Raw genomic sequence first — 115,343 nt, 5'->3', positions numbered from 1 at the left:
GAGCGGCGTCGCATCCTCGAGGGCGCTGACATGGAGGGCCAGGTCGAAAGCATGATCACCGACGTGATCACTGCCTACGTCAACGGCGCGACCGCCGAGGGCTACGTCGAGGACTGGGATCTCGAGCAGCTGTGGACAGCGCTGAAGACGCTCTATCCGGTGGGTCTCGACCACAAGGAGCTCTCGCACGAGAACGAATTCGGTGAGAAGAGCGACCTGACCCGCGAAGAACTCCTCGAAGCACTGCTGGCCGACGCGCGCGCCGCGTACGCCACCAGAGAGAAGAGCATCGAAGAGGTGGCGGGCGATAATGGTATGCGTGAGCTCGAACGCCGTGTGCTGCTGTCCGTCCTCGACCGCAAGTGGCGTGAACACCTTTACGAGATGGACTATCTGAAGGAAGGCATCGGCCTGCGAGCGATGGCACAGCGTGACCCGCTGGTCGAGTACCAGCGCGAAGGCTATGACATGTTCCGAGGCATGCTCGAAGGACTCAAGGAGGAGTCCGTCGGATTCCTGTTCAACCTTCAGGTCGAGGCCACACCTGCCCCAGCCGGTCCGGCCGTCGGTGCCGGCCTCGCGGTCGCACCGGGACTCGCCTCGCCCGTCGGAACTCGGGCAGCGAACACCGGCACGGCCCCGGCAGCGTCGGCTGTCGCGGGCGCGGCTCCGGCGTCGGCGGGTCAGCCCGCGCCGGCCCGTCCGGAACCGAAGAAGGAGGCGCCTGCCGCCCCCGTTCCGTCGGCCTTGCGCGCGAAGGGCCTGGACGACCGCACCGAGGAGCGTCTGACGTTCTCCGGTCCGGACGAAGACGGAGGGACCGCAGTTCGCCGGTCCGGTGTCGCGACGGCACCCAACTCGTCGGGCGGCGACGCCGCGGCGCAGGGAACGCGTCGGGAACGCCGCGAAGCCGCTCGGGCACAGTCGAAGACGTCCAAGCCGGCGCGGTCCAAGAAGAAGCGCTAGGGGTCTCGGTCACGTCGCTGCACGGCATCAGACGACGCGCAGCGACGTGACTGTCCACCCGGTGTACTTGAGGCTGCGCCGGTACTCGAGGCGGGCCGCGACCGCGAACACCCGCGTCCCGCGCGTGTAGGTTCCGAACACTTCCGTCGCGTTGCGTGCGGCGTGCGTGACGTGAATGCGACGCAGGCTGGCCGCCCCCAGCCGTCGACCCGGTGGTTCGGTGCGTGCGATCGTCCGCACCGATTCCACGACGTTCGGGGCGAACAGCTGTCCCATCTTCTCGGGCGGCCGTCGTCGATCCAGGACCTCCAGCAGCAACCGAACTGCCTGCTCGGCGCCGCGGCGAGCATCGTCGGACACCGGATTCTCGCTGTCCACCACCAACGGGCCGATGCGCGATCCGCGTGCGGCGGCAGGTCCGGAACCTTCGGGGTGCTCGTGGTGTCCGACGCTGCGCGGGAACGGGCGTCGGCGACGGGTCGGCCTGCTGCAGGCAGCAGGGACGGCCTGACTGTCCGTCACCGGCCCGTCGTTCGCACGTGCGCTGTCCGTCGGCGGTTCGAATGCTGTGGCGCGGGCGATGTACGCGAACCGGCGTGCATCCGACATGGCGTTCATTCTCGGTCCCTCCGGCGGATTCGGCCTCTTGGTAATTCAGACGGAACCGAGGCGCAGTCGGTTCCATCGAACGTCGGCCGAATGGCTGTAGCCTGTGGGTTCGTCTAGGTTCGAGTACGACGAACCACCTCGCTCGACGAGTGGTGATCGGCACGGTGTGGCTAAGGATTGGGGAACCGGTACCCGCGATGGCGAACAGACTGACAACTCAGGATGCGTCGTTCTACTTCCTCGAGGCCAGCAGTACACCGATGCATCTCGGTTCTCTCGCGGTGTTTCGCACGCCTCGCAACGGTTTTCGCTACGAGGACCTGCTGTCGCTGGTGGAGCAGCGCCTCGCTCTGGTGCCGCGGTACCGACAGAAGGTTCGGGAAGTTGCGTTCGGCCTGGCCCGGCCGGTGTGGGTGGACGACGGCGAGTTCGACATCACGTATCACATTCGCCGCTCGGCCCTACCGAAGCCGGGATCGGACGAGCAACTTCACGATCTGGTGGCGCGGCTGACGTCGCGGCCCCTGGACCGCACTCGGCCCCTGTGGGAGATGTACCTGGTCGAGGGTTTGAGCAAGAACCGGTTCGCGATCTTCACGAAGTCGCACTCGGCGCTCGTCGACGGTGAGAAGGCGCTCGAGATCGGCCAGGTCATTCTGGATGCAACCAAGAGCCCGCCCGCGATGGCGGAGGAATTGTGGATGCCTGCGCGCGAACCCAAGGAATCCGCGCTGGTGATCGACGCCATCACGGAACTGATCGCCTCCCCGAGCGAGGGAGTCGAGATCTTGCGTGGTGCCGCGGCCGGGGTGGCCGGAATCGCCGGGGGAGCGCTCGGCGCAGCGGGAAAGGTGCTGTCCGTCGTTCGGACCGCCGCCCAGACCGCGCCGACGAGCCCCCTGAACGCCCCCATCTCGAGGAACCGACGTTTCGCGGTCGCGAAGACCGAACTGACCGACTACCGCAAGATTCACACACGTTTCGACTGCTCGATCAACGACGTCGTGTTGGCCGTCGTGACCGGAGCTCTCCGCAACTGGCTGCTGTCGCGGGGCGAGCCCGTCACGGCGTCGTCGACCGTGCGCGCGATGGTTCCGATGTCGGTCTACGTCGCCGAGGATCCGTCGGGTTACGAGCGCGCGGACCGGCTGACGGGAGACCACGACCCGGAGATGCCGCCCCGCAGCGAGGTGTCGTCGTTCCTGATCGACCTGCCGGTGGGTGAGCTGAACGCGGTGGTGCGGTTGTCGCACATCGCGCACGCCACCGAGGCGCACGCCAAACAGTCTCCGGGGGTCACCGCGGACACGTTGATGCGGATCTCGGGGTTCGCGCCCGCCAGTCTGCACGCGATGGGTGCCCGGGCGGGCAGCAGGCTGTCGAGGCGCCTGTTCAATCTGATCGTCACCAATGCCCCGGGTCCACAGTTCCCTCTGTACGTGGGAGGTGCCCGTATGTTGGAGATGTTCCCCGTGTCGCCGCTGTTCGAGAACCAGGCTCTCAGTATCGGTTTGACGTCGTACGACGGATTCGTGTGCTTCGGCCTGAACGCCGATCGTGGCGCGATGCCCGACGTCGACGTCATCACCGTCCTGTTGCGCGAGGCGCTCGAAGAGCTCGTCGACGCCAGCAACGAATCGAGAGTGTGAGGTACGCGTGAGGGTCTATGTTCCGGCGACGGTCGCCATGTTGCGGACGCTGGTGGCCGACGGTGAGTTCCATCCGGTCAGTCGTACCGCGTTCGCGGTGACCCCCACCCTCCGTGAGGCCTATTCGTCGGGAGACGACGAGGAGCTGGCCGAGGTCGCGATGAACGAAGCGGCGAGGGCGTCACTGCGTCTGGTCGGTGCAGCACTGGAAGACGAGGGCGACGGTGTCGTCGACGGCTCGGTCGTGTTCCGGCGTGCGGTGATCGCCGCGGACGTGGAGGATCCGACGCTTCGGCCGGACCTGGACGACGCCGTCGTTCGGTTGAAGGAGCCGCTTCGGATGAGCGAGGTCGCGTCGGTCCACGTCGACCTCGAAGGCGCCGAGTCCGCTGTCGAGAAGGCGGTCGGGGTCGTGGATGCGGCGGACATGGGCGATCCGGACGCCGAGTTCGTCCTCGGTGATGCCGAGGATCACGCCCTCGCGTGGTACGCGACGCAGGAGCTGCCGTTCCTGTTGGAGTTTCTGTAGAAGTCGAACGCCCCAGTAACCTACGGTAGCGTAACCTTGATATGGGCCTGTTCGCGCCAGCTGGTCCAGCACGTCAGCGTTGTCTCTGTCTCGAACGAGGGGTAAGTACTTTCCGATGGATCTCAAGAAGTGGCTGGAAGCTCCCGCCGCGGGTGTATCTGCTCCCAAGCGTCCGAAGCTCAACATGTTGCGTGGCGCGATCACGCGCATCACCACACCATTGCTACCCGACGACTACCTGCACCTCGCCAACCCGTTGTGGTCGGCGCGTGAGCTGCGCGGTCGGATCGTTCGGGTGGAGCAGGAGACCGCAACGGCGGTCACTCTGGTCATCCAGCCTGGATGGGGATTCAACTTCGACTACCAGCCCGGGCAGTACATCGGGATCGGATTGCACCTCGGCGGGCGCTGGCACTGGCGCTCGTATTCGCTCACGTCCGCACCCAACTGGGACGAGAAACTGATCTCGATCACGGTGAAGGCGATGCCGGAGGGCTTCCTCTCCAGCCACCTCGTCGGCGGCGTGCCCCAGGGCACCATCGTTCGGCTGGCCGCTCCGAAGGGCAATTTCGCGCTCCCGACGCCGCCGCCGGAGAAGATTCTGTTCATCACGGCAGGCAGCGGCATCACACCCATCATCTCCATGCTCCGTACCCTGGACAGGCACGGAGACATGCCGGACACGGTGCACATTCATTCGGCACCCACCGAGGACGAAGTGATGTTCTCCGACGAGCTCGCATCGCTGGCGACCGGTCATCCGCAGTTCACCTCGCACGTGCAGTTGACCAGATCGGACGGCAAGTTCGCGTTGGCGTCGCTCGATGAGCTCTACCCGGACTGGCGCGAGCGTCAGACGTGGGCGTGTGGGCCGTCCGGCTTGCTCGAGGAGATCGAGCGAGTGTGGAAGTCGGAGGGAATCGAGGACAGACTGCACCTCGAACGCTTCGAGATCGCCCGGGCCGACACGTCCGGCAAGGGCGGCAAGGTGACCTTCTCCAAGTCGGACCGGTCCGTCGAGGTCGACGGTGCCACGAGCTTGTTGGAGGCAGGGGAGGGTCTGGGTGTGCAGATGCCCTTCGGGTGCCGGATGGGTATCTGTCAGACGTGTGTCGTGCCGTTGACGGCCGGGCACGTCATCGACTTGCGCTCGGGCAAGGAGCACGGTGAAGGCGACCGTATCCAGACCTGCATTTCGGCGGCTGCAGGCGACTGCACACTCGAGCTCTGACCGGCCGAGACGCGGTGTGAGCGTGCTCCAACCCACACGGACTTCTCAGTAAGTTCGGCTACCCTTGCACTGGCGCACAGAGGCGAAAACGCATTTCGGGCCCGCGCCCACGACTTTCGGAGGACCACGGTGGCCATCACGGACATCAAAGAGTTCGCACACCTGACCGAAGAGGACATGGAAGCCTTCGGCAGAGAATTGGACGCGGTCCGCCGCGACATCGAGGATTCGCGCGGCGAGAAGGATGCCGCGTACATCCGTCGGACCATCAAGCTGCAGCGCTGTCTCGAGTTCGGCAGCCGAATCGTGCTGTTGGGCAGCAAATACCGTCCAGCGTGGCTTGTGGGTACCGCGATGTTGAGCGTTGCGAAGATCATCGAGAACATGGAGCTCGGGCACAATGTGATGCACGGGCAGTGGGACTGGATGAACGACCCGGAGATCCATTCGGTGTCGTGGGAATGGGACCAGACGGGCCCGTCGGAGCAGTGGAAGCGCGCGCACAACTACTCCCATCACACCTACACCAACATCGTCGGCATGGACGACGACATCGGCTTCGGCATTCTCCGTATGACTCGCGACGAAGCGTGGAAGCCGATCAACCTCTTGCAGCCGATTGCCAACGTCCTCCTGGCGGCGACGTTCGAGTGGGGCATCGCTCTGCACGACTTGGACGCGCAGAAGGAACTGGACGGCGAGCACGAGAAAGAGTTCTGGAAGTCTCCGTCCAATCGTGCGTTCGCTCGCAAGATCGCCCGTCAGGTCGGCAAGGATTTCGTTCTGTTCCCCGCGTTGACCGGTCCTGCGTGGAAGAGCACTCTGACCGCCAACGCGACGGCAAATCTCGTCCGAAACCTGTGGGCCTACGCGGTCATCTTCTGCGGCCATTTCCCCGACGGTGCAGAGAAGTTCACCATCGGTCAGTTCGAGACGGAGACGCGCGCGGAGTGGTACCTGCGTCAGATGCTCGGCAGCGCCAACTTCGACGCCGGCAAGGTCATGGCGTTCATGAGCGGCAACCTGTGCTACCAGATCGAGCACCACATGTTCCCGGACCTGCCCAGCAACCGGTACGAGGAGATTTCCGAGAAGGTGCATGCGCTGTGCGAGAAGTACGACCTTCCGTACACCACCGGGTCGCTCGGGAAGCAGTACCTGCTGGCGCTGCGTACCATTCACAAGCTGTCGCTTCCTGATCAGTGGTTGCGTGCCACGTCGGACAATGCGCCCGAGACCAGTTCAGAGCGTCGGTTCAGGGCGGGTGACGAGCCGACGGTGCATGCGCTCCGAATCGATCCACTGACCGGTAAGCGTCGCGGTCTCCGTTCGGCCATTGCAGAAGCGCGGGTCACACTGCGGAACGCGAAGAAAGAAGCCAAGCGACAGGCCAAGGCTCTCCGTCAGGCGCAGAAGTCGCGCGTGAAGTCTCTCACACCTACGGGGTCGTAACCTACGCTCCCGTAAGTTACGGTACGTTAGTGGTGAACGTGCACGACGTGCATCACCGACGACTGCCAGGAGGGCCGTAACCCGTGGCGATTTCGGACATCAAGGAATACGCGCATCTGACCGATGCGGACGTGGAGGCGCTCGGCGTCGAGCTGGATGCAATCCGCCGTGACATCGAGGCGTCTCGCGGAGAACGCGACGCACGGTACATCCGCAACACCATTCGGCTGCAGCGCACCCTGGAGATCGGTGGCCGTGCCGTCCTCTTCGCAAGCCGCAAGCGCCCGGCCTGGTTGCTCGGGACAGGCATGCTCGGCGCCGCCAAGATCATCGAGAACATGGAGCTCGGGCACAACGTGATGCACGGGCAGTGGGACTGGATGAACGATCCGGAAATCCACTCCACGTCGTGGGAGTGGGACAACACCGGGCCGTCGGCGCACTGGAAGCAGACGCACAACTACATCCATCACAAGTACACCAACGTGCTCGGAATGGACGACGACGTCGGCTACGGACTTCTCCGTGTCACGCGCGACCAGCGGTGGAAGCCCTTCAACCTCGGCAACCCGGTCTACAACCTGCTTCTGCAGCTCTTCTTCGAATACGGCGTCGCCGCACAGCATCTCGAACTCGGCAAGGTCGCCAAGGGCCGCGTCGAGCGCGAGGAGTTCGAGCGCAAGCGTCGAGAGGTCCTCGAGAAGATCGGCAAGCAGATCGCCAAGGACTACGTGGTCTACCCGGCCCTCACCGGTCCGGCGTGGAAGAGCACGCTGACGGCCAACATCGTCGCCAACATGATCCGCAACGTCTGGACCAACACGGTCATCTTCTGCGGGCACTTCCCGGACGGTGCGGAGAAGTTCACGAAGTCGGACATGGAGGGCGAGACGCAGGGGCAGTGGTACCTGCGGCAGATGCTCGGCAGCGCGAACTTCGAGGCAGGCCCCGTCATGGAGTTCATGAGCGGCAACCTCTGCTACCAGATCGAGCATCACCTGTTCCCGGATCTGCCCAGTAATCGCCTGCGCGAGATCAAGTTCCGAGTTCTGGAACTCGCCGAGAAGTACGACCTGCCCTACACCACCGGCTCGATCGGCAAGCAGTACCTGCTGTCCTGGCGAACCATCGCCAAGCTCTCGCTGCCCAACAAGTACCTCAAGGCAACCGCGGACGATGCGCCGGAGACGGCGTCGGAGCGCAAGTTCGCCGACGAGTCTCGCGGGCTGCTGACCGTCGATCCGGTCACCGGAAAACGCCGCGGATTGCGCACGGCCATCGCGGAATCGAAGAAGAAGAAAGGCATTCGCGGCCTCGTCGCGAAGTTGTCCGCCTAGGACCGTACAAGCACGGACTGGTGACCTCGTGGGTAACTGCACTCGCGGGGTCACCAGTTCTCGTTGGTGCGCACGGCTTCCAGCAGTAGACGGACCGCAGCGACGCGTCTCGCTGCATCGCCGGTCAACGTATCGAGCGCGCACTCCGGGTCCGCCGGAGGACCGAGGTGAGTACACCCACGCGGGCAGTCATCGATGGCGTCCGCCAGGTCGGAGAACGCGGCCACCACGTTCTCCGGTGAAATGTGCGCGAGCCCGAAGGATCGAATGCCAGGGGTGTCCACCACCCACCCGCCTCCCGGCAACGGAAGTGCAATCGACTGCGTCGACGTGTGACGGCCCTTGCCGACACCGGACACCGTGCCGGTTGCGCGCTTCGCGTCGGGCACCAACCTGTTCACCAACGTCGATTTCCCGACGCCGGAGTGGCCGATGAGTGCCGTGACGCTGTCGGTCAGCCGTGCGGTGAGGTCGGTCAGATCTTCGCTCTGCCCGGCCAGCACCACCGGGACGTCGAGGTCGGCGAACGCCGAGGCGAACTCGTGTGGGTCGGCCAGGTCGCTCTTGGTCAGGCAGAGAACAGGTTTCAGACCGCCGACGTATGCGGCGACGAGCGCACGCTCGACGAATCCGGTGCGCGGCGGAGGGTCGGCCAGTGCGGCGACGATCAACAGTTGTTCGGCATTGGCGACCACGACACGTTCGTACGGATCGGTGTCGTCGGCAGTACGGCGAAGCACGGTCCGGCGCTCGGACACCCGAACGATGCGAGCCAACGTGTCCACCTTGCCGGACAGGTCTCCCACTATGTCGACATCGTCTCCGACGACGATGGGTGTGCGACCCAGTTCGCGTGCGCGCATGGTGACGACCGGCCGGGACGGGTCCCCTCCGAGAACGCATCCCCACCGGCCGCGGTCCACGGACACGACCATTCCCGACTGGGCATCGGCATGGTCGGGACGCGTCTTCGTCCGGGGGCGTGAGCTCTTGCCTGGGCGGATGCGGACGTCCGACTCGTCGTAGCGGCGACTCAGGACGAAACACCTTCGGTGGTCGGCCGTGTCCCTCGCCCCGCGAGCGGCGAGTCTCCCAGCATCGAGGCCCACAGATTTTCGAAACCTGGGAGGGTTTTCGCGGTAGTTCCGATGTCGTCGACTTCCACTCCGGGGACCACCAGTCCGAGAATTGCTCCTGCCGTTGCCATCCGGTGGTCCGCGTACGCTCGCCACACCCCGCCGTGCAGGGCCGCGGGTGCGATGTCCAGACCGTCGTCGGTCTCGGTCGCGTTCCCGCCCAGTCGGCGGATCTCCGCGACAAGTGCTGCGAGACGGTCGGTTTCGTGTCCGCGCAGGTGAGCGATTCCGCGTAGGTGCGATGGGCCGTCCGCAAGCGCGGCGAGAGCCGCCACCGTGGGTGTGAGCTCGCCGACGTCGTGCAGGTCGATGTCGACTCCGGTCGATGTCGCCCCGCCTCGCACCTCGAGGGTTCCGTTCTCGAGGGTTACCGTGGCGCCCATGGATTCGAGAATTCCTCGGATGGCATCACCCGGTTGCGTCGTCGACGACGGCCAGTTCGGAACCCGTACGACACCTCCGGTCACCGCCGCCGCGGCCAGGAACGGTGTCGCGTTCGACAGGTCGGGTTCGACCACCCACGACACGGCGTCGACCGGGCCGGGATGCACGCGCCAGGTGTCCGCGTCGCCGCTGTCGGCCGGAGTGCTCACCTGCACACCTGCGCGCCGGAGCATCTCGACCGTCATGTCGATGTGCGGCATCGACGGTACGGGCTTTCCAGTGTGGTGAATGGTGATGCCGTCGTCGAACGCGGCTGCGCTGAGCATCAGCCCGGACACGAACTGCGAAGAACCCGAGGCGTCGATGTCGACGGCCCCGCCCCGCAGAGTGCCGGACCCGGTGACGGTGAACGGCAGCGAATCCCCGGCCACGTCGGCTCCCAGGTGGCGTAGCGCGCCCAGAATGGTGTCCAGCGGCCGGGTCCGTGCCTGCTCGTCACCGTCGAAACGCACCACACCGTCCGCCAGGGCGGCAAGAGGCGGAACGAACCGCATCACCGTTCCGGCGAGCCCGCAATCGATCGATCCGCCGCGCAGGGCGCCGGGAGTGACCGTCAGAGACGTCGGATCGGCCGGGTCGATCGTGATACCGACTCCGAGTTGCTGCAACGCGGCGATCATCAGGTCGGTGTCACGGCTGCGCAGGGCCGCTGTGACCGTCGACTGTCCGCCTGCCAGTGCGGAGATGATCAACGCGCGATTGGTGATGGACTTGGAACCGGGCAGCGTGACGGTCGCGTCGACGGGGGCTGTGGAGAGCGGTGCGGTCCAGTTGGTCACCACACCATCTTTGCGCATCGGCGCTCAGCTGGTGGCGACGGGCGCCGTCACGGCCCGCGCGAGCCGGACGAGGTCCTTCGGGTCGAGCTCGATCTCGAACCCTCGTCTGCCTCCGCTGCAGAGAATTCGGTCCCAGGCCAGGGCAGATTCGTCGACGACGGTCGCGAGCGCTCGTTTCTGGCCGAGTGGGGAGACGCCGCCGAAGACGTACCCGGTCGATTTCTCCGCCTCCGCTCGGTCTGCCAGCACGATCTTTCTGGTACCGAGGGCCGAGGCTGCGGCTTTGAGGGAGAGTGTCGCCGTGACGGGCAGAACCGCCACCGCGAGTGTGTTGTCGGAACGCCTGAGCACCAACGTCTTGAAGATCTGGTCGGCGACGACACCGAGACGTTCGGTGAGGACGTCCGCCGCTTCCGTGCCGAACGATTCCGACCTCGGGTCGTGGTCGTAGGTGTGCACCGAGTGCTCGACCTTCTCCGCGATCAACAGAGCGACGGCAGGTGTGGAGGCGGCGGGCCGGTGCGCTGAGGGCATCGGATCACTGTAGCCAGACCGGCGCCTGGAATGACCGGGGTGAAGCCGGTGTTGAAGAGCCAAGAGGTACGCAAGGCAAGAGGAAGGGATCTGCTGTGGCAGTGACGACGACCGAGCGCCCGCTCCGGTCCGCTCCGAGTTCGAGTGCGATCTACGTGAAGGCGCTGCCTTCTCCCGCTGTAACCTGGTCGGATATGGCTACCGAAGGGATCAGCGTGGAGGAAGTCGAGCGCCCAGCTCAGGCGGAGGCCGAGGCACCGGTGGAGTCGGCGGCGGACCTGACCGAGCGGTTCGAGCGCGACGCACTGCCGATGCTGGATCAGCTCTACGGCGCGGCACTGCGGATGACGCGGAACCCGGCCGACGCCGAGGACCTGGTCCAGGAGACGTACATCAAGGCGTACTCCGCATTCCGCTCGTTTCGTGAGGGAACGAACCTCAAGGCGTGGCTGTACCGGATCCTGACCAACACGTACATCAACTCGTACCGAAAGAAGCAGCGCCAACCCGCGCAGTACCCGACGGACGAGATCACGGATTGGCAGCTGGCCGCAACGGCCGAGCACACGTCGACGGGACTGCGTTCCGCCGAGGTCGAAGCTCTCGATGCGCTGCCCGACGACGACATCAAGGCCGCGCTTCAGTCGCTGCCCGAGGAATTTCGTATGGCGGTGTACTACGCCGATGTCGAAGGTTTTCCGTACAAGGAGATCGCCGACATCATGGGCACGCCCATCGGCACCGTCATGTCCCGGCTGCACCGAGGACGTAAACAGCTCCGAGGCCTGCTGTCGGACGTGGCACGTGAACGTGGTTTCAATCGCAACGGTGCGGTCGACGCGCACGAGCAGGAGGTCTCGAAGTGACATCGGATGCGAACGACGAAGCCGAACAGAATCGGCAGTTCGAGGCGTTGGACTGCTCCGCGGTCATCGCCGACGTGTGGCTGATGCTCGACAACGAGTGCGACGAAGGCAGCCGGGCTCGGCTTCAACGTCACATCGACGAGTGTGGATCATGCTTTGCCGCGTACGGCATCGAAGAGAAGGTCAAGAGTCTGATCAGTCGCAAGTGCGGTGGTGACCAGGCGCCCGCCGGTCTGCGGGAGCGCCTGAGCATCGAGATAAGGCGAACCGTGCTGATCAAGCACACCGAGCAGGAGTGACGACGCCGGGGTAGATCCGGCCGAGGTACGACGAAGGCCGGGAAGCATCGCGCTTCCCGGCCTTCGTCGTGTGATGAGGCAAATCGTCAGCTGTTCGGACGTTTGCCGTGGTTTGCCTTGTTGTTCTTGCGACTGCGCTTCTTGCGCCCACGCTTACCCATGATGAGCTCCTCTCTACTGGTTCACTACAGTCTTTCACGAGTGGTCGGCCGCCCTGTCACGGGTGCCGGAACCACAGGCGAAACCGCCCGTGAACGAGAGGATGCCAAATGGCCGAGGACGTGCGCGCGGAAATGGTGTCGACCGTGTTCCAGATCGTGGTCACCGAGGGGGACGAGGTGGCGGTCGGGGACACTCTCGTCGTTCTCGAATCGATGAAGATGGAAATTCCGGTGCTCGCCGAGTCAGCCGGCGTGGTCAGCACCATTGCCGTCACCGTGGGCGACGTCATCAAGCAGGGCGACCTGATCGCTGTGGTCTCCTAGACTCTCACCGCCTCGCACCCGCCCACAATCGCGACGGAGCCGTCACCGTGTCGACACTGAGCGACCTGCTCGCCGAACACACCGATCTGACCGGAGAAGCTGTCGATCACCTGCAACGGGTGGTCGGGGAGTGGCAGCTCCTCGCGGATCTGTCGTTCGCGGACCTTCTTCTCTGGGTCGGAACCGACGACGTGGATGCGAGCCCGGACGCCAAGATCCTGTGCGTCGCGCAGTGCCGACCGACGACCGCACCGACGGTGTTCACCGAGGACATGGTCGGCGCCGTCGTCTCGGAGTCCCAGCACCCGACGGTCATGGACTCGCTGGTCACCCGCGACATCGTCAGCAGTGGTTCCAACACCGACAGCGTGCCGGTGCGGTGCGGCGACCACGTCATCGCGATTCTCACTCGCGACGCCAACCCGACGCGGCAGCGGACGGCAGGCGCGCTCGAGGTCGCATACCGGGGCTGCGCCGACGATCTGTGCCGGATGATCAGCGAGGGGACATTTCCCAGCCCCGTGGAACGCACCGACGTCAACTCCTCACCGCGTGCAGGCGACGGCTTCATCAGGGTCGACACCGACGGCCGCGTCGTCTATGCCAGTCCGAACGCACTGTCCGCCTATCACCGGATGGGCTTGGCGACCGACCTGTCCGGGACGGATCTGGCGTCGGTGACGCGGTCGTTGATCACCGATCCGTTCGATTCCCAGGAGATCGCCGACCACATTCGTGCGTCGCTGTCGGGAAGCGAGGGATACCGGATGGAAGCCGACGCGCGCGGTGCGACGGTGTTGATCAGAACTCTGTCGCTTCGGCCGCGTGGTGAGTCGGTGGGGGCCATCGTGCTGGTGCGGGACGTGACCGAGGTCAAGCGCCGAGACCGTGCGCTGCTCAGCAAGGACGCGACCATCCGCGAGATCCATCACCGGGTGAAGAACAATCTGCAGACCGTCGCCGCTTTGCTTCGCCTGCAGTCACGGCGATTGGAGAACGAGGAAGCGCGCGTGGCGTTGTCGGAGTCGGTTCGACGGGTGACGTCCATCGCGCTGGTGCACGAAATGCTGTCCATGTCGGTGGACGAGGAAATCGACCTCGACGAGATCGTCGACCGGCTGGTCCCGATCATGCTCGACGTCGCCACGGTCAACCCGCGCGTCCGCGTCGCGCGGGAAGGTAAGTTGGGCGTCTTCTCCGCCGAGCGGGCCACACCACTGGTGATGGTGTTGACCGAACTGGTGCAGAACGCCATGGAACACGGATTCGACGCCGGCACCGCGGGTGTCGTCCGCATCTCGGCCGACCGATCCGCGCGGTGGCTCGACGTCGTCATCCACGACGACGGGCGTGGTTTGCCCTCAGGGTTCTCGTTGGAGAAGTCCGAGGGTCTGGGCCTGCAGATCGTCCGTACGTTGGTGTCCGTCGAACTGGGTGGCTCCCTCGGGCTCCATCCATCGCCTCGCGGGGGCACGGACGCCTCCCTCCGCGTCCCGCTCGGGCGTCGCTCGCCCCGAACCTGAACAGCTGAGCGCCGGACGTCTGGGCATCGGACAGCAAAAAACCCGGGCTCCGTCGTGGAGTCACCGGGTTCTGCTGTGCCCGGGCGAACCGGGGTGAGGGACTGGCCCTCACCGGTTCACCGGGAGTTATACGGAGCTACGAGCCCGCGTACGTGCATTGCGACGCTTCAGCGCGCGACGCTCGTCTTCGCTCATACCGCCCCACACGCCGGCATCCTGGCCGGACTCGAGTGCCCAGGACAGGCACTCAGCGGTGACAGGGCACCGCGTGCAGACGACCTTGGCATCGGCGATCTGCGCGAGTGCCGGGCCACTGTTTCCCACGGGGAAAAATAGTTCCGGATCTTCGTCGCGACAGATTGCCTTGTGGCGCCAGTCCATCCTCTGCTCCTTACCGGGCGCCGCAGCGCCGTGTTGATTGTTGTTACCGCGATCTGTGTCGTTGCGTTTTCGACTGATGTTCACTCGTGCGTATCCAATGTTTCCGCACTGTTGCTTGTGAATGCTTTCACGAACTTAGGGGAAGTCAAGAGATAGCCGCGCGTCCGTGGTCAAGCTCACTCTGTTAGGCTGCCTTAAGCCTCCTGCGCTCCTTTGTACCCGCTCGAGGGGCAATGTGCAGAGGTTTTCCCAGCAAAAACGCTATGACGCTGCCCACGGCGCCCGGTCTGGGTGCGTCGAAAACCGGTTGAAAACTACCCATTCGGGCAGTATCAGGACCTGTTCTCCGCGATGACCTCGAGCGCCGACGGTGTCGAGTGAAATTCGGCCTCGGTGCGCAATCCGAGGAAGTCTCCGTCCATTTGCAACCCGATGGGTTCGCTGGACGTGATCTTGATGCGTGGAACGTCGTCGACTCGAAAGAGCTTGCGTGACTTGGGTTCCGCGCCTGCAGACAGGAGTTGGCGAGATACGTTCAGGCTCGGCAGGACGCGCGTCGTCCGCATCGCGAAGAGTCCGAGTCCGGTGTCGAACGAGGTGCCCGGATTGGTGTGCACCGGACGCTCGTTCAGATAGGTCCACGGACTCGAGTTGGAAACGAAAGCGTAATGCACGCCCGTTACCGGATCGTGATCTGGAATTTCGACGGTGAGTTTCGGATCACGTCGTTTGTTGCGAAAGAAGGCGCTGACGGCGGCGCGAACGTACCGAGTCGCGGAGACGGGTCCGCCGTCCTTTCGGCCCGCGTCGATCGCCTGGCACACGTCGGCGTCGAGACCCAGACCGGCGTTGAACGTGAACCACCTGTTGTCGCAGTGGCCGAGACCGATGGTGCGGCGCGATCGCGCGGCAAGAAGGTCGATCAGCTGATTGGTGGCGGCAACCGGGTCGGCGTGGATTCCGAGTGAGCGTGCGAAGACGTTGGCGCTTCCGCCGGGGACCACGGCCAGAGCCGGGATGGGACCGATCGTGACGGCGCGCATCGATGTGGGCAGTGGGACCCCGAGCAGCCCGTTGATCACCTCGTTTACGGTGCCGTCTCCACCGTGGACGATGACCAGACCGACACCGTCCTCGCGGGCCTGGCGTGCCAGTTCCGCAGCATGATCGCGGTGGGTCGTGTGTGCCGTGGTGACGCGCACCCGACTCGACAGCGCGTGGGCCAGAAGGTCGCGGGCCGCCGGCGTGGTCGACGTTGCATTCGGGTTCACGATCAGCAGCGCGCGCACGGGGCGTCAGCCTATCCGGTTCTCGGCGTCGGTCCGGTATCGGTGTCGCGCCGGTATCGGTCACGGGGTGCCGTCGGGACAGAACCCTGTCGGGCAGGATCGGTGTTCTAGGCTTTACCGGTGTCCACGCCATCCCTGCCCTCGGTGCCTCCACCTGCGTTCAGGGCCGCAGGAGTTCTCGTCGCGGTGGAAGGAGCGGTTGCCCTCGTCGCAGCGGTGGTCCTTCTCGTTCGCGCGATGAACGGCGTGGAGGACCAGGTTGCGAACGGGTACGGAACGGCTGGTTGGTTCGCGGTGATCGGCGTTGCCGTCGGTACGGCGGGAGTCGCTCTCATTCTGGGTCAGCGGTGGGGACGGGCAATCGCCCTCGTCGTTCAACTGTTGCTGTTGCCGGTCGTGTGGTCCTTGCTGACCGATTCTCACCAGCCCCTGTACGGTGTGCTGCTCGGTGCGGGCGCTCTGGCGATACTCGCGCTGCTGTTCAGCCCGCCGTCGTCGAGGTGGATGGCAGCGCAGTACGTCGATGCCGACGACGAGACGCTCTAGCTGCGGGCGGATGCGCGCGCTGCGAGTGCCCTGAGTGGTTCGCCTCCGAGGCGGAACGCTGTCCATTCGCTCTGTGCCACCGCTCCGAGAGATTCGTAGAAGCCGATCGACGGCGTGTTCCAATCCAGCACAGACCAGCCGAGTCTGGTGTACCCGTGCGTCACGCACTCGGCAGCGAGTGCAGCGAGCAGGTCGGATCCGATTCCCGACCCCCTGAGCTCCGGCTGCACGTACAGGTCTTCGAGGTAGATGCCGTTCACGCCGTCCCACGTCGAGAAACTGAGGAACCACATCGCGAACCCGACGACCTGACCGTCGACGTCCGCGACGTGTGCGAACACCGACGGATCGGCACCGAACAGGGCCGAGCGGATCTGATCCGGACGCACGGTGCACTGCTCCCGCAGCTTCTCGTACTCCGCCAGTTCGTGGATCAGGCCGGTGATGGCGTCGACGTCTCGGTCGGTGGCCCGCCGAATCACGATGCAACTCCGGTCCGAACCGACGGATGGATGTTGTGCACCACGACCTGCCGGAACGAGTGCTCGAACCCGAGGACCGAATACGCGGCAGGGGAGAGGGCGAACCTCTTGCCCTCGGAGACCGGCAGTTCCAGCCAGCGAGTCAGCAGAGCCCTCGAGAAATGTCCGTGTCCGACGAGGACCACGTCGCGTTCGCCCAGGGCCGGAAGAATCACCGACAGCACCAGGTCCGCGCGTGCGCCGACCTGCTCGACGGACTCGCCACCCGGACACGGATGGGTCCACACGGTCCAGTGCGGCACCGTCCGTTGGATCTCGGCGGAGGTCTTTCCTTCGTAGTCTCCGTAGTCCCACTCGGACAGTGCGTCCCACTCCCGTTCGACGGTCAGCCCCGCGAGCTGCGCGGTCCGCAGCGCCCGTGTTCGTGGACTGCTGACGATCAACGGGTCACGCAGGCCGAGCTCGCCGACGAGTTCGCCTGCCGCGGCCGCTTGGCGTTCTCCGACGTCGGTCAGTGGAACGTCCGTCGTGCCGGTGTGCCGTCCCGAGGTGGCCCATTCGGTCTGGCCGTGGCGCAACAGAACTACACGTCCGGAAGCAGTAGTCCCGGAATCAGGGGTCGAGGTGGGGGTGGCGCTCATGGAAGCAATGATGCCGTGTCGGGTGTCACAGGCCTGCAGGTGGTTACCCGTACAAAACGGATTGAGTCGGACGGGCCGTCGGTGGATACTGTTCCGGTCGCGCGACGCACTCGGTTGCTCGCGCATGGGGGCTGCCCGGGGATGCATCGAACTTCTCGGGGACGGATGGTCCACCGACGGAACGGACACACCGCGCACGTTGTCGTGCGTGTTCAGGCAGATGGTGGGCAGTGTTCCTGCTCACCGAGACACGAAGGACGATCGACCATGACGCAGCCAGGGGTAAGTCCGAATCCGGTGAAGCCGGACAAGCTCGACTCCGCCGTCCTCAAGATCGCGGGTGTCGTCGTTCTCGGCGCCATCATGTCCATTCTCGACGTCACCGTGGTGAGCGTCGCGCTTCCCACGTTCATGGACGTGTTCGACGCGACGTACGCGACTGTCGCCTGGACGATGACGGGATACACGCTGGCGCTGGCGACGGTGATTCCGCTGACCGGCTGGGCGGCGGACAGGTTCGGTACCAAGCGCCTGTACATCACCGCTCTCGTGCTGTTCGTGCTCGGCTCGGTGCTCTGCAGCTTCGCGTGGGACATCACCACGCTCATCGCTTTCCGTGTGCTTCAGGGACTGGGCGGCGGCATGCTGATGCCGCTCGGCATGACGATCATGACCAGGGCCGCAGGTCCCGAGCGGATCGGTCGTGTCATGGCCGTGCTGGGCGTGCCGATGCTTCTCGGACCCATCAGCGGCCCGATCCTCGGCGGATGGCTGCTGGAGGCTGCGAGCTGGCACTGGATCTTCCTGATCAACGTTCCGATCGGCGCGGTCGCGCTGATCGCAGCAATCGTCATCTTCCCGAAGGACGATCCGACGCCGTCGGAATCGTTCGACTTCGTCGGCATGCTGATGCTCTCTCCCGGCCTCGCACTGTTCCTGTTCGGAGTGTCCTCGATTCCCGAGACCGAGACGGTGTGGGCTGTTCGCGTGCTGGTGCCGGCGATCGTCGGTTTCGTGTTGATCGTCCTGTTCGTCTTCCATGCCCTTCGCACCGAGCATCCGTTGATCGACCTCAGGTTGTTCGCCAACCGGGCGCTCACCGTGGCGGTCCTGACGACCGTCCTGTTCATGGTTGCGTTCATGGGCGCGGGTCTGCTGTTCCCGAGCTACTTCCTGCAGATCCGCGGGGAGACGACTCTGGCTGCAGGTCTGTTGCTGGCGCCCCAGGGAATCGGCGCGATGTTGACGATGCCCATCGCGGGCACCCTCGCGGACCGCATGGGCCCCGGCAAGATCGTGCTCGCGGGCATGGTGTTCATCACCGCGGGCATGGCTGTCTTCACACAGGTCGGTGCCGACACCTCGTACGTGATTCTGCTCGGTGCGCTGTTCGTCATGGGCATGGGTCTCGGTGCGACGATGATGCCGATCATGACCGCTGCTCTGCAGACGCTCACCGATCACAACGTCGCGCGAGGATCGACGTTGATGAACATCGTGCAGCAGACGGCGGGCTCGATCGGTACGGCGGTCATGTCCGTGGTGCTGACCAATCAGTTGAAGGACGTCGCGAAGGCGACGTCTCCGGTCGAGGCTCTCGACATCTCGGCGGGAGCGTTCGGCTCCACGTTCATGGTCGCGCTCGTGCTCATCGTGCTGACCTTCGTGCCGGCGTTCTTCCTGCCCCGGAAGAAGATCACTCCGGCAGAGGGTGCGGACAGCGCCAAACCGGTTATGCTGCACTGATTTCGGTGACGGGCGCGTCGGACCGGGACTGTTCCTGGCCCCTTCCCGACGCGCCCACGACCCGCTCGCTCTGGCCGATCGCCCCGATGTAGGCAAGGATCGGGGGCGTGACGACAGTACTGGCGGTAGCGAATCAAAAGGGCGGCGTCGCGAAAACCACCACGGTGGCTTCACTTGCGGCGGCGCTTCATGCACTGGACCGGCGGGTTCTGGTGGTCGATCTCGACCCGCAGGGGTGCCTGACGTTCTCCCTCGGGCACAACCCGGACAAACTCGAGACGTCCGTGCACGAGGTCCTGACGGGGGATACCCCGGTGGCCGAGGCGCTGCTCGAGACCGACGAGGGTATCGACCTGCTTCCGGCAACGATCGATCTCGCGGGCGCCGAGGCACTGTTGCTCATGCGTGCGGGCCGTGAATACGCGCTGAAGCGAGCGCTGGCGCCGATTCTCGACGACTACGACGTCGTGATCATCGACTGTCCGCCGTCGTTGGGTGTGTTGACACTCAACGGGTTGACGGCCGCCCGGTCGGTACTGGTGCCGCTGCAATGCGAAACACTTGCTCACCGCGGCGTCGGGCAGCTGCTGCGGACGGTCTCGGAAGTTCAACAGATCACCAATTCCGAACTGTCGCTCCTCGGCGCGCTCCCCACGTTGTTCGACGCACGCACCACGCACAGCCGCGACGTTCTCGGTGATGTCTCCGACCGCTACTCCCTTCCGGTTCTCGATCCGCCCATTCCTCGGACGGTGCGTTTCGCGGAGGCGTCGGCGTCGGGGGCGACGGTGTTGTCGGGTCGAAAGAGCAAGGGTGCGCAGGCGTATCGAGACCTGGCGGGGAACCTGTTGGAGCACTGGGAGAACGGATCCCCGCTCCGCACCTATTCGCCCGAGGACTGACCCTCCGTGCCGGAGAGTGCAACCAGGTCGGTACCGCGTTGTTCGATGAGTACGTCGCCGACGACGGCGAGTCCGACCGGGCCGGAGTAGTCACCGCGGTCGACCGGGATCGTTCGTTCGGCGGTACCCGTCGACGGATCGATGACCGCTGTGCCGTCCTGGACCGGCAACAGCAGGCGTCCGGCCATCAGTGTGCCGGGGCCGAGCGCGCCGGGCACGGTCCACTGCGGTGACAGATCGCTCAGATCCAGTGCGACAGTGCTGGATCCGGTCCACCAGCTGAAGACGTTCGCGGCCTTGACGACCGTCGGATACAGATCGGCCGGTACCTCGGGCACCGTCCCGTCCGGAAGATCGAATTCGGTGAGAGGCTGAGCATTGCCGTCGAACAAGGCGACCTTCGCTGGTTCACCGGAATGCGGTGGGATCGACAACGCCACCCGATCCCCCGAGGCGATGAGGACGCGCGCTCCCTCCACTGGGCCGTCGGCGCTGGTCAACGACGCGACGACGCTGGAGCCGTACTCCTGAGGTTCGGTGGCGTCCTTCGGTGCCGGGTTCATGGTGGTCAGCCGTGCACCAGATTCCTCGGGGCACTGCTCGAGTACCGCTACGCGGGAACTGTTCGACGCGGTGGACAGCAGGGTGCAGCCGGTGCGAGGTTGGGTGCCGGGGTTCTGCGGGGCGTCGACCCGTCCGTACTCGAGGGTCCGTACGAGGTCCGACCGCCAGAGTTCCATGCGCGTGTCACCCAGGGATGTGACGTAGGTTCCGTCGTCGCTGAGACGGACTTCGGAATCTGCGTCGCTGGATCGCTGAGCTTTGCGTGATCCCGTCGCCCCGTCCAGTTCGGTGACCTGTGCGCATCCGCGGTCGTCGGCGAACACGGCGACGGCGGTGTTCCATGCACTTGTCACTGCGCAGAGCGGAACGTCCCTGCGGTAGCTCCACGCTGTCTCACCGGTGGACGGATCCAGACCGTCCACTCCGCCGTCGTCACCGCTCACCACGGCGCTGCCGGTGACCACCGGTGTCGACGTGAGCGGGCTCTGCGCTCGCCACACTTCGGTCAACGACGCGGGCACGGTGAGTGCGGTGGTGGCCTGCGGCAGTGGAGTGGGCGCGGTCTCGGACGTCGTGCCGTGTGCGTCGCTTCGGAACCAGATGACCCCGGCAGCGAGCACCGCGACAACCAGAATGGTTGCCGCGGCGACGAGATCCGAGCGTCGACGACGTTCGGGTGCAAGCACAGAAGAAGGCTACTCGGCTGCCGGTGCTGACGCGGGCGACGACTCGGGGGTGGAGCTCGGCTGTCCGGACGAGGCGGGCGAGCGGCGGCGGCGACGCCGACGCTTGGGTGCTGCGCCGTCACCGGACGGGGCGTCACCGCTGGTGCCCGACTCGGTCGGGGCGCTGTCCGAGGACGTATCCCCGCCTGCGGCTGTGCCGTTGGTTGCAGCTGCGGCTGTGCCGTTGGTTGTAGCTGCATCGGCCTTGCCGCCGCGGGTGCGACGGCGGGCGCGGGTTCGGCGTGGCCGAGAAGGTTCGGCTGCTGCATCCGAATCGACGGCACTGTCGACGCTGTCGGTGACTTCGCCGTTGTCGCCCGTGTGCGCGCGTTCGGTCCGCTCCGGCGCCTTCTTGATCGAGCCGGTCACGCCGTCGGGGATGCCCAGTTCCTCGAAGAGGTGCGGTGAGCTCGAGTAGGTCTCGACCGGGTCCGGGATTCCGAGGTTCAGCGCTTTGTCGATCAGCTGCCAGCGAGGGATGTCGTCCCAGTCGACGAGGGTCACGGCGATGCCGGTGCGGCCTGCGCGGCCGGTGCGGCCGATGCGGTGGACGTAGGTCTTCTCGTCCTCCGGGCACTGGTAGTTGATGACGTGAGTGACGTCGTCGATGTCGATGCCTCGCGCTGCCACATCGGTCGCGACCAGGACGTCGATGCCGCCTGTCCGGAACTTCTTCAGTGCCTTCTCGCGCTGGATCTGTCCGAGGTCACCGTGCACGGCACCCACGGCGAACCCGCGTTCGAGGAGTTCCTCGGAGACCTTCTGCGCGGTGCGCTTGGTGCGGGTGAAGATCATGGTCGCTCCGCGGCCTTCTGCCTGGAGGACCTTGGACACCATCTCGACCTTGTCGAGAGCGTGCGCGCGGTAGATGTGCTGCGCGGTGCGATCGTGCACGGCGGAGGACTCTGCTTCCTCGGCACGGATGTGCGTGGGCTGCGTCAGGAACGTGCGTGCGAGCGTGATGATCGGTCCGGGCATGGTGGCCGAGAACAGCATCGTCTGGCGACCACGCGCGGAGCCTCCGGCCGAGGGACCGCGAGTGGAGCCTGCGGAATGAGCCGAGGGACCGCTGGGCACCATGCCGAGGATGCGCTCGATGTCGGGGAGGAATCCGAGGTCGAGCATCTCGTCGGCCTCGTCGAGAACGAGTACGCCGATCTTGCCGAGGATGAGGTGGCCCTGTTTGGCGAGATCGAGGAGACGACCGGGGGTGCCGACGACGACGTCGACGCCCTTCTGCAGCTGTGCGATCTGGGCCTCGTAGGGACGCCCGCCGTAGATGGACAGGATCTCGACGGACTTGCCGCCGGACTTCAGGAACTTGGACGCATTGGTCAGATCCGAGGTCACCTGAACACACAGTTCGCGGGTGGGGACGATGACGAGCGCGCGGGGTGTGCCGTCGAGTGCCGCGGTGCCGGAGTCGGTCGTGGCTATGCGGTGCAGGAGCGGTACGCCGAAGCCGTACGTCTTGCCCATTCCGGTCCTGGCCTGACCGATGAGGTCGTCGCCGGCGAGGGCGAGGGGGAGGGTCAACTCCTGGATGGCGAAGGTCCGCTCGATGCCGATGGCCGTCAGGGACTTGACGATGTCCTCGCGAACACCGAGTTCCGCGAAGGTCGGGGGTACGTGTGTGTCGTCGAGCTGGGCGGACAAGGTGGTGTCGCCGGTGTCGGATTCTTGGTCGATAACGATCTTGCTCAGGGGTCTGGCCTTCCTCGTGTTCACACGTACGCACAAGGAAGGGCACAGGCCTATTGCCGGCCGAAGTCGATGCCCTCGATCCTGGTCTGTGATTTCGCCTCGAGCCTCAGCCGTGTCGGTGGAACGTAGTGGTACTCGACAGGCGGCGAAGCAGTCGTAGCGACCCGGATCAGGTGCGCACACATTGTCGGTGTGGTTCGACGCGTGGAAAATCGGTCCGTGTCATCGGTCCGGGCGTCGATCCGTGCACCATGGTAGCTTGCCGACCGCCCAAAACCCGTATTCCGAGCTTTGCGGGACGTGAGAGGCATCGCGTTTCGGTGACAGCGCGCACGTGCGTCGGGCGCGACTACGATCGATTCTCATGGGAGCCCACTCGCCTGAATCGTTCGCCGCCGACGCCCTACCGACCACCCCGGAAGCCCTTCCCGACGCCACGGAAGCCCTTCCCGATGCCACGGAAGCCCTTCCCGATGCCACGGAAGCCCTTCCCGATGCCACGGAAACCTCCGATGCGCAGCCGCGGATTCCGTTCGATCATCCGGGAGTGTCCGAGCTGTACGCGGTGCTCGCGTACGGGGAGATCTCGGCGTTCTACCGCCTGGCCGAGGACGCGCGGTCGGCCCCGTCGATGCAGGGGCGGGTGGCGTTGGCGAGTATGGCGGCGGCCGAGATGAACCACTTCGAGACCCTCGTGTCCGCGTTGTCGGATCGCGGTCTCGACGTGTACTCCGCGATGGATCCTTTCGTGCGTGCGTTGGACGATTACCATGCGTCGACCAACCCGTCGACGTGGCTCGAGGTGTTGGTCAAGGCTTACGTGGGCGACGGGTTGGCCGCTGATTTCTACCGCGAGATCGCGCACACTCTCGATCCGGCCGTCGCGGCGACGGTACGAGAGGTGCTTGCCGAGACGGGTCACTCGGAGTTCGTCGTGCACGAGGTGTCCACCCGGGTGTCCGCCAGCTCGCAGGACAAGGCGCGGTTGATGTTGTGGGGGCGCAGACTGCTCGGTGAGGCGATCACGCAGGCGCAGTACGTGCTCGCGCAACGCGAGAGTCTGACCGATCTGGTGATCACGGCATCGGGTGACCTGAACGGTGTCGCCGCTCTGTTCGATCGGATGCAGGAGCAGCACGCGGAGCGCATGCGGGTGCTCGGCCTGGTCTGAGACCACGGTGTTCGCTGACAGCACACCGTCGGACGTCACCGCCGCCGCGTGGCTGCACTAGCCTGGTCGAAGCAGCTGAAGTTTCTCTACTGAGTTCGGAGGTTGGCCGTGGAGGTCAAGATCGGTGTGTCGGAAAGCTCTCGCGAGCTCGTCGTGAACAGCGCCCAGTCGCCCGAGGAGGTCGAGGCGCTCGTTGCCGAGGCACTCGCCGGCAAGAAGGACGTGCTGTCGCTGGTGGACGAGAAGGGGCGTAAGTACCTCGTCCAGTCGGCGCGAGTCGCGTACGTGGAGATCGGTCCGGCCGACGCCCGCAAGGTCGGTTTCGCCACGGTGTAAGTGCACGGAATGCACACGAGAAGAGGGGCCGCGCAGTCGATGCGCGGCCCCTCTTCCGGTGTCCGGGTAGGAAGTGTGCGAGTGCGGCAGTGCCGATGTTCTAAGGAGCTTGGAGCGGCACGTGGGACAGGCCACCCCATGCCAGCGACACGGTGGTGTCGACGGCGTCTTCCTTGGAGATCGGGCGGTCCGCTTCCAGCCAGTAGCGTGCCGTGAACTGACTTGCTCCGACGAGCCCGACAGCGAGCACGCGGGCGCGGTACGGGTCGAGGCCGGAATCGTGTGCAACGAGGTCGAACACCGCGTCGACGCACGCTTCGGTCGCCTGCTCCACCCGGGCGTTGACCTGAGGGTCGCCCATCAGATCTGACTCGAACACGAGCCGGAATCCCTGGGTGTCGGTGTCGACGAAGTCGTAGAACGCGAGTACGGCAGCTCGGACGCGCTTGCGGTTGTCGGTCGTCGAACGAAGGGCCTGACGCACGCCGGCGATCAGGGTGTCGACGTAGCTCTGCAGCACCGCCAGGTAGAGCTCGAGCTTGCCGGGGAAGTGCTGGTAGAGCACCGGCTTGCTGACGCCGGCGCACTCGGCGATCTCGTCCATTCCCGACGCGTGATATCCGCGACTGACGAACACTTCGCTCGCAGCCGCGAGGAGTTGCGCGCGGCGTGCGTCGCGAGGCAACCGTGCGCTGCGCCGGTTCGCCTGTGAGGTCGAACGGTCCGAGGACATTCGATCCGCCAGTTCTGTCATGTAAGAAGTTCCCATCCGCATCGTCACCGCGCCGAAGGGGTGTCCGTAGCGCAGGTCGTGGAGCAACGATACCCGCAGCGCGCCGCATCGTCGGGACGGCGGTGCGCCAGTCGCAGTGACGAATACCAGAGAAACGGCGCTCTCACCCCGTTTCGCGTGCACTACGGCGGTGTGGGGATTGTTCTGAAGTACAAACATCGGCGCGGCGAACGGCGTATGCCGGCGACTGTGAGATTCTGGCGAGGTGAGTGACCGAGGTGGGCCGCGACGCAGCGGGAGGGCGTGGGCCGACGACGAGTACGACGACCAGCGTCCGGCCTCTGCCGCACGGCGCGTCGAGCGGCGTCACCCGGTCGAGGGCCGGAGCCGGGACGGGGACTTTTCCCGTGGTGTCGGCGGCCGGGGTTCTCACCAACCTCTGCGGGCTCAGTGGGATCCGACGGCGCGTGACGAGTCGGCTCGCACTCGGGCGCCGCGACCGCCTCGGCAGGCGAAGAAGCAATCCAAGCTGGGCAAGTTCACGTCGGTGTACGGGTGGCGCGCCTATGCGGTTCCGGTTCTGCTGGTGGTGACGTCGTTGGTGGTTTTCGATGCGGTGCGTACCGGTGAGCCGACGACGACGGCGTCGTCGGGTATCGATCAACCGGCTGATCCGGGTTTCGGTGCCCTCAGCCCGAGTGGGGATTCGACGGGTGTGATCGGTGTTCCGCCTGCTGCGGACGGCAACTTCGCGGATTCCGTTCCCTCCGGTGAGCTGCCCGACGGAGGTTCGTTCACGGTCCAGGGTGCGGGGACGTGGCATGTCGTGCAGGGCTCGACCGGTCAGGTGGGCCAGGGGAGCGAACGGGTGTTCACCTACACGGTCGAGGTCGAGGACGGTGTCGACACGGCCGGTTTCGGCGGCGAGGAGTCGTTCGGCCGACTCGTCGATCAGACGTTGGGCAATCCGAAGAGCTGGACCAACGATCAACGCTTCGCTTTTCGACGGATCGATCAGGGTGAACCGGATTTCCGCATCTCGCTGACGTCTCAGATGAGCATTCGGCAGGCCTGCGGGTACGACATTCAACTCGAAGTGTCCTGCTACAACCCCGGTATCGGCCGCGTCGTGCTCAACGAGCCGCGCTGGGTTCGGGGGGCCATCGCGTTCCAGGGTGACATCGGTTCGTACCGGCAGTACCAGATCAACCACGAAGTCGGGCACGCCATCGGATACCAGCAACATCAGCCGTGCGAAACCGACGGTGGCTTGGCGCCGGTGATGATGCAGCAGACGTTCGGAACAGCCAACGACGACATCGCCCGGCTCGATCCGGAGGGCGTGGTTCCGATGGACGGAAAGACGTGCCGATTCAATCCCTGGCCGTATCCGCGAGGCTGATGTCGGCGAGTAGCGTGGCCTGAAGTCCGCCGCCGTGGCACGGGGCCACGGTCGGCGGTGCCCGCGAGGAGAAAGCAAGTCGATGAGCGTGTTGCCGCCCCTGGTGGAACCGTCGGGCCCGTTGTCCTACGACGAGGTCGCCCGCTACAGCCGCCACCTGATCATTCCCGATGTCGGCACTGTCGGTCAGCGACGTCTGCGCGCCGCGCGTGTGCTCGTCATCGGCGCCGGGGGCCTCGGCTCGCCTGCTCTGCTGTACCTGGCCGCAGCCGGGGTGGGCACGCTGGGAATCGTGGAATTCGACGACGTCGAGTTGTCCAACCTCCAGCGTCAGGTCATTCACGGGGCGTCCGATGTGGGGCGGCCCAAGGCCGTCAGTGCGCGTGAGTCCATTCTCGAGCTCAACGACGGCGTCGACGTGCGGCTGCACCAGATTCGGCTGGACAACAGCAACGCGGTGGACCTGTTCCGGCAGTACGACCTGATTCTGGACGGCACCGACAATTTCGCGACTCGGTATCTGGTCAACGACGCTGCGATCCTGGCGGGCAAGCCGTACGTGTGGGGGTCGATCTACCGGTTCCAGGGCCAGGTATCGGTGTTCTGGGAGGACGCCCCCGGTGGTCTCGGGCTGAACTACCGCGACCTCTACCCGGAGGCGCCGCCGCCGGGACTGGTGCCGTCGTGCGCCGAAGGCGGTGTGCTCGGTGTGCTGTGCGCGTCCGTCGGTTCCATCATGGTCACCGAGGCGATCAAACTGATCACCGGAATCGGTGAGACCTTGCTGGGGCGGCTCATGATCTACGACGCGTTGTCGATGAGTTACCGAACCCTGCGCGTCCAGCGGGACCCGGATCGGCGTCCGGTCACCGAGCTGATCGACTACGACGAATTCTGCGGTGTGGTCACCGACGAGGCAGCCGATGCCGCCGAATCGTCGTCGATCACCCCCGCGGAACTCGCGGCGTTGTTGAAGGGGCCCGACGAGATCGCGCTGATCGACGTGCGTGAGCCGGTGGAGTGGGACATCGTCAGGATCGACGGCGCGACGCTCGTTCCGAAGGGTCGATTCCTGTCCGGTGAAGCGATGGCGGAGCTTCCGCAGAATCGCCGAATCGTTCTGCACTGCAAAACCGGAATTCGGTCGGCGGAGGTGTTGGCAGTGCTGAAGAAGGCCGGTTTCGCCGACGCTGTTCACCTGCACGGTGGCATCGTCGCGTGGGCTCGGCAGATCGATCCGTCTCTTCCGGTGTACTAGCGCGCCTTCCTCCCTGTCGGAAGCGGCCCACGGTAGCGTGACGAACGTGAGCTCAGTGGAACCCCCTCAGCACGTGATCTCCACGTTCGGGCTGCGCGACGTGCCTCCCGTGCCTCTCGGTGCGGATTGGGACGGTGGATGGAGGCTCGGCGACGTCGTGCTGTCCCCGGTCGCCGACCACGCGCGAGCCGCGTGGTCCGCGAAGGTGCGCGAGACCTTGGCCGTGGACGGTCTGCGTTTGGCGCGCCCGGTGCGGTCGACGGACGGCCGCTACGTCGTGAGTAGTTGGCGCGCGGACACGTTCATCGTCGGCTCGCCGGAACCGCGGCACGACGAGGTCGTCTCCCTGTCGGTGAGGCTGCATGCCGCGACTGCCGGCTTGGAACGACCGCGCTTTCTGGTGCAGCCGCCCGTCGCGCCGTGGTCCGATGCGGACGTCTTCACCGCCGCGGACCGTGCAGCGTGGGAGGCGACGCCGCTGCGTGTGGCTCGTGCGGCCGGGGCGCCGGAGGTCACCTCGGTGGACGGCAAGCAGAGCCTGGAATTGATCAAGCAGCTTGCGAGCCTCCGCAAGCCGGTGGGTGTCGGTGATCAGTTGGTGCACGGTGACCTGTTCGGGACCGTGTTGTTCGACGGAAGCGAGGCGCCGGGTATCACCGACATCGCGCCGTACTGGAGGCCGGCCTCCTGGGCAGCCGCGGTGACGGTCGTCGACGCGATCTCGTGGGGCGGAGCCGACGACGCGTTGATCGGGCGTTGGGAAGATCTCCCGGAGTGGCCGCAGATGTTGTTGCGCGCGTTGATCTTTCGATTTTCCGTTCATGCGCTCCACCCGCGTTCGACCCCGGAGGCATTCCCCGGTCTCGCGCGCACCGCGGACCTGGTGAGGCTGCTGCTCTGAGCGACGAGGGCTCGGGAGTCAGTGTTCCGGCGCCTCGAGTTCGTCGAAGAACCTCAGTGATGCCGTGCGAGCGCCTTCGGCGTCGCCGCGGACGATGGCGTCGACCAGTGCCGAGTGCTCGTCGTCGTATCCGTTGTCGTGGTCCGCGACGTGGTGGTGCATCGTCTGGACGATGATCGGCATCAGCGAGTCGTAGAACTCGAGGTAGATGGCATTGTGACTGGCCGCGACGATGGCGCGGTGGAATTTGGCATCGACCGCGATCGCGGTATCGGTGCCGTCGTGCGCCCACGCCGAGTGCCTGTCGGCGAGCGCCGCGGTCAACGCGACGACGTCGGCAGCGTCGCGGCGTTCGGCCGCCAGCATCGCCGCGGTCACTTCGAGGGTGCGTCGCAGCTCGGTGACGTCGCGATCCTGCGCGTCGGCGAAGTACTTGCCGAGCGTTCCGCCCAGGTCCGAGGTCGCCAGCACGAATGTGCCCGACCCTTGACGGCGTTCGACCATTCCTGCGTGCACGAGGGCCTGCACTGCCTCGCGGACGGTGTTGCGGCCGGTGCCGGTCAGTTCACAGAGCTCGGCTTCGGTGGGGATTCGGGTGCCGACGGGCCAGCGTTCGGCCACGATCTCGGCCCGCAGTTGCGCTGTCACCTGCGAGATCAGGCTGGACCGTTGAACCTGCTGCACCCGTGCTCTCCCCGTCGTCGTTCGATGTTGTCGGCTTGTCGTTCGGCGGCCAGTTTAACTTCTTTGCGTCTGGTGATCCGGTCATCCTATGATTTCTGCCGTGAGTACTACCGCAACGACCGAGACCGGGGCAGGCGCCGAGGCGCAGAACCTTCTGCGCGGGCGCGTCCTTGTATTCGCCGCCATCATCGTCTCCGCGTTGACGCTCCGCGCCGCAGTGACGTCCATCAGCCCGTTGTTCGGCCGTATCGGAACCGACCTGCAGTTCGGGTCGTCCGTCGTGGGACTCATCGGCATGCTTCCTCCGGCGATGTTCGCCGTCTTCGGACTGTTGACGCCCGTCCTGGTCAAGCGAACCGGTATGGAACGCGCTGCTCTTCTCGCGATGGCGTTGACGACGGTCGGCATGGCCACGAGGGCCTTCGCTCCGGGCACCGCGTCGCTCATTCTCCTGTCCGCGGTGGCTCTCGCCGGAATGGGAATCGGCAACGTCGTCATCCCACCTCTGGTGAAGCGGTACTTCTCCGACCGACTCGCCATCGTGAGCACCATGTACATCTGCGCACTGCAGGTCAGCACCATGGTCCCGCCGTTGCTGGCGGTGCCGGTCGCCGACGCGCACGGGTGGCGACTGTCCATCGGAATCTGGGCGTTCGTGGGCCTGGCCGCGGCCCTGCCCTGGCTGGGCGTGGTGATGTCGCGTCGCGGCCACGACGTCGCGGACACGACCGGCGAGGGCGGCACGTCCGCTGTGCACGAGAAGCCGCAGGGTCGTATCTGGCGGTCGTCGCTGGCCTGGGGGATGGTCGGCATGTTCGCGATGACGTCGTTCATCACCTACGCGATGCTCACGTGGCTGCCGACCGTGCTCACCGACGCAGGCATCGGGGAGGCCGCAGCAGGGGCGTCGGTGGCCGCGTTCGGTGGAATGGGTCTGATCGCGTCACTGGCCGCACCGTCGCTGTGCGCTCGGCTGCGCAACCCGTACGGCCTCGTCGTCGCCGCCGCTGTCTTCTACCTGGTGGGATTCGCCGGCCTGCATTTCACCCCGACCAGTGGAACGGTGGTGTGGGTCTGCCTCGTCGGGCTCGGCACCATGACGTTCCCGATGTCGTTGACGCTCATCAACCTTCGGACACGGACTCCGGCGGGATCATCCGGCCTGTCCGGGTTCACGCAGGGATTGGGCTACGTGGTCTCGGCGACGGGTCCGCTGTCTTTCGGTTTCCTGCACACGCTCTCCGGGGGCTGGGGCGTCCCGATCCTGGTTCTCACCGGTTGCGTCGCAGTTCTGCTTGTCGCGGGATACCAGTGCTGCAGGCCCCGCATGCTCGAAGACACGTGGTGAGGCGCAGGCTCGACGACATTCATGCGCGGAGAAGATCGACCTTCGGCGACCATGTCAGTCACCCCGGCACCACAGACTTGCACAGCGTTGTAGCGGATTTGCTGTACGTATCGCTTACGACGACGGAGGCGGCAATCGTATTGTGGGAGACGCAAGCCTCTGTACACCCTCGCGTCGCAAGAAACTGTCTGCAGCATCTTCGGCAAGCAGCCCGCCAATTCCATCCGCGCTACGCCCCTCCCGACGATTTAGGGGACTCACAAGGTGACCAACTTGTACTCCGGGACAATTGCACAACCACACCGGACTGATTAAAGAATCGGATATCAAAAATCCGCAGTTGATGCATCAACGGTGGTCGTCACTTCAGCATGACGGTGCGGAAACTACCCGCAGCTATCCATTCGGTTGAATAACCGCCTCGATGGCAGGCTGGGCTGTCTCACTTTTCGGTCGGTCCGGCCGATACGCGCAGCACCGCGGCATGCGTCATGACTGCCGTACGCCGCGGTGCTGCCGGATACTGACTGTTCGTCACACCGTCAACGACTGTCCCGTCCTCGGCGAACGAGCAAGCCGAGAACCAGTGAACCGAGAACCATCCCGGTCACCGCGCTCGAACCGGACCATCGGACATCGTCGGACATGCTGAAGATCCCGGTGTACCCAACCACGAACAGGATCGCGATGGCCGCCGCTCCGCCGGCAGCCACCACGCTCGAACGTCCAGCTCCGCGGCGTATCGCCACAGCGAGCGTCGCCGCCACGATAGCGACCGCATACACAACAGCGGCAGCGCCGAACGTCGACCACCCCGCGGAAGAGACAACGACCGGAACGGCAACTGCGACAACGACAACGAGGGCGATCACTCCGAGACCGGGGCCGCCGAAGAAGTCTTTCGTGCGCCGGTCCGCTCTGAGCAGTGCGTCGTTCATCAGATGTACTCCCAAATGATCCCACCGGCGCAGCTGACTGCGCCGAGCACGCCGAGCCTACGTACCAAGAACTTCGCGGCCCGGTCCCAACTGGTCAACTCGGCTTCGATGCTGGCCCAGAAACCGGTGGCAGTCAGTGACACGCCCAAGCAGGCTGCGACGACCCGCTTGATTTCGTCGACGATCCCGGCGCGGAGCAGCGGGTTGTTCTCCAGCGCCGCTGCGGACCGTTCGTAGGTGGTGCCATCCGCGAGGTACCCCACCACGCTGCCGTCGGTGCGATACTCCAGAGCCACTGTTCCTGTGAGGATTTGCTCGTTGCCGGCGGCGGCAAGCTGGTCGTTGAAGAGCACCAACTTCTCCGCGTCGATCTGCTCGACACGATCCTGATCCACTGGCTGCTCCTGCTCCTGCGCCTCGCCAGTAGTGGGACCGGGACCGACGCTGGGCTGAGCAGACGCGGGCACGGCGAAGATCGTCAATGCGATCGCCGCGACCAAACCGGATGACACAGCAACATTTTTCACGTGCACAGCTCACTCCAATTTCTGTCTTCCCGGTTCATGGGAGGGAAGTCGATTCGGGTACGGACCGGCCAGCAAGGTCGCGCCAAGATGCTGGGCCGGGTGGAACGGCGACACGGCACGCTCACGCGAGCATGCCCATCAGCTCCCACACGGGGCTGGAAGAAGACCGTCCCGACGTGTCCCAGGATCGAACTTCACACACCGAAGCGTATTGCTGTGGAACTTACCAAACGGAGTCGGACACTGCATGGCAACGTTTGGTGTGCCGTTTACTCGACGGTCAGCACAACCAGCAAGGCGCACTGTCCCGATTCGAGGTCGAGTAGCGACGCCGACAGCTCGACGGGTTCGTATCCGCCGTCGATGGTGAGAAACCGGACTGTCAGCGCAACGCTGTGACCCGGACCGGATGTGCGCAGCTCGTCGACTGCGCGTTGCGCCGCAGGAAGGTCCGCTGGATCGATGATCGGGTTGTCCGTCGTGTTGTCGGACATCCACGCGATGCGCGGGGCCGCAGGGCCGTGCCAGTACAGCAGGTTGAGCGTATCGGGGTCGGAGATGGCTCGGTACTGCCGCGGCGGTGTCAACGCCTGCGCGATCCGATCCCCGAGTGCCGATCGTCGGGGTCTCGACTGGGGTGGAGCATGGCCGATATCGACCGAGAGCCCTCGAAGGAACCGGACTTGCGCGCCATTCTCAGTCGACGACCCGGACTTCTCAGTGACCGAGTGCACAACGAAATGCACTTGCCGATCACCGTCCGGGCGGTGTTCGACCACTGTGTACCGATCGATGCTGCGTCCGGACTTACGAGCGAGCCCGGCCAGAGCCGCGGTGTTGTGATCTCCCATGTCGAACACACGCAATGCATCCGCGATCGGACGCCGCACCGGCACACCGAGATCGGCCCAGCTCGACGACATTCCCACTGCCTCACTACGATAGGCGAATCCTTCGGCCAAATCCCATACGAAGCACCATGACGGCGAAGGAACTGCCACGAGTTCTTCCTCTGGGTGAGTGCTCACCCACACCCCGTGCACACGGCTGAGAACGCTGTCGATGACTGGCACTGCTGTGATGCGTCTCGATCGCGAAATGCTCACGCTGACTGGGTCCTTCGCGCGGACCGATGCCCGTACAACCTCCAGCATGCGGTCCTGATTTCGAGTCACCACCGACTGCAGCGGTACACCGGATCGCACTTTGTCTCCGACCATCACCACCGACATCGCCCGCAGATCGACCACATCGACAAGCAACCAACTGCTCTTCCCCGCTGTCACCGTTCAACCATCGCACACACGGCCACGATGGGGGTGCATGCGTCAGTGCACGCACTGGGCTCGGACCTCTCGGGCGACGAAGGCGACGTCGTCGACGACATGGGTGTTCAGCCACATCTTGGCCGTGAGCAGGCCGGCGTTGCCGGAAGCGCACACCGCGGAGACGTTCATGGTAGGGCCGTGACAGTGGTGTTCCTGCATGAGTTGGGAGATCGGTGTCGAGGGCATCAGTTTCAGGTAGTCCCGCACCCGCCGTCCAGCCGCGGGTGTAGGCGTCGGTGATGGCCTCATTCGCAGCGGTGCGCGGCTGAACCGGCTCGCCGATCCGTCGGCACCGGCGCCGCCGTCGGGGATTTTCGCCAATCACCGGGCCGTTCGCCACCGAACCGCGGGATGCGCGCCGAGCGGAAACAGTGCAGCGTCGGTGGTGACCGCGACGGCGTCCTCACGGCAGGCGTTCCGTGTTCGTGAGACCAAGTTAATCAAGGGGTCACCGCGCGCAGCGCCCGCGCAACATGGTTTTTCTATCTTTGGGTCTCCCACGCGATCAGGAGGCCCACGTGACCAGCATTCCCGAGGCACCACAAGCCGATGCGGCGCCCGAATCGACACCCACACCGTCGACACCCCCTCCGGGGACGGTGCCGGTGTCGATCAAGCACCGCATCAGCCACTGGAACTCCGAGGACGTCGCGGCCTGGGAGGCCGGTGGAAAGGCGATCGCGAAGCGGAATCTGATCTGGTCCGTAGTCGCCGAGCACGTCGGCTTCTCCATCTGGTCGATCTGGTCGGTCATGGTGCTGTTCATGCCTGTGTCGGTGTACGGAATCGACGCCGCAGGAAAATTCTTCCTCGTCGCCGTTCCCACGCTCGTCGGCGCTGTGCTTCGTATCCCGTACACCTTCGCGACAGCGAAGTTCGGCGGTCGGAACTGGACGATCTTCAGCGCTCTCGTACTTCTGGTCCCGACGGTGCTGACCATGTACTTCATGCTGAACCCGGCGTCGTACACGACCTACATCGTCGTCGCGGCGTTCGCGGGCCTCGGCGGCGGCAACTTCGCATCGTCGATGACCAACATCAATGCGTTCTACCCGCAGCGTGAGAAGGGCTGGGCGCTCGGCCTGAACGCCGGCGGCGGCAACATCGGCGTTCCCGTCATTCAGCTGATCGGTCTGCTCGTGATCGCGACGATCGGCAACACGGCACCGGAGATCGTCTGCGCCGTCTACCTCGTCTTCATCGCGATCGCCGCAGTCGGCGCCGCACTGTTCATGGACAACCTCGACAACCAGAAGACCAACGGGCGCTCCATGATCGACGTCCTCAGGTTCTCGGACTCGTGGTGGATCGCGTTCCTCTACATCGGCACCTTCGGTTCGTTCATCGGTTTCAGCTTCGCGTTCGGCCAGGTGTTGCAGATCAACTTCCTCGCGGGATTGACCGACGGTGCACCGGCGACGGCCGCCCAGCAGGCGCAGGCGTCACTCCACGCAGCTCAGATCGCTTTCCTCGGTCCACTTCTCGGATCCATCTCCCGCCCGTTCGGCGGCAAGCTCGCGGACAAGATCGGTGGCGGCAAGATCACGCTGTACACCTTCGTGTCGATGGTGTTCGCCACCGGCATTCTGGTGGCCGCAAGCACCTGGGACGACAACACTGCGGGGGCAGCCAGCGGCACGATGATGGCGCTGTTCGTCGTCGGATTCATCCTGCTGTTCCTGCTGTCCGGTCTCGGCAACGGCTCGGTCTACAAGATGATTCCGGCGATTTTCGCCGCCAAATCAACCGAGCTGCAGGGCATGTCGACCGAGGAACAGCAGCACTGGTCCCGCCGGATGTCCGGAGCGCTCATCGGAATCGCAGGCGCCATCGGCGCCTTGGGCGGCGTCGGCATCAACCTGGTTCTGCGCGCGTCGTACTCCGGTGAGGCGAAGTCCGCGACCACGGCCTTCTGGGTGTTCCTCGCCTTCTACGTACTGTGCTGCGCGGTGACATACGCCGTCTACCTGCGCAGACCGCGTGTAATCGCCGACGAGGCCACCCAGTCCTCGGTGGAAGTCTGACGCCCTCCCCGTCTTTCAATGCTCTGCAGTAATTCTCGGAAGGAACCCCTGATGAAGAACGCGACGAAGAACGCGGTGGTCATCGGTCACGGCATGGTCGGACATCGCTTCGTCGAGGCATTGCGGTCTCGCGACGAGGCAGCGGAATGGAAAGTCACCGTCCTCTGCGAGGAGGCGCTGCCTGCCTACGACCGCGTCGGTCTGTCGTCGTACGTCGGGGCCTGGGATCACAAGGAACTGGCGCTCGCCGGCAACGACTACCCGGGCGACGCCGCGGTGGACATGCGGCTCGGTGTCCGCGCGGACAGCGTCGACCGCGAAGGTAGGACGGTTGCGACGTCGACCGGTGAGGTGATCGGTTACGACGCACTGGTGTTCGCGACTGGCTCCTACCCGTTCGTGCCGCCCATAATCGGACACGACCTGGACAAGTGCTTCGTCTACCGCACCCTGGACGATCTGGATCGCATTCGCGCCCGCGCCGACGCGGCGGGACCGGGCGCGGTCGGCGTGGTCGTCGGCGGTGGCCTCCTGGGGCTGGAGGCAGCCAATGCGCTGAAGAAGCTCGGAATGACTCCGCACGTCATCGAGTTCGCGCCGCGGTTGATGCCGCTGCAGGTCGATGAAGGCGGCGGCGCGCTCCTGGCGCGGCTGGTGACCGACCTGGGGCTCAACGTGCACACCGGCGTCGGGACGTCGTCCATCACCGAGAACGACAGCGCCGGGCTGACGGTCGAACTGTCCGACGACAGCACCATCGACGCAGCCCTGCTGGTCTTCTCCGCGGGCGTGCGTCCACAGGATCGTCTGGCACGGGAGAGCGGCCTCGACGTCGGGGAACGTGGCGGCATCCTTGTCGACGCCGGCTGCCGCACATCCGATTCGGCAGTGTTCGCCATCGGTGAGTGCGCCGCCGTCGACGGTCGCTGCTACGGACTGGTCGCACCGGGGTACTCGACGGCGGAGGTCGTCGCGGACAGGTTGCTCGGCGGCGCTGCCGAGTTCCCGGGCGCGGACATGTCCACCAAACTCAAATTGATGGGCGTGGATGTCGCCAGTTTCGGTGACGCCATGGCCGCAACGCCGGGTGCACTCGAGGTCGTCTTCAGCGATGCACCGAAGGGGACGTACGCCAAACTTGTCGTCTCCGACGATGCGAAGACGTTGCTCGGTGGAATTCTCGTCGGCGATGCCACCGCCTACTCGCTGCTGCGTCCGCTCGTCGGTCGTGAATTGCCGGGCGATCCAGGCTCGTTGATCTCACCCGTAGCGGAAAAAGTGGGCATCGGCGCACTTCCCGACGAGGCCGAGATCTGTTCGTGCAACGGTGTCACCAAAGGTGCGATCTGCGGCGCGATCGCGGACGGGGCGTGCGATGTCGCCTCGGTCAAGAACTGCACCACCGCCGGTACCACCTGCGGAGGCTGCCTGCCGTCCATCAAGCAACTGTTGGCGGCGTCCGGTGTCGTGATGTCGAAGGCACTGTGCGAGCACTTCGGTCAATCCCGCGCGGAACTGTTCGAGATCGTCCGCGCGACGAACACGCGCACGTTCTCGTCGCTGATCGCCAAGTACGGAACGGGAAGTGGCTGCGATATCTGCAAACCTGTCGTCGCGTCGATTCTGGCGTCCACTTCCTCGGACCACATTCTCGACGGCGAACAGGCGTCTCTGCAGGACACCAACGATCACTTCCTGGCGAACATCCAGAAGAACGGAACCTACTCGGTCGTACCGCGAATGCCGGGCGGCGAGTGCACCCCGGAGCAACTCATCGTCATCGGTGAGGTCGCCCGCGACTTCGGCCTCTACACCAAGGTCACCGGTGGCCAGCGCATCGATCTGTTCGGTGCACGCGTCGAGCAGTTGCCCGCCATCTGGAAGCGACTGGTCGACGCAGGCATGGAATCCGGCCAGGCGTACGGAAAATCGCTGCGGACGGTGAAGAGCTGCGTCGGGTCGAGCTGGTGCCGATACGGTGTCCAGGATTCGGTGGGAATGGCCGTCGATCTCGAAAACCGTTACCGCGGACTGCGGTCTCCGCACAAGATCAAGTTCGGAGTGTCCGGCTGTGCACGCGAGTGCGCCGAGGCCCGCGGGAAGGATGTCGGCGTCATCGCGACCGAACACGGCTGGAACCTGTACGTCGGTGGCAACGGCGGACAGTCTCCGAAGCACGCTCAGCTGCTGGCGTCGAACCTCGACGATGCGACGCTGGTCAGTTACATCGACAGGTACCTCATGTTCTACGTGCGGACAGCGGACCGGCTCCAGCGCACCGCGCCGTGGCTCGATTCTCTCGACGGTGGTCTCGACCATCTGAAGGCCGTCGTGTGCGAGGACAGCTTGGGCATCGGCGCCGAGTTGGAGGCCGACATGGAGCGCCACGTCGCGGGCTACAAGGACGAATGGGCAGGCGTACTCGAAGACGAGGAGAAGCTCGGCCGCTTCGTGTCGTTCGTCAACGCTCCCGCGGAGTCGGACCCGACCATCTCGTTCGACGACACCGGCCGGCGCAAGGTGCCGGTGTTGATGGGCATGCCGAAGATCGGCGCCTGAGCACCTCACGCGGGTCGGTTCCCGGGTCTGCACGCATGTGCACACCCGGGTAATCGGCCCTTAACGACGAAGAAACATCGGCACAGTGCAATTGCATCAGGAGGTCCGACACCATGACTGTCATCGATTCGCTCAGTACCACCACACCGGCCGCGGGCGGCACTCATTCGGCTCGTGAGTGGACACCGGCGTGCACCGTCGATTCCCTGGTACCCGGCAGGGGAGTAGCCGTGCTGTTGCGCGGAGGTACACAGGTAGCCCTGTTCCTGCTCGAGACGGGCGAGACCTACGCCGTCGGCAACGTCGACCCGTTCGGTCGTGCGGCCGTCATGTCCAGAGGACTCGTCGGCGATCGGGCCGGGGAGGCGACCGTCGCGTCGCCGCTGCTCAAGCAGGTTTTCTCGCTGGTCGACGGACGGTGCCTCGACGACGAGAGCGTCGGCCTCGGTTCCTTCGAGACCAGGACGGACGGCGGCGTCATCCACGTGCGGGGCGAATCGACGTGACGAGTGCAGCCGAGGCGGGAACGGAGTCGTGCGCTGCGACACCGATCTCGGGGGAGCCTCTGGCCGGATTCGCCGTCGGGATCACCGCGTCACGCCGGGCCGACGAGCTCGAGACACTGCTGCAACGACGAGGTGCGACGGTCATGCACGCACCCGCGATCCGAATCATCCCGCTGGCCGACGACGCCGAGTTGGAACGCGTCACCGAGGAAATCATTGCCGACCCTCCCGAGATAACCGTCGCCACCACGGGTATCGGTTTTCGAGGATGGATCGAGGCCGCGGAGGGGTGGGGCCGAGCGGAAGCGTTGAACGAGGCCCTCGCGGCGTCGAGAGTTCTTGCTCGCGGGCCCAAGGCGAAGGGCGCCATTCGAGCCGCCGACTTGCGAGAAGAGTGGAGCCCGGCGTCCGAATCCTCGGCGGAGGTGCTCGAACACCTGCTCGCCGAGGGTGTCGAGGGCACACGGATCGCGGTTCAGCTGCACGGTGCCACGACCGAATGGGAGCCGGTGCCCGATTTCTGCGAGGCGTTGCGCAATGCCGGCGCCGAGGTCGTGCCGGTTCCGGTGTACCGGTGGACGGCTCCCGACGACAGCTCACCGATGGACCGGATGATCGAGGCCGTCGTCCTGGGGGATCTCGACGCGATCAGCTTCACGAGCGCCCCGGCGGTGGTGTCGCTGTTGATGCGGGCGGACGAGAACGGTGTTCTGGACGCGTTGCTGCATTCTTTGCGGACGCGCGTTCTCGCCGTGTGCGTCGGACCGGTCACCGCGGCGCCGTTGGAACAATCGAACGTGCCGACGACGCAACCGACGCGGGCCCGGCTGGGATCGCTCGCGCGGCACATCGCCGAGGAACTACCGAGGCGTGTCGCTCCGATGAGCGCAGGCGGTCACTCGCTGAGTGTGCGGAGTCGATGCGTCGTCGTCGACGGTGTCGTTCGGGCGGTGTCTCCGGCAGGCATGGCGATCCTGAAGACGTTGGCTGCCACACCGGGCCGCGTCGTGTCCAGGGACGATCTGCTCGGCGCTCTCCCGGGAGGCGGCGACGACACCCATGCCGTCGAGACGGCCATGACGAGACTGAGATCCTCCCTCGGTGCGCCGAAAGTGATTCAGACAGTGGTCAAGCGGGGCTATCGACTCGCGATCGATCCGGTCGACACACTCCCCGATGCACCATCCGACACCGGCGTCGCTGCCGAGAGCGTCGGTGTAGCTGCATACCAGGAAGGAAGCAAGTACTGACATGAACGGTATTCGCTCTGCCGCAACACCTTCGCTGGTGTTGGTGGCCCATGGAACTCGCAATCCACGCGGCGTCGAAATGATCGCGACACTGGCCGAGGCCGTCGGCGCCGAGGTCGGACCGACCCGGGTGGCGTTCGTCGACGTGCTGGGGCCGTCCCCTGCCGAGGTGCTGCGCGAGCTGGAGGGTCCCGCTGTGGTGGTCCCGGCGTTTCTGGCGTCCGGGTATCACGTGCACACCGATGTTCCACGTGAGGTCGCCGCGAGCGAGCATCCGTGCACGACGGTGACGCCGGCACTCGGACCGGACCGTGTGTTCGCCCGAGTGATGGTGGACCGACTGCTCGCGGCGGGCTGGCGACCGGGTGATGCCATCGTGTTCGCTGCGGCCGGGTCGTCGGATCGGCGCGCCCTCGCCGAACATCGCCGCGCTGCACTGATGGTGGCCGAACTGACCGACGTGCCGGTCCGGATCGGCTATGTCGCGACCGCCAGCCCCACCGTTCCCGACGCCGTGGCGACACTACGGTCGTACGGCCACCAGCGGGTGTTCGTGGCGTCGTATCTGTTGGCACGAGGGCTCTTTCACGACCGACTGTCCGACGCCGGGAGCGACGGCGTGGCCGATCCTCTCGGGCTGCATCAGGGCATCGTGGACCTCGTCGTCGACCGATTCCGTAGCGGCTCCGCCGAGCTTGCGGCGCGGTCGAACGACTACTCGCGCGGGTCCGTGCGGTAGTTCACCGAGGCAGGAGCACCAGTTCGACGGGTACGTCGGGGTCGTGCTCCGGCGGGATCAACGCCACGGCGTCGCTGTCGATCAGAGTGCGCAGATGGGCGGTCCCGATGCCGGGGGAGACGCGCCAGCCAGTGCCGTCCCGCACAACGGGCACGATGCGTGTCGTCGACGCCTTGTCGGTCCCGCTCACGTACCCCAGCAGCGGAGGTCGGGGAGTTCGCGCTGTGAGAGCGTCGACGACGGCGGGTCCAGTCACCATGACCGTCGCGACGGCCGCGAACGGATTACCGGGCAGTCCGAGCACCACCGTACCGTCCGGTAGCACCGCCGTGATCTGCGAACCGCCCGGACGGACGCGCGTGCGGTGCACCACGACGTCCGCGTCCGCGTCGACGAGCGCGCTGCGCAGAGAATCGGCGGCTCCGCCTCCGGTCGCACCTACGACGACGACGAGATCGGCGTCGGTGGGGTCGGCGAGGAGATCGTCGAACGCCGTGGGCGAATCGTCGAGGTGTTCCGAGTCGGTCGTGGAGATGCCGCACGCAGCGAGATAGTTCGGCAAGACCGGCCCGATGGTGTCGCGGGTCTGCCCTGGTTGTAGCTCGCCGGGTCCCCGAATCTCGTTCCCGCTGAGAATTATTCGTGCTCGGACCGGTCCGCGTACTGCGATGTCCTCGATCTCGGCGCCGAGGGCGACGGACACGAGGGCGGCCCCGATGTCGGTTCCCGCCGGGGCGAGTACCGTTCCGGCGATCCAATCCTCGCCCGCACGCCGAGTGTCGTCGCGCACGGGTGCACCCTCGGCTCGATTCAAGTCGTCACCGGACACTCGCACGTCTTCGTCCCGTACCACCGAGTCCGCTCCCGCGGGAACGAGGGCACCGGTGGCGATGCGCATGGCTTCCCCGCGCCCCAGCGGCCGGTGGCCCGATGTGCCTGCCAATGCGATCTCGCTGCGAATCGTCCACGGCCCCGTCCCGCACACCGCGTATCCGTCCATCGCCGAGATGTCGACCGGCGGCAGAGGGGCCGACGCGATCACGGGCTCGCTCGAGGTCGCACCGAGAGCGTCACGGGTGGCCGTACGTCGGGTCGGAATGGGGCGCAGCCTGTTTCGGATCGTCTCGCGTGCCTCGTCGACGGTCGGTACGGGTCGAGCCGGCAAGTACTCGGCGAGGTGTCGCCGCGCCAGACTCAGATGCTCGGGAGTGTCGCAGTCGTCGACGCCGTCGATGCGGATCACGCGGTGATCCTGCGGAATCAACGCACGCATCGGCAGATCCCGCGTGTCCGGGAGATCGTCGATGCTGCGCCTGAGGGCTGCGGTGTTCCAGACACCGAAGAGGTACTGCGTGCGTCCGTCGCCGTCCGCCGCGAAGGTGGCGGCAGCAGCGTCCGACTCCGCCACAAGGCGATCGATCGCCGCGGCGTCGACGAACGGGAGATCCGCGGCCAGTATCAGAAGTGCGTTCGCGACACCGGTACCGACGCTGCGATCGCGGAGGGCGTCCAACCCCGCTGCGATCGCCGCGACCGGCCCGGACCCGGCGGGATTCTCGCGGGTTTGCACGATGTGCGGCGCCAACTCCGGTCGATGCGGTCCGACGACGACGACGGTGTCTGCTACCGCGGCCGCGTCGATCATTCTCTGCAGCATGCTGATTCGGCCGACGGTCAGGCCTGGTTTGTCGACGCCGTGCATCCTGCGTGCGGCGCCTCCCGCAAGGATGACCGCGTCGACACCGCTGATGCTCATGTCGGGAGCGGCACGTTCTGCAGCCGAACCTGCCCCCGGGCAATGGCCTTTCCGCTGTCCGTGGCGGTGATCGTGACCAGCCACAGTTGCTGAATTCGGCCTTGCTGCAGCGGCTCTGCGACGACGTCCACTCTGCCGCCCTTACTGGCGCGAAGGAAATCGGTACCGTTGTGCACACCGACGGCGAACTCGCCTCGATCCTTCACCGCTTCGCTCGCGCCGATGCTCGCAGCGGATTCGACTGCCGCGGTGTAGACCCCACCGTGCACGACGCCCCACGGAGTGTGATGGTCCTCCGACAGCTCGATGTGGCCGACCACCCGAGTTCCGGAGACCTCGTCGACGACCAGTCCGGCTGCCGCGACGAACGGGCTCGCCTTACCGAGTGCGTACTTGGCAGTCGGGCGAGGATCGAACGGTCCGAGGTTCATGCTTTCCGAGGTTAGTCGGCGCCGAACGCGAATCGAATTTCCCCCAGGCGCACCCGCCCGTCGACGGCGAGGACGCCTTCGCTCCGCAGGTTCTCCAACTGACGAGTCGCGAGGTGAGCTGCCGGTCTGCCGCTCACCGGCAGCACCCGATGCCACGGCAGGTCCGCAGAGTCGGTGCGCATGATCCACGCCACGATGCGCGGACTCGACAGGCCCGCTGCGGCAGCGATGTCCCCGTAGGTACTGACGCGTCCAGCAGGAATCGACGCGACGAGTTCGCGGACCCGTTCGACCTGCTCGTCGGTGATCGCTGCCATCTACAGGAGTCGACGCACCAGCTCGGCGACCTCTGCGGGCTTGGCCTGAGCCACCATGTGGTCGCAGTCGAACTCGACGACGGTCAGGTTGTCCCCGAGTCGATCGGACAACGCGGCCTTGAACTTGTCTCCGACGTACGGAGGTTGCACGCGCATCGCCTGCACCAGAATCGTCGGCACATCGGCAGGAGGAACCACGAGCGGCCGGGCGAGTTCACCCCACGACGAGACGATCGCCGGGGTCGAGATCCGCCAGGCGACACGCCCCTCGTCGGCGTCGACGAGGTGGTCCTCCACCTCCTGATCGAGCAAAGCCGGATCGACGTCGGCCCACGCGCCGTTCAGTTTCTCCGACTTGGCTTCCTCGGCGTCGGTGTAATCGGGGAACTTGGCCGTGAGCCCAGCCACTTCGAGGAGGTCGGACGGGTCCAGCTCGATCGCCGGATCGAGCAACAGCAACCCGCGCACCTTCTCGGGACGGGACTTCGCGAGGTGTACGGCAAGCGCACCACCGTAGGAGTGACCGACGACCACCACCGGGCCCCGAGCATGCGCGTCGAGCAGCTCGCTCAAGCCGTCGACCTGAACGTCGATGTCCCACGGCGGCGTCCACGGAGACCGGCCGTGGCCGACGAGATCGGGAGCCAGCACGCGAACATCGGCGAGATGCTGGTGGGCCAGGTGCGCCCAGCGTGCGCCGTGTCCCGTCATTCCGTGAACAGCGAGAACTTCGGGTCCGTCGGCGGGACCGTACGTGTAAGAGTTCAACTTCGGCACGGCTCAACTATGCCGTACCCGGTATTCTGCTGCTCGCTTCGACGGCTTCACTCGAGCTGCGGACGGCGCGGTGCAGGCGAGCACGGTGAGCTTCGATGCCGTCGAGAACGCAGTCCAGTGCGTACCTGAAGTGCTCCTCGGCACCGTTGTCCGCCGCGAAACGTTCCATCATGTCGGCCACCGCGCCCAGTCCGCGACCTCGTTCGTCCGCGGGCGGCAGGTTGCCGAGCATCGCACGATGATCGGGACCGGACATCATCCGGGCGTCCGCCAGTGCCACGTGCGAGACGCACATCGTGAACGCGACCGTGTACGCGGGCGCCGCAGCGTCGCCGAATCCGGCATCGATCAGCTTCGACACCGCAGCCTCCAGTATCGGTGCGATCGCCGGGGTCACCGGCCCGTGCAACAGGCTCCACTGCGCCACTCCAGGATGTCGCGCGAAGGCGTGACGCACGTTAAGCAGGAGCTCGGTGAGCCACGGCCGCCACGAAAGTTCCTCCGGTGGAACGGATACGGACGACGAGACACGGTCGACGACAGCCGCGCACAGCGCGGCCCTGTCTCCCGCGTGGTGGGCGATCACCGACAGTGACGTGTCCAGCGCTGTCGCCAGCTGCCTGCTCGTCCAGCCGTCGAGGCCGTGGACTCGCGTCAGAGCCACCGCTTCGCCGACGATCAGCTCCGCTGTCATCCCGGTTCGATAGGTGCGTTTGTTCTGCGAACGAGAGCCTTTACGTTCCGTTCCCGGCACTGGTACCTTTCCCTTCAGAATTAGATCAGTGATCCAATAGTAGACGGGTGCGCATGAATCCCCCCTCTGTTTCGCTTCTCGATTTTCTGCGGCCGGTCCGCGGTCGATTGGTCGCGGGCGCCGTACTGGCCGCACTCTCCGGCGCAGCCGCAGTGGTGCCCTTCGTTGCAGTCGCCGAGGCCGGCAGGTCACTGCTCGGCGCAGACCCCGACGCCGTGTGGTGGTGGACCCTCGTCGGCATCGGTGGTGCGGTAGCTCGAATCCTCCTCTACGGCGTCGCCACGGTGCTGTGTCACTACGCCGACGCGGATTTTCGGGCCATCACCCGTCGATCCATCGTCGAGGTACTCGCCGCTGCACCGCTCGGCTGGTTCGGCGACGCCGGGTCGTCCGAGGTGGACAAGGCAGTCTCCGACGACGTCAAGCGTATGCACGTCATCGTCGCTCACTCGGTCGCCGAGCTCGCGGGAACCGTCGTCACCCCCGTCGTCGCGTCGATCTACCTGTTTCTCGTCGACTGGCGAATGGCTGCTCTCGTCGTCGGATTCGTCGTGATCGCGTTCATTCTGGTCAGCCCGCCCATGCGCACGACATTTCGGAAGTACATGGGCGCCTACAACACTGCACTTGCCGACGCCGCCCGATCCACCGTGGAACTGGTCGACGGTATCGAGGTCGTCAAAGCGTACGGACGCGGAACAGAGGTGTTCTCGCGTTTCACGTCATCGGTCGATCGGTTGACCGACATCTGCCGGACGTGGATGAAGGGCACCGGTGGCCCGGTGACCGTGCTCACGGTGCTGTATTCGCCCGCTGTCCTGATCGTGTGGATTCTCGCCACCGGATCGGTGCTCGTCGCCTCGGACTCGCTCGAGCCGGTGGATCTGTTGCCGTTCCTCGCGGTGGGAGTGGGTCTGCCGGGGCCGTTCATGAACCTGACTCAGATCGCAGGGTCGATCAGCAGCGCGAGTGTCGCCGCGGCTCACGTCGGGACAGTCCTGGCCACACCGCCGCTGCCGCCGTCCGAACACCCGGCGTCACCCGTCGGGTCCTCGGTGGAATTCAGCGACGTGGTGTTCGCGTACGGGGACGGCCCCGACGCGCACGTGGCACTCCGCGCAGTGAACCTGGTGATGGAACCAGGTACCGTCACCGCGCTCGTCGGTCCGTCGGGGTCGGGGAAAACCACCGTGGCGCGGCTGGTCCCGAGGTTCTGGGACGTGTCCGGCGGAGCCGTCCGGATCGGGGGTGTCGATGTCCGGGACATCGATCAGGCACAACTCCTGTCCGACGTCGCTGTCGTCTTCCAGGACGCGCAGGTGCTCCGCGACACGGTGCGCGAGAACATTCGGCTTGCCCGTCCGGAGGCCGGTGACGATGCCGTCGAGGCTGCCGCACGTGCGGCCTACATCCACGACCGCATCACCGAACTGCCCGACGGCTACGACACCGTTCTCGGCTCGAGCGGGTCCGGGCTGTCCGGCGGTGAGCTGCAACGCATCACGATCGCCCGAGCTGTGTTGCAGGACGCGAAGATCCTGGTTCTCGACGAGGCGACCGCACATGCCGATCCTCACAGCGAAGCCAGAATTCAACGCGCATTGTCGACCCTGGTCGCCGGACGGACCGTGCTGGTGATCGCTCATCGACTCGAGACGATTCGCGACGCGGATTCGATCGTCGTACTGGAAGGCGGACGTGTAGTGGAACAAGGCACGCACGACGAGCTCGACGCTCTCGGCGGGCGCTACCGCCAGATGCGTGTTGCAGCAGGCGCACGATGATCGGCCGCACGGATGCGTTGCTGGACAGGCCGAGCGGGCTGCGTGGCCTGGTCGTCGGATACTCGATCGTCGGTGTCACCCAGGGGCTGGTGTTCGGCGCCCTCGTACCGATTCTCCGATCCCTGTTCGACGGGAAGGTCCCGGTCGGGTGGATCGTGATCGCCGCTGTCGGTGCCGCGGCGTCGGGGGCGGCACTGATCGTGACATCCAACGTGGGGTTCTACGTCGGTATCGACGCGATGACCGATGCGCTGATGAGAAAGATCGGAGCGCACGTGACCACTCTGCCGCTCGGATGGTTCACCGGTCCGCGTGCCGGGCAGGTCTCGGCGATCATGTCCACGTCTCTGCAGAACTTGATGAGCGTGCCGTCGGTGTTCCTGCAGCAACTGACCGTGGCGGTCACGACGCCTGCCACCGTGGTGATCGTCACCGCATTCGTCGACTGGCGGGTCGCGGCCGTGATGATCCTCCCGATACCGTTGCTGTACTTCTTCTTCCGTCGCATCAAGACCATCGTCGGCCCCGAACACGATCGCGAGGAGCGCATCCACACCGAGGTCTCCGAGCGTGTTCTCGAGTTCGCACGCCTGCAACCGGTGCTGCGAGCGTCGGGAAGGCTCACCGACGGCTGGGACGAGCTGAACCGGACCATCGACGCCTCGAGGGTGTCGACTCGGGCAAGTCTGGACCGGCAGAACGCTCCTCTCGCGAGGTTCGTCGCAACAGTGGGACTCACCTTGGTGCTCGTGCTCGTCGTGACGACCTACCTTGCGCTCGGCGGCGAGCTGCAGACCGCCGACGCGGTCGTCGTCATGCTTCTTGCCGTGAGGTTCGTCGAACCGCTGTCGCTGCTCGGCGCGTACGCATCGGGTCTGAGGCTCGCCGACACTGCCCTCGACAGTGTCACGGCCGTCCTCGACGCCGAGCCACTTCCCGAGCCTGCCTATCCGAAGGAGCCGAGTCCGGTCTCTGTCGGTGACTCCGCGGGTTCTGCGGTTGGCGTTTCGGTCGAATTCGACAGCGTCACATTCGGATACGACGAGCGCCCAGTGTTGCGTGAGGTCAGCTTTCGCTGCGAACCAGGCACGGTGACGGCGCTGGTCGGCCCGTCCGGTTCCGGAAAATCGACGCTCACCCGGCTGGTTGCGCGGTTCTGGGACACCGACGACGGCGCCGTCCGTATCGGCGGTGTCGACGTGCGAGACATGGCGTCGTCGTCGCTTGCGAGCATGATCGCAATGGTGTTCCAGAACGTGTATCTGTTCGACGCCACGATCCTCGAGAACGTGCGCCTGGGCAACCCGACCGCATCCGACGCGGAGATCCACGCTGCGGCCCGCGCGGCTCGGCTCGATTCGGTCGTCGCCGAATTGCCGGAAGGATGGAACACACGAGTAGGCGAAGGCGGCGCGTTGCTCTCCGGCGGTCAGCGGCAGCGCGTGTCCATAGCCCGTGCGCTGGTGAGAAACGCGCCCATCGTCCTCCTGGACGAAGCAACGGCCGCGCTCGACGCGGAGAACGAGGCAGCCGTGGGCGCAGCGATCCGAGAACTGTCGACGGGACGGACTGTCATCGTCATCGCGCACCGGCTCGAGACCGTCCGCGGTGCAGACCGAATCGTGGTACTCGGTGATGGAACGGTAGAGGACATCGGCACACACGACGAGCTCATCGGACGAGACGGCTTGTACTCCAGCTTCTTCCGCGATCGCACCGATGCGGCCGGATGGACCCTGAACAACAAGAAATCACAGAACGAGAAACCACGGAACGAGGAAGTGACAGTGACACAGCAGAAGCTCGGGATCGAGCAGGAGAACAACGGGTGAAGGTCTTTGCCGCACTCACCGCCGCGGTGATCGGAACTCTGTTCGTCGCAGGGTGTTCGTCGACCACCGACATCTCCGGCCAGGAGTCGACGCGAACTGTCGACCACTCCTACGGGACCACCGAAGTGCCCGTGCATCCGCAGCGCATCGTCGCGACCGACGAGTACGCGGCGATGAGTTTGCTGGCCGTGGGGGTGGTGCCTGCCGTCGTGTTCACCGGGTTCGGTTCCCCCATCGGCGATCGGCTGAGTGCGCAGGCGGGTTCGGAGGTCATCGAGGTACCCCCGACGGGCGCGCCTCCCACCGAGGACGTGCTTGCGCAGAATCCGGACCTCGTGGTCTCGAGTGACTACGGCGACGACACCCTGTACCGCGCGATCTCCGAGACCGTCCCGACAGTCCCGATGCCGTACGCGACGCCATGGCGGGAGTCGCTGGCGTTCACGGCCGGCGTGTTCGACCGTGACGACGACGCGGCGCGCCTCGAATCGGTTCTGGATTCCGACATCGACGCTCTGCGCAGTGATGTGGCTGCCCATCCGGTGTCGCTGTCGGTTCTGATGAACAGCTCCGACATCCTGGCCGTCGCGGCTCCCACGGCTCCGTCGTCGATTCTCGCTGCCGAGGTGGGTATCAGTGCACCACCGATGCAAGCAGACCCGTCGACCGGCGGAACGGGAGGCCCGTGGACGGCCCTGTCGCCCGAAGTGCTGCCGAGCCAGAACGCCGATATCGTGGCCGTGTTCGACGAGGGGGTCTACTCGGCGGAGAATGTCCGGCGGACACCGGGTTTCGCCGAGGCAACAGGGGACCGAGCCGTCGAGGTCAACGGTGACATGTGGTTCGCGGGTCACCCGTTCGCCGTGTACTGGTTGGTGCGCGATCTCCGCGCCCTGATCGACGGGAACGTCGGCGACGTCGGAAGCGAGGCGACGGCGCAGAGCCGCTACGACGACTTCGTCGCCGCCTCGAGGTGACCGCGGGTCCCGGCGAGCACTTCGGGGCGGGGACGACATGTCGGTGGCCCATGATCCAATCGAGCAATGAGTTCGGACAGTCGGAGCGGTACCCACCACGGGGGTAGGCACGCCGCTGCGGCCACCCTCGTGCGGGCACCGAAGGTCGCCGTACCGCCCCGGACGTGGACGGGTTCTGCGGCGCACATGCTCGCCGGGAGGACCGACGCCGTGTCCGCCGCGGTGGACGGCGCACCCGCCTGGCAGCCGTGGCAGGTGATCGGAGGTCCGGGTACTGGTAAGTCCTCCCTGGTCGCGGACTATGCGGTGTCGCGGATCGTCGCCGGTGACCCGGAAGCGGTCCTCGTGCTGACTCAGTCGAAGCGCGCGGCCACCGCGATGCGTCAGCAGATCACCGGGGGATTGTTCGCCGGTGAGCACGCCGTGCGCGCAACACGGGAGCCCCTGGTACGAACGGTACATTCCTACGCCTTCGCTGTGCTGCGCCTGCAGGCGGCCATTCACGGCAACCCGCCCCCTCGGCTGCTCACCGGCGCCGAACAGGACGCCGTCGTCCGCGAGATGCTGCGCGGCGACCTCGAGGACGGAGCCCAGGACTGGCCGGACCGATTGCGTCCCGCGCTCGGCATGGCGGGGTTCGTCACCGCGGTACGCGACCTCATGCTGCGTTCGGCAGAACGCGGGATCGGTCCGGAGGATCTGGTGAAACTGGGTCGTAAGCACGCGCGTCCGGAGTGGATGGCCGTCGGAAAGTTCGCCGCGCGGTACGAGCAAGCGATGCTGCTGCGCGGAGCCGTCGGAGTCGAGGCGGCAGGCGCGTCGGCACCCGGGCTGGACGCTGCCGAACTCATCGGCAGTGCACTGATGGCGTTCGCCACCGACCCCGATCTTCTTCATTCCGAGCGCGCCCGCATCAGACACCTCGTCGTCGACGATGCGCAGCATCTGGATCCGCAAGCCGCACAGCTGGTTCGGTTGATCGGTAGCCGCACGGAATCGACGGTGATCGCCGGAGACCCGGATCAATCGGTGTTCACCTTCCGCGGCGCCGACCCGTCCTTTCTGGCCGACCTCGCCGACGCCGGGTCCGAGCGACACGTGATGCTCGACCGAAATTTCCGCAGCGCACCCGCAGTCGCTGCTGTCACCGCGAGGATCAGCGGGCGTCTACCCGGCATCGGTCGGCACCGCGCCCCGGAGGCAGTGGCGTCCGCGCAGTACGGCGACGCCCGAGCGCTCGTGCAGGTGCTGCCGTCGGCCGCGAAGGAAGCGGCGCTGATCGCGGACACGATGCGGCGCGCGCACCTCGTCGACGGCATGCCGTGGTCCGCGATGGCCGTGGTCGTACGGTCCGTTCCCCGCGTCATCGCGCCGCTGCGCCGAGCCTTGCAGGCGGCGGGGGTCCCGATCCTGACGCCGGCGTCGGAACTTCCGCTGCATCGTCAGCACGGCGCCGTCGGTCTACTGCTCGTGGTGCGCGCCCTGGTGGACCCGACCTTCGACGGTGAGGACGCGCTCGCTCTGCTGTCGGGTCCGGTCGGCGGCGCGGATCCGGTGGCACTTCGACGCCTCCGCCGCGGTGTCCGGCGTGTGGAGCTGGCCTCGGGAGGGGAGCGGGATTCGGCAGAGCTGCTGCGGCAGGCCATCACCGGAGTTCGATCGCACTCCGGTAGCGACCCCGCCCCCGAGACGGACCGTTCTCGGTGGATGGCCCAGTTGTCCGACGTGGAGGCGGCTCCGCTGCGCCGCGTGCTCGGTGTGGTGCGCAAGGCCAACGCCGTCGCACGCCGCGGACGTGGAGTCGAGGACGTGCTGTGGGCTGCGTGGCAGGCCTCCGGGCTCGAGCGGCGGTGGTCGGCGGCGTCGGCTCGTGGAGGATCGGCCGGTGCTCAGGCGGACCGTGATCTCGATGCCGTCGTCGCCCTGTTCGACAGCGCAGCCGCATACGTCGATCGTCTGCCGCAGGCGCGGCTCGCCGGGTTCGTCGAATACATTTCGCAACAACAGATTCCGACGTCGAATGGCATGGCAGGTGCTGTCCCCAAGGATGCCGTGACCGTACTGAGCGCACACTCGGCAGCGGGCCGGGAGTGGAATCTCGTGGCTGTAGCCGGTGTGCAGGAGGGCTTGTGGCCAGGTCTCCGGGCTCGCGGCAGCTTGTTGGGAACGGAATCCCTCGTCGATCTCGCGTCCGGAGTCGCCGACGACGTGACGTCGGACGGAACGTTGTCCAAGACGGCGCCTCTGCTCGCGGACGAGAGACGGTTGTTTCTGGTCGCATGCAGTCGAGCGCGGTCGACTCTGCTGGTCACTGCAGTGGACTCCTCGACGGGTGACACCGATCTGGTTCGGTCGCGCTTTCTCGACGAACTTCGAGGTAACGAGGATGCGGACGAGCTGGAGCAGGTTCCCGAGGTGCCGCAGCCTGCGGCACGAGTACTCGCTCTGCCCATGTTGGTCGCCGAGCTCCGCAGAGTCGTGTGCGACGCCGATGTCGCCGAACACGACCCGCAGAAGCACGCCCGCGCCGCGCGGCAACTGGCCAGGCTGGCCGACGCTGGGGTGAAGGGCGCACACCCACGCGAGTGGTTCGGAGTTGCGGGTACCAGTACCGACGCTCCGCTGTGGACACTCGGTGACGGCCCGGTACCGCTGTCGCCGTCCACCGTGGAGCAGCTCACCACATGCCCGCTCCGGTGGATGCTGGACCGCCACGGCGGCAACGACGGCGCCAACACCCACGCGGTGACGGGAACTCTCGTGCACACTCTCGTTCAGGCGGTTGCCGGAAAGATGCCTCCGGAGCAGGTCCGGCGTGCTCTCGAAACAGCCTGGGATGCGGTGGATCTCGGCTCGCAGTGGTTCTCGCGTCACGAGTTGGATCGCACCGGAGCGATGCTGGACACCTTCGAGAGATGGCTCAGTGGAACCCGAGGTGAGCTCACCGAAGCAGGGGTGGAGGTAGCAGTCGACGGTGTGCTCCCGGCGCGGACCGACGACGAACCGTCCGTAGCGCTCCGTGGACGAATCGACAGGCTCGAGCACGACCCTGACGGTCGGCCGGTGATCATCGACGTCAAGACGGCCAAGACGGTCATGTCCAAGGAGGACGCGCGCTCTCACAATCAGTTGGCCACCTACCAGGTGGCGGCCGCGGCCGGCGCCATCGAAGGAGAGCCGGCGGGCGAGCCGGGCGGAGCACGGTTGGTCTTCGTCGCCAAGCCCCACAAACAGGACGGTGCGACGCAGCGTATCCAGGAAGCGCCGACGCCGGAGAAGTTGGCCGAGTGGCGCGACACGGTTCACGCCGCGGCGTCGGCGACGCAAGGCCCGTATTTCGAGGCATTCGTGAACGACGGGTGCAGGCATTGCCCGGTGAAGTCCAGTTGCCCGGCGCAGGAAACCGGAAGGCAGGTCACCGAAAGTTGAGTACGGTCACCAAAACCGGCACACGGCTCGAACGTTCCGTTCGCGACGCACGGATCGATCCGATCGAGTTGTCTCGGGCGCTGGGGCAGAAGCATCCGCCGACAGCAGAACAGGCGGCAGTGATCTCGGCCCCGCTCGGGCCGACGCTCGTCGTCGCAGGAGCGGGAGCGGGCAAGACCGAGACCATGGCTGCGCGCGTCGTCTGGATGGTCGCCAACGAATTCGTCGACCCCGACGCCGTGCTCGGCCTCACGTTCACACGAAAGGCCGCGCAGCAGCTCACTTCGCGAATCCGGGCCCGCCTCGCGCGGCTCGCCGGTTCCGACATCGTTCGAGAACTCGATCCCAGTCTCGCTCTGCGAGAACGAATTCTGAGCGGTGAGCCGGAAGTGAGTACGTACCACTCGTACGCGGGGCGGCTGTTGACCGAGCACGGACTCTTGCTCCCGATCGAGCCCTCGGCCACACTCCTGTCGGAGACCGAACTGTGGCAGTTGGCGCATCGGGTGGTGAGCACGTGGGACGGCGACCTGGACACCGAACGCAACCCCACGTCGATCACCGAGGCGGTTCTTGCGCTGTCGGGTCAGCTCGCCGAGCATCTGGTCGCGCCCGACGCCCTCCGCGGCGCGCACCTGGAGCTCGATCGACTGGTCCACACCCTCGGCCCCGGTCCCAAGCAACGAGGCGGTCCGGCGAAGGCCCTGCTGGACATCGTCGATGCGCAGCACGCACGTGTTGCGTTGTTGCCACTGGTCGAGCGGCTCGCCGAGACACTGCGTCGCGAGGGTGCGCTCGACTTCGGCAGTCAGATGTCGCTCGCGGCACGGGTCGCGGCCGAACACCAGGACGTGGGCAGGTCCGAACGGAGCAGGTTCCGGCTGGTGCTACTCGACGAGTATCAGGACACGGGCCATGCACAGCGAGTCCTGTTGTCCTCGTTGTTCGGTCGAGGATCCGATGCCACTCTGGCATTGACGGCGGTCGGTGATCCGATGCAGTCGATCTACGGATGGCGAGGTGCCTCGGCGGCCAACCTCCCGCGGTTCGCAACCGATTTCCCGCAGTCGAGCGGCGCACCCGCACCCAGGCTCGAACTACTGACCAGCTGGCGCAATCCTGCCGAAGCGCTCGAACTCGCGAATCGAATCACGACGCCGCTCCGTGAGGGGGCTGGGAGCGGAGCCGGCGGGAGCGACCCGGGGGCTGGGAGCGGAGCCGGCGGGAGCGACCCGGGGGCTGGGAGCGGAGCCGGCGGGAGCGACCCGGGGGCTGGGAGCGGAGCCGGCAGGAGCGACCCGGGGGCTGGGAGCGGAGCCGGCAGGAGCGACCCGGAGACTGGCGTGTCGGTACCGACGCTTCGGCCGCGGCCGGGGGTGGAGCCCGGTGACGTGAGGATTGCGTTGTCGGCGACGGTGCTCGACGAGCGCGAGTGGGTCGCGGACAGCATCGCCGGGGAGTATCGATCGGCGCTCGCCGAGGATCGGTTGCCTCCGACGGCGGCGGTGTTGGTGCGTAGGAACGCCGACGCCGAACCGATAGCCGATGCACTACGCGCCCGGGGTCTTCCGGTCGAGGTGGTCGGACTCGGTGGCTTGCTGCACGTCCCGGAGGTCGCCGACGTCATCGCGATGCTCCGACTGGTCGCGGACCCGATGGCGGGAAGTGCGGCCATGCGTGTCCTCACCGGTTCGCGTTGGCAGATCGGTGCCGCCGACCTTCGTGCTCTGTCGCGGCGTATGCGGGAACTGGGAATTCGCTCCGGCCACGGAACACCGGGCCGAGTCGACGATGTGGCGGCGCTCGATGCCGCGCTCGAAAGTTCGCTACCGGGTGAGCATTCGGAGGACGCCGGATTGGCGGACGCCATCGCCGACCCCGGTCCGGAGGAGCGCTATTCGGAGAGCGGATTCGCGAGGATTTCCGCGCTCGCCGCCGAGGTGCATGCACTACGGGATCGAATCGGTCAGCCTCTGACGGAGCTCGTGGCCGACATCGAGCGGTCGATGGGCATCGGAATCGAAGCCCAGGCTCGTACGCCGATGTCCGCCGTCGGAGTGGTCGGCCGCGAGCACCTCGACGAATTCGCGGTTGTGGTGGCCGATTACGCCGACAATCCCAGCGCGACGGTCACCGGTTTCCTTGCCTTTCTCGCCGCCGCGGAGACCGTCGAGGACGGACTTGCACCAGGGGAGATCGAGGTGGCGCCGCACCGAGTGCAGGTACTCACCGTGCATTCGGCGAAGGGCCTCGAATGGGAGGTCGTCGCTGTCCCTCACGTGTCCAAGGGTGTTTTTCCGTCGTCGACGGCTGCATCGACCTGGCTCGGCGCGATGGCGGAGCTTCCGCCGACACTGCGCGGAGACAGATCGGTCGCCGACGACAGCGGTCGGATGTCCGAGGGAGTCCCCCTTCTGGAACTCGACGACGTGCACAACCGTAAGGACCTCGCCGACGCCATCGACCGGCACAAGGACGCGCTGGCACGTCGCCGGTTGGCCGAGGACCGCCGCCTGTTCTACGTAGCGCTCACCAGGACGGAACGGGTCCTGTTCGTCTCGGGTCACCACTGGGACGAGACGAGCAGCAAACCGCGCGGACCGTCCGACTTCCTCAGTGAGGTGCGGGCCGTCCTCGACGACGGCTCCGATCGCGGCCGCCCTGTCGGCGTCGTCGATCATTGGGACGCCGCGCCCGAGGACGGATCGGAGAATCCGCTTGCGGCCCAGCCTCATTCTGCCCTGTGGCCGCGAGATCCGCTGGGGCTGCGCCGCGACGCCGTGGAGCGTGGAGTGAGGGCGGTCCTGAGCGTGGACACGTCGCAGCCTTCCGGGCACGACGACGAATCCGATCCGGAGAACTGGGCTGCCGACGTCGATGCTCTGCTCGCCGAACGAGAGGAGCGTATGCACACCAGGGTGGATGTGGAGTTGCCGCAGAACCTCTCGGTGAGTCAGCTCGTCGATCTAGCCGCAGATCCCGACGCGTTGGCGTCGCGACTTCGTCGACCGTTGCCGTTTCCTCCCAACCCTCTGGCGCGTCGAGGCACAGCGTTCCACGCCTGGATCGAGCGACGCTTCGGGGCGACGAGGTTGTTGGATCTCGACGAGCTACCGGGTTCGGCGGACACGGGTGCCTCCGCCGATGTCGATCTCGAGACGTTGCAGCAGGCCTTCCTCGACTCCGACTGGTCGCTTCGTAGTCCGATCGAGGTCGAGGTCCCGTTCGAGACGTCCGTTGCCGGGACGGTACTTCGGGGCCGGATCGATGCGGTGTTCGCCGATTCGGACGGTGGATGGACCGTCATCGACTGGAAGACGGGTCAGGAGCCGACTGTCGCCGAGGAGAAGTCGGTGGTCATGCAGCTCGCTGCGTATCGCATCGCGTGGGCCGAACTGATGTCCGCGTCGACTGCGGAGCCCGTTCCTCTGGATAGTGTGCGTGCAGCGTTCCATTACGTGCGCAGCGGCCGGACCATCGCTCCGAACGACCTGCCCGACGCCGGGCAACTCGCGACCCTCATCGACGGCACCCGGGACATCGAGTTCGGCGAGAGATCGTGAGCGTCAGGACAGTCGTCGTACCTTCAGGGCTTCGGTCACCAGTGGAATCTGGAGCGGAAGACGGGCCAGCACAGCGGCTTTGACGACGGGGGAGGTCTTGGGGTTGCTCACGAACCTGCGCGCCATGTCGATGTTCGCGGGAAACACCGCGACGAAGAGCGCTGCAGCGAGCCCGCCACCGAGGCGCCGTGTCGCCGGAACGGCCACTGCACCGGCCACGGCGAGCTCGGCGATTCCCGACACCTGCGTGTACGTGCGCGCCTTGCCCGGAAGAGCGCGGGGTACCTGCATGTCGAAGAACTGGGGGGTGACGAAGTGGAGGACCCCCGCGCCGCCCAGAAGAACGGCGAGTCGTGCGGCCGCGGCGTGACTCGTGCGCTGTGTCATGGCTACACCGTGCCACAAGCTGCGACGACAGTGGTCGACGCGTCGGCACGAGCGAAATCGCGGATTGGGGTTAGGCTGCCAGCCGGACCGTTGCGGTGAACGAACGGGCTGCGACGAGTGCAGATGCGACGAGAGCAGAGAAGGAAACGTGGCTGGTAGATTGCGTGCCCGCTTGAGTGCGGGCGACACGCTGACCGACAAGCCGGACTTCGCGTTGGTGGGTGTTCTGCGGGTCCCGGAGTTGCAGAGCAGCCCGTGGCGCGCGATCTATCGGCGCATCCTCATCGCGCTCGCGGCCTTGCTGCTGGCCGCGGTGATCGTGTACCTGGACCGCGACGGGTATCGGGACGCTCAGGACAACGAACTGTCCTTCCTCGATGCGCTCTACTACGCGACGGTCTCGTTGTCCACGACCGGATACGGCGACATCACCCCGATCGCGCCGTCGGCCCGCCTCGTCAACATTCTGGTGATCACACCACTTCGAATCTTCTTCCTCATCTTGTTGGTCGGCACGACGCTCGCGGTTCTCACGGAGCGTTCCCGGCAGGCATTCAAAATTCAGCGATGGAGGCGCAGCGTGCGCAATCACACCGTGGTCATCGGTTTCGGAACGAAGGGCCGCACCGCGGTCGACGCCATGCTCGGGGACGGTGTTCCCGCGTCGGAGATCGTCGTCGTGGACACGGACCAGACGGTCCTCGATTCCGCGTCCAACATGGGGTTGGTCACGGTGCACGGTTCCGCAACCAAGTCGGACGTGTTGCGATTGACCGGCGCACAGCACGCCGCAGCGATCATCGTCGCCACCAACCGCGACGACACCGCGGTGCTGGTGACGCTCACCGCGCGCGAGATCGCGCCGAAGGCCAAGATCGTCGCGTCGGTACGAGAGGCCGAGAACACTCACCTGGTTCGGCAGTCGGGTGCGGACTCGGTGGTGGTGTCCTCGGAGACCGCAGGACGTCTGCTCGGCATCGCTACCTCGACGCCGAGCGTGGTGGAGATGATCGAGGATCTCCTGACGCCGGAGGCAGGATTCGCTGTCGCCGAGCGCGAAGTCGAGCGCGACGAGGTGGGCGGGTCGCCGCGGCACCTCACCGACATCGTGTTGGGCGTCGTACGCGGAGGCAAGCTGTACCGCGTCGGATCGCCCGAGGTCGACGCCGTCGAGGCATCGGATCGTCTCCTCTACATCCGCCGCGTAGGGGAGTGAACGCGCGGACGATCCAGTCCACGCGGTCGGACGAGCGTCCGAGCGGGCGCAGTAGGGTTCAGTGGTGCCACGATTCGAACTCGCTTCTCCACCGTTGTTGTCCCGCTCGCCACTCGATCGAGCCGAGGAACTTCGAAAGAACACCGACGCGCTGCGCAGCGGCTGGCCGACGGCGAAGGTACTGCAGGTCGATCACCGAGGAAGGCTCCGGGTCGAGGGCGATTCTCTGGTGTACGTCGATGCGACGGACCTCGGTTCGGAACCCGCGCTGGACGCCGTGTTTCTCGGCATCGACGACGGACGTCATCTGTGGGCGCAGCGCGTCGGGGCTCTGACCGGCGAGCTGGGGGACCTTCGGACCATCGGTGAGCGTCTGGACGCGACCCAGCTGTCGATCCTGACGAGCGCGCTCGCGATCCTGAACTGGCATGCGAGTGCAAGCTTCAGTGCGCTCGACGGCGCAGCGACGACTCCGTCGGCGGCCGGGTGGTCGCGTGTCAGCACGTCCAACGGCCACGAGGAGTTTCCCCGCACGGACCCCGCGGTCATCTGCCTCGTGCACGACGGAGCGGACAAGGTCCTCCTGGCCCGGGCTCCGGCGTGGCCGGAGCGTCGATTCTCGGTCCTCGCGGGCTTCGTCGAAGCGGGCGAATCGCTCGAGACCTGCGTCCTACGGGAGATCCGCGAGGAAGTCGGCATCACCGTCTCCGACATCACGTACCTCGGCAGTCAGCCGTGGCCGTTTCCGCGGTCGGTGATGATCGGGTTCTCCGCCGTCGCCGATCCCGAGGTTCCGCTGAACTTCGTGGACGGTGAGATCGCCGAGGCGCACTGGTTCGACCGCAGCGAGGTCCGAGCGGCTCTCGAAGTCGGCGACTGGGCCGCCGACTCCGACTCACGGCTTCTGTTGCCGGGCTCGATCTCGATCGCCCGGGGCATGCTCGAAGCGTGGGCGGGCTCCGCCGGTTAGGTTGCGCAGCGTCGTTACCGCGTCCGACCCGCCACGCGTGGCATCAGAGTCCGAGTGCGCTCTTGACGGCGGCGAGTGACGGGTTGGTCGCGGTCGAGCCGTCGGCGTACAGAACGGTCGGGACGACGTGGTTGCCGCCGTTGACGCTGCCGACGAACTCGGCGGACTTCGGATCTTCCTCGATGTCGATCTCGGCGTACGCGATGCCGGCTTCGTCGAGCTGGGTCTTCAGACGCCTGCAGTAACCGCACCACGTCGTGGAGTAGACGGTCAGTGCCGCGGGGGACTCGGGTGCTGAGTTCTCGGTGGTAGTCACGAGACGATTCAACACCGATGCCGAATGTGTTGTTCCGTCGGTCGAGTGAGCACCGGCGGAGTCCGAGGCGGCAGACGGGATGACGGGTGTGTCGGCACCCCCTGACAAGATGGAGACCATGTCTGTGGATTCGATGACCGCCGGGTTGGATCCCGAACAGTCGGCCGCGGTGTCGGCCCCACGAGGCCCCGTCTGCGTTCTCGCCGGTGCCGGTACCGGCAAGACGAGGACCATCACGAGGCGCATCGCACACCTCGTCGACGCCGGTCACGTGTCGGCCGGGCAAGTCCTCGCAGTGACCTTCACGGCGAGGGCCGCGGGGGAGATGCGCGGCCGGTTGAGAGAACTGGGTGTCGGTGGTGAGGGCCCGTCCGTGCAGGCCCGCACGTTCCACGCTGCTGCGCTGAGGCAGCTGAAGTACTTCTGGCCTCAGGTGGTCGGGGACACGGGCTGGCAGCTTCTGGATCGGAAGTTCGCCCTGGTGAGCCAGTCGGCGCACCGCGCCGGAGTGTCCACGTCGACGGACTCCGTGCGCGATCTGGCCGGTGAGATCGAATGGGCGAAGGGCTCGTTGATCGCACCCGAGGACTACCCGGCAGTGGCCGCGCGGCTGCGCCGGGAGGTGCCGATGGATGCTGCGAAGGTCGCCTCGGTCTACGCCGGGTACGAGGATTTGAAGTCGCACGGCGGCGACGGAATGCTGCTGGATTTCGACGACCTGCTGCTGCACACCGCTGCTGCGCTCGAGGAGCATTCTGCCGTCGCCGACGAGTTCCGTGAGCGGTACCGCTGCTTCGTGGTGGACGAGTATCAGGACGTGACGCCTCTGCAGCAGCGTGTGCTCGATGCCTGGCTCGGTGAGCGTGACGACCTGACGGTCGTCGGTGATGCGAATCAGACGATCTACTCGTTCACCGGCGCGACCCCGCGATACCTACTGGATTTCTCGCGACGCTTTCCCGACGCCACCGTCGTGCGTCTCGAGCGTGACTACCGATCGACTCCCGAGGTGGTGTCGCTCGCCAACCGGGTGATCGGTGCAGCGCGCGGGCGGATCGCCGGGACCCGGCTGCAGTTGATCGGGCAACGCCCGGCAGGCCCAGAACCGGAGTTCTTCGAGTACGACGACGAGCCGGCCGAGGCCGACGGTGTCGCTCGGGCGATCAAGAGGTTGATCGGCAAGGGTGTCGCGCCCGCGGAGATCGCGGTGCTCTACCGCATCAACGCGCAATCGGAGGCGCACGAGCAGGCTCTGACGGAGTTGCAGATTCCGTACCAGGTCCGTGGCGGCGAAGGGTTCTTCAACAGACCTGAAGTGCGGCAGGGTATTTCGGCGCTTCGCAGCGCCGCCGGTAGGGACGATCTGCCGGACGAGTCCAAGTACGGCGACGGCCTGCCGTCGCTGGTGCGAGCTGTACTGGCGCCGCTCGGTTTGACGTCGACGGAGCCGACGGGTGCGCAGGCGCGGGAGAAGTGGGCGTCGCTCGGCGGGCTGGTACAGGTCACCGAAGAATTGTTGGCGCAGGATCCGGCGCTGGATCTGGATCGTCTGCTCGGTGAACTGGCGGCCCGCGCCGAGGCGCGGCATCCACCGGTCGTCCAGGGTGTGACGTTGGCGTCGCTGCATGCAGCGAAGGGTCTCGAGTGGGACGCTGTCTTCATCGTCGGACTCGCCGACGGCACGCTGCCCATTTCGCATGCGCTCGGCAGCGACCCGAGTGCCAACAACGACGCCGCGATCGAAGAGGAACGGCGGCTGCTGTACGTCGGCGTCACTCGTGCGCGCGAGCATCTGCATCTGTCCTGGGCGCTCGCGCGCAACGAGGGCGGTCGCAAATCCAGGCGTCGGTCGCGTTTTCTCAACGGGTTGATTCCCGAGGATTCACCCGCATCACGCATCGCCACTCCGACGACCAAGAAGTCCGGACCCAAGTGCAGGTTGTGCGGCAAACCGTTGATCGGAACGGCGGCGACCATGCTCGGTCGCTGCGAAAGTCACCCGACGGACGTCGATGTTGCTCTGCTCGATGCGTTGAAGGCATGGAGGTTGGACAAATCGCGGGAGCTGAAAGTGCCTGCCTACGTTGTCTTCAGCGATACGACGCTCACGGCCATCGCGGAGCAGCAACCACAGGACGACCGCGGTCTCGTGGCCATTCCCGGGATCGGCGCGAAGAAGTTGGAACGTTTCGGTGAGGACGTCCTGACCGTCGTGCGGGAATCATCGACCAACTGATGTAAAGCCGCAGGTAGAAAATAACTTGTGCAGTTTCGACCAACAGGTTTAGTCTGTTTTCACCGCTCGCGGGAGACCGCGTGCCACAGACATTGTCCGCATATCGATTCGGAAGTAGGAGGTGGAGAACATGAAGATTTTCAATTCGATCGTCACGAGCGCTGTCGCACCCGCGACCGACGCACGGCTGATGCACGTCCTCGGTAACTCCGCTCACTTCTCTTCCGCGTCGACGGGCGCGGCAGTGCGCGTCGCCGGAGCGCATCAGCTCGCGGCCGACGCAGCCTGCGCACCAGCAGCAGTCGTTCCAGCCGCTGCAGCGGCCGAAGCTTCTGCCGCCCAGTGGTTCGCCGCCAAGGCGTCCCCCGCAGCCCGCCGTCGCCGTACGGCAGTGGTGTCCGTGGTCGAAAGTCGATATCGAGAGAAATCTCGGTAGAGCTTTCGACTTGCCTTACAGGCCACGGACCCGCATACGCGGACCGTGGCCTTTTTCGTTCGATGAGTCCCCTCGAATTCGAACTTCTCGGCCCGACCGGTTCGCTCAGATACCGAACAACCGTAAACACGCCGCACGAAAAGTAGAGGAGACCGACGTGTCAACCGCCACGATCCGGACGACATGCCGATACGAACGATCCGAACATGCTGCAACCGAGCGATACTCGGCCACGCACCTCGGCGACCAGGCGACCCCGGCCAGCGAGACCTCCTCGTTGGACACCCAGAATGCCGGCACCCTCGGCGACGAAGTGCCGTGCCGTGTGGCCGATCCGGATCTCTGGTTCGCCGAGACACCGGGAGAATTGGAGCGAGCAAAGGCGCTGTGCGCCGAATGTCCCATTCGGCGCACGTGTTTGAGTGCCGCACTCGACCGTGCCGAGCCATGGGGAGTATGGGGAGGTGAGATTCTCGATCAGGGAGTCGTCATCGCCCGCAAGCGCCCGCGTGGACGGCCGCGGAAGCAGCAGGTCGCGTGACCTGGATGCGATCCGGTGTTCGCCGTATCCATTGCACACCACGGGCGTATCCGCCCCGTTCTCGGACGAGACCGATCAGGTCTCGTCCGAGAACCCAGGCATCCACTCCGTCAGGATGGCCATGTACGGCGCGTAGGCATCCAATTGCGCGCAGATGCCCACGAGTCCGCCCAGCACCCTGAAGATCATGACCTGCTCGGCAGGCATGTTGAGCGCCCGCGCGGTCTTGAACTGCGCACTGTCGAATTCCGTTGCCGTACCAGCAGCTTTCTGCAGCCACGACCTGGTGAAGTGAAAAGAGTCGGTCCTGATCGGATCGGTGAACGGACGTAGGTAATCGGCAATCTCCCTCGCCGTCACCGTTCTACCTGGAATCACGAAACCACTGGCCGTACACAGTTCGACCAGTTCGTCGAACTTTTCTTCCCGCGCCAGCCTGACCATCCGGCCCAACACCGGCGGGAGGCCGTCGGGCATCGGTGCGGTGGCCCCGAAGTCGATCACACCGAGACGCCCGTCGGGCAGCATCATGAAGTTGCCGGGGTGCGGATCGGCGTGCAGCAGGCCCGCGAGTGCGGGCGCAGCGAACGCGAAAAGCACCAGAAGCTCACCCGCGGCATTGCGCTGCTCCACGGAACCGTCGGCGATGATCGACGACAACGAAGTACCGCTCATCCATTCGGTGACCAGCACCTTGGGTGCACTCGCCACCACGCGGGGCACAGCGAACCGGCTGTCACCGTCGAACGTCGACGCGAACACACGTTGGCTCGCCGCCTCGATCCGATAGTCCAGTTCGTCCTCCGTACGGGCGATCAACTCGTCGAGGACTGGTTTGACGTCGGCCCCGGTGAAGATCGCACTGAAGGTGTTGGCAAACCGCGACATCGTCTTCAGGTCGGCACGGAGCGCGTCGTCTGCACCCGGATACTGCACCTTCACAGCGACGTCTCGGCCGTCGGACCATACTGCACGGTGCACCTGCCCGATGCTCGCCGACGCGATCGGGGTGTCGTCGAACGAAGCGAACCGTGACCGCCAGGCGGTGCCCAGCTGCCTGTCCAGTACCCGGTGCACCTTCGCGGCGGGAAGCGGCGGAGCGTCTGCCTGCAGCTTGGTGAGAGCCTCGCGGTACGGTTCGGCGAACTCCTCCGGCACGGCGGCTTCCATCACGGACAACGCTTGCCCGAATTTCATTGCACCGCCCTTGAGCTCGCCCAGTACCGAGAACAACTGCTCGGCAGCTTTGGCGGCAAGATCGGAGTCGATCTCCTGGCGGTTCCCCCCGGCCAACTTCTTTCCGAAACCGACTGCAGCCCGACCGGCGATACCGATCGGGATGCGCGCGAGTTTGGCTGTCCGGGCCGAACCCCGGCGTGGAATGTCTGGCACGCCTCCATCATGTCGGACGGGACGACATTCTGCCGAGACTGCAGGCCACAGCGCCTGTGTTCGCGTCGTTCGTCACACGGCACAATCGCAGTGCGGATGACGAGTCCACCGACGCCGTTCGATGACGTGCGAGCCGAGGTCGATCTCGACGGTCGTGTCGATCAACGACGGTCGACGGTCGCGGACGAACTGGTGTATCTGTCCGAGAACGACCGCCGCGGCTGCCAGGACGGTGGGTTTGTCCGCATGCCCGACGCTGCCGAGGAGCTGCGCGGAGATGTGCGGCCACTGTGGGTCGAGGCCGCCTCTGGTCAGGTCGGCGCACCGGAGACAACTCGTCGTCCCCGGAATGACGAACGGACCGACCACGCCCGTGCCGTCGCGCAACCGAACCTGCACGTGCGGTGTTCTGGCGCGAACCAGCTCGGTCACGAGATGTGGATCAGGGGCCAGGTCGTCCGTGAGTACCGCGACATCGCCGGCCGTGATGGCGGAGCCCGCGACTTTGCCCGCCCCCGACGAGGAACGCCGGACCGTGATCGAGGACGACGTCGGGAGGACCGCGACGACAGCGTCGGCCAGCGGCCCGCGTCCGACGACGTGTACCACGGTCTGCGTCGTTCCCTCGGGAACGTGAGGCCGCGAACGCCCTTCGACCAACAGTTCTGCCTCGACGAGCTCGGCCAGCAGTGTGGACATCGCATTGGCGGACATCCCGACGGTGCCCGCGTACCAGATCGTGTGGGCTCTCGAATGAACTCCGTCGAGCCGACGCAGTAGATCGACGAGGACGTCGTACTCGACACCCGGCGGAGGCGTGACGACGAACGACCGATCCGGATTCCACCCGAGTCGGATCGTGCCGTCTCGTTGCGAGAACACCGGTACGTCGAGCCTGGGCCGCCGCAGCATCGGAACCGGCTGGGCAGAGTGGGGTGATTCCTGGGCGGACATGGACGCAGAGTTGCACACGACGCATCCCCGTCGACGGCGTCGAGGACGGGTTATCCACAGGCCGTCGGACGCCTCACCAGCGCGATCGAGACAAAACGAGGGATGCGCCGAAAATTTCGGCACACCCCTCGTCGACCGTGAATTCGGGATCAGCCGGTGCTGCCGGCGTCCCCGTCCTTCTCGTCCGCGTCCTTCTTGTCCCCGTCGTCCGTGTCCGTCTCGTCCGACTTGTTCTTGGCTGCTCGTTCCTGAGCCTCCATGGCCTCGAGCTGAGCGATGGGGTCGTCGAAGGAGCTGGACCCTCCGCCGATGACGCCGTCGACGAACCCGGCCGGGTCGTCAAGATCGGACGACACCGGCAGGAGGTCCGGGTGGGCCCAGACGCCGTCGCGTCCCTCGATCCCTGCGGCGGTGGTGAGTCGACGCCACAGATCGCCTGCTTCGCGAACCTTGCGCGGACGAAGTTCGAGGCCCACGAGCGTCGCGAACGTCTGCTCGGCCGGTCCACCGGATGCACGTCGGCGACGAATGGTTTCCGCGAGCGCCACGGCGCCGGGCAGCCTTTCCCCGAGGGCTTCGGAGACGACCGTCTCCACCCAGCCTTCGACGAGGGCGAGCAGAGTCTCGAGTCGTTCGAGCGCCTGCTTCTGTTCGGGAGTCGTCTGCGGCTCGAACGCGCCCTGCTGCAGAATCTCCTCGATCTTCGACGGATCGGTCAGCGACGCCGGGTCGAGGCCCGACGCGGCTTCCTCGATGGCCGAGAAGTCCATCCTGATACCGCGTGCGTACTCCTCGACCGTCGCCAGCACGCGCTGACGAAGCCACGGAACGTGGCTGTACAGGCGCTGGTGCGCAGCTTCGCGGGCTGCGAGGAACACCAGAACTTCACGTTCGGGTTGTTCCAACCCCTCGGTGAACGCCGTGATGGACTCGGGGAGAAGCGCGGACACTCCGTTCGGTCCGAGGGGAATTCCGATGTCGGTCGACGTCAGAACCTCCTTGGACAGCTGCCCCAACGCCTGGCCGAGCTGGGAACCGAACGCCATGCCGCCCATCTGCGTGAGCATCCCCATCATCGGTCCCGCCATCTGCTGCGCTTCGGCAGGCAGACCGGCAGTCCACATTCCGGAAATCTGCTCGGCCACCGGATCGCACAGCCTCTTCCAGGTGTCGATCGTGTTCTCCAACCAGTCGACCGGAGTCCACGCCGACGTCTTGGACGCACCAGCGGGAAGAGTCGTCGCGCCGTCGAGCCACAGTTCCGCGAGATGAGCGGCCTCGGAGACCGCGTCGGCCTTGCCCTTGCCGACGGGAGTGAAGTCCCCGATCTGCTGGCGTGCCAACTGCTTGGCCAGGTCGTAGTTGACCGGGCCCGCAGCGGAGCCACCGGCACCGGGCGTACCCATGCCGCTCAACATCTGCCCGAACTGGGTGAGCATCTGCCCCAGGGCCGCAGGATCGAAACCCTCGGTGCCGAAGCCGAAACCGCCGGGATTACCGCCGGAGCCCTCGCCACCGCTCTGATCCTTCTTCTTGTCCGGATCCTCGTCGGAGCCCTGAAAACCGAAATTGCTCATAAGTCAACGGTACAAGGCGAGGGCGCGAACAGCACCGCTGGTGATCACGCTTACGGCGAACGCTGTGAGTGGAGCCTGCGGAATGAACCAGGAGGCTGTGAGTGGAGCCTGCGGAATGAACCAGGAGGCTGTGAGTGGAGCCTGCGGAATGAACCGGTGGGCTGTGAGTGGAGCCTGCGGAATGAACCGGTGGGCTGTGAGTGGAGCCTGCGGAATGAACCGGTGGGCTGTGAGTGGAGCCTGCGGAATGAACGGGGAGGCTGTGAGTGGAGCCTGCGGAATGAACGTGGTGGGTTCTGACGGGGGTCTCACATCGTCGTCACAGTCGGCGGATCTATGTTTGTCGGGTGAATCGTCGGATTGCCACTCTTGTCGCCGCCCTCGTACCGGTTGTCGTGCTCGGTGTGGTCGGTACCGTCGTGACGGTTCCGTTCGCTGCGCTCGGACCGGGACCGACGTACAACACCCTCGGTGATGCGGACGGGGTTCCTGTCGTGCAGATCGACGGGACGGATGTCGATCCCACCACCGGGCATCTGAACATGACGACGGTGGCGGTGCGTGATCAGCTGAACATCTTCGAAGCGCTCGGTTACTGGGCGAGTGGACGGCAAGGGCTCGTCCCGCGCGAGGAGGTGTATCCGCCGAACAAGACGAAAGAAGAGGTCCAGGAAGGCAATCAGGCCGATTTCGAACAGTCCGAGAACAGTGCTCAGCTCGCGGCGCTGCACCATCTGGGACTGCCCGTTGTTCTCGTCGTCGGTTCGGTGGCGCCCGACGGTCCGGCCGCAGGCCTGTTGAACGAAGGTGAGCGGCTCGTGTCGGTGGCGGGGGAGCCCGTCGCTTCGGTCAGCGCTGTGCGTGAGTCGGTCAGTGCTCGCTCACCGGGGGAGTCCGTCGACATCGTCGTGGAGAAGGACGGTGCCACCCGGACCGAGTCGGTGGTGCTCGGTTCCCGTCCCGACGATGCGGAGTCCGGCTACCTCGGGGTCACACCTGCCGAGGAGCCCGACGTTCCGTTCACGGTCACGTTCAACCTGGCCGACGTCGGCGGGCCCTCGGCCGGTCTGATGTTCAGCCTGGCCGTCGTCGACAAGTTGAGTCCCGGCGAGCTGAGCAACGGCGATTTCGTCGCCGGGACCGGCACCATCGATTCGGCCGGAGCAGTCGGGCCGATCGGCGGCATTCCGTACAAGCTGATCGCTGCGCGTGAGGCCGGGGCGACGACGTTTTTGGTGCCGTCGCAGAACTGCGACGAGGCGTCGCAGAACGTTCCTGCCGGACTTCGTCTGGTCAAGGTCGACTCGCTCGACGGAGCCATCGACTCGCTCGATGCCCTCGGCCGCGGGGAAGACGCGCCCAGCTGCTGACGAACCGAGGTCAGTCGTCCTCGACGAGGTCGAATGTCGCGTGCAGGGCGGCGACGATGCCGGGTGCAAGGCCCTCGTAGAGCAGGAGCTCCACCGGGGCGAACGGATCCGCGTCCTCGTCGGGCTGCAACTGCAGAAGGGTCAGGGACGGACCGTCCTTGAGCACGGCTGCGATGAGCCTGCCGTCCTTGCGGTCGGGATGCGCATGGGCGGCGGCGCGGGCGGCGTCGTCGGCCGCGTCTCGGTCGGCGAGAAGTGGGACCAGTGCGTCGTCGAGTGCCGACTCCGCGGTGGGAGGCAGGACGACGATCTCCTGCACCAGTGCGCACCCGACGACACCGTCCGGCCACGTCGTGGTGGCCAGGAATTCGTCGAGCGCGGGCGATCCGCCGGTGATGTCCTCGGGTAGCGAGTGCTGCTGGATCGGGGTGAGCAACGCACCGTCGGCGAGGTCGTCGAGCAGTCCGGGTTCGGCGGCCGCCAGAAGTTCGGTGGGAACCAGCGCGAACAGCTGGGGGACCTGACCCCAGCCTTCACCGTCCACGAAGTCGGCGACCTCGCGCGCGCACCGCCCGAGAGCGGCACCGAGGGCATCGTTGTCGGCGTTGGGTTCCACGCCGTCACGGAACAGGTCGTCGCTGAAATCGCTCACCCGCCCATCTTCCCATTCCGCTGTTCGGCCGTCGCCGACCCATGGTCCGCGCGCGCAGGACGAAGGGGTGTCAGCGGCCGGTGCCGCCGTTCCGTACAGTGGTTCCCAAATCGGACAGGCGACGCACTCGGTGCGCCGTCGAACCCCATCAGCGATACCTAGGTGTATCGCCCGAAGTTGGAGTGTGGCACGTGGGCATGAGGGCCCCAACCGGTCTACCGTCGCTGTCGCGGCGCGGACGGATTCTACTTGTTCTGGCTTTGGTCCTCGCAGCGTTGCTGCTTGTCGGCCCTCGCCTCATCGACACCTACACGAACTGGCTTTGGTTCGGGGAGGTCGGCTTTCGGCAGGTCTTCACGACCACGCTGCTGACGCGCGTCGTTCTGTTCCTGGTCGTCGGATTGTTCGTCGGCGCGGTGGTCTTCGCGTCGCTGCTGCTCGCGTACCGCAATCGGCCGGTGTTCGTTCCGGTCGCCGGTCCGAACGATCCGGTCGCCCGCTATCGCACCACGGTGATGAGCCGTCTGCGCCTGTTCGGTATCGGAATACCGTTGGCGTTCGGCATCATCTCGGGACTGATCGCGCAGACCAACTGGGTGACGGTCCAGTTGTTCCTCAACGGTGGCGAATTCGGAATCACCGACCCACAGTTCAACTTGGACTACGGCTTCTACTCGTTCGATCTGCCGTTCTACCGATTCATCCTGAACTGGCTGTTCGTCGCGACGCTGATCGCATTCTTCGCAAACCTGCTCACGCAGTACGTCTTCGGCGGAATCCGGCTGGCGGGTCGTGAGGGCGCTCTGACCCGCGCGGCGCGCATCCAGCTCGCGGTGCTCGCCGGATCGTTCGTGTTGTTCAAGGCGATCGCGTACTGGCTGGACCGGTACTCGCTGCTGTCCAGCGGACGCAAGGAACCCATCTTCACCGGTGCCGGCTTCACCGACATCAACGCGGTGCTTCCTGCCAAGCTGATCCTGCTCGCCATCGCGTTGATCTGTGCCGCAGCCTTTTTCGCCGCGATCTTCCTCCGTGATCTGCGTGTTCCCGCTCTCGCGACGGCACTCCTGGTGTTGTCCTCCATTCTCGTCGGCGCGGTCTTCCCGCTGCTGATGGAGCAGTTCTCGGTCCGACCGAACGCGGCCGAGAAGGAGCGTACGTACATCGAGCGCAACATCGCCGCGACGCGTGACGCGTACGGCATCGGGGACGATCAGGTGGAGTACCAGCCGTACTCGGGAGAAGGCTCGCAGAATCCCCGCGAGAGCGACGCGGACATCACGACCATCGCCAACACTCGTCTTCTGGATCCGAACGTGCTGTCTCGCACGTTCACCCAGCAGCAGCAGCTGAAGAACTTCTTCGGCTTCCCGTCGACCCTGGACGTCGACCGTTACGAGATCGACGGCCAGCTCCAGGACTACATCGTCGCCGCCCGTGAGCTGTCGCCGGAGTCCCTGACCGGTAACCAGACCGACTGGATCAACCGCCACACGGTCTACACCCATGGAAACGGCTTCGTCGCCGCGCCGGCCAATCGCGTCAACGCGGCCGTCGAGGATCCGACAGCAGAGGGTGCCACCAGCAACAGCGGCTACCCGATCTACACCGTCAGCGACATCGCCTCGCAGGGCCAGGATCAGGTCATCCCGGTCGATCAACCTCGCATCTACTACGGCGAGGTGATCGCCCAGGCCGACCCGGACTACGCCATCGTCGGCGCGACGGGCGCCGGTGACCGTGAATACGACACGGACGATTCCAACTACACCTACACCGGTGCGGGCGGCGTCTCGGTCGGCAACTGGTTCAACCGTCTCGCCTTCGCGGCGAAGTATGCCGAGCGCAACATTCTGTTCTCGGGCGCCATCGGTGACGACTCCAAGATCATCTTCAACCGCGATCCTCGGGACCGCGTCCAGAAGGTGGCCCCGTGGTTGACGACCGACACGGACTCCTACCCGGCGGTCGTGGACGGCAAGATCGTCTGGATCGTCGACGGTTACACCACGTTGGAGAACTTCCCGTACGCGCAGCGGGCGTCGCTGGACGGTCTGACCGCGGACAGCATCGAGCCCACGACCGGCAGGCCGCTCCCGCGCGAGGAAGTGTCCTACATCAGGAACTCGGTCAAGGCCACCGTCGACGCATACGACGGCACCGTGACGCTCTACCAGGTCGACGACACCGACCCGGTGTTGAAAGCGTGGATGGGTGTGTTCCCGGATTCGGTTCAGCCGGAGTCGGATATTTCGCCGGAGCTTCGGTCGCACTTCCGCTACCCGGAGGATCTGTTCAAGATCCAGCGCGAGATGCTGGCCAAGTATCACGTCGACAACCCCAGTGAGTTCTTCACCAACAACGCGTTCTGGTCGGTTCCCAGTGATCCGACGGTGGACGGCGGAACGGACTTGAATCAGCCTCCGTACTACGTGCTGATCGGTGATCCGGAGACCGGTGAACCGTCGTTCCGTCTGACCAGTGCGATGGTCGGGTTCAACCGTGAACTTCTCTCCGCGTACATCTCGGTGCGTTCGGATCCGGAGAACTACGGAAAGTTCACGGTGCTGCAGCTACCGACCAACACGCAGACGCAGGGTCCACAGCAGGCGCAGAACTCGATGACATCGGATTCGCGCGTGGCCTCGGATCGGACGCTTCTTCAGCAGTCCAACACGATTCAGTACGGCAACCTGCTGACCCTGCCCATCGCGAACGGCGGCATTCTGTACGTCGAACCGCTGTACACCGAACGGAACACGGCTTCGACGTCGACGTTCCCACAGTTGACCAGGGTTCTCGTCAGCTACCGCGAGCCAGGTTCGGGAGGCGGCGTCCGCGTCGGGTACGCCGCAACGTTGTCCGAGGCCTTGGACCAGGTCTTCGGATCGGGTACAGGTACCGCGGCGACGGCACCGGGAGGTGACGCCGCGGATCCGCAGTCGACGGCGGAAGCGCCCGACACAGCGAACGGCACCGAGCAGGGAACGGCGCCGGCACCGGCGACCACGCCGCCGGCGACCGGTGGTCAGCCATCGGCCGCGGAGGTGCAGCGTCTGAACTCTGCTCTGGCCGACGTCAGGTCTGCGCAGCAGAGCGGCGACCTGGGTCGTCTGGGTGACGCGTTCGATGCCCTTCAGCAGGCCATCGACGCGTACAACGCCAACTGACCGTGCACTGATCCGGCAGCCGCACACACGAAGGCGCCCGCATCGCTTCTCTTCCTGAAGCGGTGCGGGCGCCTTCGTATATCAGCAGGTCAAGCCTGCGGACGGATTCAGCGTCCGATCGACGCGAGAACCGGGTTGGTGCTGACGAGCTGCTCGAACTGAGCGCTCAGGCCGTACTGGTCTGCAATGCCCTTTGCGGCGTCGAAGCCCTGCTTGGCTGCTGCGGTTGCCTGATCGACAGCCTGCTGCGCCGGTGCCTGGAACTCGGGCGCGACCGGAAGTGCCGGTGCTGCGGGAGCAGCGGGTGCCTCTTCGACAGCGGGTGCGGCCGGTGCAGCGGGGGCTGCCTCGGGCTCCGGGGTGGATGCACCGGTGGTGAGGTTCTGGCCGCAGACCGGCCATGCGCCGACGCCCTGGCTCTGCAGCGTGTTCTCGGCAACGCGAATCTGCTCTGCCTTCGAGGCGTTGTGCGGCGATCCGGTGCCGCCGTTGGCGGTCCAGGTGCTCTGCGAGAACTGCAGGCCGCCGTAGTAGCCGTTTCCGGTGTTGATGTTCCAGTTGCCGCCGCTCTCGCACTGTGCGACGCCGTCCCAGTTGTGCTCGGCTGCGCTGGCGGTGCCCACGGAAAGGCCGAGGGGAATCGCAACGACGGCGCCGGTAACGGCGGCCCATCCGAGTGCACGCTTGCCGAAATGAGTTTCCTTGGTCATGCGGGGTGAATCCTCTCCGCGCTTGCCTGCGCAACCCAGCCAGGGGACGACGATCGTTCGTGGTCGTCTCCGGGCACCGTGTACGAGAGGCCGGCGGGAGGACTCGGTGCGCGGCGTCGTACGTGTTGCGGCTCTGCCCCCGTGCGTATCGGGGAACCGTTCCCCGCGGGGCAGAGCGATGCAGCGGCGGGGGCGGTACTGACCCTGCGTTGTAGGGCCGACCGTGAAGGTAGTCGAGGATCGTCGTGACGTCACACAAAGAATTCGGGAACCCCCTGTCCATCATGTGAGACGGGTATTGGTGAAACTGCAGGTGGGACGGCCCCGGAATGTATTCGAGTCCCGTTCGTTACATAGCTGTTATGTGGGATGTCTCACGCAGTTTCTGTGGTCCAGCGCACTGGTTTCGGCTGTTGTTTCCGGTATTTCGCATGTCGAACGACGCAACGGTGTACTTGTCGACGGCTGTGCACGCGATTTGCATCCGGCGGACACCTTCGGGTAACTTCATCTCTTGCAACGCGGGGTGGAGCAGCTCGGTAGCTCGCTGGGCTCATAACCCAGAGGTCGCAGGTTCAAATCCTGTCCCCGCTACCAACGCAAGAACCCGGCACCGTTCGACGGTGCCGGGTTCTTTGCTGTGTGCCCGAGGTGAGCGCCCTTTCGCTCGCATGCAGTCCACTCGGCCGGCCTTCGGCGGCGTTCCGGTAGTTTGTCAGGACATAAAGACTTAATGGTTCGCGACAGGAGACGGCAATGGCAGATGTGAACGAGGAACAGGCACGGTGGGCCGCTGTGCATGCGCGAGTCGTGGAGCAGGAGAAGCTGATCGGCTTCGAGCGCTTCGACTACGACGATGCCTGGGCTGTCGGATCTACCTTGGTTGCCGCAGCCCGAGACACAGGGTTGCCGATAGTCGTATCGATCGTGTTCGGCGAGCAGCGGGTTTTTCACGCGGCCGTCGCCGGCAGCACGGCCGTGAACGACGACTGGGTCGGCTACAAGATCAACACCGTTCGCCGACACAATCTTTCGTCGTACGGGGTAGGCAGTCAGTATCGATCGGAAGGTCGGGACTTCGACGCCGAATCGCGGTACGACAACAGCCGATACGCAGCAGCAGGCGGAGCTGTTCCCATTCGAGTAGCGGGGTCACTCATCGGCGTCATCGGGATTTCGGGCCTGCCGGAAGCCGACGACCATCAGATGGTCGTCGACGCCCTTGCTTCGCATCGATCGCGCGCGATTCCAGCCGAACTGCGGGTCGGCAACTAGCTCGAGGAATCCGATTCCGTGCTCGCTGCGGACGATTCATCCGTCTCGTCCGCGGTGAGGTCGACGGTATCGACCCCCTCGAGAGCCGTGAGCTCCTGTTCGGCCTCGGCGATGAGTCCCTTGGCTTCGTCCTTGATCTTCTTCGCCCACTCGGACATCGTTGCCCTCACTTCCATCGAATATCGATTCCTGCAGTCCTCTCAGTCTATGAGTGTCGGTTCCGGCCCCGAGCGGGCAGCGTCGGACTCGTCCATCCGACAGTGACCCTGCAGTCCGTTTCGGGCATCACGAGCCCGCGGCCTCCCGAGCTTCGTCGGCCCGCCGTCGGAGGTAATCGCGCTCGGGTATCGACCCGGCAGTCGCGCACGCGCGCTCGAAACAGGTCGCTGCGTCCGACGATGCACCGAGGCGGCTGAGTACGTCGCCGCGAGCAGCGTGATACGGCGAGTAGGCCTGCAGGGCGGGTTCGTCGGCCAACGCGTCGAGCTCCATCAGCCCAGCGACCGGCCCGTCGCGCACCGCAATTGCGGCTGCTCGGTTCACAGCGACGACGGGAGACGGGGCGAGCGACATCAACACGCCGTACAGTTCCACGATCTGCGCCCAATCGGTGGCCTCCCACGTTTCCGACTCCACGTGGAGGGCTGAAATCGCGGCCTGTACCGAGTAGGGGCCGGCGGCTCCGCCCGTCAGCGCCCGTACGGTCAGGTCGGCTCCCTCGTCGATCATCTCCCGATCCCACCGGGCCCGGTCCTGCTGGTCGAGCATCACGAGCGTTCCGTCGCCGTCCACTCGTGCCGCAGAGCGCGCGTGAACCGACAACATGAGCGCCAGCAATCCCGTCACCTCCCGTTCGCGGGGCAGCAGGGCCTGCAGGATACGGGCGAGCCGAATTGCCTCGTCGGCAAGATCGACACGGACCAGGTCGTCACCGCTCGACGCCGCGTACCCCTCGGTGAAAATCGAATACACGACCTGCAGCACCACCGTCAGTCTGGCGGGCAGCTCGTCGGGGCCGGGTATTCGAAACGGAACCCGGGCCTCTCGGATCTTCTTCTTGGCCCGTGAGATTCGCTGACCCGCAGTCGATGACGGGATCATGAAAGCCCGGGCCACCTCGGCGGTCGTGAGCTGCGCGAGGCAACGCAACGTGAGCGCAACTCGGTCGTCGACGTTCAGTGCTGGATGCGCGCACATGAAGAACATCTGCAGCCGTTCATCGGGCACGTCGTCGTCGAAGGCGCCGGCCGCGAGCGACTCGGTTCGCTGCCCGATACCCGCGCGATCCTGCTCGATCTGAAGTATCGCCAGCTTGGTCGAGAGCGTCCGATCTCTGCGGAGGCGATCGACCGCCCGGCGCCTGGCCGTGGTCAACAGCCAGGCGCCGGGTTTCGTGGGCACTCCGTCGATCGGCCAACGCTGCAACGCAACCTCGATCGCTTCCGAGGTGACTTCCTCGGCCAGGTCGATGTCGCCGTAGCGGTGCACCATCGACGCCAGAAGTCGCCCGTGCTCCTCCCTGAAGACGTCCGAGAGGGAGGCGCGTACGTCGTCGGACACCGGCGTGACGCCGTCAGTACTCGGCGACAGGACGGACGACGACGGAGCCCCCGCCCTTGGAACCGGGGCACCGTGCGGCCCAGTCCAACGCGGCGTCGAGGTCGGGGACATCGATGATCTCGAAGCCCCCCAGAACCTCGCGGGTCTCCGCATACGGTCCGTCGGTGATGCTGCGTTCTCCGGACGAATCGACCTGCACGGTCGTCGCCGTCGTGAGGTCGGCCAGTGCGTGACCGGTGACCCATACGCCTGCGTCCTGCATCTCCTTGCCGTACTGCACCCAGTCCGACGGAGTGCATCCGTTGTCGAAATCGGCACGCGGTGCGTTGATCAGCAGCATGTACTTCATGGTGTCCTCCATCGAATTGCTCTTCTGTCTGCGTACATGATGACGACGAACGGGATACGCCGTCTTCGACACGACCCGAAGAAGTTTTTCGGTGGACACCCGATTCTTCCGTCGATACGCGACGTGGCCCCGCGAACCTCACGGTCCACGGGGCCACGTCGTCACAGCTACATCACTTCAGTTCGGCGGATGTCTTTCCGAGAACACGACGGGCGACGATCAACTGCTGAATCTGCTGGGTGCCTTCGAAGATGTCGAGAATCTTCGCGTCACGGCTCCACTTCTCGAGCAGAAGGCGCTCGGAGTAGCCGTAGCTGCCTGCCAGTTCGACGGCCTTGAGCGTGATGTCGGTGGCCGAGCGGCCGGCCTTCGCTTTGGCCATCGACGCCTGCAGCGAGTTCGGCTCCTTGTTGTCGGCCATCCACGCGGCCCGCAGCGCGAGCAGATGAGACGCCTCCCAATCGGCCTCGAGACGCAGGAACTCGGCTGCCGCGGCATGCTGACTGTAGGCGGGAGTGGTGTACGAGATCTCCACGCCGGCCTCGTCGAGGATGGAGCGCAGTTCTTCGAGGGCGGCACGAGCCACACCGATGGCCATACCTGCGACGAGCGGGCGAGTGTTGTCGAACGTCTGCATGACGCCCGCAAAACCCTTCTCGGTGTTCACCTCGGCGGAACCGAGGAGGTTGTCCTTCGGGATTCGGCAATCCTCGAGCAGGAGAGCGGCGGTGTCCGACGCCTTGATACCGAGCTTGTGCTCGAGCCGAGCAACACTCAGGCCCGGTGCGTCACGCGGTACGACGAAGGACTTGATCGCCGCGCGGCCCTTGGAACGGTCGACACTCGCCCACACCACGATGTGCGTCGAGCGTTCACCGGCGGTGACGTAGATCTTCTCGCCGTTGAGGACCCACTCGTCTCCGTCGAGCACCGCAGTCGTCGTCACGGCAGCGGAGTCCGAGCCGAAGCTCGGTTCGGTGATGGCCATCGATGCCCACACCTTGCCGAAGCGTTCGAGCTGCTCGTCGGTGGACACGGCCGCGATGGCGGAGTTGCCGAGGCCCTGGTACGGAATGGACAGTGTCAAACCGACATCGCCCCAGCAGGTTTCGATGACGTTGACCAACGCAGCCATGTTGCCGCCGTTGGCATTGGCGGTCTTGCTGGGCTTCGGAGCGCTCTCGCTGTCCTTTTCCCGGCCACCAGCGGCGCCGCCGACCTCGGTACCGGCGTCGGACATTCCCTCCACCATGGATGCCATGGTGTCGAGTTCGACGGGGTACTCGTGCTCGGCGAGGTCGTACTTGCGAGAGATCGGGCGGAAGATCTCGGCCGCAACCTGGTGAGCCTGATTCGCCTGTGCCCGAAGCTTCTTGGGAAGTTCTAGATTGATCATGAGTTCAGTCCTTGACCGATGAGTTGCCTACGAGGATGGGGGCGAATCAGATGAGGACGATGCCCTCGGTGACACCGACAGCGCGGAGATCGCGGTACCAGCGTTCGACCGGATGTTCCTTGGTGAATCCGTGTCCACCGAGCAACTGCACACCGTCGGAACCGATCTGCATGCCCTTCTCGGCGGCGAGGCGGCGGGCGAGTGCTGCTTCACGTGCGAACGACTTGCCCTGCTCGGCTCGCGATGCGCCGCGAAGAGTGACCAAGCGCAGCCCGTCCAGCTCGATCGCGATGTTGGCGACCATGAACGCAACCGCCTGGCGGTTGCTGATCGGCTCGCCGAACGCCTCGCGCTCGTTCACGTACGGAATCACGTAGTCGAGGACGGCCTGGCCTGCGCCGACTGCGAGAGCGGACCAGCCGAGCCGGGCAAGGCTGATGGCGTCGGCGTAGTCGAGTGCGCGCTGATCTGCGTCTCCATCACCGAGCAGTGCGGATTCCGGAACCGCGACGTCGGTCAGTACGAGTCGACCCAGGCCGGCGGCACGCAGCCCCATGCTCGGATCGGCTTCGACGACGAGACCCTTGGTGTCGGACTCGACGATGAAGAACGCAGGCCTGCCTTCGAGTTCGGCGGCAACGACGAACAGTTCGGAGCTACCCGCCGCAGGCACGACGCTCTTGACGCCGTTGAGCTTGAATCCGCTGGGGGAGCGCACGGCCTTGGTCTGCAGAGCGAACGGGTCGAACAGTGCACGCGGCTCGTTGACCACGACGGCCGCACCCGGGACCTTCTCACCGACGAACGCGGGCAGGTAGGTCTTCTGCTGCGCGTCGGTGCCCCACTGCGTCAACGCGACCGCGACACCGCTCGGCGCGAGGATGGGAAGCGCGAGTCCGAGGTCGCCGTGGGCAAGCGCTTCCGCCACCAATGCGTTGGTGACGGCGCCACGCTCGGTGGCCGCGCCGTCGAGTTCTTCGGGAACGTTGATGAAGGTGATGCCGAGTTCAGCAGAGCGACGAACGAGATCCTCGGGCGACGATGCTGCCGCATCTGCGTCGTGCGCTGCGGGTCGGAGGATCTCCTCGGCGAACTCCTTGACGGTCTCGACGATCATGCGCTGCTCGTCGTCCGGAGTGAGGTCGAAGTAGTCGAGGTTCTTGACCGCGGCGTCCTCGAGGCGTTTCGGCTTGTCGCCTCCGGTGACCTTCGCGAACGTGCGGTTGGCGGCGCCGAGGGTCTTGAAACCCGTCTTGGTGCTCTCGTACGTCACGCGGTCGATGGTCTGGCGAAGGTTGTACTTCTCCGCGAGGTCGGACCCGGTGATTGCCGTGAGCACACGCATGGCGGTGCCGATGGCGTCTCGCTTGAACGGGTTGAGGCCAACTGCGGATGTATCGCGAGGCGCCTTGCGCTTCGTCTCGATGACACTGTCTTGCTTGCTCATGATCACCAGCTGTTTCTCGGCGTCGGGCTCGGACGGGATCTATCTTACTCCCGGGTAAGTTAGCTGTCTACTCCCGAGTAAGAAGTTGGCCCTTCGCGCACGTCACACCCGTTGTGGGAGCATTCGAGCATGCCTGTCATCGCTTCGATCTTCGCTGCCGTCGCCGCCGCGCTGCACGTGGTCATCTTCTTCATGGAATCCGTCGCGTGGACCAAGCCCGCCGTCTGGCGCAGATTCGGAGTCGCCAGTCAGGCCGACGCCGATGTGGTCCGCCCGATGGCCTTCAATCAGGGCTTCTACAACCTGTTTCTGGCAGTGGGAATCGTGGTGGGCCTGTTCCTCGGAGGCGACGCCGGGGACGCGATCGTCGTGTTCTCGTGCCTCAGCATCGTCGGTGCCGCATTCGTGCTGGCCACCGGCGGGCGGAAGTACTTCCGCCCGGCCGTGATCCAGGGCATCACCCCGTTGTTGGCATTGCTGTTCGCAGCTTTCCTGTGAGTGGAAATGTCGCGACTTCTGGTCGCTCCGCAGGCTCCGCCCCTGGCCCTGGCCTCGATTTCCACTCACGTGCGGCGGAGCCGCGTCAGAACCTCGTCGTGCAGAAGGGCGTTGGTGGCCACTGCGCTTCCGCCGTGCGGGCCTGCGGCGCCATCGAGTGAGGAGAAGCGCCCACCTGCTTCCCGAACCAGGATGTCCAGGGGTGCCAGGTCCCACAGCGACACCTCGGGTTCGGTCGCGATGTCGAGGGTGCCCTCGGCGAGGAGGCAGTAGGAGAAGAAGTCGCCGTACCCGCGAACCCGCCACACCTCGTCCGTCAGGTCGACGAATCGATCTCGCAGCCCACGCTCCTTCCAGCCGGACAGGCTCGCGAAACTCAAACTGGCAGAGCTCAGTTCGCGAACCGACGATACTGTGATGGAACGAGGTTCGCCGCCGTCGTAGGACGTCCACGCGCCCCCGTCCTTGGACGCCCACCAGCGCCGGTTCAGCAACGGAGCACTGATCACGCCCACCACCGGAATGCCGTCTTCGAGCAACGCGACGAGCGTGGCCCAGATCGGCACACCTCGCACGAAGTTCTTGGTTCCGTCGATCGGGTCGACGACCCATTGGCGCCCGTCGAAGACAGCGTCGCCACCGAACTCTTCGCCCAGGACGGAATCGTCCGGCCGCTCGTCCTGGAGGATGGACCTCACCTTGTTCTCGACGGCGAGGTCGGCGTCGCTGACCGGGCTCAGGTCGGGTTTGTCGTCGACCACCAGGTCGAGAGCGAGAAAACGATCCCGCGTGATGACGTCGGCCCGGTCGGCGATGGACAGTGCGAGCTGCAGGTCAGCGGCAGAAAAAGTCACGCGTCAAACACTAATGCCCGGGGTGTCGGTGGCACCGTCACCCCGGGCGCTGTGCACGTCAGGCGGTGACTTCGTTCAACTTCCCGGTCGCGACGTCGAAGACGAATCCGCGCACCGAGTCGTGCTTCGTCACGAACGGGCTCTGCTCGATCCGCGCGAGCGACTGCCGCACGTCGGCGTCGAGGTCGGGGAACGCTTCGGCTGCCCAGTTGGGCTTGATGCCGATCTCGTCCTGGATGCCGTTCTTGAATTCGTCGTCGGTGAACGTCAGCATTCCGCAGTCGGTGTGGTGAATCAGAATGATCTCCTTGGTCCCGAGCAGACGCTGACTGATGGCGAGCGACCGAATCTCGTCGTCGGTGACGACGCCACCTGCGTTGCGGATGACGTGCGCCTCGCCTTCGTTCAATCCGAGAATGCGGTAGACGTCGAGACGCGCGTCCATGCATGCCACCACCGCAACGTTCTTCGACGGTGGAAGCGGGAGCGGTCCGGTGAACTGTGCCGCGTACGCCTCGTTGTTCTTCAGGTACTCGTCGGTGACCGACATCGATTCTCCTCCAGAAATTTCTGCGTGGGGTGGGGCTGCGCAGATGGCGCCGACTGTGGGCACCCCTGCGGTTGGGGTGAACCGTGGTCAGCGACAGAGACTGGCGCCGGTCCTGCAGAAATCGACGTGGAGGCGCGCAACCAACAGCAGGGGGTGCGCGGCATGGTCGCATGCGTATGTGTCGATGCCGAGAAAACTAACAGGAGATCGACGTTCGGGCCAGGGCTCGCGATCCACAGCCGTGCCTGCTCACGCCCTTGAAGGGCCCGTCGGCACCGTAGAAATCCTGCTCGTCGGGCAGCGTTGGTCGGGCGAGCGCGCCGCGGCCGGTAAACTTCGATCTCGTGCATCCTGACGTCTCCGCGGACCTGAACGAACTCGACATCACCCTCACGACGATCGAGTCGGTTCTCGACGTCGAGGAACTACGTCGCCGGATCGACGAGCTCGAACATCAGGCTGCGTCGCCGGACCTGTGGAACGACCAGGAACACGCTCAGCAGGTCACCAGTCAGCTCTCGCACGCGCAGGCCGAACTCCGCCGCGTCGAGGAACTGCGGGGGCGCCTCGACGATCTGCCGGTGCTCTACGAGCTGGCCGAAGGAGAAGAAGGCGACGCAGCAGCGTCGGCGACGGCCGATGCCGACGCCGAGCGGGCATCGCTGCGCGAGGACATCGCCGCGGCCGAGGTGCGCACGCTTCTCTCCGGTGAGTACGACCAACGTGACGCGCTCGTCAACATTCGTTCCGGTGCAGGCGGCATCGACGCCGCGGACTGGGCCGAGATGCTCATGCGCATGTACATCCGCTGGGCGGAGAAGCACGGCTACGGCGTCGAGGTCTACGACACGTCCTACGCCGAAGAGGCCGGAATCAAGAGCGCTACCTTCGCGGTGAAGGCTCCGTACACCTACGGCACGCTGTCGGTCGAGCAGGGCACCCACCGCCTCGTCAGAATCAGCCCGTTCGACAACCAGGGACGACGGCAGACCTCGTTCGCCGAGGTCGAGGTGCTTCCGGTCGTCGAGACGACCGATCACATCGAGATTCCCGAGGGTGACATCCGAGTCGACGTCTATCGGTCCAGCGGTCCGGGCGGACAGTCCGTCAACACCACGGACTCGGCCGTGCGTCTGACGCACATTCCCACAGGAATCGTCGTGACGTGTCAGAACGAGAAGTCGCAGCTGCAGAACAAGGTGTCCGCGATGCGGGTCCTCCAGGCCAAGCTGCTCGAGGTCAAGCGCAAGGAAGAGCGCGCCGAGATGGACGCCCTCAAGGGCGACGGCGGAAGTTCCTGGGGTAACCAGATGCGCTCCTACGTGCTGCATCCGTACCAGATGGTCAAGGATCTGCGCACCGAGTACGAGGTCAACAACCCCTCCACCGTGCTCGACGGCGACATCGATGGTTTCCTGGAAGCAGGAATTCGATGGCGTATGCGGGGGGACGAGTAGACACACGATGAACACAGCACTGTCGTTCTCGGTAACACCGGAGGTCCAACTCAACGGCCTCGGAATTGTGCTGTACATCCTCGGAGGACTCCTGGTCGCGCGTCTCATCACGTGGACAGGTACGCGGATCACCTCACGCATCGACTCCAACTATCAACACAGCGATGCCCTGGTGCGGTCCGAGGCAGCAAAGCATCGGCACGCACTCGCTCAGGTGATCACCTGGGTCGCTGTCACTCTCGTCTACATCCTGGTGACCATCGAGGTGCTCAGGAGGCTCGGCTTCGGCGTCGGTGGCCTCGTCGCTCCCGCGACGGTGATCGGTGCGGCACTGGGTTTCGGTGCGCAGCGGGTCGTGCAGGACATCCTGGCCGGATTCTTCATCATCACCGAACGGCAGTACGGGTTCGGTGATGTCGTGCAGATCGCCGTCAACGGCTCGGCAGAGGACGCGGAAGGCACCGTCGAGGACGTGACGCTGCGCGTCACCCGCGTTCGGAGCGTCGACGGGGAAGTCATCACTGTCCCCAACGGCCAGATCGTCAAAGCCATCAATCTCTCCAAGGACTGGGCACGCGCCGTCGTGGACGTGCCGATCCCGTCCATCGCGGACTTGAACCGGGTCAACGAGATCCTCCGCCGCGTGGGACACACGGCATTCGAGGACCGCCGTCTGCGGCCGCTGCTGCTGGACGAACCGACCGTCATGGGGGTCGAATCCATCGAGGTCGACCAGGTCAACGTGCGGCTCGTGGCTCGGACTCTTCCCGGCAAGCAGTTCCAGGTCGGCCGGGAACTACGTGTTCGGGTGGCAGCAGCGCTGCAGCCCGAGGGCATCAGCGTCAGCCCGGACGTGTCGACCGCAGGAGTCGCACCGGACGGCGCCCGCCGGGATCGCGAGGAGGAGCTGTGACCGAACCTCGACCGGACACGGACACCGACGCGCAGCCGCGTAACTGGAGAAGCTGGAGAATTCCGAACCGCATTCGTGGCGTGCGGACGTCGACGCTGTTCTTCGGTGTCTGCTTCGTACTGACCGGACTGCTGTACGTACAGGTGGACGAGGTCGTCACCGCGCAGCGAGAAGACGTTCAAGGACCGACGGCGGTCGACCCGGGGAGCTACCCGACGCAGGCGCCGCAACAGACGTACCAGCCGACGTACACGTCAACTCCTTCTCCGACCACCACGGTCGATCCGTCCGCCACCGACGAGCAGTCCGGCGCGCCCGGGGTGTCAGGTGACCCCGGATCGCCCACAGGGCAGACCGGTACGTCGGCAACGCAGGATCCGACGTACCTGCCGGGGCTGACGGTGCCGCCGCAACTGCGGTCCCTGCTACCCCCTGCTCCGCAGGCCCCGACGGCCACCGGATCTCCCTAGGATTCCTCAGGCAACACACATGTCGAGCCGAGTCGGTTACCGGTAGGTAAGGGCTACACTGGCGACCCGTGATCAGCACCTCGAATGTCTCCAAGTCCTACAAGACATCCACCAGGCCGGCGTTGGACGACGTCACGGTGTCGGTGGACAAGGGCGACTTCGTGTTTCTCATCGGACCGTCGGGATCCGGGAAGTCGACGTTCATGCGCCTTCTCCTGAAGGAGGAGACACCCACCTCCGGCGACATCCACGTCGCGGACTTCCACGTGAACCGGTTGTCCTCGCGGCGCGTGCCGAAGCTCAGACAGAGCATGGGGTGCGTGTTCCAGGACTTCCGTCTGTTGCAGCAGAAGACGGTCGTGGAGAACGTGGCCTTCGCGCTCGAGGTCATCGGCAAGCCGCGATCGATGATCAAGCGGACGGTGCCCGAGGTCCTGGATCTGGTCGGGCTCGGCGGCAAGTCGGATCGACTGCCCACGGAGCTGTCCGGTGGTGAGCAACAGCGCGTCGCCATCGCCCGGGCCTTCGTGAACCGCCCACTGGTGCTGCTGGCCGACGAACCGACGGGAAACCTCGATCCGGACACGAGCCAGGACATCATGATGCTGCTCGAGCGGATCAACAGGACCGGAACGACGGTGCTGATGGCGACCCACGACAACCACATCGTCGACTCGATGCGTCGGCGGGTCATCGAACTGGACAACGGCAGAGTGGTGCGTGACGAGGCCCGAGGGGTCTACGGCGTCGGTAGGTAGTACGCCGCCGCACTTCTGCCGCCACGACTACAGACATCGACGACTACAGACATCGACGACTGCAGACACCACCGAAGGGCCCGGATTCCCCGATGCGCGCAAGTTTCATTTTCAGCGAAGTCCTGACCGGACTTCGCCGCAACATCACCATGACCATCGCCATGATTCTGACGACGGCCATTTCGCTCGGCCTGTTCGGAGGCGGACTGCTCGTGGTGCAGATGGCGGGCAAGACGCAGCAGATCTTCCTGGACCGCGTCGAAGTACAGATCTTCCTCACCGACGACATCTCGGCGACCGATCCGGACTGCGCGGAATCCACGTGCTCCACGTTGCGCAGCGAACTCGAGCAGACACCGTCCGTGGTGTCGGTTCAGTACCTCAACCGCGACGACGCAGTCAAAGATGCGACCGAGCGCGTGTTCAAGGATCAACCGGAACTCGCGGAGCTGGTCAGCCCGGACAGCTTCCCGGCCTCTTTCAAGGTCAAGCTCAGTGATCCCGAACGCTTCGGCGTCATCAACGACAACTTCGCCGGTCAGCCGGGAGTGCAGAGCGTGCTCAACCAGCGAGACCTGGTCGAGCGTCTGTTCAGTGTGCTCAACGGTGTACGCAACGCAGCATTCGCCATCGCGATCGTTCAAGCCGTGGCCGCGGTTCTGTTGATCGCGAACATGGTTCAGATCGCGGCGTTCACCCGCCGCACCGAGGTGGGAATCATGCGACTCGTCGGTGCAACCAGGTGGTACACCCAGCTGCCCTTCCTGCTCGAAGCCGTGGTGGCTGCGCTGATCGGATCCGGGCTCGCGATTGCGGGGCTGTTCACCGCGAAGAACCTCTTCATCGACGACGTGTTGTCGGAGGTGTACGACGCCAACATTCTCGCCCGAATCTCCAACAGCGACGTTCTGCTCGTCTCTCCGTTCCTGGCGCTCGTCGGCATCGGTATGGCGTCGGTCACCGCGTACATCACGTTGCGGTTGTACGTCCGCGAGTAGGTTCCCGATTCGGCCGAGTCCATCCGGAAGAAAAGTGCTTGCGACACGGTTCTATGCTGGAGCGGACAGCGCAGAGAGCGCGTACGCACGGACGAACAGCGCTCGAGAAAGGGCCCTGAAGTGAAAGAGAAGGGCCGCAAGGCCATTGCGACGAACCGCAAGGCGCGCCACCACTACTCGATTCTCGACGTCTACGAGGCCGGTATCGCGCTCGTGGGCACCGAGGTGAAGAGCCTGCGTGAAGGCAAAGCGTCGCTTGCGGACTCGTTCGCGACGGTCGACGACGGCGAGATCTGGTTGCGCGGGCTGCACATCCCCGAGTACACGCAGGGGAGTTGGACCAACCATGCGCCCAGACGCACCCGAAAACTGTTGCTGCACAAGCGCGAGATCGAGCGACTCGTCGGGAAGACGAAAGAAGGGTCGCTGACCCTCGTACCGTTGTCGATGTACTTTTCCGACGGCAAGGTCAAGGTCGAACTTGCCCTCGCGAAGGGTAAGCAGGACTACGACAAGCGCCAGGACCTGGCCCGTCGCACCGCCGAGCGTGAAGTGACCAGGGAACTCGGCCGCCGCATCAAGGGTATGCGGTGAGGGGGTATGCGGTGAGGGGCGAGCGGTGAGGGGTTCGCGCTGACCGCGATCCTGCTCGCACTCGTCGCCGCGGTGGGATACGGCGTCAGCGATTTCGTCGGGGGTGTGGCGTCCCGTCGGGTGGCGGCCCTGCGAGTGGTGATCGTCTCCTACCCGTTCTCGTTGGTGATCGTGCTGATCGTGGCGCCGTTCGTCGGGGGCCAGATCTCTTTGGTGCCCATTCTGTGGGGCTTGGCGTCGGGAGTGGCAGGTGGCCTGGCCGTCTGGTGGTTCTACCTCGCGCTCGCGTCAGGCCCGATGGCGGTCGTGTCTCCGCTGACCGCCGTGCTGGTGGCGGGCATACCCGTCGTCGCCGGATTCGCGATCGGGGAGCGTCCGGGTGCGCTCGCATTCGTGGGTATCGCATTGGCGTTGATCGCGGTTCTCCTCGTCAGCAAGGAGTCTCCCGACGACACGACGGGTGAAGTAGCCGGTGGTCGCGAGATGAAATTCACCCCGACGGTGGCGTGGTTGACCGTCGGATCGGGTGTCACGTTCGCGCTCGCGTTCATCTGCCTCCATCAGATCGGCGACGGATCGGGATTGTGGCCGCTGGCGGCATCTCGCGCGTCGGCGACGGCGGTGGTGTGGTGTGTTGCGCTCGCCTCCGGTCATTTCGCGCTGCCGCACGGCAGTGTGCTGAAGCTCGCTGCGTTCGTCGGCATTCTCGACGTCGTGGCGAACGCCGCCCTGCTCTACGCGTACCAGGGTGGGTTGCTGTCCTTGGTCAGTGTCATCGCATCGCTGTATCCCGCGGCGACCGTGCTCCTGGCGATGGTCATGCTCGGCGAGCGTGTCGGCAGACTGCAGCAGGTTGGGATGGTCGTCGCTCTCGGCGCGGTGGGTCTGATCGCCCTGGGTTGATCGGCCGACGTCGACGGGCCAGGTGAGATCGGGTTGAGATACCCCCGCGGGGGTATCGATAGACGATGAACGCCAACAGCAGCCCCGATGCCCGCCGTGTCCTCGTCACCGGAGCGACCGGTTACCTCGGCGGCAGGCTCGCTCCGCGACTTCTGGACGCGGGATTCACGGTTCGGGTGTTGGCCCGCACCCCCGACAAGCTCCAGGGAGTGCCGTGGGCGGACGACGTCGAGATCGCCCAGGGAGATCTGGGTGACCGCGATTCGCTGAAGAAGGCGTTCGCCGACGTCGATGTCGTCTACTACCTCGTGCACTCGATGGGTTCCGGCGGCGGCGACTTCAAGAAGACCGAGCGTGAGAGCGCCGAGAACGTCGCTGCGGTCGCCGCGGAGGCCGGAGTGTCGAGGATCGTCTATCTCGGCGGGCTGCACCCCCAGTCGGGGGAGCTTTCCGAGCACCTGGAATCGCGCGCCGAGGTCGGCACGATTCTGTGCGAGTCCGAAGTGCCGACCTTCGTCCTCCAGGCCGGAGTGGTCATCGGTGCGGGATCGGCGTCGTTCGAGATGATTCGCCACCTCACCAACAGGCTGCCGGTCATGACGACACCGCGCTGGGTCCACAACAAGATTCAGCCGATCGCAGTGCGCGACATCTTGCACTACCTCCTCGGAGCTGCGGACGCGGACCTTCCCGAGAGCAGGACCTACGACGTCGGCGGCCCGGACGTGATGGAGTACGGCGAGATGATGAACATCTACGCGGACGTTGCAGGGCTCCGTAAGCGCCAGATGGTGGTACTGCCGGTTCTCACCCCGCGGCTGGCCGGCCATTGGATCGGTCTGGTGACCCCGATTCCGAGGGGACTGGCGATGCCGCTCATCGAATCACTGCAGTTCGACGCGGTGGCCCACGAAACCGATATCGACGCCGTCGTCGAACGACCGGAGGGTGGTCTGACGCCGTACCGCGATGCGGTTCGGCTGGCTCTACGCACCATCGACGACGGCGAGTCGGAGTCGACGTGGACGTCGACCGTGTCGGCCCCGTCGGATCCTCTTCCTTCCGACCCCGATTGGGCGGGAGAAACCGTCTTCACCGACGTGCGCAGCGTCTACCTCGGGAGCGGGGCCGACGAGATCCGCAGCCGTGTGGGCAAGGCCGTAGCAGCAGGCAGCGCCGAGAACTGGCAGATCGAGCGCGGTGCGTCGGACGGCGGTGCGCCGGACGGCAGTGATTCGGACGGCAGTGATTCGGACGGTGACATCAGGCTACGTTCCACTGCTACGTTGCCCGGGAACGCGTGGATGCAGTATTCGGTGGTGTCTGCAGGCGGGGGAACGCGGCTCGAGCAACGCATCGACTTCTTTCCTCGCGGCCTCGCAGGCCGCGCCTTCTGGTACGGATCGCTGCCCGCCCGCAAGGTGATCGCAGGGCGTCAGTTGCAACGCGTCGTTGCCCTGGTCGACCGCGCATAGTGACGCGCGCCGTATATCGGGATGATTCTGTCCGGGGGACGCGTTACACTGACAAGCCCCGGCAGAGTGCTGGGGACGTACGGGGCTGAACGGTTTCGACTCTGTATGTTGAGTCAGGGGAAGCGTGTCGGTGCAGGCGAGAGACCACCGTAAGCGTCATCGCAAACATATAAGCGCCGATTCCAATCAGCGCGACTACGCACTCGCTGCCTAAGTAGCGACTGCGTGTCTGTCAGTCCGGGTTCGCCCTCGACCCGGGTACTGGCATCAGCTAGAGGGCTTACCGATTCACTCGGCCACGGAGTGATGAGGAACATCAAACAGTGGCTGGGATCGTCATCCTGGCTTGTTTGCGAGATCAGGAGATCCAAGTAGAGGCATAGCAGACTGCACACGGAGAAGCCCTGGTGATACAGCGGAGGACCCGGGTTCGATTCCCGGCAGCTCCACCGAGACCGGGTCGGAAAGCACACGCTTTCCGACCCGGTTTTTTCTTGCCCGAAGCCTGTAATTCACCTCACAATCGCCTGGCATCGCAAGAATCCAACCCGTGGCAGCGATGGTGTCGAATAGTGATCATGAGCAAGATCGCCACGCCGAAGTTGTGGTCCGGCCCCAGTCCGCGCGGCACTGTCCGCGCCGTCGTCCTCGTCCTGCACGGAGGCAAAGTGGACAGCCACGCGCCCAGTAGGCCCTGGCATCTGTCGGGACTGCGCATGTGGCAGTTCACGTGGGCGCTGCGGCGTGCCGGCCGAGCCGATGGCGTAGCAGTACACCAACTGCAGTACCGGTTCCGCGGATGGAACGGTGTCGAACGCAGCCCCGTTCGTGACGCCCGGTGGGCGTTGCTACGGATTCGAGACGAGCACCCCGGTGTGCCGGTGGTGGTCGTCGGGCACTCGATGGGCGGGCGGACGGCAGCCGCCGTCGGCCACGATCCGGGGGTCCTGGGCCTCGTGGCGCTCGCGCCGTGGTGGCCCGACGGCGACGAGCTGGCGAACATCCAGTCCGACCGGTCGGTGCGGGTCCTCCACGGGCGCGACGACAGTTGGACGGATCCGCGAAAGTCGTCGGCTGAAGTCGAGTCCGCACGCAGGCGGGGTGTCGATGCGACGTTCGTGGACATGGACGGCGGTCACTTCATGATTCGAAAGTCCCGCACATGGGTAGAGAGAACGACGAAATTCGCGATGGACATCATCGCGCGTGTCCCCTCTGAAGAAAACGGAGTGTCGTCGTGACGCGTCGGCGTGTGGCGGTCGTAGGTAGTGGTGTCGCGGGTTTGACTGCGGCGTACGTGTTGTCGAAGTCCGCGCACGTGACTCTGTACGAGGCCGACGACAGGCTCGGCGGTCATGCCGATACACATGATGTCGACGGTGTGGGCGTCGACACCGGCTTCATCGTCCACAACGACCGGACGTATCCGACTCTGCTCCGTCTCTTCGCCGAGTTGAACGTGCCCACGCAGGAATCCGACATGAGCATGTCGATTCGGTGCGACGGTTGTGGCCTCGAATACTCCGGTGGCCAGGGGGTCCGAGGGATTCTTCCATCGGTACGGACGTTCGCCCGCCCTCGGTATCTGAAGATGCTGCGCGAAATCACGCGATTCCACCGGACCGCGACGGAGTTGCTGCGAGAGACCGACAGCACTGTCTCCGACGAAACTCTGGCCGATTTCCTCGGTCGCACGCGCTTCTCCGAATACTTCACCGCGCATTTCATGGCTCCACTCGTCTCGGCGGTGTGGTCGTGTGATCCGGGCACGGCCCTGAACTATCCGGCGCGATATCTGTTCACCTTTCTCGAACACCACGGCATGCTCAGCGTGACGGGCTCTCCGGTCTGGCGCACGGTGACCGGCGGCTCGGCGCGCTACGTCGAGCGCGTCGCCGCGCACATCGACGAGATCCGCACGAGTACAGCGGTACACGCGGTGTACCGACACGTCGACGGAGTCGACATCCGCGATTCTCGCGACGTGCTGGAACGCTACGACGCCGTCGTCATCGCGGTACATCCCCACCAGGCGCTGAAGATGCTCGCCGACCCCACCGCGCTCGAGCACTCGGTGCTCGGGTCGATGCCGTACTCCATCAATCACACTCAGCTCCACACCGACGAGGCGGTACTTCCGGCGACGCCGAGGGCGCGGGCGTCGTGGAACTACCGAATTCCGGAATGCGGCGCGCAGCCGGACAGCGTTCTCGTCAGCTACGACATGACGAGACTGCAGAGGCTGGCAGGCTCGCAGCGATTCCTGGTGACACTCGGTGGATCTCACGTCGTCGACCCGTCGACCGTTCTCGACGAGATGACGTACGAGCACCCGCAGTACACGCCCGCGTCGCTCGAAGCTCAACGCAGGCTCCCGGAATTGAACACCGACACTGTGGCTTTCGCGGGTGCGTACCACGGTTGGGGCTTTCACGAGGACGGTGCGGAATCAGGTCGGGTGGCTGCCGAACGTGTGGGCGGGCAGTGGACGTGACGCACGCCAACGCCATCTTCTCGACGACCATCGTGCACGTGCGCACGGCGCCGATACGAAACAAGTTTCGCTACCGCAGTTACAGTTGGTTCGTCGACCTCGACCGTCTGCCCGCGTTTCCGCGGTGGATCCGGCCACTCGCGACGTTCCACGCGAGCGATCACATCGGTGACCCCTCGAAGTCCATCCGGCAGAACATCGACGCGTTTCTGGCGGACCAGGGCATCGACCTCGGCGGCGGACGGATCACGATGCTCGCCAGCGCCCGAGTGCTCGGACACACGTTCAACCCGCTCAGCGTCTTCTGGTGTCACGACCGGGAGGACAGGCTCGTGTGCGTCGTCGCTGAAGTCCACAACACCTACGGTGAGCGATACGCCTATCTGCTGCACACCGACGACGTGGGCGCGGCGCGAGCACGTAAAGAGTTCTACGTCTCTCCGTTCAACGATGTCAGTGGCGAATACCGGATGAAACTACCCGAGCCGGGCTCGACGCTGGCGCTCTCCATCGTTCTCGAACGCGAAGGCGCACCGCCCTTTGTGGCGAGCGTGACCGGGCACCGAAGGCCTGCCACCACTCGATCGGTGCTGGCATCGGCAGTTTCGGTTCCGCTCGCGCCCGCGCGTGTGGTGGCACAGATTCGCTGGCAAGGAATTCGGCTGTGGGCGAGGGGTCTACCGATCGTTCCACGTCCGAAAGCACCCGCTGTACGAAAGGCAACACGATGACAACCGTCGTTCGATCGAAGTCCGACGTGGACACACACAATTGGCCAGGCATCGCTTTCGTGCCGGCAGGGACGAAGGCAAAGGTCGCCGCGCCGGTCGCCGACTTCCTGTTTCGCCGCGCAGTGGGAACGCTGCCACTTCGGGCTCGCTTCGCCGACGGCAGCGTGATCGGTGGCGGCGGCCCCGAATCCCCGGTGATGCATATCGTGCGGCCCGCCGACTTCGCTGCGCGAGTAGGCCAGAGCGGACTCATCGGGTTCGGTGAGGCGTACATGGCAGGGGACTGGGACGCGGAAGACCTGACCGCGGTACTCGAAGTGTTCGCCACTCGGATGGCAACGTTGATTCCGAGATCGCTGCAGCGTCTCCGCGGCCTGTACGTGCCGAAACCCCCACGTGCGGAGCGGAACACGACCGACAACACTCGCTCCAACATCTCGCGACACTACGACCTGTCCAACGACCTGTTCGAACTGTTCCTCGACGAGACCATGACCTACTCGAGCGCGCTGTTCGCGTCCGGGGGCACCCGTGAGGACGGCGAACCGCTCGCGGAAGCGCAGCGACGCAAGATCGACAGGTTGCTCGACCGCGCCCGCGTCGGAGAAGGAAGCCGCGTACTGGAAATCGGCACGGGCTGGGGTGAACTGGCCATCCGTGCGGCGGCGCGGGGGGCGACGGTGCGCTCGGTGACGTTGTCCACCGAGCAGCAGGAACTCGCCTGCAAGCGTATCGCCGACGCCGGGTACTCGGAACGGGTCCAGGTCGACCTACTCGATTACCGCATGGTCGACGGCGAATACGACGCGGTGGTGTCGGTCGAGATGATCGAGGCGGTCGGACACGAATACTGGGGTACGTACTTTCGGACCATCGACAGGGTTCTCGCGCCCGGTGGGAGAGTGGCGATCCAGGCGATCACGATGCCGCACGATCGGATGCTGGCCACCCGGAACACCTACACCTGGGTGCACAAGTACATCTTCCCCGGTGGGTTCCTGCCATCGCTGCGCGCGATCGACGAGGTCACCGAGAGTCACACGACTCTCCGTGTGCGCGAGCGATTGTCGATGGGCGACCATTACGCACGGACCCTGCGGAGGTGGGACGAGGAGTTCACCGCCCGCCGCGCCGAGACGTCGGAGTTGGGGTTCGATCGGACATTCGACCGAATGTGGCACTTCTATCTGTGCTACTCGGAAGCGGGCTTCCGCTCCGGGTATCTCGATGTGCAGCAGATCGTTCTGGACCGTAGGGGAGACAGATGAGCACCGCTGGAGTTGCACCGCGTATCGCGGAGTTGGTGGCGCCCTATGTCGGAGGGAATCTGCCGGTGCGCTTGCACGCATGGGACGGCAGTGTCGCCGGGACCGTCGGCGCCCCCGACGTACACCTGAAGTCGCCGAACGTTCTGCGGCGACTGCTGTGGAACCCGGGGGAGTTGGGTGCGGCGCAGTCCTACGTACTGGACGAACTCGACGTCGACGGTGACCTCGGAGCTGCCCTCGCCCACGTGTGGAGCGAAGTTCGAGCGAGGAAGCTGTCGGCCGTTCGTCCGTCACCCGCGGCGCTGCTGAAGCTCGCCAAGTTGGCCCGTGAACTCGGAGTGTTCGGTCGTCCTCTCGCCCCGCCTGCGTCGCAGGCGGTCGTCAAGGGCAGGCTGCATTCGCTGGTGCGGGACCGCGCCGCGATCAGCCACCACTACGACCTGTCGAACGACTTCTACGAACTGGTGCTCGATTCCCACATGGCGTACTCGTCGGGGTACTGGACGTCCACCGCACCCACGTACACCCTCGACGACGCACAGACGGACAAGCTCGACCTCGTGTGCCGCAAGATCGGCCTGGACACCGCTCCCGGTCAGCGGTTCCTCGACGTGGGCTGCGGTTGGGGTTCGTTGAGTCTGCACGCGGCACAGGAATACGGCGCCCACGTCGTCGGCGTCACGATCTCGCGTGAGCAGAAGGCGTTCATCGACAAGCGAATTGCCGACCGAGGACTACAGGACCGCGTCGAGATCAGGATCCAGGACTACCGCGAGATCCCCGACGGTCCGTTCGACGCGGTCGCGTCCATCGAGATGGGCGAGCACGTGGGTGAGTCGAACTACCCCACGTACACCGCTGCGTTGCACCGCAACGTGCGGCCGGGCGGGCGGGTGTTGATCCAGCAGATGTCCCGCAAAGAAGGTGACAATCCGGGCGGAGGTGCGTTCATCGAGCAGTTCATCGCTCCGGACATGTACATGCGTCCCGTCGGTCGGACCGTCGCGATGATCGAGGAAGCCGGACTCGAAGTGCGCGACGTCCATGCGATGCGTGAGCACTACGTGCGAACGGTGGACGTGTGGACCGAGCGATTCGAGGCGCGCTGGGACGACGTCGTCGAGCTCGTCGGAGAGGAGGTCGCACGCGTCTGGCGGCTGTATCTCGTCGGCGGAGGCATGGCGTTCCGCGAGGGCCGAATGGGCGTCGACCAGATACTGTCGGTGCGCCCCGGACCCGACGGGCAGGTCGACTTCGATCCCGTTCGACCTGTCTGGGTAGGTACCGAACCGTGAATGCATTCGATCGGTCCGAGTTCCTGACAGTGTCCGGCTCCGCGCTGCTCGCCACCGCCGTTCTGATGATCGTCACCGCACTCGTCGGCAGCAGGATCGGGCGGCACAGCGTCGTCGACGTGACGTGGGGGGGAGGTTTCGTCCTCATCGCGCTCGTGTCGGGCGTGGTCGGAACCGGGGAGGGATGGCGCCGGCTGCTGGTGACGGTCATCGTCGCGGTATGGGGACTGCGCTTGGCGTGGCACGTGTTTCGCCGGTCGATCGGCAGCGGCGAGGACCCGCGGTACGAGGAGTTGCTGTCGAAGGCCACGGGAAACCGTACTCTCTACGCCCTCCGGAAGATCTACCTGACGCAGGGGGTGGCCCTGTGGTTCGTCTCGCTGCCCATCCAGGTCTCCGCCGTCGCGCAGTCCTCCGTGCCGGTGACGGTCGTTCTCGGCGTGCTGCTGTGGGCTGCCGGCCTGACATTCGAAGCCCTCGGTGACGCGCAGCTGAGAGCGTTCAAGGCGGACCCGTCGAACAAGGGCAGGATCATGGACCGCGGTCTGTGGTCGTGGACGCGGCACCCCAACTACTTCGGTGACGCCTGTGTGTGGTGGGGGATCTTCCTCGTCGCGGCGTCGGCGTGGCCCGGGGTGCTCACGGTCCTCTCACCCGTTGCGATGACCTATTTCCTCGTGTTCGCGACGGGTGCGCGTCTGCTGGAACGCTCCATGGAACGACGCCCGGGATACGCCGACTACCAGCGTCGCACGAGTTACTTCCTGCCTCGCCCTCCGAAATCACCCCGCACTTCCTAGCCGCGCCCCGCCGCGTTCTCGGTCAGCGATTAGAGTCGAACTGGCCGGCACAGGGTGAGAACAAGGAGGCGCATCGTGGCGCACGAACGAGCTGGAACAATTGCCCTTCCCGAGGACCTCGTGGATGTCGCGCAGTTGATCACCGCCTACTACTCGCGGACGCCCGACGTGTCGGATCCCGGGCAACAGGTCGTGTTCGGAACCTCGGGACACCGGGGTTCCAGCCTCGACTCGGCGTTCAACGAACGCCACATCCTGGCGACAACTCAGGCGATCGTCGAATATCGTGCGTCCCAAGGGATCACGGGTCCGCTGTTCATCGGGCGCGACACCCACGCACTGTCCGAGCCTGCCTGGACCACGGCGCTCGAAGTGTTGGCCGCCAACGATGTCACCGTGCTGGTCGACTCCGGGGACCGCTACACACCTACTCCGGCTGTCAGTCACGCGATTCTGCGGTACAACGCGTCGGGACCGGAACGCCGCGCCGACGGAATCGTCGTGACCCCGTCTCACAACCCACCGCGTGACGGCGGCTTCAAGTACAACCCTCCCCACGGCGGGCCCGCCGACAGTGACGCCACGTCGGTCATCGCAGACCGCGCCAACGAACTTCTGCGCGCCGACCTCGCCGGGGTGCGGCGGGTGTCCCTCGACACCGCGATGCGCACCACCGTCGAACGCTACGACTACCTCGGCACGTACGTCGACGACCTGCCCAGCGTCGTGGACCTCGACGCGGTTCGCGCCGCGGGCGTTCGGATCGGTGCAGATCCGCTCGGCGGCGCGAGCGTCGACTACTGGGACGCGATCGCCGAGCGCCACAACCTCGACCTCACCGTGGTGAATCCACTCGTGGACTCCACCTTCCGTTTCATGACTCTCGACACCGACGGCAAGATCAGGATGGACTGCTCGTCACCGAACGCGATGGCGTCGTTGATCGCAGCTCGGACGTCGTACGACATCGCCACCGGCAACGACGCGGACTCGGACCGGCACGGCATCGTCACGCCCGACGGTGGACTGATGAATCCCAACCACTACCTGGCCGTGGCGATCGACTACCTGTTCACGCATCGTTCGGGATGGTCGCCGACCGCGCGTGTCGGTAAGACTCTGGTCTCGTCGTCCATGATCGATCGGGTGGTTGCCGGACTGGGTCGGCAGTTACTGGAGGTTCCCGTCGGTTTCAAATGGTTCGTACCCGGACTGCTCGACGGCGACCTCGGTTTCGGCGGAGAGGAGAGCGCAGGTGCGTCCTTCCTGCGCACCGACGGCCGCGTCTGGACGACCGACAAGGACGGCATCATCTTGGCGCTCCTCGCGTCGGAGATCACTGCGGTCACCGGAAAGACACCGTCCGAACGCTATTCGGAGTTCACCGCCGAGTACGGCGACCCGTCGTACGCTCGTGTGGATGCACCGGCCACCCGTGAGCAGAAGGCGGTCCTCGGCAAGCTGTCTCCCGAGCAGGTGACCGCAACCGAACTCGCAGGTGAAAAGATCACCGCCACCATGACGACGGCGCCCGGCAACGACGCTGCCATCGGAGGGCTGAAGGTCACCACCGAGAATGCGTGGTTCGCGGCACGGCCCTCCGGCACCGAGGACGTCTACAAGATCTACGCCGAATCGTTCCGAGGAGCCGATCACCTCGCTCAGGTTCAGGCAGCGGCAAAGGAATTGGTGTCCCAGGCACTGAACGAGTCGTGACGGAAGACAATCGGCAGGAAAGCAATCGCACACCGGTCTCGTCCGAGATCTGGGTACTGATCGCGGCAAGCTTCGTCATCGCACTCGGGTTCGGCATCGTCTCGCCTGCGCTCCCGCAGTTCGCGACCGAGTTCGGAGTCGGCGTGTTCGCCGCGTCCGCTGTCATCAGTACCTTCGCGCTGATGCGTCTTCTGTTCGCCCCCGCAAGCGGGACGCTGGTGCAGAAACTGGGGGAGCGCCCGATCTACCTGTCCGGTCTGTTGATCGTCGCGCTGTCCACCGGTGCGTGTGCGTTCGCCCAGACCTACTGGCAGCTCCTCGTGTTCCGTGGGCTCGGTGGCATCGGATCCACGATGTTCTCGGTGTCCGCACTCGGACTGTTGATCCGGATGAGCCCACCACAGAGCCGTGGACGGATCTCGGGCCTCTACGCCACGAGTTTTCTGCTCGGATCGATCGGTGGTCCGTTGCTGGGCGGAGCCGTCGTCGGGCTCGGTCTCCGTGCGCCGTTTCTCATCTACGCGGTGGCGCTCGTGATCGCCGCGGCCGTCGTGTTCTTCGCGCTCGGCGACGTCGAGGAAGAGAAAGCGAGTGCGGATTCGTCGGTCCCCGTTCTCACCCTCCGGGCGGCGTGGGCGGTGCCCGCCTACCGAGCGGCACTGGCGTCCAACTTCGCGACGGGCTGGGTGATCTTCGGCGTGCGAGTGGCCTTGATTCCGCTCTTCGTCATCGAGGTACTCCAGCGGTCCGCGGCGGTCGCGGCAGTGTCGTTGGCCGTCTTCGCGGTCGGTAATGCGATAGTGCTCACCACCGCGGGGCGTCAATCGGACCTCCGCGGGCGCAAACCCTTCGTCGTGGCAGGTCTGGTCGTCGCAGGCGTCGGGACAGCGGGGATAGGGCTCACCGACGACATCGCGCTGTTCATGGCGTTCTCGGTTCTCGCGGGCGTCGGATCCGGTCTGATGACACCGGCGCAGCAGGCGTCCATCGCGGATGTCATCGGGTCCAAAGCGCGCGGTGGACCGGTGCTCTCCACCTTCCAGATGTCCGCGGACGTGGGTGCGATCCTCGGCCCGGTGGTCGCAGCCAAGATCGTCGAGGGGGCGTCGTACGGCACCGCTTTCGTGGCATCCGGCGTGATTCTGCTCGCGGCAGCCGCATGGTGGATCACCGTCCCCGAGCCGGGAGGTAGGAAGAGCGCCGCAGCCCCGTCCACGTGAGGCTTTCGTATCATGTGCACGTGAGTCAAAAGAGAACATCCGGGGCAAAGTACACACCTCAGCCGACGTCCAACACCTTCACTTACGTGCTTGCGGGCGTCGCACTTGTCGTGGTTGTCGCCGTGATCGTGGTGGCCATCCTCTGGCAGCGAGGTGGCGACGAGCCACGCAACGACGGATACGGCTCGGTCCGCAACGCCGAGGTCGTCTCGACCGTATCCGACGACGGTGTGGTCGAACTCGGTGTTCCGGGTGCGCCGCGCACCGTCGACATCTTCGAGGACCCGATGTGCCCGTTCTGCGGCGAACTCGAGGTGAAGCACGGCCAGGAACTGGCACAGAAGATCGACGAGGGAACCATCGCGGTTCGCTATCACATGGTCGTTCTGCCCCAACTGAATCAGTTGTCCGCGAGCGGCGACTACTCCAGTCGGGCGGTGGCTGCGTCGCGCTGCGTTGCCGAATCGTCCGACGCGATCGTGTACTCCGCGTTCCACGCAGAATTGTTCTCGACAGAGTTCCAACCGGAAGAGAACGGTGAGACCGACCACTCGAACGCCGAACTGGCGGAGATGGCCACGCGTAATGGTGCGAGCACTTCCGTAGCAGACTGCATCACCAGTGGAAGCGCCGCAGACGTAGCCTCTGCCGACGCGGAAACCGCCCGGGCTGCATTGGCTGCGGCAGGAGCCGCCGGCACCCCCGGCGTTCTCGTCGACGGGCAACTCGTCGACGCACTGCGTGAGTCGTCATGGGTCGAATCCATCGGCTGACACCCGCGCTTCGCCGGTGACGCGCTCTGAGCTGCTGATTTGTTCCCGTCAACGACAATGGTGTAACTTCGTTCGAGCAACCGCAAGGTAACGCGGAAGCGAAGTACGGGGCTATGGCGCAGCTGGTAGCGCACCACACTGGCAGTGTGGGGGTCAGGGGTTCGAGTCCCCTTAGCTCCACAAAGAGGAGAGTCACCACCATGGTGACTCTCCTTTTTTGTGTAAGTACTCCGGTCGGTCGCGGCGTTCCTAATGCGCCGCGTCGAAGGCTTGCTCCACGTCCGTCGGAATTCGACCGCGAGTGGAAATCGCGTAACCGTTCGACTTCGCCCATTCCCGAATCGCCTTGGTCTGATTCGCGTCGCGTTTGGAGTTCACCGAAACGGATCCGCCGGACTTCTTCGCGCGCTTTCCGCCCACCCGCAACGAATGCTCGATGTAGTAATCGAGCTTCCGGTGAAATTCCTTGGCGTTCTTGTCGCTGAGGTCGATTTCGTAACCGACACCGTTCACCGAAAAAGTTATGTGCTCGCCGCCGGATTCGATCGGCTTGTCATCGATATCGTCCACCAGTTGGACGAAGACTTTCTTGGCCATATGAAAAGTTCTCCAATGAAGTTCAGGTGCGTCTGCATCACACTCAACGCGACTATACGACCGACCGGGCAATTTATCCATGCACGACGAATTGTCGTCTGCCGCTGTTCGGAGCGGACGTGACGTTCGGTCACTTGGAGTGACCGAACGGTTCATTCGGTCTCGGATGGTTGCTTTTGCGAGCTCGTTTTGTGTGTCACCGAAAGGAATATGAAGTGTGCGGAGGTTTTGGAGTGAACGGCAACGGTTGAGTCACGGCATGCTCACGATTTGCTTCCGAAAGGCTGATTGCTCGTCGATGTGCGTGATGCTGCTGCTTCACTTGGGGCTCAAGTGTCCACTGATTCCTGTGGGAACGACCGAGGGCTCGTGTGGCCTGGTGGCTGTCGGAGTGAGAGGGGAGCGGTGCGCCGGGCTCAGGCCGCGGTGCGCTCACAACCGTCGATGAACAAAACTGGTGTGCTCGCGTTTCTGTCGATCGGACTGCTGTCCGCTGCGGTGATCGCTCCCGCGGCGGCGAGTGCCGATCCGGCCTCCGACTCGACCGGGAACGAACTCTCCGGCAAGACGGTCTTCCTGGACCCGGGTCATCAAGGGACGGGCCACTCGGAGGATCTCACGCGTCAGGTCGACGATGGACGCGGCGGAACCAAGGACTGCCAGACGACGGGCATGACGTCGCTCGGTGGAGTGCCGGAGCACACGATCAACTGGAACGTCTCGCAGCTCGTGAAGTCGAGTCTGGAGAGCCTCGGTGCGACGGTGGTGACTTCGCGGGCGGACGACACCGGTTGGGGCGGCTGCGTCGACGAGAGGGCGGAGGCCGCCACGCGATCGGGGGCCGACGTGGCCGTCAGCATTCATGCGGACTCCACGTCCACAGGCCCGGACGAGAACAAGCACGGCTTCCACCTCATCGTTCCCACCTTGCCGATCCCCGATACAGCGGCCGACGCGGCACAATCGGCGGGTGGGCGACAGGCAACGTCACTGATGCGCGACGCCTACGAACGTGCCGGTTTCACTCCTGCCAACTACGCCGGTGTGACAGACGGTGTTCAGGAACGCGCCGACGTCGCAGGCCCTGCGCTGACGGGTGTACCGCTGGTGTTCGTCGAGATGGGCAACGGATCCAACCCGTCGGATGCGGACACATTGGAGACCACCGACGGTCAACTGAAGCACGCGATCGCGCTGTCCACCGGGATCATCGACTATCTGCTCGGGCCGGACACCGAAGTCGCTCCCGACCAGAACGCAGCCGAGACGGTGCCGTCGGTGCCGACTGTTCCCTCCGCTGCCGATTCGACCGCGGGAAACTCGCTGTCGCGGTTGCTGTCCGAGCTCGCTCCCTACGTCGACGCCGGTGGCGGTGAGGCGGACGTTCGGGCCGTCGCCGATGTCGCGCAAGGTCTGCTCCGTCAGATCCTGACTCGATGACCGAACGCGGCACCGAGTAATCTCGCTGCGTGGCCGAGGCAGACCGAACGATTCCCGTTGTCCTCGTCTCGGGCTTCCTGGGTTCCGGCAAGACGACGCTGCTCAATCACCTACTTCGGCACAATCGCGGAATTCGCATCGGCGTGGTCGTCAACGACTTCGGGTCGATCAACATCGACTCGATGATGGTTGCCGGACAGGTGGACTCGATGGTGTCGCTGGGCAACGGTTGCCTGTGTTGCGCCGTCGACGTGGACGAACTGGACGCGATGTTCGACGTCCTGGCGGGTAGCAAATCCGCGCTCGACGTGATCGTCGTCGAAGCCAGCGGTCTCGCCGAGCCCCGAAATCTCATACGAATGGTTCTGGCGAGCGACAATCCGCGGGTGTCGTACGGCGGTCTCGTCGGGGTGGTCGATGCCGTCGAATTCGCCTCTACCCGAGCCGAACACCCCGAACTCGACCAGCACGTGCAATTGGCCGACCTGGTGGTGCTCAACAAAGCGGACGTACCGTCGCCCGACGCACTGTCGGACATCGAATCCCTCGTCCGCGGCATCGTCACCGACACGCCTGTTCTGACGACCGACCACGGCCGAGTCGACGCCGAACTGCTCTTCGACGTCCCCGAGCGTGTGCAGGATCCCACGCAGGCGCGTCAGATGTCGTTCGACGAGATTCTCTTCGACCACGACCACGACCACGACAGCCATGGCGAACAGGACGACCATGCACATCATCTGCACGCGAAGTACTCCACGACGAGCTTCGAGAGCGACGAGCCGTTCGATCCTCGACGGTTCGTCGACATGTTGGAGAACCCGGCAGGCGACGTCTACCGCATCAAGGGCTTCGTTCACTTCGACGTACCCGGCTACCGCGAGCGCTACGAGGTGAACACCGTCGGCCGGCACATCACGATGACGCCGACGGAGTGGGGCGACGACACCACGAGAATTACCCGGCTCGTTCTGATCGGCACCGACCTCGACGAGGAACTGGCCGAGATTCGGCTACTGGATTGCGTCCGGCGGCCCGGTGACCTCGCCGACGAGTCCGCGATGCTTCCGGTTCACCGGTACGTCCGGTCCGGTTAGAGGCCGACCCATTCCGACGTGCCCGACGCGAAGTGCTGTCGCTTCCAGATGGGTACCTCTGCTTTGATCCGTTCGACGAGCAGCGCACACGTTGCGAACGCCTCGGCGCGGTGGGGCGACGCGACGGCGGCCACGAGGGCGACGTCGCCGATCGACAGGTCACCGACGCGATGCACGGCTGCGACCGGCAGGCCGGATTCTTCCGCCACTTCCACGCAACACGTACGAAGGAACCGTTCCGCCTCGGGGTGGGCCTGGTACTCGAGGGCCGACACCGATTGTCCGCCGTCGTGGTTGCGCACGACGCCGGAGAACAACACGACGGCACCGTGCGTCGGACCGGCGACGGCACTTTCCACCGCCGAGGTGTCGATGGGATCGGCGGATATCGCGGCGAGCAGGTCGGTCATGGGGTGTTCACGTCACTTTCCGAATCGGCGTGGAGTCCGTCTCCAGCAACCTGGGCGAGTAGATGGTCGACGATCGGATCCAGCACCGCCAGGCCGTCTTTCACGCCTCCCGGTGATCCGGGGAGATTGACGACGACGGTGCGGCCCGCCACCCCGGACAGTCCGCGGCTGAGCGTCGCATGCGGCGTGACCTTCGTTCCCCGGAGCCGGATGGCGTCGGATATCCCCGGAAGTTCGCGGTCCAGAACGGCCTTGGTCGCCTCGGGGGTCGCATCGGTCGGGGAGACACCGGTGCCACCGGTGCTGACGACGAGGGCGGGGCCGTCGGTGAGAGCGTCGCGCAGGCCTGCCGCGATCTCTGCGTCGGCGTAGACGAGTGGGCCGCGTACGGTGAATCCTCTGTCGAGAAGCCACGCTACGATGCGGGGCCCGGTCGTGTCCTCACGGGTTCCGTTCGCACCACCGGTAGAGGCGACCAGAACGGCGGCTGTTCGGCCCGCCGGAGATGTTTCTGTCACGGACGTAGGCCCAGCGGAGACGGTGTCCTCACGCGACCACGACCCTCGTTTGCCGCCTTCTTTGCGCACCAACCGAATACCGTTCATCGTCGCCGACGGGTCGACGGCCTTGACCATGTCGTGCAACGTGAGCCCGGCCACGGCGACGGCCGTCAGCGCTTCCATCTCCACTCCGGTCGGACCTGTGGTCTTCGCGGTGGCCTCCACCGTGATCGTGGTGTCGGTGAAACCGAACACGATGTCGACCTTAGACAACGCGAGTTGGTGGCAGAGCGGGATGAGTTCCGACGTCTTCTTCGCTCCGGAGATTCCGGCGATCCGTGCGGTCGCGAGCACGTCGGCTTTCGGCATGCCATCGGCACGCACCAACGCGATCACCTCCGCCGTGGTGGCCAGTTCGCCTGCAGCGACGGCGATTCGAGTGGTGTCCTGTTTGGCGGAGACGTCGACCATGCGCGCCCGACCCTCGGAGTCGAGGTGGGAGAAATTGGACGTGGTCACAGCGGGATCACCTGAACCTTCTCACCGGCTTCGAGGGCCGTCGTGTCTTCGGGAACGTCGACGAGTACGTCGGCCCACGCCATCGCTGCGACGAGGTGTGACCCTGGCCCGGCGACCAACGAGACACCGTCGTCGCCGAGTCGCGCCCGGAGCATCTGTCGCTTGCCGCGGATCGACGTGATCGAGTGCGCCAGCGGGACCGGCCGCGGCTCGATCCGATCCAGGCCTGCCGCCTCTCGCACGATGTTGCGCGCGAAGACCAGAAAGGACACGACCGTGCTCACCGGATTGCCCGGAAAGTCGAGCACGGGCGTTCCCTCGATGGTCGCGACGCCCTGTGGACCACCGGGCTGCATGCGCACGGAGCCGAAACGCCCACCCAGCGGACCCACTACATCCTTCACGACCTCGAAGTCACCCATCGACACGCCGCCGGACGTGATCACGAGTTCGGCTTCGCGGGCAGCGTCGAACAATATTTTCTCGAACTCGCCCCGGTCGTCCGAGCTTCGGCGGACGGAGACGACGTCGGCGCCGTTTGCCCGCAGGTGAGCCGCCAGCGTGAGCCCGTTGGAATCGAAGATCTCGCCGGGACGCAGGGTGCTGCCGGCGTCGACCAGTTCGGCCCCGGTGGTGATGACCGCGACCGTGGGTCGAGAAACCACGGCGACGCTGTCGAGGCCGACCGCGGCGAGCACCGCGATGTGGCGCGGTTCGAGGACCTGCCCGGCCCGCACCAGGATCGTGCCCGCGGTGATGTCGCTGCCCTGCTCACGGATGTAGTCACCCGGTTGCCTCGACACGGTGACGGTCACGGCATCACCAGTGGGCGTTGACCGTTCGGTGTTCTCGACGGGGACGACGGCGTCCGCGCCGACGGGCACGGGCGCGCCCGTCATGATCTTGACTGCCGACCCCGACTCGATCCGGACGATCTCCGACGGACCCGCGGCAACGACACCGTCGACCCGCAGCGTGACCGGAACCGCCGCGACGTCCGATGCGAGAACGGCATATCCGTCCATCTGCGAATTGCGGAACAACGGGAGGTCGACGGGGGAGACGACGTCGGCGTGGACGACGCGACCGAGAGCGTCGGCCACCGACACGGACAGAGGCGTTCTGGTGCGCAGCGGGCGCAACAGTTCTTCGACGACTGCGAGGTGTTCCTCCACCGACGCCGCGCTCGGACGGTGCGCCCGCCCGCCGCCATCCGGTGATCCATCATGCCCAGCACTGCTCATTCCACGATCCTGCTCATTCCACGATCCTATGCGCGCTCCGTCGCGCGAATGTTCGGTGGATCGCACGAAGAATCGGGCGGACGGCATACTGGAGGATGGACAGTCGGACACCGAACATTCGAAGGAGGGTCATGACAGTCGGCAATGCAGTGGGTACCGGTGCCGTCGGGCTCGGAATCCCTTCGATCGGCCGGGCGAGGACCGACACCGTCGAGGACCGGCCGGACGTTCCCGTCCTCGTCGACAGATTCGGACGCGTCGCTCGTGACCTCAGAGTGTCCATCACCGAGAAGTGCTCGCTGCGGTGCACGTACTGCATGCCGGAATCCGGCCTGCCCGCCATCGAGGCTCGAAATCTGCTGACGGCAAGCGAGATCGCCCGCGTGGTCGGTGTCGCCACCTCGCACCTCGGCGTCGAGGAAGTCCGCTTCACCGGGGGAGAACCCTTGATGCGTGCGGATCTGGCGGAAATTCTCCAGCTCTGTTCGGACGCCGCGCCGGGCGTGCCGCTGGCGATGACCACCAACGCCGTCGGTCTCGAACACCGTGTCGACTCCTTGGTGGCCGCGGGTCTCGGACGGGTGAACGTCTCGCTCGACACCATCGACCGGCACCACTTCGCGGAGCTCACTCGGCGTGATCGGCTCCCCTCGGTCCTGGCGGGTGTGCGCGCGGCCAGGCGCGCCGGTCTCGACCCGGTGAAGATCAACGCAGTCCTGATGCCGGAAACGTTGCACGGCGCAGCCGACCTGCTGCAATGGTGCCTCGACGAGGGCGTCGCACTGCGTTTCATCGAACAGATGCCCCTGGACGCGGACCAGGAATGGGCGCGCGCGAACATGCTCGACGCACAGCACCTGCTCGACGTGCTGTCGGCCCGGTTCGAACTGACGGAAATCGGTCGCGCAGACCCGTCGGCTCCCGCGGAGGAATGGGCGGTAGGCGGAACATCCGCCACCGTCGGAATCATCGCGTCCGTCACCAGGTCGTTCTGCTCGGATTGCGACCGAACGCGGTTGACCGCCGAAGGCACCGTTCGGTCGTGTCTGTTCAGTGACGAGGAAACCGACCTTCGCGCAGCATTGCGCGGCGGCGCCACCGATGACGAGATCGCACGGCTGTGGCGCGGCGCGATGTGGAACAAGTGGGCCGGCCACGGCATCGACGCCGCCGATTTCGTACCGCCTGCACGGAGCATGGGAGCAATCGGTGGTTGAGGTCAGGTACTTCGCCGGCGCAGCCGACGCTGCCGGATGCGCGCACGAAACGTTCGATCTTCCCGCCGGAAGCACACTTGCAGCTCTCAAAGCTGCTGTGCAACAAAGACATGGAAGCTCGGTGGTCGACGTGCTGCGAGTCTCGGCGTTTCTCGTCGGCGACGACCTGACCCGTGATGCGGGCACGACGCTCGGCGACAGGGTCGATGTCCTGCCGCCGTTCGCCGGCGGTTAGCGTCCTTCAGTTCTCGGTGGTCCACCAGTCGTCGAACGGAGTGACCGGAACGGCGCGCTTGTGCCTGGTGTCGAGGAACATCCGCTCCAACTTCTCGGCGACCTCGTCGGACACATCCTTGCCCTCGAGATAATCGTCGATCTGGGCGTACGTGACGCCGAGTGCTTCCTCGTCCGGGAGCGCAGGACGGTCGTCTTCCAAGTCCGCCGTCGGCACTTTCTTCCACGTGCTCTCCGGTGCGCGCAGTTCACGTAGCAATGCCGCACCCTGGCGCTTGCTGAGGCCGGTGAGCGGGGTGATGTCGACACCGCCGTCTCCGAACTTGGTGAAAAATCCGGTTATTGCCTCGGCTGCGTGATCGGTTCCCACGACGACGTAGCCCAACTGCCCGGCGAGCGCGTACTGCGCGACCATGCGCTGGCGCGCTTTGATGTTGCCGCGCACGAAGTCTCGGACCTCGGACGTGCCCAGTGCCTCGGCTGCGGAAGCCGCCGAGGCGTCGGACGCCTCCTTGATGTTGACGGTGACCGTCCGGTCCGGACCGATGAAGGTCAGTGCCGTCGTCGCGTCGTCCTCGTCGGCCTGGACTCCGTACGGCAGACGCACCGCGACGAACTCTGCCTCGGCGCCTTCGCTGCGTAGTTCGGCCGCGGCACGCTGGCAGAGCGCGCCCGTGAGGGTGCTGTCCTGACCACCGCTGATGCCGAGCACGAATCCCTTCGCGGGGCTCGAGCGCAGATAGGCCTTCAAGAAATCGACGCGGCGTGTGATCTCCGCCGCGGGGTCGATCGACGACTGGACCGCCAGTTCACGCAGGATGCGGGTCCGAAGTTCCGAGCGTAGTAGTGACATTCGGCCATTCTAGGGGCGGCGAGCGAACTTTCGCCGGTCAGCGGGTGGCTCGGCGCACCAGGTCTTCCCAGCCGTCGGCGAGCCGTTCTATCGGCATACCCAGATCGCGGAACTGATGCATGACCAGTGTCGCTTCGAGTGGGGTCAGCAGGTTGTAGGCCAGCAGTTCCAGATCGCCGCCGACGCCTGCGCTGCGCAGAAGTGTCAGCACATGGGTGTAGTTCACCATGTGAGCAGGTGCGGAGTACCGCACCAGGGCCGAGTTCTCGGCCGCGCGCATGACCTCGCCCTGAACCTCCACCAGTTGCAGCCGAGCGCGGCCGAAGGCGACGAGCCTGTCGATCGGGTCGGCACCCGGGCCCAACGGCGGGGGACCGAACAGGAACGACTGCTGGAGCTCTTTCTCCGTGTGATCGAGCAGAGATTGCATCAGGCCGGATCGACTCCCGAACCGACGGAACACTGTGCCCTTGCCCACACCCGCCTTGGCGGCGAGGCCGTCCATGGTCACGGCGTCGGCGCCGACCGTCGCGACCAGTTCCGATGCCGCGTCCAGCAGGAGCCGCCGGTTACGCGCGGCGTCGCACCGCTCGGTCTCCTCGCCGGCTATGGGCAGCATGAAATCGGTCACAAGGGACAGTCTACCTGCTCGGGAATGGAAGTGGACCGCGGTCCGTTTGAGTGGTAAGAATTGGGTCGAACACCGGCTGCACACTCGAACTCGAAGGAATTACTCATGTCTGATGCACACGTTCTCGTTCTCGTTGGAAGTCTCCGCGCGGATTCGGTCAACAAGCAGATTGCCGATACCGCGGCGTCGCTGACCCCTGAGGGCTCCTCGGCCGTGGTCTACGACGGTCTTGCCGATGTGCCGTTCTACAACGAGGACATCGACGTCGACGGCAAAGTTCCCAGCTCCGCACTCGCGCTGCGTGCAGCGGCGGAGAAGGCCACCGCGTTTCTGCTCGTCACGCCCGAATACAACGGCACCATTCCTGCAGTTCTGAAGAACGCCATCGACTGGCTCTCCCGTCCGTACGGCGCCGGTGCGGTGTCGAAGAAGCCGGTCGCCGTCATCAGCGCGTCGCCGAGTGGTAACGGTGCCAAGTGGGCGCACGACGATGCACGCAAGGCCGTCGGCATCGCGGGCGGCAAGGTGCTCGAGGACGTCGAGCTCACCATCGGCGGAACCATCGACAAGTTCGGAACTGCTCACCCGCGCGAGAACGCCGAGGTCTCCGCCGAGATCGGCGCCGTCGTTGCGGAGTTGGTCAAGGCATCCGACGAGCTCGTCGCCGCCTGATTACGGTAACGGGAATCGTTTTCATGTAGAGTTTTCGTATGAAAGTACGAAACTCACTGAAATCGCTGAAGAACAAGCCGGGCGCCCAGGTCGTTCGCCGTCACGGCAAGGTGTTCGTGATCAACAAGAAGGAACCGCGGTTCAAGGCGCGCCAACGCTGACGGATCGACGGCGCATCAGCGCCTACGGGCGGTCGGAAGAGGCCCTCGGAGTCGACAAGACTCCGAGGGCCTTTCTCGTGTGCGAACCGGACTGTTTCACCCTTCGCGTGCGGCGTGTCGGCTTGCTGTTCTCGGTCACCACGAGTTCGTGTCTTCGATGTGACGCATGACATGAAAGCGTGTCGCACGCGACACGCCGCAGCGACCGAACGATTTGCTCGTCGGCAAGACTGTGACCAGCGAATACCAACGATGTTGTTCGCAACATCTCGTGTTGTAGGCATATGTCGGACACAAGGTGTAGTGTCTGAGCAGTCGAGAGGACACAACGCAGGAAGCCCCGAAAACGGGCTCGAAGCACGGTGAATCGTCTCGAAACTGCTCTGACCCGGGTTGCCGCTCGGCGTCGGAATCGTCGGCCGAGGTCGGTACGGAAAAGGGGAACATCATGAGCATCACCGTCTACACCAAGCCCGCCTGCGTTCAGTGCAATGCCACCTACCGCGCTCTCGACAAAGAGGGCATCGAGTACAACGTCGTCGACATCTCGCAGGATGCCGAGGCTCGTGATTACGTGATGGCGCTCGGCTACCTCCAGGCTCCCGTCGTCGTCGCCGGTGAAGACCACTGGTCCGGATTCCGTCCCGACCGCATCAAGGCACTCACGGCGAGTGTTGCTTGAACTCAGGATGCTCCGGACGTAGGAGGAGATGAGCAGGTGTGAATTTCGCTCCCGCTCCGCCGTCGACGCATCCGATCGTCTACTTCTCCAGCGCATCCGAGAACACGCATCGGTTCGTCACGAAGCTCGCGCTTCCGGCAAGTCGCATCCCGCTCAAGAACCCCGAGGACTTCTCGGTGGACCAGCCCTACGTGTTGATCGTGCCCACGTACGGCGGGGGGATGACGTTCGAGGGCCGCGATACCAGCTACGTCCCCAAGCAAGTCATCAAATTTCTCAACCGCAAGCACAATCGGTCGCTGATCCGAGCGGTCATCGCGGCCGGCAACACCAATTTCGGTGATTCGTTCTGCTTTGCAGGCGATGTCATTTCGCAAAAGTGCGCAGTTCCGTATCTCTACCGATTCGAACTGATGGGCACTCCCGAAGACGTACATCGAGTCCGCGAGGGTCTCGAGGACTTCTGGGAGCGCGAATCCCGCCGCGCGGCGCAGGTCCACTAGCGCAGCGCACACAACACACGACATGTAGAAGGAACTGGAGCGAAGCCGTGGCACCGACCATCACCGAGGTAGCACCCGTCAACGCCGCTCGATCGGACAGCGATCTGGATTATCACGCGTTGAACGCGATGCTGAATCTGTACGGTCCCAACGGCGAGATCCAGTTCGAGAAGGACCGCGAGGCGGCCAACCAGTACTTCCTGCAGCACGTCAACCAGAACACTGTCTTCTTCCACGATCTGGACGAGAAGCTCGACTACCTCGTCGAGGAGAACTACTACGAGCCCGAGGTACTGGACCAGTACTCGCGCGAGTTCGTGAAGTTCCTGATCAACCACGCCTACTCGAAGAAGTTCCGTTTCCCGACGTTCCTCGGCGCGTTCAAGTACTACACGTCCTACACGCTCAAGACGTTCGACGGTAAGCGTTACCTCGAACGCTTCGAGGACCGCGTCTGCATGGTCGCTCTGACCCTCGCGGCCGGTGACGAAAGGCTCGCGACGGATCTGGTCGACGAGATCATCGCCGGACGGTTCCAGCCCGCCACCCCGACGTTTCTCAACTCGGGCAAGAAGCAGCGCGGCGAGCCCGTCTCCTGCTTCCTGCTGCGCATCGAGGACAACATGGAGTCCATCGGGCGCTCCATCAACTCTGCCTTGCAGCTGTCCAAGCGCGGTGGCGGTGTTGCCCTGCTGCTCAGTAACATTCGTGAGGCAGGCGCCCCGATCAAGCGGATCGAGAACCAGAGCTCGGGCGTCATTCCCATCATGAAGCTCCTCGAGGACTCGTTCTCCTACGCCAACCAGCTCGGTGCCCGTCAGGGTGCGGGAGCGGTGTACCTCCACGCGCACCACCCCGACGTCTACAAGTTCCTCGACACCAAGCGCGAGAACGCGGACGAGAAGATCCGCATCAAGACACTCTCGCTCGGAATCGTCATTCCGGACATCACGTTCGAGCTGGCGAAGAAGAACGAGGAGATGTACCTGTTCTCCCCGTACGACGTCGAGCGCATCTACGGCGTCCCGTTCGCGGACATCAACGTCACCGAGAAGTACTACGAGATGGTGGACGACAAGCGAATTCGCAAGACCAAGATCAAGGCGCGCGAATTCTTCCAGACACTCGCCGAGCTCCAGTTCGAATCCGGTTACCCGTACATCATGTTCGAGGACACCGTGAACCGAGCGAACCCGGTGAAGGGCAAGATCACCCACTCCAACCTCTGCTCGGAGATCCTGCAGGTCTCGACGCCGTCGCTGTTCAACGACGACCTGTCCTACAGTCACGTCGGCAAGGACATCTCCTGCAACCTCGGCTCGCTGAACATCGCCAAGACGATGGACTCGCCGGACTTCGGCAAAACCATCGCCGTCGCGATCCGTGGATTGACCGCCGTGTCCGATCAGACCCACATCTACTCGGTGCCGTCGATCGAGCAGGGCAACAACGACTCTCACGCCATCGGCCTCGGCCAGATGAACCTGCACGGATACCTCGCGCGTGAGCGCATCCACTACGGTTCCGTCGAAGGCGTCGACTTCACGAACATCTACTTCTACACCGTGCTGTTCCACGCCATCCAGGCGTCGAACCAGCTCGCGAAGGACCGCGGAACCTACTTCAAGGGGTTCCCGGAATCCAAGTACGCCTCGGGTGAGTTCTTCGACAAGTACACCGACCGGGTGTGGGAGCCCAGTACCGCTCGGGTGGCGTCTCTGTTCGCGGAAGCCGACGTGCACATCCCCACGCAGGCCGACTGGTCCGCGCTGAAGGAGTCGGTGCAGCAGTACGGCATCTACAACCAGAACCTGCAGGCCGTTCCGCCGACCGGATCGATCTCCTACATCAACAACTCGACGTCCTCGATCCACCCCGTCGCGTCCAAGATCGAGATCCGCAAGGAAGGCAAGATCGGTCGGGTCTACTACCCGGCGCCCTACCTGACCAACGACAACCTGGACTACTACCAGGATGCCTACGAAATCGGGTACGAGAAGATCATCGACACCTACGCCGCGGCAACGCAGCACGTCGATCAAGGCCTGTCACTGACGCTGTTCTTCAAGGACACCGCCACCACGCGTGACATCAACAAAGCGCAGATCTACGCATGGCGCAAGGGAATCAAGACGCTGTACTACATCCGGCTGCGTCAGATGGCACTCGAAGGCACCGAGGTGGAGGGCTGCGTTTCGTGCATGCTGTAGGCCGAGGCCGCTGAACTTCACCCGATTCGAACCCAGAGGACACCATGACTGCTGCACCGCACTCGCCCGCGGACGGGGCGAAGATCAAGCTCATCGACCGCGTCTCCGCCATCAACTGGAACCGCGTCCAGGACGACAAGGACGCTGAGGTCTGGGAGCGGCTGACCAGTAATTTCTGGCTGCCGGAGAAGGTCCCCGTCTCCAACGACATCCCGTCGTGGGGCACGCTCAACGCCGTCGAGAAGCAGCTGACGATGCGTGTGTTCACCGGATTGACGTTGCTGGACACCATCCAGGGCACCGTCGGCGCAGTCAGTCTGATCCCCGACGCCGTCACCCCGCACGAGGAAGCCGTCTACACGAACATCGCGTTCATGGAGTCGGTCCATGCCAAGAGTTACAGCTCGATCTTCTCGACGCTGAGCTCGACGCGTGACATCGACGACGCGTTCCGCTGGTCGGAGGAGAACCCGAACCTGCAACGCAAAGCCGAGATCGTCCTCGACTACTACAAGGGCGACGACCCGCTCAAGCGCAAGGTCGCGTCGACGCTTCTCGAATCGTTCCTCTTCTATTCGGGCTTCTACCTGCCGATGTACTGGTCCTCACGGGCGAAGCTGACCAACACGGCCGACCTCATTCGCCTGATCATCCGCGACGAGGCCGTGCACGGCTACTACATCGGGTACAAGTACCAGAAGGGCCTCGAAAAGGTCACCGAAGCCGAGCGCGAAGACCTCAAGAACTACACGTTCGAGTTGTTGTTCGAGTTGTACGACAACGAGGTCGAGTACACGCAGGACCTCTACGACGAGATCGGTCTGACCGAGGACGTCAAGAAGTTCCTGCGCTACAACGCGAACAAGGCTCTCAACAACCTCGGATACGAAGGCCTGTTCCCCAAGGACGAGACCGACGTCAACCCGGCGATCCTGTCCGCACTCTCCCCGAATGCCGACGAGAACCACGACTTCTTCTCCGGTTCCGGGTCGTCCTACGTCATCGGCAAAGCAGTCAACACCGAAGACGAGGACTGGGACTTCTGATCCTGTTCGACAGCGCAGGCCCTCCGGCTACGAGCCGGGGGGCCTGCCCTGCTTCCGCATCGTTTCCGCGTCCTTCGGCATCCGTCCTTGCTCGGTCAGAGCGCGACGCAACAGAAACTCGATCTGCGCATTCGTGCTCCTGAGCTCGTCGGAGGCCCAGCGGGCAAGCGCGTCGTGCACCGCAGGGTCGAGTCTGAGCAGAAGCTTCTTGCGTTCGACGGGCATCGGATTACTGGTAGAGCGATCCGGTGTTCACCACGGGCTGTGTGTCGCGGTCACTGCACAGCACGACGAGCAAGTTGGACACCATCGTGGCCTTCCGTTCCTCGTCCAACTCGACGACGTGCTTGTCCTCGAGCTTCGCGAGCGCCATCTCGACCATGCCCACCGCGCCTTCGACAATCTGCTGACGTGCAGCGATGACAGCACCTGCTTGCTGACGACGCAGCATCGCCTGCGCGATCTCCGGGGCGTACGCAAGTCGATTGATCCGCGTCTCGATCACCTCGACGCCCGCCGATCGAACCCGTGCGTGCACTTCCTCGCTCATCGCGCCGGTGATTTCGTCGGCGTTCTCGCGCAGCGACATTCGACCCTCGGCATCGTACGGGTAGCTACCGGCGATATGCCGGACCGCCGACTCGGTCTGCACCGCGACGAACTCCTCGTAGTCGTCGACCTGGAACGACGCGAGCGCGGTGTCCGCCACCTGCCACACCACGATCGCCGAGATCTCGATCGGGTTGCCGTCTGCGTCGTTGACCTTCGACTGTCCCGTCTCGTGATTGCGAATTCGCGTCGAAATGGCCTTGCGGTACGTCAACGGATTTGTCCAGCGCAAGCCGGGCGTGCGGAGCGTTCCGCTGTACGAACTTCCCAAGAGCTGAAGCACGCGAGCCTGATTCGGCTGCACCAACGTCAAACCCGCAAGAACGGGAAGCGACACGACGAACAACACAGCGCCGACGACAGCCAGCGGGACAACGGTGAACACGAGGCCGAGTACGAACGCCGCAATACCTCCCAGGAAAAGAACGAGCCCGACCCCGAGCATCGACCACCCCGGCAGATCCCACCCCGGCCGTTCGGCAATCGTCGTCGTCGGAGCACCCGTCGGTTTCTCGGCAACAGTCGATGGTCCAGTCACAATGGCCTCCCTCTCAGTAGTGATACTAAAGTGATATCACATTCCGCGCCGCCGTCGCACCGAACGTGACGTTTGGTCACTTGGAGTGACCGAACGTCACGTTCGGTCAGTCAGACTGACCGAACGTCACGTTCGGTCCCGAAAGGGGGTGGGGGAGGAGGCGGCTCAGCGCCGGAACCAGGCTTCGGCGTTGTCGCCGAGAGCGTGGTGGATGCGCAGACGCGAGGTGTCGGCGAGGTTGTCGGGGAGTTCGGCGGGGTCGAACCATGCGACGGCGAGGTTTTCGTCGTCGGCGACGTGTGCGTGTCCGCCGGTGTGGTGGGCGAGGAAGGTGATGTCCAGGTACTGGGCGACGTCACCGTTGGGGTAGGTGATCGGCTCGGTGACGTCGACGCCGGTGAGGCGGACGAGTTCGGCGTCGATGCCGGCTTCCTCGCGGATTTCGCGGAGGGCGGCCGGTCCGGGTTCTTCGCCGGGTTCGAGGATGCCGGAGACGACGGCCCATTTTCCGTTGTCCCGCCGCTGGGTCAGGAGAACCTTGCCGTCGGAGATCACGACGGCGCTGACGCCGGACAGCCAGAGCGGTGACGTGCCGACCTTGTCGCGGAGAGCGAGGACGAATTCGGGGATCGGCATGTCAGGACACGTACGCGTTCAGGGAGTTGGTGACGTCCGCGAGGATCGTGCGGGCGGCGACCAGTCCGCTGCCCGACCACACGGTGTCGTTGACCACGAAGATGCGTCCGTCCTTCGCCGAGCCCAGGTCCTCCCACGCCTCTCCGGTCATGACCGAGGTGCCGTAGTCCTCCCCGGCGTCGCCGTCGAAGCGGACGTAGACGATGTCGCCTTCGGCGGCGGCGACGTCTTCGGCCGATCCGGTGGCGGTGGCGTCGACCTGCGTCGGAGGCCTTTGCACGCCGATCTCCGCGAGAACGGAGCTCGCGAACGTCGAGGGTGCGTCGGTGGAGAAGGAGTCCGGGAGGAACCGCACGACCGACGCCTGCGTCTGCTGGGCGTTGACGTCCCGGCCGACCTGCTCGGCGTCCGCCGTGAAGCGGGCCAGTTCGTCGAACGCGGTCCCGCCCCGCCCCAGTGCAGCGGCCGATTGCAGGAATGCGCCCTTCCATCCCTGGTCGGTGCTGGTGAAGACGGTCGGCGCGATGTCGCCGAGTGCCTCGTACATGTCCGGTCCCAGCGAATCCGCTCCGATGATCAGGTCGGGGGAGAGGCCTGCAATGGCGTCGATGTCCGGTGAGCCCACGGCCCCGACCGACGGGATCTGCGTGATTCCGGTGCCCAGGTACAGCTCCTGATCGCCGTCGCCGCGGAAGTCGGGATCGAGCGGAGCTGCGCCGACGACGCGTTCCCAGACACCGAGCGCGCAGGTGGCGTCCAGTGATGCCGCGTCCAGTACGACGACGCGCATCGGGTCCGCCGGCACGTCCGTGATGCCCTCGCTGTGACCGACCGGGCGGGTGTCACCGTCGATGCCCGTCGGATCCAGGGGTGCAGGAGCCGGGCACAGCCCGACGGTGTCGCGGTCGTTGCCGACGACGCCGGCTCCGGCGATGTTGGTGGTGCTCCGAACGATGGTCGACGCGTTGTCCTCGGAGGACGCGGTGTCCGAACATCCGGATGCGAGCGTCAGTGCTGTCACCACGATCGCAAGGGCAGCGGTGCGCGCCTGAGACGTCTTGGTCAACTCGGATGTTCCTTACGGGAGTCGGGATGCCGTCATACCCTATCGAAGAAGATCGACCGCTCCTCGAATCGCCGGTCTCGCTGGTCGTTCGACGCCGCCCAGCTGGTGCGGGAGCCGAATACGACACACGGTAGGACCGGGTTGGTCAGGCTCGGAGTGCACGGTCTAGGATTCGAATAGCGCAAGACACCAGGACGTCCCGCTTGTCGATCGGGATGGGACGCATCTTCAGGAGGATCAGTGACTGCCCTAGCGCCTAGGCCTACTCCCGCTGTGACGGCGGCTCGGCCTTTTCCGCCGCGGATGGGACCTAAGGGTTCGTTCGTTCACAAGGCGATTACGACCACTGATCCCAAGGTGTTGGGGATCATGTACATCGCGACGTCGATTGCGTTCTTTCTCGTCGGTGGGTTGATGGCGTTGTTGATGCGCGCCGAGTTGGCTGTGCCGGGGATGCAGTTTCTGTCCAACGAGCAGTACAACCAGTTGTTCACCATGCACGGCACGATCATGTTGCTGTTGTATGCGACGCCGATCGTGTTCGGGTTCGCCAATTACATTCTGCCGTTGCAGATCGGTGCTCCGGATGTGGCGTTCCCGCGGCTCAATGCGTT

At 65.2% G+C, this 115,343-nt stretch carries 112 protein-coding genes, 2 tRNA genes, 1 other RNA gene and 2 pseudogenes (1 of these 117 running past the window's edge); 69 read left to right on the top strand and 48 right to left on the bottom strand.

All coding sequences use genetic code 11. The annotated features are described in order from the left end of the window. Positions 1-966: the 3' portion of a preprotein translocase subunit SecA gene (secA, locus tag H292_RS0116725; RefSeq protein WP_019666114.1), read on the top strand. The gene continues 1,974 nt to the left of window position 1, outside the view; only the last 966 of its 2,940 coding nucleotides appear in the window; its start codon lies off the left edge, out of view; its stop codon occupies positions 964-966. Between the two features lie 27 nt (positions 967-993). Here secA and H292_RS0116720 read toward each other — a convergent pair whose 3' ends face one another. Further along, positions 994-1,575, bottom strand: coding sequence for an Rv3235 family protein (locus H292_RS0116720; protein ID WP_019666113.1), 582 nt, complete (start codon positions 1,573-1,575; stop codon positions 994-996). Positions 1,576-1,772: 197 nt separating this feature from the next. Here H292_RS0116720 and H292_RS0116710 point away from each other — a divergent pair, with 197 nt between their 5' ends. The 5 genes from H292_RS0116710 (at position 1,773) to H292_RS0116690 (ending at position 7,773) form a co-directional block, all read left to right on the top strand. Further along, on the top strand, positions 1,773-3,224 hold the full coding sequence (locus H292_RS0116710) for a WS/DGAT/MGAT family O-acyltransferase (RefSeq protein WP_026347949.1): 1,452 nt from the start codon (positions 1,773-1,775) through the stop codon (positions 3,222-3,224). Between the two features lie 7 nt (positions 3,225-3,231). Beyond that, entirely contained in the window at positions 3,232-3,753 is a 522-nt protein-coding gene (locus H292_RS0116705; protein WP_019666110.1) for a DUF6912 family protein, read from the top strand. A gap of 115 nt (positions 3,754-3,868) precedes the next feature. Further along, on the top strand, positions 3,869-4,984 hold the full coding sequence (locus H292_RS0116700) for a ferredoxin reductase (protein WP_019666109.1): 1,116 nt from the start codon (positions 3,869-3,871) through the stop codon (positions 4,982-4,984). Between the two features lie 129 nt (positions 4,985-5,113). After that, entirely contained in the window at positions 5,114-6,436 is a 1,323-nt protein-coding gene (locus H292_RS27200; protein ID WP_020112114.1) for a fatty acid desaturase family protein, read from the top strand. Positions 6,437-6,519: 83 nt separating this feature from the next. Beyond that, the gene (locus H292_RS0116690; RefSeq protein WP_020112113.1) at positions 6,520-7,773 is read left to right on the top strand and encodes a fatty acid desaturase family protein; all 1,254 of its coding nucleotides are present in this window, start codon (positions 6,520-6,522) and stop codon (positions 7,771-7,773) included. Positions 7,774-7,823: 50 nt separating this feature from the next. On the opposite strand, the gene rsgA is transcribed toward H292_RS0116690, so the two are convergent. From rsgA to ybaK, 3 genes are all read right to left on the bottom strand, one after another. After that, entirely contained in the window at positions 7,824-8,702 is an 879-nt protein-coding gene (gene rsgA, locus H292_RS0116685; RefSeq protein ID WP_231383863.1) for a ribosome small subunit-dependent GTPase A, read from the bottom strand. A 104-nt stretch (positions 8,703-8,806) separates the two neighbouring features. Beyond that, positions 8,807-10,150, bottom strand: coding sequence for a 3-phosphoshikimate 1-carboxyvinyltransferase (aroA, locus tag H292_RS0116680; protein ID WP_196248741.1), 1,344 nt, complete (start codon positions 10,148-10,150; stop codon positions 8,807-8,809). Positions 10,151-10,156: 6 nt separating this feature from the next. After that, complete coding sequence (ybaK, locus tag H292_RS0116675; RefSeq protein WP_020112111.1) at positions 10,157-10,666, bottom strand: Cys-tRNA(Pro) deacylase; 510 nt, start codon at positions 10,664-10,666, stop codon at positions 10,157-10,159. 194 nt (positions 10,667-10,860) lie between these two features. Between ybaK and H292_RS0116670 the strand changes: the two genes are divergently transcribed. Then, entirely contained in the window at positions 10,861-11,532 is a 672-nt protein-coding gene (locus H292_RS0116670) for a sigma-70 family RNA polymerase sigma factor (protein ID WP_019666103.1), read from the top strand. Next, positions 11,529-11,831: a mycothiol system anti-sigma-R factor gene (gene rsrA / locus H292_RS0116665; protein ID WP_020112110.1), complete on the top strand. Its 303-nt coding sequence runs from the start codon at positions 11,529-11,531 to the stop codon at positions 11,829-11,831. The genes H292_RS0116670 and rsrA overlap by 4 nt, the downstream gene beginning before the upstream one ends. Before the next feature lie 86 nt (positions 11,832-11,917). On the opposite strand, the gene H292_RS28880 is transcribed toward rsrA, so the two are convergent. Beyond that, on the bottom strand, positions 11,918-11,992 hold the full coding sequence (locus H292_RS28880) for a 50S ribosomal protein bL37 (RefSeq protein WP_099052202.1): 75 nt from the start codon (positions 11,990-11,992) through the stop codon (positions 11,918-11,920). Between the two features lie 108 nt (positions 11,993-12,100). On the opposite strand from H292_RS28880, the gene H292_RS0116660 reads away from it, so the two are divergent. Together H292_RS0116660 and H292_RS0116655 are read left to right on the top strand one after the other, a co-directional pair. Continuing rightward, the gene (locus H292_RS0116660; protein WP_019666101.1) at positions 12,101-12,316 is read left to right on the top strand and encodes a biotin/lipoyl-binding carrier protein; all 216 of its coding nucleotides are present in this window, start codon (positions 12,101-12,103) and stop codon (positions 12,314-12,316) included. A gap of 47 nt (positions 12,317-12,363) precedes the next feature. After that, the gene (locus tag H292_RS0116655) at positions 12,364-13,839 is read left to right on the top strand and encodes a sensor histidine kinase (RefSeq protein ID WP_020112109.1); all 1,476 of its coding nucleotides are present in this window, start codon (positions 12,364-12,366) and stop codon (positions 13,837-13,839) included. Between the two features lie 126 nt (positions 13,840-13,965). On the opposite strand, the gene H292_RS0116650 is transcribed toward H292_RS0116655, so the two are convergent. Then, complete coding sequence (locus H292_RS0116650) at positions 13,966-14,220, bottom strand: WhiB family transcriptional regulator (protein WP_026347946.1); 255 nt, start codon at positions 14,218-14,220, stop codon at positions 13,966-13,968. Between the two features lie 332 nt (positions 14,221-14,552). Next, a complete protein-coding gene (locus H292_RS0116645) occupies positions 14,553-15,509 on the bottom strand; it encodes a diacylglycerol/lipid kinase family protein (RefSeq protein ID WP_019666098.1) in 957 nt (318 codons plus the stop codon). 120 nt (positions 15,510-15,629) lie between these two features. Between H292_RS0116645 and H292_RS0116640 the strand changes: the two genes are divergently transcribed. Next, positions 15,630-16,055 carry a hypothetical protein gene (locus H292_RS0116640; RefSeq protein WP_020112108.1) on the top strand — a complete coding sequence of 142 codons (426 nt, stop codon included), beginning with the start codon at positions 15,630-15,632 and terminating at the stop codon, positions 16,053-16,055. Here the strand turns inward: H292_RS0116640 and H292_RS0116635 are convergent. Beyond that, positions 16,052-16,537, bottom strand: a complete 486-nt coding sequence (locus H292_RS0116635; protein ID WP_019666096.1) for a GNAT family N-acetyltransferase — start codon at positions 16,535-16,537, stop codon at positions 16,052-16,054. The two genes, H292_RS0116640 and H292_RS0116635, sit on opposite strands and share 4 nt — an antisense overlap. Further along, entirely contained in the window at positions 16,534-17,178 is a 645-nt protein-coding gene (locus tag H292_RS0116630) for an acid phosphatase (RefSeq protein WP_179275226.1), read from the bottom strand. Before H292_RS0116630 ends, H292_RS0116635 begins: the two co-directional genes overlap by 4 nt. Positions 17,179-17,445: 267 nt before the next feature. Between H292_RS0116630 and H292_RS0116620 the strand changes: the two genes are divergently transcribed. Continuing rightward, positions 17,446-18,924, top strand: coding sequence for a DHA2 family efflux MFS transporter permease subunit (locus H292_RS0116620; RefSeq protein WP_026347944.1), 1,479 nt, complete (start codon positions 17,446-17,448; stop codon positions 18,922-18,924). A 107-nt stretch (positions 18,925-19,031) separates the two neighbouring features. Continuing rightward, complete coding sequence (locus tag H292_RS0116615; RefSeq protein ID WP_020112107.1) at positions 19,032-19,826, top strand: ParA family protein; 795 nt, start codon at positions 19,032-19,034, stop codon at positions 19,824-19,826. On the opposite strand, the gene H292_RS0116610 is transcribed toward H292_RS0116615, so the two are convergent. Then, a complete protein-coding gene (locus H292_RS0116610; protein ID WP_019666091.1) occupies positions 19,808-21,076 on the bottom strand; it encodes an Rv3212 family protein in 1,269 nt (422 codons plus the stop codon). The two genes, H292_RS0116615 and H292_RS0116610, sit on opposite strands and share 19 nt — an antisense overlap. 9 nt (positions 21,077-21,085) lie before the next feature. Further along, on the bottom strand, positions 21,086-22,843 hold the full coding sequence (locus H292_RS0116605; protein ID WP_196806178.1) for a DEAD/DEAH box helicase: 1,758 nt from the start codon (positions 22,841-22,843) through the stop codon (positions 21,086-21,088). Between the two features lie 340 nt (positions 22,844-23,183). Between H292_RS0116605 and H292_RS27195 the strand changes: the two genes are divergently transcribed. Both H292_RS27195 and H292_RS0116590 read left to right on the top strand, forming a co-directional pair. Then, positions 23,184-23,990: a ferritin-like fold-containing protein gene (locus H292_RS27195; protein ID WP_020112105.1), complete on the top strand. Its 807-nt coding sequence runs from the start codon at positions 23,184-23,186 to the stop codon at positions 23,988-23,990. 108 nt (positions 23,991-24,098) lie between these two features. Next, on the top strand, positions 24,099-24,326 hold the full coding sequence (locus H292_RS0116590; protein WP_026347943.1) for a DUF3107 domain-containing protein: 228 nt from the start codon (positions 24,099-24,101) through the stop codon (positions 24,324-24,326). A gap of 100 nt (positions 24,327-24,426) precedes the next feature. Here the strand turns inward: H292_RS0116590 and H292_RS0116585 are convergent, their stop codons facing one another. Further along, the gene (locus H292_RS0116585; protein WP_019666086.1) at positions 24,427-25,080 is read right to left on the bottom strand and encodes a TetR/AcrR family transcriptional regulator; all 654 of its coding nucleotides are present in this window, start codon (positions 25,078-25,080) and stop codon (positions 24,427-24,429) included. Positions 25,081-25,324: 244 nt separating this feature from the next. Between H292_RS0116585 and H292_RS0116580 the strand changes: the two genes are divergently transcribed. The 3 genes from H292_RS0116580 (at position 25,325) to H292_RS0116570 (ending at position 28,620) form a co-directional block, all read left to right on the top strand. Continuing rightward, positions 25,325-26,461 carry a DUF3152 domain-containing protein gene (locus tag H292_RS0116580; protein ID WP_019666085.1) on the top strand — a complete coding sequence of 379 codons (1,137 nt, stop codon included), beginning with the start codon at positions 25,325-25,327 and terminating at the stop codon, positions 26,459-26,461. Positions 26,462-26,543: 82 nt separating this feature from the next. After that, a complete protein-coding gene (gene moeZ, locus H292_RS0116575; protein WP_033190542.1) occupies positions 26,544-27,719 on the top strand; it encodes an adenylyltransferase/sulfurtransferase MoeZ in 1,176 nt (391 codons plus the stop codon). 46 nt (positions 27,720-27,765) lie between these two features. Further along, on the top strand, positions 27,766-28,620 hold the full coding sequence (locus tag H292_RS0116570) for a TIGR02569 family protein (RefSeq protein ID WP_026347942.1): 855 nt from the start codon (positions 27,766-27,768) through the stop codon (positions 28,618-28,620). A gap of 18 nt (positions 28,621-28,638) precedes the next feature. Here the strand turns inward: H292_RS0116570 and H292_RS0116565 are convergent, their stop codons facing one another. Beyond that, positions 28,639-29,304 carry a FadR/GntR family transcriptional regulator gene (locus H292_RS0116565; protein WP_020112104.1) on the bottom strand — a complete coding sequence of 222 codons (666 nt, stop codon included), beginning with the start codon at positions 29,302-29,304 and terminating at the stop codon, positions 28,639-28,641. Between the two features lie 100 nt (positions 29,305-29,404). Here H292_RS0116565 and H292_RS0116560 point away from each other — a divergent pair, with 100 nt between their 5' ends. After that, complete coding sequence (locus H292_RS0116560) at positions 29,405-30,652, top strand: MFS transporter (RefSeq protein WP_019666081.1); 1,248 nt, start codon at positions 29,405-29,407, stop codon at positions 30,650-30,652. A gap of 542 nt (positions 30,653-31,194) precedes the next feature. On the opposite strand, the gene H292_RS0116555 is transcribed toward H292_RS0116560, so the two are convergent. The 5 genes and pseudogenes from H292_RS0116555 to H292_RS28760 all read right to left on the bottom strand — a co-directional run bounded on the left by H292_RS0116555 (position 31,195) and on the right by H292_RS28760 (position 33,574). Continuing rightward, positions 31,195-31,590 (bottom strand): hypothetical protein, encoded by a 396-nt coding sequence (locus tag H292_RS0116555; protein WP_020112103.1) that lies wholly within the window; start codon positions 31,588-31,590, stop codon positions 31,195-31,197. Beyond that, a complete protein-coding gene (locus H292_RS0116550; RefSeq protein ID WP_019666079.1) occupies positions 31,590-32,102 on the bottom strand; it encodes a hypothetical protein in 513 nt (170 codons plus the stop codon). Before H292_RS0116550 ends, H292_RS0116555 begins: the two co-directional genes overlap by 1 nt. A 284-nt stretch (positions 32,103-32,386) precedes the next feature. Beyond that, entirely contained in the window at positions 32,387-33,118 is a 732-nt protein-coding gene (locus H292_RS0116545; protein WP_230594163.1) for a hypothetical protein, read from the bottom strand. Between the two features lie 30 nt (positions 33,119-33,148). Further along, positions 33,149-33,403: pseudogene (locus H292_RS28765) on the bottom strand (GAF domain-containing protein); the annotation flags it as partial. A gap of 42 nt (positions 33,404-33,445) precedes the next feature. After that, complete coding sequence (locus H292_RS28760) at positions 33,446-33,574, bottom strand: hypothetical protein (RefSeq protein WP_019666077.1); 129 nt, start codon at positions 33,572-33,574, stop codon at positions 33,446-33,448. Between the two features lie 470 nt (positions 33,575-34,044). On the opposite strand from H292_RS28760, the gene H292_RS0116535 reads away from it, so the two are divergent. The 5 genes from H292_RS0116535 (at position 34,045) to H292_RS0116515 (ending at position 40,523) form a co-directional block, all read left to right on the top strand. Further along, the gene (locus H292_RS0116535; RefSeq protein WP_019666076.1) at positions 34,045-35,469 is read left to right on the top strand and encodes a nitrate/nitrite transporter; all 1,425 of its coding nucleotides are present in this window, start codon (positions 34,045-34,047) and stop codon (positions 35,467-35,469) included. Positions 35,470-35,520: 51 nt separating this feature from the next. Continuing rightward, positions 35,521-38,028 carry a nitrite reductase large subunit NirB gene (nirB, locus tag H292_RS0116530; RefSeq protein ID WP_020112100.1) on the top strand — a complete coding sequence of 836 codons (2,508 nt, stop codon included), beginning with the start codon at positions 35,521-35,523 and terminating at the stop codon, positions 38,026-38,028. A 113-nt stretch (positions 38,029-38,141) separates the two neighbouring features. Continuing rightward, entirely contained in the window at positions 38,142-38,534 is a 393-nt protein-coding gene (gene nirD / locus H292_RS0116525) for a nitrite reductase small subunit NirD (protein ID WP_019666074.1), read from the top strand. Beyond that, the gene (locus H292_RS0116520; protein ID WP_020112099.1) at positions 38,531-39,784 is read left to right on the top strand and encodes a uroporphyrinogen-III synthase; all 1,254 of its coding nucleotides are present in this window, start codon (positions 38,531-38,533) and stop codon (positions 39,782-39,784) included. Before nirD ends, H292_RS0116520 begins: the two co-directional genes overlap by 4 nt. 1 nt (position 39,785) lies before the next feature. Beyond that, the gene (locus tag H292_RS0116515; protein ID WP_080733952.1) at positions 39,786-40,523 is read left to right on the top strand and encodes a sirohydrochlorin chelatase; all 738 of its coding nucleotides are present in this window, start codon (positions 39,786-39,788) and stop codon (positions 40,521-40,523) included. Between the two features lies 1 nt (position 40,524). Here H292_RS0116515 and H292_RS0116510 read toward each other — a convergent pair whose 3' ends face one another. The 5 genes from H292_RS0116510 to H292_RS0116490 are packed head-to-tail and all read right to left on the bottom strand — an operon-like array spanning position 40,525 to position 44,498. Continuing rightward, entirely contained in the window at positions 40,525-42,279 is a 1,755-nt protein-coding gene (locus tag H292_RS0116510) for an NTP transferase domain-containing protein (RefSeq protein ID WP_020112097.1), read from the bottom strand. Continuing rightward, on the bottom strand, positions 42,276-42,710 hold the full coding sequence (locus tag H292_RS0116505) for a PaaI family thioesterase (RefSeq protein ID WP_019666070.1): 435 nt from the start codon (positions 42,708-42,710) through the stop codon (positions 42,276-42,278). Before H292_RS0116505 ends, H292_RS0116510 begins: the two co-directional genes overlap by 4 nt. 11 nt (positions 42,711-42,721) lie before the next feature. Next, complete coding sequence (locus H292_RS0116500; RefSeq protein WP_019666069.1) at positions 42,722-43,027, bottom strand: MGMT family protein; 306 nt, start codon at positions 43,025-43,027, stop codon at positions 42,722-42,724. Next, a complete protein-coding gene (locus tag H292_RS0116495; protein WP_020112096.1) occupies positions 43,028-43,804 on the bottom strand; it encodes an alpha/beta fold hydrolase in 777 nt (258 codons plus the stop codon). 7 nt (positions 43,805-43,811) lie between these two features. Then, positions 43,812-44,498, bottom strand: coding sequence for a TetR/AcrR family transcriptional regulator C-terminal domain-containing protein (locus H292_RS0116490; protein ID WP_019666067.1), 687 nt, complete (start codon positions 44,496-44,498; stop codon positions 43,812-43,814). 113 nt (positions 44,499-44,611) lie between these two features. On the opposite strand from H292_RS0116490, the gene H292_RS0116485 reads away from it, so the two are divergent. From H292_RS0116485 to H292_RS0116465, 5 genes are all read left to right on the top strand, one after another. Further along, complete coding sequence (locus tag H292_RS0116485; RefSeq protein WP_230594152.1) at positions 44,612-46,342, top strand: ABC transporter ATP-binding protein; 1,731 nt, start codon at positions 44,612-44,614, stop codon at positions 46,340-46,342. Then, positions 46,339-48,174, top strand: a complete 1,836-nt coding sequence (locus H292_RS0116480; RefSeq protein ID WP_020112094.1) for an ABC transporter ATP-binding protein — start codon at positions 46,339-46,341, stop codon at positions 48,172-48,174. The genes H292_RS0116485 and H292_RS0116480 overlap by 4 nt, the downstream gene beginning before the upstream one ends. Continuing rightward, the gene (locus tag H292_RS0116475; protein WP_020112093.1) at positions 48,171-49,151 is read left to right on the top strand and encodes an ABC transporter substrate-binding protein; all 981 of its coding nucleotides are present in this window, start codon (positions 48,171-48,173) and stop codon (positions 49,149-49,151) included. The genes H292_RS0116480 and H292_RS0116475 overlap by 4 nt, the downstream gene beginning before the upstream one ends. 66 nt (positions 49,152-49,217) lie before the next feature. Further along, the gene (locus H292_RS0116470; protein WP_020112092.1) at positions 49,218-52,580 is read left to right on the top strand and encodes an ATP-dependent helicase; all 3,363 of its coding nucleotides are present in this window, start codon (positions 49,218-49,220) and stop codon (positions 52,578-52,580) included. Then, on the top strand, positions 52,577-56,143 hold the full coding sequence (locus tag H292_RS0116465) for an ATP-dependent helicase (RefSeq protein ID WP_051127766.1): 3,567 nt from the start codon (positions 52,577-52,579) through the stop codon (positions 56,141-56,143). The genes H292_RS0116470 and H292_RS0116465 overlap by 4 nt, the downstream gene beginning before the upstream one ends. A 3-nt stretch (positions 56,144-56,146) precedes the next feature. On the opposite strand, the gene H292_RS0116460 is transcribed toward H292_RS0116465, so the two are convergent. Next, a complete protein-coding gene (locus tag H292_RS0116460; RefSeq protein ID WP_020112090.1) occupies positions 56,147-56,530 on the bottom strand; it encodes a DoxX family protein in 384 nt (127 codons plus the stop codon). A 148-nt stretch (positions 56,531-56,678) separates the two neighbouring features. On the opposite strand from H292_RS0116460, the gene H292_RS0116455 reads away from it, so the two are divergent. Next, a complete protein-coding gene (locus H292_RS0116455; RefSeq protein WP_026347941.1) occupies positions 56,679-57,746 on the top strand; it encodes a potassium channel family protein in 1,068 nt (355 codons plus the stop codon). A 64-nt stretch (positions 57,747-57,810) separates the two neighbouring features. Then, positions 57,811-58,716, top strand: a complete 906-nt coding sequence (gene nudC, locus H292_RS0116450) for an NAD(+) diphosphatase (protein ID WP_027498871.1) — start codon at positions 57,811-57,813, stop codon at positions 58,714-58,716. A gap of 43 nt (positions 58,717-58,759) precedes the next feature. Here the strand turns inward: nudC and H292_RS0116445 are convergent, their stop codons facing one another. Further along, on the bottom strand, positions 58,760-59,032 hold the full coding sequence (locus tag H292_RS0116445) for a mycoredoxin (protein ID WP_026347939.1): 273 nt from the start codon (positions 59,030-59,032) through the stop codon (positions 58,760-58,762). Between the two features lie 109 nt (positions 59,033-59,141). On the opposite strand from H292_RS0116445, the gene H292_RS0116440 reads away from it, so the two are divergent. From H292_RS0116440 to H292_RS0116430, 3 genes are all read left to right on the top strand, one after another. Next, positions 59,142-61,268, top strand: coding sequence for an ATP-dependent DNA helicase UvrD2 (locus tag H292_RS0116440; RefSeq protein WP_020112087.1), 2,127 nt, complete (start codon positions 59,142-59,144; stop codon positions 61,266-61,268). A gap of 130 nt (positions 61,269-61,398) precedes the next feature. Next, positions 61,399-61,704, top strand: coding sequence for a hypothetical protein (locus H292_RS0116435; protein ID WP_230594153.1), 306 nt, complete (start codon positions 61,399-61,401; stop codon positions 61,702-61,704). A gap of 277 nt (positions 61,705-61,981) precedes the next feature. Next, positions 61,982-62,245 (top strand): WhiB family transcriptional regulator, encoded by a 264-nt coding sequence (locus tag H292_RS0116430; RefSeq protein ID WP_170947480.1) that lies wholly within the window; start codon positions 61,982-61,984, stop codon positions 62,243-62,245. Between the two features lie 75 nt (positions 62,246-62,320). On the opposite strand, the gene H292_RS0116425 is transcribed toward H292_RS0116430, so the two are convergent. The 4 genes and pseudogenes from H292_RS0116425 to H292_RS28875 all read right to left on the bottom strand — a co-directional run. Beyond that, positions 62,321-63,637, bottom strand: a complete 1,317-nt coding sequence (locus tag H292_RS0116425) for an ABC1 kinase family protein (protein WP_019666054.1) — start codon at positions 63,635-63,637, stop codon at positions 62,321-62,323. A gap of 72 nt (positions 63,638-63,709) precedes the next feature. Further along, on the bottom strand, positions 63,710-64,591 hold the full coding sequence (locus H292_RS0116420; RefSeq protein WP_020112086.1) for a hypothetical protein: 882 nt from the start codon (positions 64,589-64,591) through the stop codon (positions 63,710-63,712). 149 nt (positions 64,592-64,740) lie between these two features. Next, on the bottom strand, positions 64,741-66,168 hold the full coding sequence (locus tag H292_RS0116415; protein WP_020112085.1) for a zinc-dependent metalloprotease: 1,428 nt from the start codon (positions 66,166-66,168) through the stop codon (positions 64,741-64,743). 50 nt (positions 66,169-66,218) lie between these two features. After that, positions 66,219-66,410: pseudogene (locus H292_RS28875) on the bottom strand (hypothetical protein); the annotation flags it as partial. Positions 66,411-66,515: 105 nt separating this feature from the next. Between H292_RS28875 and H292_RS0116405 the strand changes: the two are divergent. Next, positions 66,516-67,538 carry a YlbL family protein gene (locus H292_RS0116405; protein ID WP_020112083.1) on the top strand — a complete coding sequence of 341 codons (1,023 nt, stop codon included), beginning with the start codon at positions 66,516-66,518 and terminating at the stop codon, positions 67,536-67,538. 10 nt (positions 67,539-67,548) lie between these two features. On the opposite strand, the gene H292_RS0116400 is transcribed toward H292_RS0116405, so the two are convergent. Continuing rightward, the gene (locus H292_RS0116400; protein WP_170947479.1) at positions 67,549-68,154 is read right to left on the bottom strand and encodes a PPA1309 family protein; all 606 of its coding nucleotides are present in this window, start codon (positions 68,152-68,154) and stop codon (positions 67,549-67,551) included. 227 nt (positions 68,155-68,381) lie between these two features. On the opposite strand from H292_RS0116400, the gene H292_RS0116395 reads away from it, so the two are divergent. After that, complete coding sequence (locus tag H292_RS0116395) at positions 68,382-71,360, top strand: UPF0182 family protein (RefSeq protein ID WP_026347936.1); 2,979 nt, start codon at positions 68,382-68,384, stop codon at positions 71,358-71,360. 107 nt (positions 71,361-71,467) lie between these two features. Here H292_RS0116395 and H292_RS0116390 read toward each other — a convergent pair whose 3' ends face one another. Continuing rightward, on the bottom strand, positions 71,468-72,070 hold the full coding sequence (locus H292_RS0116390) for a transglycosylase family protein (protein WP_019666048.1): 603 nt from the start codon (positions 72,068-72,070) through the stop codon (positions 71,468-71,470). A 520-nt stretch (positions 72,071-72,590) separates the two neighbouring features. On the opposite strand from H292_RS0116390, the gene H292_RS0116380 reads away from it, so the two are divergent. Beyond that, positions 72,591-72,667: transfer RNA gene (locus tag H292_RS0116380), tRNA-Met, on the top strand. A 159-nt stretch (positions 72,668-72,826) separates the two neighbouring features. Continuing rightward, entirely contained in the window at positions 72,827-73,345 is a 519-nt protein-coding gene (locus tag H292_RS0116375) for a heme-degrading domain-containing protein (protein WP_020112081.1), read from the top strand. Here H292_RS0116375 and H292_RS28195 read toward each other — a convergent pair. From H292_RS28195 to H292_RS0116350, 5 genes are all read right to left on the bottom strand, one after another. Further along, the gene (locus H292_RS28195) at positions 73,342-73,521 is read right to left on the bottom strand and encodes a hypothetical protein (protein WP_141216288.1); all 180 of its coding nucleotides are present in this window, start codon (positions 73,519-73,521) and stop codon (positions 73,342-73,344) included. The genes H292_RS0116375 and H292_RS28195 overlap by 4 nt on opposite strands. A gap of 109 nt (positions 73,522-73,630) precedes the next feature. Then, the gene (locus H292_RS0116365) at positions 73,631-74,905 is read right to left on the bottom strand and encodes an RNA polymerase sigma factor (protein WP_020112079.1); all 1,275 of its coding nucleotides are present in this window, start codon (positions 74,903-74,905) and stop codon (positions 73,631-73,633) included. Between the two features lie 13 nt (positions 74,906-74,918). After that, positions 74,919-75,254, bottom strand: coding sequence for a YciI family protein (locus H292_RS0116360; RefSeq protein ID WP_027498870.1), 336 nt, complete (start codon positions 75,252-75,254; stop codon positions 74,919-74,921). Positions 75,255-75,426: 172 nt separating this feature from the next. Beyond that, positions 75,427-76,650, bottom strand: coding sequence for an acyl-CoA dehydrogenase family protein (locus tag H292_RS0116355; protein ID WP_019666043.1), 1,224 nt, complete (start codon positions 76,648-76,650; stop codon positions 75,427-75,429). Positions 76,651-76,696: 46 nt separating this feature from the next. Further along, positions 76,697-78,103: an acyl-CoA dehydrogenase family protein gene (locus tag H292_RS0116350; RefSeq protein WP_019666042.1), complete on the bottom strand. Its 1,407-nt coding sequence runs from the start codon at positions 78,101-78,103 to the stop codon at positions 76,697-76,699. A gap of 123 nt (positions 78,104-78,226) precedes the next feature. Here H292_RS0116350 and H292_RS0116345 point away from each other — a divergent pair, with 123 nt between their 5' ends. Then, the gene (locus tag H292_RS0116345) at positions 78,227-78,595 is read left to right on the top strand and encodes a DUF1304 domain-containing protein (protein ID WP_019666041.1); all 369 of its coding nucleotides are present in this window, start codon (positions 78,227-78,229) and stop codon (positions 78,593-78,595) included. A 65-nt stretch (positions 78,596-78,660) separates the two neighbouring features. Here the strand turns inward: H292_RS0116345 and hisN are convergent, their stop codons facing one another. Together hisN and H292_RS0116335 are read right to left on the bottom strand one after the other, a co-directional pair. Then, the gene (hisN, locus tag H292_RS0116340) at positions 78,661-79,449 is read right to left on the bottom strand and encodes a histidinol-phosphatase (protein ID WP_020112077.1); all 789 of its coding nucleotides are present in this window, start codon (positions 79,447-79,449) and stop codon (positions 78,661-78,663) included. 58 nt (positions 79,450-79,507) lie between these two features. After that, positions 79,508-79,999, bottom strand: coding sequence for a beta-class carbonic anhydrase (locus H292_RS0116335; RefSeq protein ID WP_019666039.1), 492 nt, complete (start codon positions 79,997-79,999; stop codon positions 79,508-79,510). Between the two features lie 344 nt (positions 80,000-80,343). On the opposite strand from H292_RS0116335, the gene prfB reads away from it, so the two are divergent. The 19 genes from prfB to H292_RS0116245 all read left to right on the top strand — a co-directional run bounded on the left by prfB (position 80,344) and on the right by H292_RS0116245 (position 98,044). Then, entirely contained in the window at positions 80,344-81,456 is a 1,113-nt protein-coding gene (prfB, locus tag H292_RS0116330; protein WP_019666038.1) for a peptide chain release factor 2, read from the top strand. A gap of 7 nt (positions 81,457-81,463) precedes the next feature. Beyond that, entirely contained in the window at positions 81,464-82,369 is a 906-nt protein-coding gene (locus H292_RS0116325) for a mechanosensitive ion channel family protein (RefSeq protein WP_019666037.1), read from the top strand. After that, positions 82,366-82,839 carry a hypothetical protein gene (locus H292_RS0116320; RefSeq protein ID WP_020112076.1) on the top strand — a complete coding sequence of 158 codons (474 nt, stop codon included), beginning with the start codon at positions 82,366-82,368 and terminating at the stop codon, positions 82,837-82,839. Before H292_RS0116325 ends, H292_RS0116320 begins: the two co-directional genes overlap by 4 nt. A gap of 68 nt (positions 82,840-82,907) precedes the next feature. Continuing rightward, complete coding sequence (gene ftsE, locus H292_RS0116315) at positions 82,908-83,597, top strand: cell division ATP-binding protein FtsE (protein WP_019666035.1); 690 nt, start codon at positions 82,908-82,910, stop codon at positions 83,595-83,597. Between the two features lie 92 nt (positions 83,598-83,689). Beyond that, positions 83,690-84,595 carry a permease-like cell division protein FtsX gene (ftsX, locus tag H292_RS0116310; protein ID WP_019666034.1) on the top strand — a complete coding sequence of 302 codons (906 nt, stop codon included), beginning with the start codon at positions 83,690-83,692 and terminating at the stop codon, positions 84,593-84,595. Between the two features lie 120 nt (positions 84,596-84,715). Continuing rightward, positions 84,716-85,189: an SsrA-binding protein SmpB gene (smpB, locus tag H292_RS0116305; RefSeq protein ID WP_019666033.1), complete on the top strand. Its 474-nt coding sequence runs from the start codon at positions 84,716-84,718 to the stop codon at positions 85,187-85,189. 51 nt (positions 85,190-85,240) lie between these two features. Beyond that, positions 85,241-86,092, top strand: coding sequence for a DMT family transporter (locus tag H292_RS0116300; RefSeq protein WP_080733949.1), 852 nt, complete (start codon positions 85,241-85,243; stop codon positions 86,090-86,092). Between the two features lie 65 nt (positions 86,093-86,157). Then, complete coding sequence (locus H292_RS0116295; protein ID WP_020112074.1) at positions 86,158-87,567, top strand: NAD(P)H-binding protein; 1,410 nt, start codon at positions 86,158-86,160, stop codon at positions 87,565-87,567. A gap of 81 nt (positions 87,568-87,648) precedes the next feature. Then, positions 87,649-88,019, top strand: a transfer-messenger RNA (tmRNA) gene (gene ssrA / locus H292_RS27910). A 126-nt stretch (positions 88,020-88,145) separates the two neighbouring features. Continuing rightward, positions 88,146-88,808 (top strand): alpha/beta fold hydrolase, encoded by a 663-nt coding sequence (locus H292_RS0116290; protein ID WP_230594059.1) that lies wholly within the window; start codon positions 88,146-88,148, stop codon positions 88,806-88,808. After that, positions 88,805-90,061, top strand: coding sequence for an FAD-dependent oxidoreductase (locus tag H292_RS0116285; RefSeq protein WP_170947472.1), 1,257 nt, complete (start codon positions 88,805-88,807; stop codon positions 90,059-90,061). Before H292_RS0116290 ends, H292_RS0116285 begins: the two co-directional genes overlap by 4 nt. Beyond that, entirely contained in the window at positions 90,052-90,792 is a 741-nt protein-coding gene (locus H292_RS0116280) for a DUF1365 domain-containing protein (protein ID WP_020112072.1), read from the top strand. Before H292_RS0116285 ends, H292_RS0116280 begins: the two co-directional genes overlap by 10 nt. Next, positions 90,789-92,060: an SAM-dependent methyltransferase gene (locus H292_RS0116275; RefSeq protein ID WP_020112071.1), complete on the top strand. Its 1,272-nt coding sequence runs from the start codon at positions 90,789-90,791 to the stop codon at positions 92,058-92,060. The genes H292_RS0116280 and H292_RS0116275 overlap by 4 nt, the downstream gene beginning before the upstream one ends. Beyond that, on the top strand, positions 92,057-93,355 hold the full coding sequence (locus H292_RS0116270; RefSeq protein WP_020112070.1) for an SAM-dependent methyltransferase: 1,299 nt from the start codon (positions 92,057-92,059) through the stop codon (positions 93,353-93,355). The genes H292_RS0116275 and H292_RS0116270 overlap by 4 nt, the downstream gene beginning before the upstream one ends. Beyond that, a complete protein-coding gene (locus H292_RS0116265) occupies positions 93,352-94,155 on the top strand; it encodes a DUF1295 domain-containing protein (protein WP_020112069.1) in 804 nt (267 codons plus the stop codon). Before H292_RS0116270 ends, H292_RS0116265 begins: the two co-directional genes overlap by 4 nt. A gap of 75 nt (positions 94,156-94,230) precedes the next feature. Continuing rightward, positions 94,231-95,871, top strand: a complete 1,641-nt coding sequence (pgm, locus tag H292_RS0116260; protein ID WP_026347934.1) for a phosphoglucomutase (alpha-D-glucose-1,6-bisphosphate-dependent) — start codon at positions 94,231-94,233, stop codon at positions 95,869-95,871. Beyond that, on the top strand, positions 95,868-97,091 hold the full coding sequence (locus tag H292_RS0116255; RefSeq protein ID WP_019666023.1) for an MFS transporter: 1,224 nt from the start codon (positions 95,868-95,870) through the stop codon (positions 97,089-97,091). Before pgm ends, H292_RS0116255 begins: the two co-directional genes overlap by 4 nt. Positions 97,092-97,111: 20 nt before the next feature. Beyond that, on the top strand, positions 97,112-97,864 hold the full coding sequence (locus H292_RS0116250; protein WP_026347933.1) for a DsbA family protein: 753 nt from the start codon (positions 97,112-97,114) through the stop codon (positions 97,862-97,864). Between the two features lie 107 nt (positions 97,865-97,971). After that, a tRNA-Ala gene (locus H292_RS0116245) sits at positions 97,972-98,044 on the top strand. Positions 98,045-98,113: 69 nt separating this feature from the next. Here the strand turns inward: H292_RS0116245 and H292_RS0116240 are convergent. Next, positions 98,114-98,461, bottom strand: a complete 348-nt coding sequence (locus H292_RS0116240) for a histone-like nucleoid-structuring protein Lsr2 (protein ID WP_019667997.1) — start codon at positions 98,459-98,461, stop codon at positions 98,114-98,116. Positions 98,462-98,905: 444 nt separating this feature from the next. Here H292_RS0116240 and H292_RS0116235 point away from each other — a divergent pair, with 444 nt between their 5' ends. Then, positions 98,906-99,901 carry an N-acetylmuramoyl-L-alanine amidase gene (locus H292_RS0116235; RefSeq protein WP_027498869.1) on the top strand — a complete coding sequence of 332 codons (996 nt, stop codon included), beginning with the start codon at positions 98,906-98,908 and terminating at the stop codon, positions 99,899-99,901. Positions 99,902-99,930: 29 nt separating this feature from the next. Beyond that, entirely contained in the window at positions 99,931-100,998 is a 1,068-nt protein-coding gene (locus H292_RS0116230; RefSeq protein WP_020112067.1) for a CobW family GTP-binding protein, read from the top strand. Here H292_RS0116230 and H292_RS0116225 read toward each other — a convergent pair. From H292_RS0116225 to H292_RS0116215, 3 genes are read right to left on the bottom strand one after another with little or no spacing between them, the layout of a single operon-like run. Then, a complete protein-coding gene (locus H292_RS0116225) occupies positions 100,995-101,408 on the bottom strand; it encodes a molybdenum cofactor biosynthesis protein MoaE (RefSeq protein WP_020112066.1) in 414 nt (137 codons plus the stop codon). The two genes, H292_RS0116230 and H292_RS0116225, sit on opposite strands and share 4 nt — an antisense overlap. Then, entirely contained in the window at positions 101,405-102,379 is a 975-nt protein-coding gene (gene moaCB / locus H292_RS0116220; protein ID WP_230621125.1) for a bifunctional molybdenum cofactor biosynthesis protein MoaC/MoaB, read from the bottom strand. Before moaCB ends, H292_RS0116225 begins: the two co-directional genes overlap by 4 nt. A 44-nt stretch (positions 102,380-102,423) precedes the next feature. Beyond that, positions 102,424-103,671, bottom strand: coding sequence for a molybdopterin molybdotransferase MoeA (locus H292_RS0116215; protein WP_230594060.1), 1,248 nt, complete (start codon positions 103,669-103,671; stop codon positions 102,424-102,426). A gap of 131 nt (positions 103,672-103,802) precedes the next feature. Here H292_RS0116215 and moaA point away from each other — a divergent pair, with 131 nt between their 5' ends. Both moaA and H292_RS0116205 read left to right on the top strand, forming a co-directional pair. Continuing rightward, entirely contained in the window at positions 103,803-104,888 is a 1,086-nt protein-coding gene (moaA, locus tag H292_RS0116210; protein ID WP_019668003.1) for a GTP 3',8-cyclase MoaA, read from the top strand. Continuing rightward, positions 104,881-105,123 (top strand): MoaD/ThiS family protein, encoded by a 243-nt coding sequence (locus H292_RS0116205; protein ID WP_019668004.1) that lies wholly within the window; start codon positions 104,881-104,883, stop codon positions 105,121-105,123. Before moaA ends, H292_RS0116205 begins: the two co-directional genes overlap by 8 nt. Positions 105,124-105,129: 6 nt before the next feature. On the opposite strand, the gene nadE is transcribed toward H292_RS0116205, so the two are convergent. Both nadE and H292_RS0116195 read right to left on the bottom strand, forming a co-directional pair. Next, the gene (nadE, locus tag H292_RS0116200; RefSeq protein ID WP_019668005.1) at positions 105,130-105,975 is read right to left on the bottom strand and encodes an ammonia-dependent NAD(+) synthetase; all 846 of its coding nucleotides are present in this window, start codon (positions 105,973-105,975) and stop codon (positions 105,130-105,132) included. 37 nt (positions 105,976-106,012) lie between these two features. Continuing rightward, positions 106,013-106,606, bottom strand: coding sequence for a TetR/AcrR family transcriptional regulator (locus tag H292_RS0116195; protein ID WP_019668006.1), 594 nt, complete (start codon positions 106,604-106,606; stop codon positions 106,013-106,015). Between the two features lie 105 nt (positions 106,607-106,711). Here H292_RS0116195 and H292_RS0116190 point away from each other — a divergent pair, with 105 nt between their 5' ends. The 6 genes from H292_RS0116190 (at position 106,712) to nrdF (ending at position 111,880) form a co-directional block, all read left to right on the top strand. Continuing rightward, a complete protein-coding gene (locus tag H292_RS0116190) occupies positions 106,712-107,278 on the top strand; it encodes an NAD(P)H-dependent oxidoreductase (RefSeq protein ID WP_020112064.1) in 567 nt (188 codons plus the stop codon). A gap of 38 nt (positions 107,279-107,316) precedes the next feature. After that, complete coding sequence (gene ykgO, locus H292_RS0116185) at positions 107,317-107,439, top strand: type B 50S ribosomal protein L36 (RefSeq protein ID WP_019668008.1); 123 nt, start codon at positions 107,317-107,319, stop codon at positions 107,437-107,439. Positions 107,440-107,887: 448 nt separating this feature from the next. Continuing rightward, the gene (gene nrdH / locus H292_RS0116180) at positions 107,888-108,121 is read left to right on the top strand and encodes a glutaredoxin-like protein NrdH (protein ID WP_019668009.1); all 234 of its coding nucleotides are present in this window, start codon (positions 107,888-107,890) and stop codon (positions 108,119-108,121) included. Positions 108,122-108,159: 38 nt separating this feature from the next. Continuing rightward, positions 108,160-108,624, top strand: coding sequence for a class Ib ribonucleoside-diphosphate reductase assembly flavoprotein NrdI (gene nrdI / locus H292_RS0116175; RefSeq protein WP_020112063.1), 465 nt, complete (start codon positions 108,160-108,162; stop codon positions 108,622-108,624). Positions 108,625-108,671: 47 nt separating this feature from the next. Next, positions 108,672-110,834: a class 1b ribonucleoside-diphosphate reductase subunit alpha gene (gene nrdE / locus H292_RS0116170; RefSeq protein ID WP_019668011.1), complete on the top strand. Its 2,163-nt coding sequence runs from the start codon at positions 108,672-108,674 to the stop codon at positions 110,832-110,834. Positions 110,835-110,878: 44 nt separating this feature from the next. Continuing rightward, positions 110,879-111,880, top strand: coding sequence for a class 1b ribonucleoside-diphosphate reductase subunit beta (gene nrdF / locus H292_RS0116165; RefSeq protein ID WP_019668012.1), 1,002 nt, complete (start codon positions 110,879-110,881; stop codon positions 111,878-111,880). 27 nt (positions 111,881-111,907) lie between these two features. Here nrdF and H292_RS0116160 read toward each other — a convergent pair whose 3' ends face one another. From H292_RS0116160 to H292_RS0116145, 4 genes are all read right to left on the bottom strand, one after another. After that, a complete protein-coding gene (locus tag H292_RS0116160; RefSeq protein WP_020112062.1) occupies positions 111,908-112,105 on the bottom strand; it encodes a hypothetical protein in 198 nt (65 codons plus the stop codon). Between the two features lie 4 nt (positions 112,106-112,109). Further along, a complete protein-coding gene (locus H292_RS0116155) occupies positions 112,110-113,027 on the bottom strand; it encodes an SPFH domain-containing protein (protein WP_027498868.1) in 918 nt (305 codons plus the stop codon). 165 nt (positions 113,028-113,192) lie between these two features. Further along, entirely contained in the window at positions 113,193-113,663 is a 471-nt protein-coding gene (locus tag H292_RS0116150; protein ID WP_019668015.1) for an NUDIX hydrolase, read from the bottom strand. 1 nt (position 113,664) lies between these two features. After that, entirely contained in the window at positions 113,665-114,729 is a 1,065-nt protein-coding gene (locus H292_RS0116145; RefSeq protein ID WP_020112060.1) for an ABC transporter substrate-binding protein, read from the bottom strand. A gap of 240 nt (positions 114,730-114,969) precedes the next feature. On the opposite strand from H292_RS0116145, the gene H292_RS27190 reads away from it, so the two are divergent. Beyond that, positions 114,970-115,343, top strand: a 374-nt coding sequence (locus H292_RS27190; protein WP_196806177.1) for a cbb3-type cytochrome c oxidase subunit I, incomplete at its 3' end; no start/stop codon positions are given.

It is taken from the genome of Rhodococcus sp. 114MFTsu3.1, from assembly GCF_000383555.1.
Classification (GTDB): domain Bacteria; phylum Actinomycetota; class Actinomycetes; order Mycobacteriales; family Mycobacteriaceae; genus Rhodococcoides; species Rhodococcoides fascians_E.
The sequence above is the reverse complement of the archived record's forward strand: the minus strand, read 5'-3'. Positions and strand labels throughout refer to the sequence as shown.

Bases quoted from the DNA above. Each gene is read 5' to 3' on its own strand.
- H292_RS0116720 (WP_019666113.1), bottom strand. From the start codon at position 1,575: ATGTCGGATGCACGCCGGTTCGCGTACATCGCCCGCGCCACAGCATTC.
- H292_RS0116710 (WP_026347949.1), top strand. From the start codon at position 1,773: ATGGCGAACAGACTGACAACTCAGGATGCGTCGTTCTACTTCCTCGAG.
- H292_RS0116700 (WP_019666109.1), top strand. From the start codon at position 3,869: ATGGATCTCAAGAAGTGGCTGGAAGCTCCCGCCGCGGGTGTATCTGCT.
- aroA (WP_196248741.1), bottom strand. From the start codon at position 10,150: ATGCGCAAAGATGGTGTGGTGACCAACTGGACCGCACCGCTCTCCACA.
- ybaK (WP_020112111.1), bottom strand. From the start codon at position 10,666: ATGCCCTCAGCGCACCGGCCCGCCGCCTCCACACCTGCCGTCGCTCTG.
- H292_RS0116670 (WP_019666103.1), top strand. From the start codon at position 10,861: ATGGCTACCGAAGGGATCAGCGTGGAGGAAGTCGAGCGCCCAGCTCAG.
- H292_RS0116660 (WP_019666101.1), top strand. From the start codon at position 12,101: ATGGCCGAGGACGTGCGCGCGGAAATGGTGTCGACCGTGTTCCAGATC.
- H292_RS0116650 (WP_026347946.1), bottom strand. From the start codon at position 14,220: ATGGACTGGCGCCACAAGGCAATCTGTCGCGACGAAGATCCGGAACTA.
- H292_RS0116630 (WP_179275226.1), bottom strand. From the start codon at position 17,178: ATGAGCGCCACCCCCACCTCGACCCCTGATTCCGGGACTACTGCTTCC.
- H292_RS0116620 (WP_026347944.1), top strand. From the start codon at position 17,446: ATGACGCAGCCAGGGGTAAGTCCGAATCCGGTGAAGCCGGACAAGCTC.
- H292_RS27195 (WP_020112105.1), top strand. From the start codon at position 23,184: ATGGGAGCCCACTCGCCTGAATCGTTCGCCGCCGACGCCCTACCGACC.
- H292_RS0116585 (WP_019666086.1), bottom strand. From the start codon at position 25,080: ATGACAGAACTGGCGGATCGAATGTCCTCGGACCGTTCGACCTCACAG.
- moeZ (WP_033190542.1), top strand. From the start codon at position 26,544: ATGAGCGTGTTGCCGCCCCTGGTGGAACCGTCGGGCCCGTTGTCCTAC.
- H292_RS0116555 (WP_020112103.1), bottom strand. From the start codon at position 31,590: ATGAACGACGCACTGCTCAGAGCGGACCGGCGCACGAAAGACTTCTTC.
- H292_RS28760 (WP_019666077.1), bottom strand. From the start codon at position 33,574: ATGAACGTCTCCGCGGTGTGCGCTTCCGGCAACGCCGGCCTGCTCACG.
- nirB (WP_020112100.1), top strand. From the start codon at position 35,521: ATGAAGAACGCGACGAAGAACGCGGTGGTCATCGGTCACGGCATGGTC.
- nirD (WP_019666074.1), top strand. From the start codon at position 38,142: ATGACTGTCATCGATTCGCTCAGTACCACCACACCGGCCGCGGGCGGC.
- H292_RS0116515 (WP_080733952.1), top strand. From the start codon at position 39,786: ATGAACGGTATTCGCTCTGCCGCAACACCTTCGCTGGTGTTGGTGGCC.
- H292_RS0116510 (WP_020112097.1), bottom strand. From the start codon at position 42,279: ATGAGCATCAGCGGTGTCGACGCGGTCATCCTTGCGGGAGGCGCCGCA.
- H292_RS0116505 (WP_019666070.1), bottom strand. From the start codon at position 42,710: ATGAACCTCGGACCGTTCGATCCTCGCCCGACTGCCAAGTACGCACTC.
- H292_RS0116500 (WP_019666069.1), bottom strand. From the start codon at position 43,027: ATGGCAGCGATCACCGACGAGCAGGTCGAACGGGTCCGCGAACTCGTC.
- H292_RS0116490 (WP_019666067.1), bottom strand. From the start codon at position 44,498: ATGACAGCGGAGCTGATCGTCGGCGAAGCGGTGGCTCTGACGCGAGTC.
- H292_RS0116485 (WP_230594152.1), top strand. From the start codon at position 44,612: ATGAATCCCCCCTCTGTTTCGCTTCTCGATTTTCTGCGGCCGGTCCGC.
- H292_RS0116480 (WP_020112094.1), top strand. From the start codon at position 46,339: ATGATCGGCCGCACGGATGCGTTGCTGGACAGGCCGAGCGGGCTGCGT.
- H292_RS0116470 (WP_020112092.1), top strand. From the start codon at position 49,218: ATGAGTTCGGACAGTCGGAGCGGTACCCACCACGGGGGTAGGCACGCC.
- H292_RS0116460 (WP_020112090.1), bottom strand. From the start codon at position 56,530: ATGACACAGCGCACGAGTCACGCCGCGGCCGCACGACTCGCCGTTCTT.
- H292_RS0116440 (WP_020112087.1), top strand. From the start codon at position 59,142: ATGGAGACCATGTCTGTGGATTCGATGACCGCCGGGTTGGATCCCGAA.
- H292_RS0116435 (WP_230594153.1), top strand. From the start codon at position 61,399: ATGAAGATTTTCAATTCGATCGTCACGAGCGCTGTCGCACCCGCGACC.
- H292_RS0116420 (WP_020112086.1), bottom strand. From the start codon at position 64,591: ATGTCCGCCCAGGAATCACCCCACTCTGCCCAGCCGGTTCCGATGCTG.
- H292_RS0116415 (WP_020112085.1), bottom strand. From the start codon at position 66,168: ATGAGCAATTTCGGTTTTCAGGGCTCCGACGAGGATCCGGACAAGAAG.
- H292_RS0116390 (WP_019666048.1), bottom strand. From the start codon at position 72,070: ATGACCAAGGAAACTCATTTCGGCAAGCGTGCACTCGGATGGGCCGCC.
- H292_RS0116375 (WP_020112081.1), top strand. From the start codon at position 72,827: ATGGCAGATGTGAACGAGGAACAGGCACGGTGGGCCGCTGTGCATGCG.
- H292_RS28195 (WP_141216288.1), bottom strand. From the start codon at position 73,521: ATGGAAGTGAGGGCAACGATGTCCGAGTGGGCGAAGAAGATCAAGGAC.
- H292_RS0116360 (WP_027498870.1), bottom strand. From the start codon at position 75,254: ATGAAGTACATGCTGCTGATCAACGCACCGCGTGCCGATTTCGACAAC.
- H292_RS0116355 (WP_019666043.1), bottom strand. From the start codon at position 76,650: ATGATCAATCTAGAACTTCCCAAGAAGCTTCGGGCACAGGCGAATCAG.
- H292_RS0116345 (WP_019666041.1), top strand. From the start codon at position 78,227: ATGCCTGTCATCGCTTCGATCTTCGCTGCCGTCGCCGCCGCGCTGCAC.
- H292_RS0116335 (WP_019666039.1), bottom strand. From the start codon at position 79,999: ATGTCGGTCACCGACGAGTACCTGAAGAACAACGAGGCGTACGCGGCA.
- H292_RS0116325 (WP_019666037.1), top strand. From the start codon at position 81,464: ATGAACACAGCACTGTCGTTCTCGGTAACACCGGAGGTCCAACTCAAC.
- ftsX (WP_019666034.1), top strand. From the start codon at position 83,690: ATGCGCGCAAGTTTCATTTTCAGCGAAGTCCTGACCGGACTTCGCCGC.
- H292_RS0116295 (WP_020112074.1), top strand. From the start codon at position 86,158: ATGAACGCCAACAGCAGCCCCGATGCCCGCCGTGTCCTCGTCACCGGA.
- H292_RS0116290 (WP_230594059.1), top strand. From the start codon at position 88,146: ATGAGCAAGATCGCCACGCCGAAGTTGTGGTCCGGCCCCAGTCCGCGC.
- H292_RS0116275 (WP_020112071.1), top strand. From the start codon at position 90,789: ATGACAACCGTCGTTCGATCGAAGTCCGACGTGGACACACACAATTGG.
- H292_RS0116270 (WP_020112070.1), top strand. From the start codon at position 92,057: ATGAGCACCGCTGGAGTTGCACCGCGTATCGCGGAGTTGGTGGCGCCC.
- H292_RS0116240 (WP_019667997.1), bottom strand. From the start codon at position 98,461: ATGGCCAAGAAAGTCTTCGTCCAACTGGTGGACGATATCGATGACAAG.
- H292_RS0116235 (WP_027498869.1), top strand. From the start codon at position 98,906: ATGAACAAAACTGGTGTGCTCGCGTTTCTGTCGATCGGACTGCTGTCC.
- H292_RS0116225 (WP_020112066.1), bottom strand. From the start codon at position 101,408: ATGACCGACCTGCTCGCCGCGATATCCGCCGATCCCATCGACACCTCG.
- moaCB (WP_230621125.1), bottom strand. From the start codon at position 102,379: ATGGTCGACGTCTCCGCCAAACAGGACACCACTCGAATCGCCGTCGCT.
- H292_RS0116215 (WP_230594060.1), bottom strand. From the start codon at position 103,671: ATGAGCAGTGCTGGGCATGATGGATCACCGGATGGCGGCGGGCGGGCG.
- moaA (WP_019668003.1), top strand. From the start codon at position 103,803: ATGACAGTCGGCAATGCAGTGGGTACCGGTGCCGTCGGGCTCGGAATC.
- nadE (WP_019668005.1), bottom strand. From the start codon at position 105,975: ATGTCACTACTACGCTCGGAACTTCGGACCCGCATCCTGCGTGAACTG.
- H292_RS0116190 (WP_020112064.1), top strand. From the start codon at position 106,712: ATGTCTGATGCACACGTTCTCGTTCTCGTTGGAAGTCTCCGCGCGGAT.
- ykgO (WP_019668008.1), top strand. From the start codon at position 107,317: ATGAAAGTACGAAACTCACTGAAATCGCTGAAGAACAAGCCGGGCGCC.
- nrdH (WP_019668009.1), top strand. From the start codon at position 107,888: ATGAGCATCACCGTCTACACCAAGCCCGCCTGCGTTCAGTGCAATGCC.
- nrdF (WP_019668012.1), top strand. From the start codon at position 110,879: ATGACTGCTGCACCGCACTCGCCCGCGGACGGGGCGAAGATCAAGCTC.
- H292_RS0116160 (WP_020112062.1), bottom strand. From the start codon at position 112,105: ATGCCCGTCGAACGCAAGAAGCTTCTGCTCAGACTCGACCCTGCGGTG.
- H292_RS0116150 (WP_019668015.1), bottom strand. From the start codon at position 113,663: ATGCCGATCCCCGAATTCGTCCTCGCTCTCCGCGACAAGGTCGGCACG.